111 protein-coding genes and 1 pseudogene (1 of these 112 running past the window's edge) are annotated in these 115,343 nt (G+C 55.7%); 42 read left to right on the top strand and 70 right to left on the bottom strand.

The annotated features are described in order from the left end of the window. The 8 genes in view from BXY66_RS01970 to BXY66_RS01935 are tightly spaced (at most 29 nt apart) and all read right to left on the bottom strand, a layout consistent with a single transcriptional unit that may run on beyond the window. Positions 1-529: the 5' portion of a hydroxyacid dehydrogenase gene (locus tag BXY66_RS01970; protein ID WP_132858501.1), read on the bottom strand. It extends 389 nt beyond the left edge of the window; 529 of the gene's 918 nt are visible here — the first part of the coding sequence; the start codon lies at positions 527-529; its stop codon lies beyond the left edge, outside the window. A 29-nt stretch (positions 530-558) separates the two neighbouring features. Then, entirely contained in the window at positions 559-2,007 is a 1,449-nt protein-coding gene (locus BXY66_RS01965) for an NAD-dependent succinate-semialdehyde dehydrogenase (RefSeq protein ID WP_132858500.1), read from the bottom strand. Next, positions 2,004-3,002 (bottom strand): aldose epimerase family protein, encoded by a 999-nt coding sequence (locus BXY66_RS01960; RefSeq protein WP_132858499.1) that lies wholly within the window; start codon positions 3,000-3,002, stop codon positions 2,004-2,006. The genes BXY66_RS01965 and BXY66_RS01960 overlap by 4 nt, the downstream gene beginning before the upstream one ends. Continuing rightward, positions 2,999-4,084, bottom strand: coding sequence for a Gfo/Idh/MocA family protein (locus BXY66_RS01955; protein WP_132858498.1), 1,086 nt, complete (start codon positions 4,082-4,084; stop codon positions 2,999-3,001). Before BXY66_RS01955 ends, BXY66_RS01960 begins: the two co-directional genes overlap by 4 nt. 1 nt (position 4,085) lies before the next feature. Beyond that, positions 4,086-5,468, bottom strand: a complete 1,383-nt coding sequence (locus BXY66_RS01950) for a hypothetical protein (protein ID WP_132858497.1) — start codon at positions 5,466-5,468, stop codon at positions 4,086-4,088. 11 nt (positions 5,469-5,479) lie between these two features. Next, a complete protein-coding gene (locus tag BXY66_RS01945; protein ID WP_132858496.1) occupies positions 5,480-6,508 on the bottom strand; it encodes a tagatose 1,6-diphosphate aldolase in 1,029 nt (342 codons plus the stop codon). Then, on the bottom strand, positions 6,505-7,392 hold the full coding sequence (locus tag BXY66_RS01940) for a PfkB family carbohydrate kinase (protein ID WP_132858495.1): 888 nt from the start codon (positions 7,390-7,392) through the stop codon (positions 6,505-6,507). The genes BXY66_RS01945 and BXY66_RS01940 overlap by 4 nt, the downstream gene beginning before the upstream one ends. Next, the gene (locus tag BXY66_RS01935; protein WP_243694273.1) at positions 7,389-8,696 is read right to left on the bottom strand and encodes a cytochrome-c peroxidase; all 1,308 of its coding nucleotides are present in this window, start codon (positions 8,694-8,696) and stop codon (positions 7,389-7,391) included. The genes BXY66_RS01940 and BXY66_RS01935 overlap by 4 nt, the downstream gene beginning before the upstream one ends. 12 nt (positions 8,697-8,708) lie before the next feature. Between BXY66_RS01935 and BXY66_RS01930 the strand changes: the two genes are divergently transcribed. Continuing rightward, entirely contained in the window at positions 8,709-9,182 is a 474-nt protein-coding gene (locus BXY66_RS01930) for a tetratricopeptide repeat protein (protein WP_132858494.1), read from the top strand. A 57-nt stretch (positions 9,183-9,239) separates the two neighbouring features. Here BXY66_RS01930 and BXY66_RS01925 read toward each other — a convergent pair whose 3' ends face one another. The 4 genes from BXY66_RS01925 to BXY66_RS01910 all read right to left on the bottom strand — a co-directional run bounded on the left by BXY66_RS01925 (position 9,240) and on the right by BXY66_RS01910 (position 13,295). Beyond that, a complete protein-coding gene (locus BXY66_RS01925) occupies positions 9,240-10,298 on the bottom strand; it encodes a TRAP transporter substrate-binding protein (RefSeq protein ID WP_132858493.1) in 1,059 nt (352 codons plus the stop codon). 33 nt (positions 10,299-10,331) lie between these two features. After that, the gene (locus tag BXY66_RS01920) at positions 10,332-11,828 is read right to left on the bottom strand and encodes a TRAP transporter large permease (protein WP_132858492.1); all 1,497 of its coding nucleotides are present in this window, start codon (positions 11,826-11,828) and stop codon (positions 10,332-10,334) included. Beyond that, positions 11,828-12,412, bottom strand: a complete 585-nt coding sequence (locus BXY66_RS01915) for a TRAP transporter small permease (protein ID WP_132858491.1) — start codon at positions 12,410-12,412, stop codon at positions 11,828-11,830. The genes BXY66_RS01920 and BXY66_RS01915 overlap by 1 nt, the downstream gene beginning before the upstream one ends. Positions 12,413-12,521: 109 nt before the next feature. Beyond that, positions 12,522-13,295: a DeoR/GlpR family DNA-binding transcription regulator gene (locus tag BXY66_RS01910; RefSeq protein ID WP_132858490.1), complete on the bottom strand. Its 774-nt coding sequence runs from the start codon at positions 13,293-13,295 to the stop codon at positions 12,522-12,524. Between the two features lie 253 nt (positions 13,296-13,548). On the opposite strand from BXY66_RS01910, the gene BXY66_RS01905 reads away from it, so the two are divergent. The 11 genes from BXY66_RS01905 to BXY66_RS01855 all read left to right on the top strand — a co-directional run bounded on the left by BXY66_RS01905 (position 13,549) and on the right by BXY66_RS01855 (position 27,566). Further along, positions 13,549-14,616: a LacI family DNA-binding transcriptional regulator gene (locus BXY66_RS01905; protein WP_132858489.1), complete on the top strand. Its 1,068-nt coding sequence runs from the start codon at positions 13,549-13,551 to the stop codon at positions 14,614-14,616. A gap of 31 nt (positions 14,617-14,647) precedes the next feature. Further along, complete coding sequence (locus tag BXY66_RS01900) at positions 14,648-16,000, top strand: ABC transporter substrate-binding protein (RefSeq protein WP_132858488.1); 1,353 nt, start codon at positions 14,648-14,650, stop codon at positions 15,998-16,000. Positions 16,001-16,072: 72 nt separating this feature from the next. Next, positions 16,073-17,317 (top strand): carbohydrate ABC transporter permease, encoded by a 1,245-nt coding sequence (locus BXY66_RS01895; protein ID WP_132858487.1) that lies wholly within the window; start codon positions 16,073-16,075, stop codon positions 17,315-17,317. Next, positions 17,317-18,522, top strand: a complete 1,206-nt coding sequence (locus BXY66_RS01890) for a carbohydrate ABC transporter permease (RefSeq protein WP_132858486.1) — start codon at positions 17,317-17,319, stop codon at positions 18,520-18,522. The genes BXY66_RS01895 and BXY66_RS01890 overlap by 1 nt, the downstream gene beginning before the upstream one ends. Continuing rightward, positions 18,519-19,772, top strand: a complete 1,254-nt coding sequence (locus BXY66_RS01885; protein WP_341785783.1) for an MGH1-like glycoside hydrolase domain-containing protein — start codon at positions 18,519-18,521, stop codon at positions 19,770-19,772. Before BXY66_RS01890 ends, BXY66_RS01885 begins: the two co-directional genes overlap by 4 nt. Beyond that, positions 19,772-20,788 carry an ABC transporter ATP-binding protein gene (locus BXY66_RS01880; RefSeq protein ID WP_132858485.1) on the top strand — a complete coding sequence of 339 codons (1,017 nt, stop codon included), beginning with the start codon at positions 19,772-19,774 and terminating at the stop codon, positions 20,786-20,788. The genes BXY66_RS01885 and BXY66_RS01880 overlap by 1 nt, the downstream gene beginning before the upstream one ends. A gap of 179 nt (positions 20,789-20,967) precedes the next feature. Next, positions 20,968-21,141, top strand: coding sequence for a periplasmic nitrate reductase, NapE protein (locus BXY66_RS01875; protein ID WP_132858484.1), 174 nt, complete (start codon positions 20,968-20,970; stop codon positions 21,139-21,141). A gap of 81 nt (positions 21,142-21,222) precedes the next feature. Further along, on the top strand, positions 21,223-22,407 hold the full coding sequence (gene torC, locus BXY66_RS01870) for a pentaheme c-type cytochrome TorC (protein ID WP_132858483.1): 1,185 nt from the start codon (positions 21,223-21,225) through the stop codon (positions 22,405-22,407). Between the two features lie 9 nt (positions 22,408-22,416). Beyond that, positions 22,417-24,882: a trimethylamine-N-oxide reductase TorA gene (gene torA / locus BXY66_RS01865; RefSeq protein ID WP_132858482.1), complete on the top strand. Its 2,466-nt coding sequence runs from the start codon at positions 22,417-22,419 to the stop codon at positions 24,880-24,882. Further along, positions 24,883-25,494, top strand: coding sequence for a molecular chaperone TorD family protein (locus BXY66_RS01860; protein WP_132858481.1), 612 nt, complete (start codon positions 24,883-24,885; stop codon positions 25,492-25,494). Positions 25,495-25,772: 278 nt separating this feature from the next. Continuing rightward, positions 25,773-27,566, top strand: coding sequence for an ABC transporter ATP-binding protein (locus BXY66_RS01855; protein ID WP_132858480.1), 1,794 nt, complete (start codon positions 25,773-25,775; stop codon positions 27,564-27,566). Positions 27,567-27,630: 64 nt separating this feature from the next. Here the strand turns inward: BXY66_RS01855 and lpdA are convergent, their stop codons facing one another. The 11 genes from lpdA to BXY66_RS01800 form a co-directional block, all read right to left on the bottom strand. Then, complete coding sequence (gene lpdA, locus BXY66_RS01850) at positions 27,631-28,989, bottom strand: dihydrolipoyl dehydrogenase (protein WP_132858479.1); 1,359 nt, start codon at positions 28,987-28,989, stop codon at positions 27,631-27,633. Beyond that, positions 28,990-30,276 carry a dihydrolipoamide acetyltransferase family protein gene (locus BXY66_RS01845; protein WP_132858478.1) on the bottom strand — a complete coding sequence of 429 codons (1,287 nt, stop codon included), beginning with the start codon at positions 30,274-30,276 and terminating at the stop codon, positions 28,990-28,992. A gap of 7 nt (positions 30,277-30,283) precedes the next feature. Continuing rightward, positions 30,284-31,297, bottom strand: a complete 1,014-nt coding sequence (locus BXY66_RS01840) for an alpha-ketoacid dehydrogenase subunit beta (RefSeq protein ID WP_132858477.1) — start codon at positions 31,295-31,297, stop codon at positions 30,284-30,286. Positions 31,298-31,300: 3 nt separating this feature from the next. Then, positions 31,301-32,536, bottom strand: a complete 1,236-nt coding sequence (locus tag BXY66_RS01835) for a thiamine pyrophosphate-dependent enzyme (protein ID WP_132858476.1) — start codon at positions 32,534-32,536, stop codon at positions 31,301-31,303. Positions 32,537-32,978: 442 nt separating this feature from the next. Further along, positions 32,979-34,232 carry a glycerate kinase type-2 family protein gene (locus BXY66_RS01830; RefSeq protein ID WP_132858475.1) on the bottom strand — a complete coding sequence of 418 codons (1,254 nt, stop codon included), beginning with the start codon at positions 34,230-34,232 and terminating at the stop codon, positions 32,979-32,981. A 558-nt stretch (positions 34,233-34,790) separates the two neighbouring features. After that, positions 34,791-34,892, bottom strand: a complete 102-nt coding sequence (locus BXY66_RS20740) for a DDE-type integrase/transposase/recombinase (RefSeq protein WP_425057065.1) — start codon at positions 34,890-34,892, stop codon at positions 34,791-34,793. A gap of 236 nt (positions 34,893-35,128) precedes the next feature. Then, complete coding sequence (locus tag BXY66_RS01820; protein WP_165929085.1) at positions 35,129-35,857, bottom strand: sulfite exporter TauE/SafE family protein; 729 nt, start codon at positions 35,855-35,857, stop codon at positions 35,129-35,131. Positions 35,858-35,864: 7 nt separating this feature from the next. Beyond that, positions 35,865-36,395 (bottom strand): cupin domain-containing protein, encoded by a 531-nt coding sequence (locus tag BXY66_RS01815; protein ID WP_132858472.1) that lies wholly within the window; start codon positions 36,393-36,395, stop codon positions 35,865-35,867. A 1-nt stretch (position 36,396) separates the two neighbouring features. Beyond that, positions 36,397-38,295 carry a TRAP transporter permease gene (locus BXY66_RS01810; protein WP_132858471.1) on the bottom strand — a complete coding sequence of 633 codons (1,899 nt, stop codon included), beginning with the start codon at positions 38,293-38,295 and terminating at the stop codon, positions 36,397-36,399. Between the two features lie 65 nt (positions 38,296-38,360). After that, positions 38,361-39,293 carry a TAXI family TRAP transporter solute-binding subunit gene (locus tag BXY66_RS01805; protein WP_132858470.1) on the bottom strand — a complete coding sequence of 311 codons (933 nt, stop codon included), beginning with the start codon at positions 39,291-39,293 and terminating at the stop codon, positions 38,361-38,363. A gap of 264 nt (positions 39,294-39,557) precedes the next feature. Then, positions 39,558-40,766 (bottom strand): 2-isopropylmalate synthase, encoded by a 1,209-nt coding sequence (locus BXY66_RS01800; protein ID WP_132858469.1) that lies wholly within the window; start codon positions 40,764-40,766, stop codon positions 39,558-39,560. Between the two features lie 347 nt (positions 40,767-41,113). On the opposite strand from BXY66_RS01800, the gene BXY66_RS01795 reads away from it, so the two are divergent. From BXY66_RS01795 to BXY66_RS01785, 3 genes are all read left to right on the top strand, one after another. After that, on the top strand, positions 41,114-41,776 hold the full coding sequence (locus tag BXY66_RS01795; protein ID WP_132858468.1) for a GntR family transcriptional regulator: 663 nt from the start codon (positions 41,114-41,116) through the stop codon (positions 41,774-41,776). A gap of 35 nt (positions 41,777-41,811) precedes the next feature. Further along, the gene (locus BXY66_RS01790) at positions 41,812-42,612 is read left to right on the top strand and encodes a glutathione S-transferase family protein (RefSeq protein WP_132858467.1); all 801 of its coding nucleotides are present in this window, start codon (positions 41,812-41,814) and stop codon (positions 42,610-42,612) included. 92 nt (positions 42,613-42,704) lie between these two features. Next, the gene (locus BXY66_RS01785) at positions 42,705-43,337 is read left to right on the top strand and encodes a cupin domain-containing protein (RefSeq protein ID WP_132858466.1); all 633 of its coding nucleotides are present in this window, start codon (positions 42,705-42,707) and stop codon (positions 43,335-43,337) included. On the opposite strand, the gene BXY66_RS01780 is transcribed toward BXY66_RS01785, so the two are convergent. The 6 genes from BXY66_RS01780 to BXY66_RS01755 form a co-directional block, all read right to left on the bottom strand. Further along, positions 43,334-43,825, bottom strand: a complete 492-nt coding sequence (locus BXY66_RS01780; RefSeq protein WP_132858465.1) for a GlcG/HbpS family heme-binding protein — start codon at positions 43,823-43,825, stop codon at positions 43,334-43,336. The two genes, BXY66_RS01785 and BXY66_RS01780, sit on opposite strands and share 4 nt — an antisense overlap. A 13-nt stretch (positions 43,826-43,838) precedes the next feature. After that, a complete protein-coding gene (locus BXY66_RS01775; RefSeq protein ID WP_132858464.1) occupies positions 43,839-45,158 on the bottom strand; it encodes a TRAP transporter large permease in 1,320 nt (439 codons plus the stop codon). Then, complete coding sequence (locus BXY66_RS01770) at positions 45,155-45,778, bottom strand: TRAP transporter small permease subunit (protein WP_243694272.1); 624 nt, start codon at positions 45,776-45,778, stop codon at positions 45,155-45,157. Before BXY66_RS01770 ends, BXY66_RS01775 begins: the two co-directional genes overlap by 4 nt. Before the next feature lie 62 nt (positions 45,779-45,840). Next, the gene (locus BXY66_RS01765; protein ID WP_132858462.1) at positions 45,841-46,881 is read right to left on the bottom strand and encodes a type 2 periplasmic-binding domain-containing protein; all 1,041 of its coding nucleotides are present in this window, start codon (positions 46,879-46,881) and stop codon (positions 45,841-45,843) included. 94 nt (positions 46,882-46,975) lie between these two features. Then, on the bottom strand, positions 46,976-48,238 hold the full coding sequence (locus BXY66_RS01760) for a malonyl-CoA decarboxylase (RefSeq protein WP_243694271.1): 1,263 nt from the start codon (positions 48,236-48,238) through the stop codon (positions 46,976-46,978). A gap of 14 nt (positions 48,239-48,252) precedes the next feature. Continuing rightward, positions 48,253-48,639 (bottom strand): YciI family protein, encoded by a 387-nt coding sequence (locus BXY66_RS01755; protein WP_132858461.1) that lies wholly within the window; start codon positions 48,637-48,639, stop codon positions 48,253-48,255. A gap of 176 nt (positions 48,640-48,815) precedes the next feature. Here BXY66_RS01755 and BXY66_RS01750 point away from each other — a divergent pair, with 176 nt between their 5' ends. The 6 genes from BXY66_RS01750 to BXY66_RS01725 are packed head-to-tail and all read left to right on the top strand — an operon-like array spanning position 48,816 to position 53,829. Continuing rightward, on the top strand, positions 48,816-49,481 hold the full coding sequence (locus BXY66_RS01750) for a malonic semialdehyde reductase (protein ID WP_132858460.1): 666 nt from the start codon (positions 48,816-48,818) through the stop codon (positions 49,479-49,481). A gap of 8 nt (positions 49,482-49,489) precedes the next feature. After that, positions 49,490-49,945: an OsmC family protein gene (locus BXY66_RS01745; RefSeq protein WP_132858459.1), complete on the top strand. Its 456-nt coding sequence runs from the start codon at positions 49,490-49,492 to the stop codon at positions 49,943-49,945. A 40-nt stretch (positions 49,946-49,985) separates the two neighbouring features. Beyond that, on the top strand, positions 49,986-51,062 hold the full coding sequence (locus tag BXY66_RS01740; protein WP_132858458.1) for a C4-dicarboxylate TRAP transporter substrate-binding protein: 1,077 nt from the start codon (positions 49,986-49,988) through the stop codon (positions 51,060-51,062). Between the two features lie 26 nt (positions 51,063-51,088). Next, positions 51,089-51,649, top strand: a complete 561-nt coding sequence (locus tag BXY66_RS01735) for a TRAP transporter small permease subunit (RefSeq protein ID WP_132858457.1) — start codon at positions 51,089-51,091, stop codon at positions 51,647-51,649. Next, a complete protein-coding gene (locus BXY66_RS01730) occupies positions 51,646-52,953 on the top strand; it encodes a TRAP transporter large permease (RefSeq protein WP_132858456.1) in 1,308 nt (435 codons plus the stop codon). The genes BXY66_RS01735 and BXY66_RS01730 overlap by 4 nt, the downstream gene beginning before the upstream one ends. 9 nt (positions 52,954-52,962) lie before the next feature. After that, the gene (locus BXY66_RS01725) at positions 52,963-53,829 is read left to right on the top strand and encodes a dioxygenase family protein (RefSeq protein WP_132858455.1); all 867 of its coding nucleotides are present in this window, start codon (positions 52,963-52,965) and stop codon (positions 53,827-53,829) included. A gap of 75 nt (positions 53,830-53,904) precedes the next feature. Here the strand turns inward: BXY66_RS01725 and BXY66_RS01720 are convergent, their stop codons facing one another. The 5 genes from BXY66_RS01720 to BXY66_RS01700 form a co-directional block, all read right to left on the bottom strand. Beyond that, positions 53,905-54,612 (bottom strand): IS6 family transposase, encoded by a 708-nt coding sequence (locus BXY66_RS01720; protein ID WP_132858454.1) that lies wholly within the window; start codon positions 54,610-54,612, stop codon positions 53,905-53,907. A gap of 127 nt (positions 54,613-54,739) precedes the next feature. Further along, entirely contained in the window at positions 54,740-55,666 is a 927-nt protein-coding gene (locus BXY66_RS01715; protein ID WP_207911279.1) for a 2-dehydro-3-deoxygalactonokinase, read from the bottom strand. A gap of 4 nt (positions 55,667-55,670) precedes the next feature. Beyond that, positions 55,671-56,834 (bottom strand): mandelate racemase/muconate lactonizing enzyme family protein, encoded by a 1,164-nt coding sequence (locus BXY66_RS01710; protein WP_132858453.1) that lies wholly within the window; start codon positions 56,832-56,834, stop codon positions 55,671-55,673. Continuing rightward, the gene (locus tag BXY66_RS01705) at positions 56,831-58,270 is read right to left on the bottom strand and encodes an aldehyde dehydrogenase family protein (RefSeq protein WP_132858452.1); all 1,440 of its coding nucleotides are present in this window, start codon (positions 58,268-58,270) and stop codon (positions 56,831-56,833) included. Before BXY66_RS01705 ends, BXY66_RS01710 begins: the two co-directional genes overlap by 4 nt. A gap of 43 nt (positions 58,271-58,313) precedes the next feature. Further along, positions 58,314-59,522 carry a mandelate racemase/muconate lactonizing enzyme family protein gene (locus tag BXY66_RS01700; RefSeq protein WP_243694270.1) on the bottom strand — a complete coding sequence of 403 codons (1,209 nt, stop codon included), beginning with the start codon at positions 59,520-59,522 and terminating at the stop codon, positions 58,314-58,316. Between the two features lie 143 nt (positions 59,523-59,665). On the opposite strand from BXY66_RS01700, the gene BXY66_RS01695 reads away from it, so the two are divergent. Further along, positions 59,666-61,078, top strand: coding sequence for a sulfatase-like hydrolase/transferase (locus BXY66_RS01695; RefSeq protein WP_132858450.1), 1,413 nt, complete (start codon positions 59,666-59,668; stop codon positions 61,076-61,078). 15 nt (positions 61,079-61,093) lie between these two features. Here the strand turns inward: BXY66_RS01695 and BXY66_RS01690 are convergent, their stop codons facing one another. Then, positions 61,094-62,026: a formylglycine-generating enzyme family protein gene (locus BXY66_RS01690; RefSeq protein WP_132858449.1), complete on the bottom strand. Its 933-nt coding sequence runs from the start codon at positions 62,024-62,026 to the stop codon at positions 61,094-61,096. Further along, positions 62,019-62,720, bottom strand: a complete 702-nt coding sequence (locus BXY66_RS01685; protein WP_132858448.1) for a GntR family transcriptional regulator — start codon at positions 62,718-62,720, stop codon at positions 62,019-62,021. The genes BXY66_RS01690 and BXY66_RS01685 overlap by 8 nt, the downstream gene beginning before the upstream one ends. 96 nt (positions 62,721-62,816) lie before the next feature. On the opposite strand from BXY66_RS01685, the gene BXY66_RS01680 reads away from it, so the two are divergent. Continuing rightward, on the top strand, positions 62,817-63,674 hold the full coding sequence (locus BXY66_RS01680) for an SMP-30/gluconolactonase/LRE family protein (protein WP_165929083.1): 858 nt from the start codon (positions 62,817-62,819) through the stop codon (positions 63,672-63,674). A gap of 46 nt (positions 63,675-63,720) precedes the next feature. Here the strand turns inward: BXY66_RS01680 and BXY66_RS01675 are convergent, their stop codons facing one another. From BXY66_RS01675 to BXY66_RS01655, 5 genes are all read right to left on the bottom strand, one after another. Next, on the bottom strand, positions 63,721-64,806 hold the full coding sequence (locus BXY66_RS01675; RefSeq protein WP_132858446.1) for an ABC transporter ATP-binding protein: 1,086 nt from the start codon (positions 64,804-64,806) through the stop codon (positions 63,721-63,723). Continuing rightward, positions 64,799-65,563, bottom strand: a complete 765-nt coding sequence (locus BXY66_RS01670; protein ID WP_132858445.1) for an SDR family NAD(P)-dependent oxidoreductase — start codon at positions 65,561-65,563, stop codon at positions 64,799-64,801. Before BXY66_RS01670 ends, BXY66_RS01675 begins: the two co-directional genes overlap by 8 nt. Further along, positions 65,560-66,441: a carbohydrate ABC transporter permease gene (locus BXY66_RS01665; RefSeq protein ID WP_132858444.1), complete on the bottom strand. Its 882-nt coding sequence runs from the start codon at positions 66,439-66,441 to the stop codon at positions 65,560-65,562. The genes BXY66_RS01670 and BXY66_RS01665 overlap by 4 nt, the downstream gene beginning before the upstream one ends. Then, positions 66,438-67,307, bottom strand: coding sequence for a carbohydrate ABC transporter permease (locus BXY66_RS01660; protein ID WP_207911278.1), 870 nt, complete (start codon positions 67,305-67,307; stop codon positions 66,438-66,440). Before BXY66_RS01660 ends, BXY66_RS01665 begins: the two co-directional genes overlap by 4 nt. A gap of 62 nt (positions 67,308-67,369) precedes the next feature. Then, entirely contained in the window at positions 67,370-68,593 is a 1,224-nt protein-coding gene (locus BXY66_RS01655; RefSeq protein WP_132858443.1) for an ABC transporter substrate-binding protein, read from the bottom strand. Positions 68,594-68,723: 130 nt separating this feature from the next. Here BXY66_RS01655 and BXY66_RS01650 point away from each other — a divergent pair, with 130 nt between their 5' ends. After that, on the top strand, positions 68,724-70,253 hold the full coding sequence (locus tag BXY66_RS01650) for a sulfatase family protein (protein WP_132858442.1): 1,530 nt from the start codon (positions 68,724-68,726) through the stop codon (positions 70,251-70,253). A 779-nt stretch (positions 70,254-71,032) separates the two neighbouring features. Here BXY66_RS01650 and BXY66_RS01645 read toward each other — a convergent pair. From BXY66_RS01645 to BXY66_RS01585, 15 genes and pseudogenes are all read right to left on the bottom strand, one after another. Beyond that, positions 71,033-71,474, bottom strand: a pseudogene (locus tag BXY66_RS01645) (IS5 family transposase); the annotation flags it as partial. Between the two features lie 73 nt (positions 71,475-71,547). Beyond that, complete coding sequence (locus BXY66_RS01640; protein WP_165929082.1) at positions 71,548-73,128, bottom strand: phytoene desaturase family protein; 1,581 nt, start codon at positions 73,126-73,128, stop codon at positions 71,548-71,550. A gap of 47 nt (positions 73,129-73,175) precedes the next feature. Further along, the gene (locus BXY66_RS01635; RefSeq protein ID WP_132858440.1) at positions 73,176-74,438 is read right to left on the bottom strand and encodes a phenylacetate--CoA ligase family protein; all 1,263 of its coding nucleotides are present in this window, start codon (positions 74,436-74,438) and stop codon (positions 73,176-73,178) included. Then, positions 74,419-75,774, bottom strand: a complete 1,356-nt coding sequence (locus BXY66_RS01630; RefSeq protein ID WP_132858439.1) for an ATP-grasp domain-containing protein — start codon at positions 75,772-75,774, stop codon at positions 74,419-74,421. Before BXY66_RS01630 ends, BXY66_RS01635 begins: the two co-directional genes overlap by 20 nt. After that, positions 75,771-76,652: an arylamine N-acetyltransferase family protein gene (locus BXY66_RS01625; protein ID WP_132858438.1), complete on the bottom strand. Its 882-nt coding sequence runs from the start codon at positions 76,650-76,652 to the stop codon at positions 75,771-75,773. Before BXY66_RS01625 ends, BXY66_RS01630 begins: the two co-directional genes overlap by 4 nt. A 17-nt stretch (positions 76,653-76,669) precedes the next feature. Further along, entirely contained in the window at positions 76,670-77,389 is a 720-nt protein-coding gene (locus tag BXY66_RS01620; protein ID WP_132858437.1) for an SDR family NAD(P)-dependent oxidoreductase, read from the bottom strand. Between the two features lie 7 nt (positions 77,390-77,396). Beyond that, on the bottom strand, positions 77,397-77,726 hold the full coding sequence (locus tag BXY66_RS20770; protein ID WP_481882007.1) for an ApeI family dehydratase: 330 nt from the start codon (positions 77,724-77,726) through the stop codon (positions 77,397-77,399). Next, positions 77,719-78,276: a hypothetical protein gene (locus BXY66_RS01615; protein ID WP_132858436.1), complete on the bottom strand. Its 558-nt coding sequence runs from the start codon at positions 78,274-78,276 to the stop codon at positions 77,719-77,721. The genes BXY66_RS20770 and BXY66_RS01615 overlap by 8 nt, the downstream gene beginning before the upstream one ends. Before the next feature lies 1 nt (position 78,277). Continuing rightward, positions 78,278-78,697, bottom strand: coding sequence for a hypothetical protein (locus BXY66_RS01610; protein WP_132858435.1), 420 nt, complete (start codon positions 78,695-78,697; stop codon positions 78,278-78,280). A 2-nt stretch (positions 78,698-78,699) separates the two neighbouring features. Further along, positions 78,700-79,227, bottom strand: a complete 528-nt coding sequence (locus BXY66_RS20735; protein WP_425057051.1) for a DUF6622 family protein — start codon at positions 79,225-79,227, stop codon at positions 78,700-78,702. Beyond that, complete coding sequence (locus tag BXY66_RS01605; protein WP_165929081.1) at positions 79,220-80,035, bottom strand: nicotianamine synthase family protein; 816 nt, start codon at positions 80,033-80,035, stop codon at positions 79,220-79,222. The genes BXY66_RS20735 and BXY66_RS01605 overlap by 8 nt, the downstream gene beginning before the upstream one ends. After that, a complete protein-coding gene (locus BXY66_RS01600; protein WP_165929080.1) occupies positions 80,019-81,233 on the bottom strand; it encodes an AMP-binding protein in 1,215 nt (404 codons plus the stop codon). Before BXY66_RS01600 ends, BXY66_RS01605 begins: the two co-directional genes overlap by 17 nt. 51 nt (positions 81,234-81,284) lie before the next feature. Beyond that, positions 81,285-82,550, bottom strand: a complete 1,266-nt coding sequence (locus tag BXY66_RS01595) for a beta-ketoacyl-[acyl-carrier-protein] synthase family protein (RefSeq protein ID WP_132858432.1) — start codon at positions 82,548-82,550, stop codon at positions 81,285-81,287. Continuing rightward, positions 82,547-83,488 (bottom strand): hypothetical protein, encoded by a 942-nt coding sequence (locus tag BXY66_RS01590; protein WP_165929079.1) that lies wholly within the window; start codon positions 83,486-83,488, stop codon positions 82,547-82,549. Before BXY66_RS01590 ends, BXY66_RS01595 begins: the two co-directional genes overlap by 4 nt. Positions 83,489-83,681: 193 nt before the next feature. Then, positions 83,682-84,044 carry an acyl carrier protein gene (locus BXY66_RS01585; RefSeq protein WP_132858430.1) on the bottom strand — a complete coding sequence of 121 codons (363 nt, stop codon included), beginning with the start codon at positions 84,042-84,044 and terminating at the stop codon, positions 83,682-83,684. A 374-nt stretch (positions 84,045-84,418) separates the two neighbouring features. On the opposite strand from BXY66_RS01585, the gene BXY66_RS01580 reads away from it, so the two are divergent. The 16 genes from BXY66_RS01580 (at position 84,419) to BXY66_RS01505 (ending at position 97,763) form a co-directional block, all read left to right on the top strand. Continuing rightward, on the top strand, positions 84,419-85,222 hold the full coding sequence (locus tag BXY66_RS01580) for a LytTR family DNA-binding domain-containing protein (protein ID WP_132858429.1): 804 nt from the start codon (positions 84,419-84,421) through the stop codon (positions 85,220-85,222). 10 nt (positions 85,223-85,232) lie between these two features. Then, entirely contained in the window at positions 85,233-85,940 is a 708-nt protein-coding gene (locus BXY66_RS01575; protein ID WP_132858428.1) for a 4'-phosphopantetheinyl transferase family protein, read from the top strand. 113 nt (positions 85,941-86,053) lie between these two features. After that, positions 86,054-86,545 carry a hypothetical protein gene (locus BXY66_RS01570; protein WP_132858427.1) on the top strand — a complete coding sequence of 164 codons (492 nt, stop codon included), beginning with the start codon at positions 86,054-86,056 and terminating at the stop codon, positions 86,543-86,545. Between the two features lie 632 nt (positions 86,546-87,177). Beyond that, on the top strand, positions 87,178-87,876 hold the full coding sequence (phnF, locus tag BXY66_RS01565; RefSeq protein ID WP_243694269.1) for a phosphonate metabolism transcriptional regulator PhnF: 699 nt from the start codon (positions 87,178-87,180) through the stop codon (positions 87,874-87,876). Then, a complete protein-coding gene (locus tag BXY66_RS01560) occupies positions 87,869-88,285 on the top strand; it encodes a phosphonate C-P lyase system protein PhnG (RefSeq protein WP_243694268.1) in 417 nt (138 codons plus the stop codon). Before phnF ends, BXY66_RS01560 begins: the two co-directional genes overlap by 8 nt. Beyond that, entirely contained in the window at positions 88,285-88,824 is a 540-nt protein-coding gene (gene phnH, locus BXY66_RS01555; RefSeq protein ID WP_132858424.1) for a phosphonate C-P lyase system protein PhnH, read from the top strand. The genes BXY66_RS01560 and phnH overlap by 1 nt, the downstream gene beginning before the upstream one ends. After that, positions 88,824-89,888, top strand: a complete 1,065-nt coding sequence (locus BXY66_RS01550; protein ID WP_132858423.1) for a carbon-phosphorus lyase complex subunit PhnI — start codon at positions 88,824-88,826, stop codon at positions 89,886-89,888. The genes phnH and BXY66_RS01550 overlap by 1 nt, the downstream gene beginning before the upstream one ends. Further along, positions 89,885-90,799 carry an alpha-D-ribose 1-methylphosphonate 5-phosphate C-P-lyase PhnJ gene (locus tag BXY66_RS01545; RefSeq protein WP_132858422.1) on the top strand — a complete coding sequence of 305 codons (915 nt, stop codon included), beginning with the start codon at positions 89,885-89,887 and terminating at the stop codon, positions 90,797-90,799. The genes BXY66_RS01550 and BXY66_RS01545 overlap by 4 nt, the downstream gene beginning before the upstream one ends. Continuing rightward, positions 90,796-91,593, top strand: a complete 798-nt coding sequence (locus tag BXY66_RS01540; RefSeq protein ID WP_132858421.1) for an ATP-binding cassette domain-containing protein — start codon at positions 90,796-90,798, stop codon at positions 91,591-91,593. The genes BXY66_RS01545 and BXY66_RS01540 overlap by 4 nt, the downstream gene beginning before the upstream one ends. Next, on the top strand, positions 91,590-92,312 hold the full coding sequence (locus BXY66_RS01535) for a phosphonate C-P lyase system protein PhnL (protein ID WP_132858420.1): 723 nt from the start codon (positions 91,590-91,592) through the stop codon (positions 92,310-92,312). The genes BXY66_RS01540 and BXY66_RS01535 overlap by 4 nt, the downstream gene beginning before the upstream one ends. Then, on the top strand, positions 92,299-93,456 hold the full coding sequence (locus BXY66_RS01530) for an alpha-D-ribose 1-methylphosphonate 5-triphosphate diphosphatase (RefSeq protein ID WP_132858419.1): 1,158 nt from the start codon (positions 92,299-92,301) through the stop codon (positions 93,454-93,456). The genes BXY66_RS01535 and BXY66_RS01530 overlap by 14 nt, the downstream gene beginning before the upstream one ends. Before the next feature lie 85 nt (positions 93,457-93,541). Continuing rightward, entirely contained in the window at positions 93,542-94,342 is an 801-nt protein-coding gene (gene phnC / locus BXY66_RS01525; protein ID WP_132858418.1) for a phosphonate ABC transporter ATP-binding protein, read from the top strand. Between the two features lie 35 nt (positions 94,343-94,377). Beyond that, a complete protein-coding gene (gene phnD / locus BXY66_RS01520; protein WP_132858417.1) occupies positions 94,378-95,289 on the top strand; it encodes a phosphonate ABC transporter substrate-binding protein in 912 nt (303 codons plus the stop codon). Between the two features lie 64 nt (positions 95,290-95,353). After that, positions 95,354-96,286, top strand: coding sequence for a phosphonate ABC transporter, permease protein PhnE (gene phnE, locus BXY66_RS01515; RefSeq protein ID WP_132858416.1), 933 nt, complete (start codon positions 95,354-95,356; stop codon positions 96,284-96,286). Then, positions 96,283-97,140, top strand: a complete 858-nt coding sequence (gene phnE, locus BXY66_RS01510) for a phosphonate ABC transporter, permease protein PhnE (RefSeq protein WP_132858415.1) — start codon at positions 96,283-96,285, stop codon at positions 97,138-97,140. Before phnE (BXY66_RS01515) ends, phnE (BXY66_RS01510) begins: the two co-directional genes overlap by 4 nt. Next, positions 97,137-97,763 (top strand): DapH/DapD/GlmU-related protein, encoded by a 627-nt coding sequence (locus BXY66_RS01505; RefSeq protein WP_132858414.1) that lies wholly within the window; start codon positions 97,137-97,139, stop codon positions 97,761-97,763. Before phnE (BXY66_RS01510) ends, BXY66_RS01505 begins: the two co-directional genes overlap by 4 nt. Positions 97,764-97,765: 2 nt before the next feature. On the opposite strand, the gene BXY66_RS01500 is transcribed toward BXY66_RS01505, so the two are convergent. From BXY66_RS01500 to BXY66_RS01455, 10 genes are all read right to left on the bottom strand, one after another. Then, the gene (locus tag BXY66_RS01500) at positions 97,766-98,581 is read right to left on the bottom strand and encodes a sugar phosphate isomerase/epimerase family protein (protein ID WP_132858413.1); all 816 of its coding nucleotides are present in this window, start codon (positions 98,579-98,581) and stop codon (positions 97,766-97,768) included. Then, on the bottom strand, positions 98,578-99,828 hold the full coding sequence (locus BXY66_RS01495) for an alpha-D-ribose 1-methylphosphonate 5-triphosphate diphosphatase (RefSeq protein WP_132858412.1): 1,251 nt from the start codon (positions 99,826-99,828) through the stop codon (positions 98,578-98,580). Before BXY66_RS01495 ends, BXY66_RS01500 begins: the two co-directional genes overlap by 4 nt. Further along, positions 99,829-100,473, bottom strand: a complete 645-nt coding sequence (locus tag BXY66_RS01490) for a class I SAM-dependent methyltransferase (protein WP_132858411.1) — start codon at positions 100,471-100,473, stop codon at positions 99,829-99,831. Continuing rightward, positions 100,470-101,276 carry a phosphonate ABC transporter, permease protein PhnE gene (gene phnE, locus BXY66_RS01485; RefSeq protein WP_132858410.1) on the bottom strand — a complete coding sequence of 269 codons (807 nt, stop codon included), beginning with the start codon at positions 101,274-101,276 and terminating at the stop codon, positions 100,470-100,472. Before phnE (BXY66_RS01485) ends, BXY66_RS01490 begins: the two co-directional genes overlap by 4 nt. After that, complete coding sequence (locus tag BXY66_RS01480; protein WP_207911277.1) at positions 101,269-102,084, bottom strand: phosphonate ABC transporter ATP-binding protein; 816 nt, start codon at positions 102,082-102,084, stop codon at positions 101,269-101,271. Before BXY66_RS01480 ends, phnE (BXY66_RS01485) begins: the two co-directional genes overlap by 8 nt. After that, a complete protein-coding gene (locus tag BXY66_RS01475) occupies positions 102,077-102,946 on the bottom strand; it encodes a PhnD/SsuA/transferrin family substrate-binding protein (RefSeq protein ID WP_132858409.1) in 870 nt (289 codons plus the stop codon). Before BXY66_RS01475 ends, BXY66_RS01480 begins: the two co-directional genes overlap by 8 nt. Before the next feature lie 583 nt (positions 102,947-103,529). Then, positions 103,530-105,299, bottom strand: a complete 1,770-nt coding sequence (locus BXY66_RS01470) for a YncE family protein (protein ID WP_132858408.1) — start codon at positions 105,297-105,299, stop codon at positions 103,530-103,532. A 242-nt stretch (positions 105,300-105,541) separates the two neighbouring features. Continuing rightward, positions 105,542-106,699, bottom strand: a complete 1,158-nt coding sequence (locus tag BXY66_RS01465) for a YncE family protein (RefSeq protein ID WP_132858407.1) — start codon at positions 106,697-106,699, stop codon at positions 105,542-105,544. After that, a complete protein-coding gene (locus BXY66_RS01460; protein ID WP_132858406.1) occupies positions 106,699-108,120 on the bottom strand; it encodes a cytochrome c biogenesis CcdA family protein in 1,422 nt (473 codons plus the stop codon). The genes BXY66_RS01465 and BXY66_RS01460 overlap by 1 nt, the downstream gene beginning before the upstream one ends. An 81-nt stretch (positions 108,121-108,201) precedes the next feature. Continuing rightward, on the bottom strand, positions 108,202-109,296 hold the full coding sequence (locus tag BXY66_RS01455) for a porin family protein (RefSeq protein ID WP_132858405.1): 1,095 nt from the start codon (positions 109,294-109,296) through the stop codon (positions 108,202-108,204). Positions 109,297-109,447: 151 nt separating this feature from the next. On the opposite strand from BXY66_RS01455, the gene BXY66_RS01450 reads away from it, so the two are divergent. Continuing rightward, positions 109,448-110,380, top strand: coding sequence for a LysR family transcriptional regulator (locus BXY66_RS01450; RefSeq protein WP_132858404.1), 933 nt, complete (start codon positions 109,448-109,450; stop codon positions 110,378-110,380). Between the two features lie 388 nt (positions 110,381-110,768). On the opposite strand, the gene BXY66_RS01445 is transcribed toward BXY66_RS01450, so the two are convergent. Next, positions 110,769-111,029 (bottom strand): helix-turn-helix domain-containing protein, encoded by a 261-nt coding sequence (locus tag BXY66_RS01445; RefSeq protein WP_132858403.1) that lies wholly within the window; start codon positions 111,027-111,029, stop codon positions 110,769-110,771. 92 nt (positions 111,030-111,121) lie between these two features. Between BXY66_RS01445 and BXY66_RS01440 the strand changes: the two genes are divergently transcribed. Further along, positions 111,122-111,589, top strand: a complete 468-nt coding sequence (locus BXY66_RS01440; protein WP_132858402.1) for a hypothetical protein — start codon at positions 111,122-111,124, stop codon at positions 111,587-111,589. 84 nt (positions 111,590-111,673) lie between these two features. On the opposite strand, the gene terL is transcribed toward BXY66_RS01440, so the two are convergent. From terL to BXY66_RS01425, 3 genes are read right to left on the bottom strand one after another with little or no spacing between them, the layout of a single operon-like run. Further along, positions 111,674-113,152 carry a phage terminase large subunit gene (gene terL / locus BXY66_RS01435; protein WP_132858401.1) on the bottom strand — a complete coding sequence of 493 codons (1,479 nt, stop codon included), beginning with the start codon at positions 113,150-113,152 and terminating at the stop codon, positions 111,674-111,676. Beyond that, positions 113,149-113,724, bottom strand: a complete 576-nt coding sequence (locus tag BXY66_RS01430) for a DUF5681 domain-containing protein (RefSeq protein WP_132858400.1) — start codon at positions 113,722-113,724, stop codon at positions 113,149-113,151. Before BXY66_RS01430 ends, terL begins: the two co-directional genes overlap by 4 nt. Continuing rightward, entirely contained in the window at positions 113,717-115,111 is a 1,395-nt protein-coding gene (locus BXY66_RS01425; RefSeq protein WP_243694266.1) for a site-specific DNA-methyltransferase, read from the bottom strand. Before BXY66_RS01425 ends, BXY66_RS01430 begins: the two co-directional genes overlap by 8 nt. Positions 115,112-115,343 lie beyond the last annotated feature (232 nt).

Below are 115,343 nucleotides of genomic sequence, written 5' to 3'. Positions count from 1 at the left end.
GGTGGTCTGCGGGCAAGAATGGGTCATACGCAATCAGAGACATCCCCATCGCCCGCGCAAGCCTGCCGGTTTCCTGAGCGTTTGCTCCGAAGCCCAAAAGACCAAGCTTCCGGCCGCCGATTTCGCGGCCCGAAGATTGGGCGCGCGGCCATTTACCCGCCATCATTGCGTGCTTGGAATGATAGGCGTCCCGCAAAAGGATGGCTGCATTGGTGACCACATATTCGGCAACTGACAGGGTGTTGGCCCCGAGCGCAGGCATGACTTCAACTTTCCGGGCTTTGCAAGCCTCGAGATCAATGTTGTCTAAGCCCACGCCAAGTCGACCGACACACTTCAGGTCTGGTGAAGCATCCAAGAGCGCAGCGGTAACCTGCGTTCTGTTACGGACGATAAGTGCCTTAATCCCAGCCATCCGTGCCGGAATGTTATCTTGCGTGTCCGCCAATTCCGGTGCGTAGGTTGTAGCGTGGGCGGCCTTCAACCGCCCAACCGCGTCTTCATCCATGAACTCGGTGATCAAAATCATCGGGTTCCTCCTCCCTTGATCTGATCGTCTCAGAGACCGGCCACGCAGAAGTATTTTGTCTCCATGTAGTCGTCGAGACCTTGGCTGCCGCCTTCTTTGCCCATGCCGCTTTCCTTCACCCCACCAAAGGGTGCTTCAACGGTGGTGATGAGGCCGGTATTGATTCCAACCATGCCGTACTCCAGCCCCTCGTTCAGGCGGAACGCGCGCGCGATATCGCGGGTATATGCATAGGCCGCCAAACCGAAGTCCGTGTCATTTGCCATCTCAATTACGGCGTCTTCGTCTTCAAACTTGAAGACTGCCGCGAGTGGGCCAAAGATCTCTTCCTTGGCGAACATCATGTCCTGCGTCGCACCTGTGATCACTGTCGGCTCAAAGAAGCTGCCGCCATTGGCATGGCGCTTGCCGCCCTGCACCACGTCGCCGCCTTTGGAAGTTGCGTCGTCGATGAACTCCTCAACTTTCGCCACCGCGCCATCGTCGATAAGCGGCCCCTGCTGCACACCATCTTCGGCACCATTACCAAGCTTCAGAGCCGCTACAGCCTCTTTCAGCTTTGCCACAAATGTGTCGTGAATGCCGGCCTGAACGTAGAAACGGTTGGTGCAGACACAGGTCTGTCCCATGTTGCGGAATTTCGCAATCATCGCGCCCTCGATGGCGGCGTCCACATCCGCATCATCAAAAACGAGGAAAGGTGCGTTACCGCCCAGTTCCATCGATACCTTCTTCACGGTGTCCGCGGACTGGCGGATCAGAGTCTTGCCCACTTCGGTAGAGCCTGTGAAGGTCACTTTTCGAACGTCCGGGCTTTCCATGATGGCACCGCCAATGCCGCGGGCCGAACCAGTTAGGATGTTGACCACACCATCGGGATACCCGACGTCCTGGCACAGTTTGCCCCAGACAAGTCCACTGTAAGGTGTAGACGTTGCCGGCTTTGCAACAACGGTACAGCCTGCGGCCAGAGCCGGAGCGAGCTTGCGCGCCAACATGGATGATGGGAAGTTCCACGGAGTGATTGCGCCCACAACACCCACAGGATGTCTTGTCGTCATCAGGCGGCGATCATTGCCCGGGGCAGGAATAATCTCCCCCTTCGCACGGCGGATTTCCTCGGCGAACCACTTCACGTAGGCCGCTCCAATAGCAATTTCGCCACGCGCCTCAAAGATGGGCTTGCCCTGTTCTGCTGTTAGCATCTGCGCGAGATCTTCCTGATTGTCCATCAAGGCGTCATGCAGCTTTTGCAAAAGTCCCACCCGCTCCGACAGAGGCGTGCGGCTAAACGTCTTGAACGCGGCGCTTGCCGCTGCAATCGCCCGCTGGGTCTCATCTCCACCCGCATTTGGCACAGTACCCAGAACATCGCCTGTCGCCGGGTTGGTTACATCAATCGCCGTGCCGCTATCGGCGCCGACCCACTGGCCACCGATCAGGTTGGCCTCCATCATCAAACCGTTGAAGTTGCTCATGTCTCCCCCTTTGAAAAGACGAATTGCGTGTGTTGAGTGTAAGTTTCTCCGGGCCGAAGTACGGCTTGCGGGAAATGAGAATGGTGGTGTGCGTCAGGCCAGATTTGAGGTTCCATGGCAAGGCCCGCATAAGCCCCCATTGGCTGCCCATGCAAACCGGGTATGTCGATATCGATGTTGGATCCGTCATAGACCTGCAATCCCGGCTCGGTTGTACGGCACAGCATGGTAACACCCGAAATCGTGCTGCTCAGTGTTGCCACACTCCGTATTGCTTCGCGCGTATCCGACAGACAGAAATTGTGATCAACATCGTGGGCTTGCTTCACAGGCGCCGCTCGGCGGAAATCAAATTGAGAGCCGGCAACGACAGGTAACTCACCCGTCGGGATAAGTTCATCGTCAACTGGCGTGAAACGGTCCGCGTCAATCGACAAAAGATGGTCCGAAATCCGCCCGCATTCATCGAGCGTGAAATAACTGTGGTGGGCAAGCGAGCAGATGGTGGCCTTATCGGCCTCCGCCGTCATCTTTAAATCCAATACACCGGCATCAAGTAGCGTAATTTCCACTCTGGCAGTCAGCGCACCGGGAAACCCCATATGTCCGTCCTCCAGAACGATCTTCATTGTCACGCTGCTTGGAGAGTGAGCTTCGATCACCCATAGCCGCTTACCCATGCTATCCGCACCGCCGTGTAGCGTATGCTTCCCGATAAAATTGGTATCTAGCTGATAGGTCTCTCCATCCAGTTCAAGATGACCGTCACGAATGCGGTTCGCAAACCGACCGGCCGTTGCACCAAAGTACGGCGACCGCGTTAAGTATGGGGCAAATTCCGGAAAACCCAGAACCAAGGGTGCGTCGTGACCCGAAAGGCGGAGGTCCTGCAACACTGCGCCGTATGTGAGCACATTTGCAGTCAGTCCACCGCCTTCAAGCCGAACGCGCTTGACTGTATTGCCGTCCGGCATTTGTCCCCATTCTTCAATCATAGGCTTATCGCTTGGCCCGTACGGGCACTTTCCTCGGCTGCTTCACCGACACGCACCGACCAGAGCCCGTCTTCCAGACTTACCTCGGGCGTGCCGTTTCCGGCGCGCACAAGATCACGGAACCGTTCGTGTTGGAAGAACGTCGATCCGTGGTGATCGCCCGCGGCAAGCACTTTCTCGTCAACATCCACTGTCTCCACGACTACTTCCTTGCTGGCGCGATGCGAGATTTCGATTTCTGAATGTCGCTCTTTCTTGTCGACAGTGAACCTCGCTGGCCCTGGTACCTTCGCCTCGATACGGGCCTTGGCACCTGTCACGGCAATGGTCTCCTGCCAATAGGACCCCTCCGCAAACATGCACAGATCAAGCATGCCGCGCGCGCCATTTTCGAAATCGACTGTGACGAACGCGTTGTCCAAAATATCCGGGATCTGACCGTCATAAGTCTCATCCAGATGGTTCACGTCAACGCCAGCCGAAGCAAAAACCCGCACCGGATTACTTTCAAGCGTCAAGCGCATCAGGTCCCAGAAGTGGCAACATTTTTCTACAAGAGTGCCACCGGTGCGGGCATTGAATCGATTCCAATCCCCAACTTTGTCCAGAAACGGAAAGCGATGCTCGCGGATTGCCATCATCCGAGGAATGCCAGCAGTGCCATCTCTGAGTTCTTTAAGAAGTCGCTGCACCGGCGGCATGTAGCGATATTCCATCGCCACCCAAACTGGCGCAGTCCTTTTTTCAGCTTTGACCAGCACTTCGGAACAATGTGCCGAGGTGGTGCAAAGCGGTTTTTCCACCAAAATCGGCAGCGGCGTTTCCAGAACGTCCAATAGAATTTCGTGGTGCGTATCGTTTGGCGCAGCAATCAGAAGCGCGTCAACCAATCCAGACCCGACCATGTCTTTATAGTCCGCGAATGCACGTGCGGAACCACCCGATGTCTCTACAGACAGTTGGCGCATACCTTCGTCAGGATCGGTTACTGCCGTCACTTCACACCCCTCAAGCAAATTGAGGTTGCGGATGTGCTCCTGCCCCATCATGCCTGAACCGATCAGGCCATATCGAATTGTCATTTCATATCTCCAGAAGCGGCAGGCCCATGGCCCCAGCCGCGCCGCGCAACGCCGCGCGATGATCTCCGTAGGCCAGAGCCATGTGGTGCTCAAGACCGCTAGCGATGATATCGGCAAGCACCTGTTCCGCCCCTCGTTCGAAGCGCAAAACACCGGACGTGCCAGTAAAGCTCATCGGACGCTTGAGCATCTCGGCTTTGCTTAGCACCATATGAGGGCGCCCGTGTGCTTGGCTGATCCGCATAAGCGTGACTTCGCCAGCCTTGAGCGGAAATTGGTACAAAAGCGGTTGCTTGCGATTTGTGTGAATGGTCGCCTCGGCCTTTGCGTCCGGATCGATCATAGACAAAGGCGCCTGACCACAATGCCACACAACTCCCGTGTTGTCCTGTCCATCCATATCGACCAGATCTGTCAAAAACACCGGCGCATCTGCGGCTGCGGCAAGTACCATTTGGGTTAACGCTCCATAGACGTCCGCCTCACAAGCGCAAGGAACCCGCGCCTCACCCATCATGGCCGCTGGACCACATACTGCTCCGCCATACTCGGTAAAAGTCTCCGGCCAGCAACGAATAGCGAAGGCAGAATACCCGCCCTTGTGCTTAAGCGCGTCCAGGCCAACCTTTAGTCTCAACGAGCGATCCAGTTCTTCTGGATCTACTTCATCCAGCCCAGTCAGTTCCTCGTCGGCTTGCGCCCGCAAAGCAGCTGCCTCCTCCGCAGGTGCTGCTTTTGCCAAGTTGAACAAATCCTCAAGAGCAAGCTCATCGACTTCGACACCAGACAGGTCACGCATTGCAGCCTTGTCGTAGGCACAAGTATCAAAACCAACTGGGTGCTCGCCAATCCGAGCGATCCGTTGACCATGGACTGCCTGCGCGATTGCGCGCCCTGCGTCGGTCGTTTCCGGAACATCGCTCAACGCCAACTTGCCCGCCATACGCTCTCCTGCAAGCATCGCAGCCAAATCGCCGGCAACATCGCCCGTTGGATCAGCGTAGAGCCAACCAAACTCTCGATAATTCAAACCAAGCGCGTGGCTTGCAAGGTTCAGCCCGCAAAACGAATTTAGTCGGAGACGATCACCAAGGCGCGGCTCCGGAATCGACCAGATTGACAACGGAACATCGAAGGCTGCCCCGATAGTCACAGTCATGGAGGCGTCAGTAAAGGTGACCTGAAGGATCATAACATGATCCACATCCGCAGCTTTCAGCGTTTCAATGCCGTCGCGGGTTGCTTCTTCGTCAAAGAGCAATTCGCGAGGGCCCACGATTTCATGCCCTGTTGCATCTAGTGCCAGCAGCATCCCAGACAGGTTTTCCTCGGCAAATGGAACATCAAAGGTTGGGCGGCCCAAGGGCAGAATGCCTAATTTCATCGATTTTGTCCTTAGATGTCTGCGTATTCCGCACGGAAGGACGCATCTTCAGCCCGCAACCGCGCACCACCTTCGCCATAGCAGGCGTGTTTTGCCCAGTTGGCGGCTTTGGCGTCGGCCAGAGCTGAGATGTCCTTCATATAATCTACCGCATCACCTTCAAGGCCAGCACGGATGGCATCCCAATCAGGATAGGCGTTGAACGCATCGAGCCAGATTGCACGGCCGGCCAGAAAACCCGATGCACCCGCTTTGAACGCGTGATCTAGAACATTACGGAACTCCGCTTTACCCGCGCCGGCCGACAACATCACCCAAGGGCGACCTGCAAGTCGGCCCATTTCGTCAAAAACAGCCTGCACATCGGCGCTCCCGTCTGCATCCGCTGCATTTACCGGGCTTTCCAGCTTGAATACGTCAACGCCGTATTCCGGCTTGGCAAACTCCTCCACAGAGGCCAGCACGTCATCCGCCTTCTTGCCCTTCATTTCCACGTATTCTTTGGTTTGATGAGCATCCGCAGCCAGCGGGTACACCAGCAATTCAAAAAGAAAAGGAATGTCGTATTTCGCGCAATCGTCACCAATCTGCTTCACATAGTCTTTCTGCGCCTGGTTGACTTCATCGGAAGCGTCCGGACGATACCATGCCAACACCTTGACGGCATCGCCGCCCATTCGCTTGATCTTGCCCACCGACCAGTTGTCGATGCTCGACGAGAGGCGACCACTAGGGGTCTCGGTAAACAGACTGTCTTCCAGCGTGACAACGAGCCCCTTATGCGGGATCAAGGTGTCGAAAGAGTACGGGATTGCATAATGGGGATCCAAAAGCATTGCCGTGGAGTGCCCCTGAAGCGTTTCAACCAACATACCTTTGAACTTTGCCACCTGTTCCCAAGGCGCCTGTTCAACGCCTAGGTGCTTTGCAATCGGGCCTTTGATCGGTGGGCGCTGGTCCACGGCAGTCATCTTGTAAATGCCGTTCTCATCCGCCATGCGGCGCATGCCGCTCAGCTTACCGGGGGTGAGAGTGATCATTGCGTCTTCTCCTTCAGGAAGTCCTCAAGCGCAGCGCGGCTCGGTGCTCCGGCCCGCCCGCCTTTTGTCATACATTTCAGTGCAGCCGCGCCGTTGGCGTAGCGAATTGCCTCTTCCTCACCCATGCCTTCGGCAAGCATCAGTGCGAAAATTCCGTGCCAGACATCTCCGGCTCCCAGTGTGTCTACCGGGGAAATATTGAACGCGGGAACATGACGAACCGCGTCACCATCCGTAAACCAAACGCCGTCTGCGCCGTCGGTAACACATGCCCAGCAATCATGGACCTTGGATATGGCCAAGAGGGCATCTTCGATATCCGCATTTGGATTGAGATCACGCAGCCCCTGCATCGACAAAGCAACGTGGCTCGCCGCGCTCATCAAAACAGGGTCTATCGGCGCCTCTCCATCGAGCACGCCGGGAATGCCTCGGCCTGCCGCCAGTTGCAGCGCGTCCATAGCAGCATCCACCCGTCGGGTGTCCGTTAACACCGCGCCAATTTCCTCGAGATTCTGGAACCAGTCTGTTGCCAAAACCAAACCGGCACCACGGAAGTTTACAATTTGACGTTCGCCTTGGGCATCCAGAAGCACGGATGAATAAGAGCTCTTCGCGCCTTTAGTACGTGTCACATTAGTCACGTCAACGCCTTCCCGCTCCAAATCGGCAAGGATCAGATCACCAATGCTATCATCGCCGAGACGTGCACCAAGAAACGCTTCTCCGCCCAAACGTGCTATGGCAACGGCTGCATTTGCCGCACATCCACCACCGACTATGTCGGCTTCGTCGGTGCCATACTTTTCCGGCAATCTGGGCAGCGTTTCCAAATGAAATACAAAATCCACGACGGCCGCGCCGACGCACAAAACCTTGCTCATTTCGGCACCTCCAGCCCGCTAGGCACTCGATCTGGGATACCAAGACGCCCTTTGATCGACTCCGTTCCCGTCAGCGCATTCAAAAACGCTATCAACTGCGCAACCTCCGCATCCGACAGTTCTACGGGATCAATGTCGGCACGGGATGCCAGACGTGATCGCTCGCGGCTGTCCTGAAATGCGAGGAAATCTGCTTTCGCCAACCAGGGAACCGCTGGAAGAACCGCGTTGCTGGTCTCCCACGCCTCGAAGGCCTCGCGCGGATTCAGGTGATGGCGCACCATACTTTCCAGATCGGCGTAAGCACCATTATGCCCATAGGGCGCAGTCATGGCCACGTTACGCAACATTGGGGTCCGGAACCGGTAGGCGTCCTCAAGTCGGTCGCTCGCACCCATGCGTCCGACATCCCGTACAACTGGGTCCCATTGCCGAGTTTTTCCGGGTCCGAAATGCGGCAACATCAACGCATGAAATTTCTGATCACTCAACAGCTTTCCGGAATGGCAAGAACCGCACTTCGCCTTTCCAAAAAACAAGTCAAGACCGGCCTGCTGGTCCGCATCCAATGCCGCCGAATCTCCGTTCAGAAAGGCGTCATATGGGCTGTCAAAACTCGTAAACTCATGCGTTTCAAACGCAGCTATCGCGTTCACAACGTGAGTGATGTTGATATCCAGGGCTTGATCGACATCGTCGAATGCGGCGATGAACATTTCAGAATACTCTGGGATCACACGCACCCGCTTGGCCACAATTGGCCACACGTTGTCGATACGGTCATACACAGCACCCGCAATCTGATTTTCTTTTGGGTTCCCTGCCATCTCAAATTCGGCTGTCATCGGAAACAGCGCCTGCGCGGCAAGAATTGAATCAAGTCCCTCAGGCAACCACTCTTGCGCGGGACTGTCGAACCCATTTTCATAAATGTCCGACAGTGAGAGCCGCCCGTCGTGGAACAAAATATTGATCTCTTTAGCGCCAAGGTTCCAAAGCGCGGGCGCGTTGCGGGGAATGCGCTTTGCGATCTTTGAATCTCCCTCTCCGGGGGTTCGTTCTTTGCCGAGGCCTTCGCCGCCCTCTCCGATGCCAAGGCTCAGTCCATCACCGGAGCCCAGTTGCGGATGATGGCAAGTCGCGCACGCGATGTTTTGGTTTCCCGACAAGATCGGATCAAAAAACAACAACTGCCCCAACTTCGCTTTCGCCGGATCGACTGCGGGAAAATCTGCCTCTTGCAACGGCTTCGGAAGCGGGTTCCCATACGCGGGCGCCCACGCGAGTGCGCTCAGAACTACCACAAGGGAAGAAATATGAAACGCTTTGTTTTTGTTGCATTTTTGGCGTCTGCCAGTCCGGTTTTTGCAGAGATCGAAACCGGACGTGATCTGATGGATGCCAAGCGTTTTGAAGAAGCGATGGCCGAGCTCCTTCCGGCCGCAAATAGTGGCAACGCAGAGGCCGAAGAACTGATTGGCGTGATGTACGCCCTCGGGTTGGGCGTTGAACGCGACGACATCCGCGCTTTTGAGTGGTACCTGAGAGCCTCTCTCAAAGGCCATGCCGGCGCTCAAAGCGGCATCGGGTGGTACTATGAAGTCGGCCGTGGCATGCCCGCACCCGATCTCATACGTGCCTACATGTGGTACACGCTTTCCGCGATCGGAGGCGATCCTGATGCGGCCATTTCCCTTGAGGAAGTGGTGAAAAAGATGACGGACGAGCAAATCGAAAAAGCCCATATTCTTGTGGATGACTACCGGACTTGGCTTTATCCATTCCGGTGATTTTCGCGGGGTGGGCCGCTACGGCCCACCACCAATTTCAACGCTAGGAAAAAAGACTTAGTTCAAGTCTTTTGCCATACCGGCTTCAATGTCGGCTTCAGCTTCAGCAACGGCTGAAGTCAGCGCGTCAAAGATTTCTTCGCCACCCTTCACATTGGTTTTGAACCAGTCATAGACAGGTGCCGCGGCTTCCTTGAAAGCAGCCTTTTCGTCCGGTGTGGGAACATAGAGATCACCGCCGCCTGCAACGAAATCTTCATAGGCCTTGATAGACTTGCGCTTCGGCGAGGCAAAGGTTGCCTGCTGCAGAGCCGAGAAGCCGTCAACAACCACACGACGCATGTCTTCTGGCATGGACATGAACTTTGCATTGTTCATCCACCACAGCGCACCCATGTAGGCGTGGCCATCCAGCGTGACATATTGCAGACCGGCATCAGGGAACTTCATGCCCATGATGTCGGTGATGCCGTTCTTGGAGCCCTCAACAACACCGGTCTGGAAGGAAGTGAACAATTCCGGCCACGGGATCGGGGTCGGAGACGCACCTAGGGCGCGCACCAGCTCTTGCGGCAGGTCGGCTACCACTGTGCGGATCTTTAGGCCTTCCATATCGGACGGAGACGCAACACGACGCTTCGTGTTGGCAAAGTTGCGCCAGCCACCGGTATTGCCGATAGTCATCAGACGGATGGCATCGCCGGAATCCGCGAGTGCCATTTCACGCATCTTGCGTGTGAAGTCGCCTGCCAGAACTTGCTCCGCGATGCGGTCATTCGCCATCAGATATGGCAGATCAAGCACCTGAACATATGGGAAAATACCCGACGCACCGCCGGAAGTGGAGATGTAGACATCGATGGTGCCGTCAGCCACGCCCTGTAGACACTCCGCGCCTTTCGCACACAGCTGCGTGCCAATGAACAGTTCGACTGCAATTGCGCCGTTCGACGCGCTTTCGACGAAGTTCTTGAATACGACAAGGCCGTCATAGTCCTCGTCGTTTTCATTAGAATTGGCAGTTGCACGGATGGTGAAATCCGCCGCCTGCGCTGCAACAGCCGTGGTCGCCATAAGCGCCGCAGTCGCCACTGCCTTAAAGGTTTTGCTGAACATATTTTCCTCCCTGATTAGTTCAAGCGTTTGATGTTACTGCACAAATCCAGTTAGTCTTGGTATGGTCATGGATATGGCAGGCACATAAGTGATGAGGAAGATCACGAGGACTTCCACCAACAAGAATGGCAATATTGCCTTTGCAATGGTCTCGACTTTCTCGCCGGAAACCGAACTCGCCACGAAAAGCACCAATCCCATGGGGGGCGTTGCCAAGCCCACGGTCAGGTTAACGCTCATGATAATGGCGAAGTGCACGGGGTGCACACCCAGATCGACAAAGATCGGGCCCAAAATTGGGCCCAAAATAATGATGGCGGGCCCTGCATCCAGGAACATGCCCACCGCAAACAGGAGAACATTGATCAGGAAGAGCAGGATCAACGGGTTTTCGGAAAGGCTCAGGATAAAGCCCGCCATCGTTTCCGGAGCATGACTGAGGCTGACAACGGTTTTAAATGCCACAGCCGCGCCCACGAGAAGAAGTACGGTCGAGGAAGACAGCGCGGCTCGCATCAGAATGCCAGGCAGGTCCTTAACCTTCAAAAGTCGCAGAATGAAGAAACCCACAAGCAATGCATAGGCTACGGCGACAGCCGAGGCCTCGGTTGGCGTAAACACACCAACTAGAATGCCGCCAAGAATGATGATGGGCGTCTGGAGAGGTACAACCGCTTTCTTGCAGATAATACGGAAATCCGCGCTGACCGTTTTTCGCACGCGCAGAAGAATAAGATGGGCCACAGGCAGGAAGATCAGGAAGACCAAACCGTTATGTACAGATATCTCGACGCCACTCGACCTAAGGATTACCGCGATTCCGGCGAACAACCCCATGAGCAGCCCTGCGAAGTTGATGCGTAGCAGAACAAAACTTACCCCCGCCTCAATTGGAGAGATTGTTTGTCCAGCCGTGACGATACGCTCCGCCTTTGGCAGGTCATATTTGTCCGCGAGCAACCGCACCATTACCATTAGCCCGACCCCGACCAAAACGCCCGGCACAATGCCAGCCAGAAATAATGCGGCCACGCTTTCGCCCATGACGTAGGCGTAGATAATCATGATGCCCGACGGCGGAATGATCGGCCCAATGACAGAACTCGCAGCTGTGATCGCTGCCGCAAATTTTCGCGTGTACCCATTCTTTTCCATCGCCGGAATGAGCGTGGAGCCCAAAGCCGAGGTGTCGGCGACCGCAGACCCGGAAAGCCCCGCGAAGAGAATTGATGAAAGAATATTCACGTGGGCAAGCCCGCCGCGCAGATGCCCCATCAAGGCTTGCGAAAACTCTACGAGCCGGGTTGTGATTCCGCCGCGGTTCATCAATTCGCCCGCCAGCACAAAGAAGGGCAGAGCCATCAGCGGAAAGCTGTCCATGCCATTGTAGACATTCCGGTACAACAGCGCGATATCCCGCTCTTGCCCGTTCATCCAAAGCAATAGGCCCGGTGACAAGAGCAGGGCAAAAAAGACAGGCAGACCGATGATCAGGAAAACCAGGAAAAGCGGTAAAAAGAAAGACAGCATCAATCCGCCCCCATGATGGCTTCAAGTTCGTCTTTGCTGGGTTGCTCCGCATCAGGGTCAAACAGTTCGAGCAGAGTGCGCAAAACCAACTCGACGGTGACGGAAATCAGCAAAACCACACAGGTCAAAAGCGAGCCGTACATGTACTTGAGCTTCACTTTGAAGCCTTCCATACCGACCCACTCCAATGGCACGCGCAGAGAAGAACTATCGAACTTACCGCCGAAGCCGAAGGTGTGGGCATAGCCGTGCTGAACAGCCAAAACCAGCACGCCGAGAGACATGCAAAGCAGCACGAGCGTCAACACCAGAGCTGGAGCCCGCGGTAAAGCGCTCGGTAGAGTGTCGATTGCGACAAAGCCGCTCCAGCGCATTGCAGAGGGAGCCATCAGGCCGACCATCCACAACATCAGAAACCGCGCCGCCTCATCAGGCCATGCCAAAGCATTGTTGAGTACATAGCGGAAGAACACCTGCGTCAGGATCACCACCACCATCAAGGCCAAGGCCACCACCGAGATGTGGCGCCCTAAGCGCAAAATGACAGTATTTACCCAAGCAAGTGGGCGCAGAATGAAGAGCATCGACGAAACATCCTCCCAAAAGTCGCGTCGGAATCACGTCGTCGCGTGATTTCAAGTTCGTTTTTTTCGATTAGTCTACAAAACGAACATATTCGTCAAGACTCGAAAGTTAACTTCCGACCACAAACCGAACGTCATGCTGCTCGGCCAAAACCTTCATCTCAGGATCAAAGTGGCTATCAGTGACCATAGTACCAATGTCGGCAACAGTCCCAAATGACACAGGCGCGAGCTTGCCGAACTTGCTGCTGTCTACCGCCAGCACCACGTTCCGACCGCTGGAGATAATTGCTTCGCTCACGGCGCTTTCTTCTAGATCGTAGTCCACCAACGCACCATCTGTACCGACGCCCGCCGCGCCAACAACGGCCACGTCAGCGCGAAACTTACGAATAAAGTCAACCGTGGACGCTCCGAGAATCGCGCCATCTGCGTGCCGGACAATACCGCTAGGTACGATGACCTGGACTCCGACACAGTTCCTCAACTCATTGGCAACATTCACAGAATCCACGACAACTTTTAGACCAACGTGATGTGCCAGATGCCGCGCAACCGCCAACGTCGTGGTTCCCCCATTGAGTATCACGTTGGAGTGGTTAGGAATCTCCGCGGCGACTGCAGCCCCCACGATATCCTTCTCCTCGCGCATGATTTCTCTACGGACATCAAAGCCGGCATACTCCGTCCCGGCGGCAAGAGTCGCCCCGCCATGAAAGCGGATTATCTGGTTGTCCTTCGCAAGACTATTCAGATCTTTTCGGATCGTTTGCGGCGTGGTTTCCAACAGTTCCGCCAAATCATCGACAATGGCACGGCCATCACGCTTGAGCAGCTTCAGAATTTCCGCCTGCCGAGCCCGCGTTGTCACACGTGATTTCATATCCCCCTCCTAAAGCTTTCCTTTTTTCTCTCAAACGAAAGCAAATCGCAAGATTTGAATGCGTTTCGTACCGAGAAGCGTTCATTTCGGCGTACCATGTCTTCAGTGTCGTATCCTCGATGGGGGTCGCTGGTTTGCCCGCAACCGAAACTCGTCTTTTAATCAAGGCCCTCTCCAACTTAAGCGGAAATTCGGAAAAACCCTTGCCGAAACCGGTTTCGGTAGCCAGCCTTGATTCTACTAGGGAGGAACAATGGCCAGTCACACTACGCTGCTGCCAAAGAAAGGCCGGGCTTCGCGCGTCACGATCAGCGACGTCGCGGATGCGCTTGGCATGACCAAGTCAACCGTTTCCCGTGCCATGAACGGGTATCCCGACATTTCAGAGTCCACTCGTCTGCGGGTTCAACGCGCCGCAGAGCAAATGAACTACCAGCCTCTGAGCCATGCGCAGGCCATCAAAACAGGTCAAACCCGTTCCTTGGGCCTAGTGCTTCAGCTGTCAGACCATGACGCACAACGCCCGTTCCTTGCGGAGTTTCTTGCTGGGCTTTCAGCTGGAGCCAGCACCAAAGGATACACGCTAACGGTTGCGGCGGCCGACAACGACACACATCTGAGTGAAGTGTTTCAAAACCTTTGGCGCGACGGCAAGGCGGACGGCTTTATCCTCCCTCGTGCGATGGTGAAAGACCCTCGTGTTCGCCTTCTACGGGACACCGAGGTGCCATTTGTACTTTTCGGGCGTCAGGCTGATCCTACCGGATGTTGCTGGTTTGACATCCGCGGCGAGGATGCGATGCGTGATGCCGTACTTCATTTGGCAGAACTTGGGCATCGCCGAATTGGCTTCATAAACGGCGGTGAAATCTACACGTACGCCCAACTACGCCGTGAAGGCTTCCTTGCCGGCATGGCTGCCGCCGGGTTGGAAATTGACCCCAAATTGGTCGCGGGCGACTCCGTGACCCGCCGGGACGGCGACGCAGCGGCTGCCCGTCTACTCGACGCAGCAAACCCGCCTACCGCCATTGTCTGCGCTGTCGACCATGTGGCGCTAGGTGTCTACCGCGCGGCCACAGATCGCGGCTTGGTCATTGGTCACGACCTTTCAGTCACAGGATATGACGGCATCGAAGACGGCAGCCATGCCCAACCTCCTCTGACCACGTTCGCGGTCGACAGCCGTCAAGCCGGTGTCGAACTGGCCACTCTTCTTATCAGGCGTTTGTCCGGCGAGGCGCCCGAAACACTGCGAAAAACCGCCGGCGCGACATTTCTTGACCGAGGCTCAACCGGACCGGTCCCAAATCACAATTGAAGAACAAAACGTTCAAAACGGGAGGAAGACAATGAAACTATCAATGAAAGCGTTAATGCGCAGCGGGGCGGCTTTGGCCCTCACGCTGTCCGCGTCCGCTTTGGCGGCCGAGGAACTTCGGTTCTGGACAACCGAAGAACAACCAGAGCGCCTTGCGCGTCAGGAAGCCATGGCAGCAGACTTTGCCGCGAAGACCGGGCACAGTGTTGAGGTTATTCCTGTATCCGAAAATGATCTGGGCACCCGTGCCACTGCTGCCTTTGCGGCTGGAGATCTGCCAGATGTGATTTACCACACTCTTCAATACGCGGCTCCTTGGGCAGAAGCGGGTATTCTCGATATTGACGCCGCTTCCGATGTCGTCGAAGCGCTGGGTCAGGCAACATTTGCACCAGGTGCTCTGAACATGGCTGCGGTCGACGGCGGCTTTGCCTCTGTGCCCGTGGATGGCTGGACGCAAATGCTTGTTTATCGTGCTGACCTGTTTGCAGAAAAAGGTCTAGAGCCACCAAACAGCTACGCAAACGTATTGGCCGCGGTCGAAGCGCTTCACAGCCCGCCGGAGATGTATGGCTTTGTGGCCGCAACCAAGATCGACGAAAACTTCATGAGCCAGGTTCTGGAACATGTGTTCCTTGCTAACGGCGTGTCTCCTGTCGGCCCAGACGGAGTGCAAGCACTGGACGAAGCCGCGACGATTGAAGTTCTGGATTTCTACAAGGCGATTGCCGAAGCGTCCCCTCCGGGTGATCTGTACTGGGATCAGTCACGCACGCTTTATTTCAGCGGCAACGCTGCAATGATTATTTGGTCCCCGTTTATCCTTGATGAACTGGCGGGCTTGCGCGACAGCGCTCCACCCACCATCAACGACGACCCAATGACCAAAGATCTGGCCAAAGCGACCGGCATTGTGACCAACTTCGCGGGACCGTCCAACCCGGATGGGGCAGCATGGGGTGACATCCGCTATTTCGGCATCACTTCTGATGCCTCCACAGATGCTGCGATGGAATTCGTACAGTATTCTATGGGCGAAGGTTACGGCTCCACGCTAGCGATCGCGCCGGAAGGCAAATTCCCTGTGCGCCGAGGTACATCCGATAATCCAACGCAATTCGCGGACCTTTGGGCAACGCTGGACGTTGGAGTCGACCGCAAGGCGCCGCTTGGTGATCTTTATGAAGCAGAGATGATTGCCGAAATCGTTGGCGGCCTGGACGTCGCCCAGCGCTGGGGCGTTGCAGACGGTCAACTTTCTGCTGCCTCCAAGATCATCAACAGCCAAGTCATCAATCGCTTGGTACGCGAATATATTGATGGCGAACGGGAGGCTGCGGCCACCGTAGCTGAACTCAACGCGGCGATCGCGGCGATCGAGTAAGGTCACTCCCCGGACTGGGGCGTTCGTGAGTGGGCGCCCCGGTCAATTCTCCGCTGCATTAGGACACCTTTAATGGCACAGTCCCATCCCCCTGTTGGCACCGGCCCTCTGGCCCGGCGTGAAGCCCGGTTGGCCTGGGGCTTGTTGTTGCCCACCATCACGGCTGTGGCTTTGGTGGTGCTCCTGCCGCTTTTGGCGATCTTCTGGATTTCTTTCAAACCGGTAAAACTTGCCGATTTGCGACCACCAGAGGTGGTTCTGCGCGAGGACATTCGTGGTGACAAGGACGTCGCTGGAGGCGAAGCCACCCTGCGCTACCGGCTCAGAAATTCATCGCAGGAACAGCCCATAAACGGGGTAACCTTCGCGGACGTAATGCCAGATGGTCTGAAGGTAATTGAACTGGATGAGCGCTGCACCCTTTCAGGACGTGCCCTGACCTGTGATCTCGGCGATTGGGAACCCGGTGCGCGAGAACAAATCAAAATTCCCGTAACAGTCGATCAAGTTTTTATAGACAACGCAATCCGACCACAGGACAGCGCAGCGATAACAACTGGCCAAGCATCGAATATTCTGACCAATAGCACATTTACGCTCGACAACTTCGCCCGCATCTTCAGTGGTGAAGAGTTCTTTGAGGTCCTGTGGATCACACTGTTTTATACCGTCTTCGGCACCATCGGCGCGCTGGTTGTGGGCCTGTTCGCAGCGCTTCTACTGAACAAATCCTTCAGAGGCCAAGGCATCCTGCGCGGGCTTTATCTCTTCCCTTATGTTGCGCCCGTGATCGCCGTGGCCTTTGCCTGGCTGATCCTGTTTGATCCCTTCTCCGGTTCCGCCAACGCGCTTTTGGTGCAAATGGGCGTGACGCAGGAATCCATCAACTTCTTCGGCGAACGACCGCTGGCTCTGATCATGGTCACCGTCTTTGAAATCTGGCGCTATTTCCCGCTGTCGTTCCTCTTCATCCTCGCACGCATGCAGAGCATCGATAGCGATATGTATGAGGCCGCCGATATCGACGGCGCATCCCCCTTTCAGCAATTCTGGTATCTCAGCGTGCCGCAACTTTTGGGCATTCTAAGCGTGCTCTTCCTGCTGCGCTTCATTTGGACCTTCAACAAATTCGACGACATCTTCCTGCTGACCGGCGGCAACGCGGGCACGCGCACATTGACGGTGAACGTCTATGAGCAGGCCTTTGCCATTTCCAACATCGGCGCAGGCGCGGCGGTCGCCGTGGTGATCTTTGCCTGCCTGCTAACCTTCTCGATCTTCTTCCTGAAATATATCAGCCGCGAGGAGGGCCTGTGATGCGCCGTGGATATCTCACCGCCGCTGTTCTCGGCGCGCTCTGGATGGTGGTTCTGTCGGTGACGGTTGCCGTGACCATGTCCTTTGCCACCGGCGATGCCTTCCGGCCGAGCCTTTCCTTCAGCTTGCTTTGGGGGGGCTTGGTTGGCATGGCATTGATCCACAAAAACCGTGTCCGCACCATGCAGATCCTCATGGCAAGCTGGCTCTTAACCAGCGGTCTTTATGGTTGGGGGGCACTGCAGTTCGGAGAAGACACGACGCCCGCCGCCAGCACAATTGGCACTCTGACGCTTGCAGCTATCTTTGTTGTTTCTCTCACCAAAATCCTCGAAGAAATCGCCCCCGGCCAACTCACCCGCCACGAATTCGAACATGCCGTGATCCGCTTCCTGACCGGTTTTGGATACATCTTCTTTACCGCCATCGTGCTGATCCCCTTCTACGTCATGCTCATGACCAGCCTGAAAAATCAGGCCGAGTTGATGCAGAACCCGCTGGATTTTTCTGTCGACCTCTCCAAAGGCACCGACCTGCTGCGCTCCTATGAGGAACTTTTCACGCAATTCAACTTTGACACCTACCTTATGAATTCCTTCTTCATCTCGGTGCTCACGGTCTTTATCACGCTGGCCTTTGCGATCCCTGGTGCTTACGCTGTCGCGCGCCTGCGGTTTAGGGGCCAAGCCGCCTTCTCGCGCTCGATCCTGCTGATTTACATGGTGCCGATGATCGTTCTTGCTCTTCCAATCTACATCGCCTTTTCGATGACGGGCTTGCGCAATTCCTTTTGGGGCATCGTGATGATCTATCCCGTCACCACCATCCCTGTCGCGCTTTATATGCTGCAAGGCTACTTCCGCGGCCTGCCGTCCGAAATCGAAGAGGCAGGTTTGATGGATGGCCTCTCCCGCCTTGCCGTGATCTGGAAAATCACTTTACCGCTTTCCTTACCTGCCCTGGCCTCTGTCTCGCTTTACGTCTTCATGATCGCCTGGAATGAATTCCTTCTGGCGTTCATGCTTCTGGACGACCCTTCCAAATTTACACTCACGCGCGGCATCGCCTCGCTGAACTCCTCTGAAATCCCCCGCCAGCATCTTATGGCCGGCTCCGTGATCGCGACAGTGCCGATCATGGCCCTGTTCCTCGGTCTGGAACGCTTCATGACAAAGGGACTGACCGCAGGGTCAGTCAAAGGATGACCATGACTCTCGATGATCAAGCGCGCCGGATACTGCGCATGAATGACAAGGGCGGTTACACGCTCCCAACGCACGGCCTCTATCCATACCAGTGGAATTGGGACAGCGCTTTCGTCGCCTGGGGACTGGCCACTTTTGACATCCCACGGGCGTGGGACGAACTAGATACGCTGTTTGCCAGCCAGTGGAACAGCGGCATGGTCCCGCACATCATTTTTCACCAATCCGATCCTGGGTATTTTCCTGGCCCCGATGTTTGGGCAACCGGACAGTCCCCGGAAACATCCGGAATTTCTCAACCTCCTGTTGCGGCCACCATGGCTCGGTTGGTCTGGGAACAGGATAAGGAGAAGGGCCATGACCGCCTCAAGGCGCTCTACTCAAAACTCCTCTCTTGGCATCGTTGGTGGCAGGAGGTTCGATGCACGCACGGCCCCGCCGCAATCATCCACCCTTGGGAAAGCGGTCGCGACAATTGCCCTGACTGGGATATCGGGATGGCTGACGTGGACGGAAGCAACGTTGGCGACTACACGCGCCGCGACACCGGGCATGTGGATACCTCAATGCGTCCGACCAAGGCAGACTATGACAAATACATCGCCATGGTGCAGTTCGGGGTTTCGGTGGATTGGGATCAGGAGCAAATAGTCTCGGAAGGGCCTTTCCTGATGGCTGACCCAGGTATTACTTTCATTCTCCTTAGAGCCCACGAGGATCTGATCGTGCTCGGCGAAGCGCTCGGAGAAGACACCTCCGAAGTCCAAACGTGGGCCAACAATCTCCGCTCGTCTGTGTCCGGCATCTGGAATCCGAATTTGCAGGCCTACGATGCCCGCAATCTCCGTACAGGTGAATTCGCGGGCATTTTGGGGTCCGGCGCGTTTTTGGCGTATTTGGCCAACGCTGGGCGACCCGAACTCGACACGCAACTCATGCGCGCTTGGAATGCCGTGACCTACGGGATTCCCTCAGCCGATCCCGAGACACCATCCTTTAACCCGCGTAAATATTGGCGTGGACCAAGTTGGCCAGTGATGAATGCGCTCATGGCAATTGGCCTGAAAGATGCAGGTCGCGCGGATCTTGAAAAGCGGCTCCGAGACGAGACCGCCGCTTTGATCCGCAAGCACGGTTTTTATGAGTATTTCGATCCACTTGATGCGACCCCTTGCGGTGGAAACGACTTCAGTTGGACCGCCGCCATCTGGTTGACGTGGGCCGGACAAGACGACAAGGGAGCAGCCTAATGGCATCCATCACACTCAAGAACGTGGAAAAGTGGTTCGGGCAGGCCCAGGTAATCAAAGGTGTCGACCTCGAAATCGAGGAAGGTGAATTCGTGATCTTCGTTGGGCCATCGGGTTGCGGAAAATCAACTTTACTGCGGATGATTGCAGGGCTTGAAGAAACTTCACGCGGCCAGATTTTGGTCGGTGACCGGGACGCAACCGCAGAGCCTCCAAACAAACGTGGACTGGCCATGGTGTTTCAATCCTACGCGCTATATCCACATATGTCCGTGCGCGACAATGTTGGCTTTCCTTTGAAATCAGCCGGCCTTCCAAAAGAAGAAGTTGCTGAAAAAGTAGCCGAAGCAGCACGCGTTCTGAAGCTCGATGACTATCTGGATCGCCGCCCCAAAGACCTTTCCGGCGGTCAACGCCAACGGGTCGCTATAGGGCGCTCTATTGTACGCGATCCCACGGCCTTCCTGTTTGACGAACCGTTGTCCAATCTGGACGCGGCACTGCGCGTCGAAATGCGTTATGAGATCGCGAAACTGCACCAAACGCTCAAAGCGACCATGATCTATGTGACACACGATCAAGTCGAAGCCATGACGCTTGCAGATCGCATCGTCGTTCTCGAGTTTGGCAAGATCGCACAGGTCGGCACGCCCCGCGAGCTCTACGAAAAGCCTGCAAACTTGTTCGTGGCACAATTCATCGGTTCACCGCGCATGAATGTTATGCCCGCAGAAACCGTGGCCCTGAAAACCGCGCCAGAAGGTGCAGATTCGGTCGGCATCAGACCGGAACACCTCGAATTGGTCCCTTCAGGTGAAGGGTTGGTCCAAGGCACTGTTGATGTTTTGGAATACCTCGGCGCCGATACGTTCGTGATACTGAATTGTGGAAAAGCTGGCCAAATCACAGTGCGCGTCAACGGCACCGCGGATTGTCGCCCGGGCGATGCATTCGGTCTGTCGGCACCACAAGAGATGTTGCACATGTTCGACGCGCAGGGGCTCGCCCTCATATAACTCGAAGCGCCAACTTTTGCTGCGAGAAAAGCGATCTCTTTTCCGTATTCGTCCGGCAAATCTTTGGGATAAAAAGACAAAAAAGTTGAAGGGGCCTGTTGGAACAAACCCTTGACGCAAAGGCAAACCGCCTTGCACACTACATTCATTGAAACCGATTTATCCTCAGAGGCTTTGCAATGAATGTAAGTTCTGACGAAACGCCCGCCCCTTCTCGACGGCGGGAGTGGACGACTTTTCTAATTTTGACGCTGGTAATCCTTCCCGCGCTTGCGATTGCTTTTGTGGGTACGTGGGGGTTGGTCGTTTGGATCAGCCACATAATCAACGGGCCACCAACCGTAAAATTCTGACAACTTTGTCACCTTCTGTCCGCCCACGCGGACGGGGCGCAGCATTGAATACGCGAGACCTCTTCGCACAGGAGCCACGCTATGGGCATTTGGAAAGCAATCAAGAATTTCTGGACGGTTCTAAAGCGTCCGCCAGCCACAATTAGTCTTGGGGTTCTGTCGATCGGCGGCTTTATCACCGGCATTCTGTTCTGGGGTGGTTTCAACACCGCGCTCGAAGCCACCAACACCGAAGAGTTTTGCATCAGCTGCCACGAAATGCGCGACAACGTGTATGTCGAGTTGCAACAGACCGTCCATTGGGAAAACCGGACCGGCGTAAGGGCCACTTGCCCGGACTGCCACGTTCCACATGAATGGACCAACAAGATCGCTCGGAAAATGCAGGCCTCAAAAGAAGTCTGGGGCGCCATTTTCGGCACCATCAACACCCGTGAGAAGTTTTTGGCAAAGCGCGAGGAACTCGCACGCCATGAATGGGCTCGCCTCGAAGCGAACAACTCGCTGGAGTGCCGCAACTGCCACGACTACGACAGCATGAATTGGGATGAGATGTCAGCCGAGGCGCAGTTTTATATGAAACCCGCTGCAGAGCTGAACACCGGCTGTATCCAATGCCATAAAGGTATTGCGCACGAATTGCCGGAACGCGGCGAGGGTACCAGCCCTGTGGTAGCAACCCTCGACGGCCGCGCGGCAAGCTCCCTCAGCGCCGGAGAGGACTACTTCTCCTACAAACCTGTCGAGCTATACGAGGATTCTGAGTTTACCACCCCCGCCGGAAACCTTGGCATGGCCGCCCGCGTCGAAGTAGCTGAAGTTCAGGGCGACAAGGTGCGGCTCGATATTTCCGCCTGGCGCAAGGACAAAGGTTATGGGCGGGTTCTATATGCTGACTTTGGTCGCAATATGCGCATCGCGGTTCTGGAACGCGACACCGCTCAGAATGCGGAGCTGATCTCTGCGGGCGAACCTCAAAACGACGACAACACTGGTCTGGACTGGGTTGAGGTAAAAACTTCGCTCTGGGCGCCGGCAAGTGGGTTTGTGGCGGATGTCGAGCAACTCTGGAATGTGGCAAGTGAAAGCTACCAATCCTCGTGCAGCACCTGCCACGCGCAACCCGACCCCGAGCACTTCACTGCCAATGCATGGCCAGCCCAATTCAACGGAATGGTCGGCTTCACCAATATGGACGCCGTCGAGCAGGAGCTTGTTTTGAGTTATCTGCAGAACCACTCGTCCGACTTCAACGACTCGCACTAGGAGATTGCTATGACAACTCGTCGTACAGTTCTGAAAGGTTTGGCAGCCAGCGCGGCGTCGTCGTTGCTGGGACCGAGCCTGCTTACAAAATCAGCTGAAGCCGCCACAAGCAGCGCAGGCACCTGGCGTCTGACCGGTTCTCATTGGGGAGCAATCGAAGCGCTGGTCAAAGGCGGCAAAGTTGCCGAGATCAAGCCATACGAAAACGATCCAAACCCCACCGACATGGTCAAGGGGATCAAGGGCGTTATCTACAACCCGTCTCGCATTAAATACCCGATGGCGCGAGCGGACTGGCTCGATAATCGCGAGAACGCAGACCGCACAACACGCGGCGACAACCGATACGTGCGCATCACATGGGACGAAGCGCTCGACCTGTTCTATGAAGAGCTGGAGCGCATCCAGAACACCTATGGTCCTTCCGGCCTCTTTGCCGGCGCTACCGGATGGCGCCAAACGGGCATGTTCCACACATGCATCAACCACATGAACCGCGGTGTCGGCATGCATGGCAACTATGTCCGCAAAGTGGGCGACTATTCGACAGGTGCCGGTCAAACCATCCTGCCCTACGTCATCGGCAACACAGAAGTGTATTCGCAAGGCACAAGCTGGCCCGTGATCCTCGAGAACGCGGATACCATCGTCATGTGGGCGACAGACCCGATGAAAAACCTTCAGGTTGGCTGGACTTGCGAGACGCACGAGTCGCTGGAGTATTTCGACGAGATGCGTGACAAAATCGCCGCTGGCGAACTGCGTGTCATCAGCGTGGATCCGGTCCGCACCAAAACCAACAAACATGTTGGCGCGGAGCAATTCTATGTGAACCCGCAAACCGACGTGGCTTTCATGCTCGCCATCGCACACACCCTTTATAACGAGGGTTTGCATGACGAAGAGTTCCTGAACATCTATACTCTGGGCTTCGAACGTTTCCTTGCATACGTGCAGGGTGAGGCAGAGGACGGTGTCGAGAAAACGCCTGAATGGGCTGCACCTATCTGTGGTGTTGATGCAGACAAAATTCGCGACTTTGCCCGTATCATGGCCGGCGGTCGTACTCAACTTCTGTTCGGCTGGTCGGTTCAACGTCAGCAACACGGTGAACAACCATACTGGATGGGCACAATTATTGCTGCCATGCTCGGCCAGATCGGCTTGCCTGGCGGCGGAGTGAGTTACTCTCACCACTACAGTGGAATTGGCGTTCCTCAAACCGGCGCCAGCATGCCGGGCGCATTCCCGCTCAACCTCGATCTGGGTAAAGTACCAGAGCACGACAACACAAATTTCAACGGGGCAAGCGCCGTCATCCCGGTGGCGCGCTGGGTTGATATGTTGCTGAACCCGGGTGGCAAAATTCAGCACAACGGGCATGAAATCACCTTCCCCGACGTGCGTATGGCGGTCTACACGGGCTGTAATCCGTGGCATCACCATCAGGACCGCAACAAAATGCGCAAGGCGTTCCAGCAACTGGAAACGGTTATCGCTATCGACTACGCGTGGACCGCAACTTGTCGTCACGCCGATCTTGTGCTCCCGGCCTGCACCCAGTTCGAGCGAAATGACCTCGATACCTTTGGAGGATATTCCAACACAGGCGTCATCGCGATGCACAAGCTGATCGATCCGCTTTATCACTCGAAAACGGACTTCGAAATCTTTGCTGGCCTGACCAAACGCTTCGGGCGCAGCGAAGAATACACGCGGGGCATGACCGAAATGGAGTGGGTCAAACAGACCTACGAAACCACACGTTCGGCTAATGAGGGTCGTTTTGACATGCCTTCTTTCGAAGAGTTCTGGGAACAAGGCATCGTCAAATTTGATCGCGGTGAAAACTGGACCCGTCACGCGGACTTCCGAGAAGACCCTGAAATCAATGCTCTTGGCACGCCCTCGGGCTTTATCGAGATCTCGAGCCGCACGATTGAAAAATTCGGATACGACGACTGCGGGGCGCACCCGAAGTGGATGGAAAAGGTCGAACGATCACATGGCGGACCGATGTCGGACAAATACCCGATCTGGCTACAATCGTGCCATCCGGACCAGCGTCTCCACTCGCAGATGTGTGAATCTGACGAATATCGTGCGACCTACGCCGTTCAAGGCCGAGAGCCTATCTACATGAGCCCCGAAGACGCTGCCGCGCGTGGGATCGAGGACGGCGATATCGTCCGCGTCTTCAATGATCGCGGCCAACTCCTTGCAGGTGCACGGGTAACAGATGACTACGCACCCGGCGTCGTCCGTATTCATGAAGGCGCGTGGTATGGACCCGTCGACGCAAGCATTGGTGCTCTAGATACATATGGGGACCCCAACACTCTGACGATTGACGTGGGAGCGTCAAAACTCTCGCAAGCGACCTCGGCGAACACTTGTCTGGTTGAAATCGAGAAATTCGAGGGAGACGCCCCTCCGGTCACTTCCTTCGGCGGACCGACCGAGGTCTCGCTCTGAATGAAAGACACCGAACATTTGGATGACTCCAGCCTGTGTAGATGGCTGGCTGGAGTTTTTTTCGTGGAAGTTACTGAAGAACAGTTGGCGGCCTACATCGCCGGCGCTGCGGATCCGTTTCTCAACCGTATTTCAGAGATATCTGATATCGATTCTCTGCGAAGTGACTTTGAAAATGAGTTGGCTACACTGGCCGAAATGCCAAACACGCAACGCGTCTTGGCATCTGATTTTGCTGCTTTGTTTTTGCTCGGGGAACAGAACAACGCCCAGCCCTATGCTGGGCTGTACACCGAAAACGGCGGAACGGTGTTTGGGCGTACACATGACAGAATGCTTGTGTTGTTACGTGAACGCGGAATGGCTCGCGCTCAGCAATCCAATGAACCGGCCGACCATATAGCCTACCAGTTGGAGTATCTTGCGGCGTTGCTCCAGTCAGCAGACACCGGAAAACCGGAACCTGCTTGGAAAGACTTCATTGACGCAGAACTCCTGAACTGGCTTCCGCGGTGGGAAATTGCTTTCAAGAGGGTCCCTACCCGTTCGGCATTCTATCCCCTTTTGGCAAAACTTGCGCGTTCCTACCTGGAAGGGTTGAGAAAAACATAACAGAAATTTCACAATGTCTTACTCGCCGCTAGGAAAGCGCTTTTCGCAGTTTTTCTGTTTTCTGGATGCCCTTACGGAAATCCGGATTTTAAAGTTGCTTCTTGTGTTGGATTTCCAATTCTCTTCGATTACTTCCTTGATTAATTAGTACGGCACAAAAAACACGTTCTTTGAAAACCGATTTCTTGTCGCAAAAAAAATGCAGGATCTGCCTTTCGGGCCGTGTAAGTCTAAGATACGAACCGAGCGAAAATACTGATCGACCGGAGACGCACTTAATGATCGCAGCCTGGAGAAAATGGCGCAGCGGATACATGGGCCGCCTCGTGGTCGAGAGCTTCAAAGCCCAAGGTAAGTACTACGCCGTCGCGATTCTGGCCATGGTCGCAGTGGCGGCGGCTACTGCTGGCGCTGCGTTTATGATGGAGTACACCGTTGACGCAATGACCAGCCCCGAGAGCCGGAGGTGGGCGCGTGTAATTGCCTTGGGGATCATCGGCCTATTTCTGGTGAAAGCCATAGCGTCATACACCCAATCGGTTTTTCTAGCCCGCGCAGGTAATCGCATTGTCGCAACCCAACAAGCCAAGGTCTATCGCAAATTACTCCGCCAAGGCGTGTCGTACTTCTCAGGAAATGAATCTTCCAATATTTTGATGCGTACCACAAATGGTGCTCAAGCCGCGCGCGGTTTGATCGATGTACTGGCAACTGGTTTTGTGCGCGACACGTTGACGTTGGTCGGCTTGATAGCCGTTATGTTCTATCAGCAACCACTGTTGTCCGGTGTCGTGTTTATCGTTGGGCCAATTGCCATATATGGGGTGCGCTACCTGCTCAAAGGTGTCCGCAACATAATGCAGGCAGAATTCAAGTCGATGATCGAGATCATCCGAGTTCTGCAAGAAACATCGGCAGGCATTAGCGTGATCAAGGTGTTCTCACTAGAGGACCGGATGATGGCGCGCATGGATGACGCAGTAAAAAAGGTTGAGAAACGCGCGAATGATATTGTGCGCCTTCAGTCCATTGCGGGTCCGATTATGGAACTTTTGGCAGGTGCGGCGATCGCCGGCGTACTTGTTGTCAGCACCTTAGGTATTGGCGGCTCCGAGCCACCCACCGCCGGCCAGCTTATGTCCTTTATTACCGCTCTTTTGATGGCGTACGAGCCTGCAAAAAGGGTTTCCAGAATGAGAGTTCAAATTGAAGCTCTTATGGTCGGCGTTGGCCTGCTCTTCAGTCTTTTAGATCAGGACATCACACTCAAAGAGAGCCCGAACGCACGTGATCTGGTAAAGGGCGACGGCGACATAAATATGAATGATGTCACGTTTAGTTACAACGGCGGCGTCCCGGTAATCGACAATATCAATCTCGCTTTCGAGGCTAAAAAAACTACCGCGCTCGTTGGTCAATCCGGCGGCGGTAAATCGACCATTTTTGGCCTGATAATGAGGTTTTATGACCCAGACACCGGCACAATCGAAATTGATGGACAGAACATCCAGCACGCGAGCTTTGCCTCTTTGCGCAGCCGAATTTCCTTTGTTGGCCAGGAAACCTTCCTTTTCGCGACTTCTGTCATAGAAAACATTCGCTTCGCGGCTCCCGACGCCACGAAGGAAGAAATCGTTGCGGCTGCAAAGGCCGCTCACGCGCATGAGTTTATCTCGGACTTGCCCGAAGGCTACGATACGCAGGTCGGCGAAAATGGCGCCTTTCTATCGGGCGGGCAAAAACAGCGTATTGCCATCGCGCGTGCCTTGCTGCGTAAAGCTGACATTCTTCTCTTGGACGAAGCCACAAGCGCACTCGATTCAGAGTCCGAAAATCTGGTGAAAGACGCGTTGGATACTTTGACCCGGGATGTCACCGTGATCGTTATCGCACACCGTCTTTCCACTGTCCTTGGCGCCGACAAAATCGTGGTGGTCAAAGACGGTGCTGTGGTGGAGCAAGGCGTTGCTACAGAGCTGCTCGAAAAAGACGGCGCGTTCCGCGCCCTCTATGACCAGCAGTTCTCCAGGACGAACAAACAAAAGTCGGCCTCCGAAGACGCCGCCGAATAAGCCCTTTTCTCCTCCAACAGAACAAAAGCCGGGGTCGCAGAGCATCGGCCCCGACTGTCGTTCCTCAAATATGAAGCGCCTGGCCCAATGCCCGCAGGCAGGCTTCTTGCAGACCTTCCGATTGCGTCGGGTGAGCATGAATGGTGGCGCTGATGTCTTCCAGACAGGCCCCCATCTCGATCGCCAGTGAGAAAACTGCCGACATCTCCGAGATTCCTGCACCCACAGCTTGGATACCAACCACAGCATTGTCAGCTTCGCGATACACTACGCGGATGAACCCGTCCTCGCGTTCAGTGGTCATCGCGCGCCCGTTAGCCATGAACGGAAACTCGCTTGCTTTGGTGCCTTCGATCTCGCCTGGCAGGGCCCCGCAACTCACGACCTCCGGGTCAGTAAAACAAACCGCAGGCATAGCGACTTTGTCCCATTCCACTGAATGCCCGGCGACATGTTCTGCAACCATTTCACCCTGTGCCATGGCACGGTGCGCCAGCATGGGCTCACCAGTCACGTCACCGATGGCATAGATTCCACGCATGGAGGTTTGGCAAAACTTGTCGATCTTCACGAAAGGGCCGTCCTGTGTCAGGGCAAGTTCCTCAATACCGATGCCGCTTGTGCGAGGCCGCCGCCCCACCGTCACAAGCACTTTTTCGGCAATAACTTCCCCTTGGTCGGTGGCTAGAACGCCTTCCGAAAACCCTTGCGCCTTTGTGCCCGTCTTCAGTGTGACGCCCAACGCCCCCAGACGCGATACCACTGGTTTTGTTAAGGCTTCGTCATACAGCGGTAGTATGCGCTCCTCGGCTTCAACCACCGTAACTTTGGCGCCAAGTTTGGCGTAGACCGTACCCAATTCAAGCCCGATGTACCCCCCGCCAACAACCGCAACGCTTTCAGGCACATCGGTCAAAGCCAAGGCGTCGGTTGAAGATAGAATTGGCCCTCCAAAAGGCAAAAAGGGCAACTCGACTGGCGCGGAGCCCGAAGCAATCACAATGTACTCGGCTCGGATGCTCTGAGTTTCGTCTCCATTTTTCACTTCGACGGTCTTGCCATCCAGAAAGCGGGCGTGTCCGGTGACAAAACGCACTTTAGCTTTCTTCATCAATCCCGCGACACCCGAGTTCAGACGGTCAACAATGCCATCTTTCCAGGCAATTGTTTTCTCCATGTCGATTTTTGGCTTACCGGCTGAGATGCCTATGGGACTTTCTCCCACGTGCGCGATTTTGTGGAATTCGTCAGCGGCATGGATCAAAGCCTTGGACGGGATGCAGCCTACATTGAGGCACGTGCCGCCCGGCTTACCTGCGTCGACAACAATCGTGTCGATGCCGAGTTGCCCGGCACGAATGGCGCAAACATAACCGCCAGGACCAGCACCGATGATAAGGAGTTTACAATTCAGGTCGGTCATCTAGCCCTCCACAAACAACATCGCTGGCGTTTCCAGCAGGGTTTTTAGTTTTTGCACAAACACAGCAGCATCCCAGCCGTCGATCACACGGTGATCAAAGCTGCAGGAAATGTTCATCATCTTCCTGGGCTGGAACTGCTGCCCGTCCCAAACTGGGCGCACTTGCATTTTGTTGACCCCGACGATCGCCACTTCGGGGTGATTGATGATCGGTGTCGTTGCGATCGCGCCAAGGGGTCCCAACGAAGTGATCGTAATGGTGCCTCCATTTAGCTCGTCACGCTTTATCGACCCCTCTCTGGCCTGCTCGGCCAAACGGGCGACCGTGGCCGCGTTGTCCCAAAGATTGCCCGCTTCCGCATGGTGAACAACCGGTACATTTAGACCGTTTGGAGTCTGCGTCGCGATTCCCACGTGCACGCCTCCAAAGCGTTGCACAACGCCCGCTTCGTCATCATAGCGCGCGTTCAACTCAGGCTGTTCCCGCACGGCTTCCACAATTGCCCGCATCAGGAATGGCAAAAGCGTCAGCTTTGGCCGATCTCCCTTGTGTTTGGCGTTGAGCGCAGACCGTAGGTCTTCCAAAGCGCTCATTTCGACTTCTTCCACAATGGTAATATGCGGGATTTGGCGTTTGGAAATCGACATTTTCTCCGCAATCTTGCGACGCATGCCAACAACGCGAACCTCTTCAACCCCTGTATTCTGACCGCGTGTTACGGAACCTTGCTGAATTCCGCCGGAAGCGATCCAGTTGTCCAAATCTTCGTGACTGATCCGGCCCGCCTTGCCGCTCCCCGGCACCTGACGCAAATCGACACCTTCCCGGCGCGCACGTGCCCGAACCGAAGGCGCAGCCAGCGGCTTGGTTCCGTTGGCACGGGCCACCGGCATGGGTGCGGTCTTGGAAACGCTTTTTTTCTTCGGGTTCGTTTCTGATTTGGGTGAGGCATCAACTGGCTCAGACTCGGATGCAGTTGGCGCCTTGGCGGCAGGTTCCGGGTTCGCTGTGTCACGGTCCTCGCTTTCACTTTCATTGCCTTCACCGTCGACTTCGATGCGGATCAGAACCGCGCCGACAGCAACCATATCCCCAATGTCTGCACCCAGTTCCAGAACCTGCCCCTCAACCGAGGACGGCACTTCAACCGCGGCCTTGTCGGTCATCACTGCTGCAAGCACATCATCCTCGCGCACAACGTCACCGACCTTAACGTGCCATTCGATCAATTCTGCCTCTGCGATGCCTTCACCGACATCAGGCAAACGGATTGCAAAAACTCCCATGGTCTCCTCAGTCCTCCATGACTTTGCGCAATGCTTCACCGACACGGACTGGTCCGGGGAAATACTCCCATTCCTGTGCGTGCGGATACGGTGTGTCCCAACCTGTGACACGGACCATCGGCGCCTCCAGGTGGTAAAAACAAGCCTCCTGAACGAGGCTCATTAGCTCGGCACCGAAACCTGACGTACGGGTGGCTTCATGCACGACAACGCAGCGACCGGTTTTCTTGACGCTGTCGACGATGGTATCAAGATCCAGCGGCATAAGAGTTCGCAAGTCGATCACTTCTGCATCCACGCCGGTCTCCGCAGCCGCAGCTTCGGCAACATAAACCATCGTGCCATACGCCAGCACGGTCACATCCGATCCTTCTTTCTGGATATGCGCCTTGCCCAACGGCACAATCTGTTTGCCTTCCGGTACTTCACCCTGAGGATGCTTCTTCCAGCTTTCGATGGGTTTGTTGTGGTGGCCATCAAACGGGCCATTGTAGAGCCTTTTGGGCTCAAGGAAGATAACAGGATCGGGATCTTCAATCGCTGCCAGCAACAAACCCTTGGCGTCGCGCGGATTGGATGGGATCACCACCTTCAAGCCCGACACATGCGTGAAAATTGCTTCGGGACTCTGACTATGCGTCTGGCCACCAAAGATACCGCCGCCGGTTGGCATTCGGATTACAATCGGGCAAGTGAAATCCCCATTGGACCGATGCCGCAAACGCGCAGCTTCGGATACAATCTGGTCGTAGGCTGGATAGACGTAGTCCGCAAACTGGATTTCAATAACGGGCTTCAATCCAAAGGCTGCCATGCCAATGGCTGTGCCCACAATCCCGCTTTCGTTGATCGGGGCATCAAAGCACCGCGACTTGCCGTATTTCTCCTGCAATCCTGCGGTACAACGAAACACGCCGCCGAAAAAACCGACATCCTCTCCAAAGACCACGACGCGTTCATCAGCCTCCATTGCCACATCGTGGGCTTCCCGGATGGCTTCGATCATTGTCATCTGTGCCATGTTTTAAAACCCCGCTTCCTGTCGCTGCCGGATCAAATGCGGCGGCATGGTTTCATAAACACCCTCGAACATGTCGCGTGGGCTTGGGGCTTTGCCTCCCGCAAGTGTCCCAATGGCTTCAGCCTCTTTCTGCACCGAAATCACCCCATCAAGAATTTCTACCTCCGCTTGCGCGTGACGGTCCTCGCTCCACTCTCCAATCTTGATCAGGTGCTGTTTCAAACGCTCAATCGGGTCTCCCAGAGGCCAGGCAGCAGCCTCGCTTTTTGAGCGATAGGCCGAGGGGTCATCTGAAGTTGAGTGACCACCCGCACGGTAGGTCACATGCTCGATCAACGTCGGGCCATGCCCCTCACGCGCACGCTTTGCAGCCCATTTTGCGACCGCATGCACCGCCAGATAGTCGTTTCCATCCACCCGTAGCGAGGCAATGCCAAACCCGTGGCCACGCGCAGCAAACGTGCCAACACCACCTCGGGCAATCCCCTGAAATGTGGAAATGGCCCACTGGTTGTTGACGATATTGAGAACCACCGGTGCCTTATAGGTCGAGGCAAAAACCATTGCCGCGTGAAAGTCGCTTTCCGCTGTGGAGCCATCCCCGATCCAGCCTGTTGCAATCTTCGTGTCGCCCGATATCGCCGACGCCATTGCCCAGCCCACCGACTGCACGAACTGGGTTCCTAGATTGCCGGAAATCGAAAAGAACCCGTGTTCCTTCGACGAGTACATGATTGGCAACTGACGTCCGGCCAGCGGATCTTCCGCGTTTGAATATATTTGGTTCATCATCGTCAGCATCGGATACTCCGAGGCAATCAACAGACCCGCCTGACGGTAAGTTGGGAAGTTCATGTCGCCTGGCTGCAACGCCCGCGCAAAAGCACAAGACACCGCCTCTTCGCCCAGATGCTGCATGTAAAAGCTCGTTTTGCCCTGCCGTTGTGCATTCTGCATCCGTGCATCGAACGTCCGCAAAGTCAGCATATGACGGAGACCTGCACGCAATTCGTCCACGCTCAACGATCCTGCCCAGTCACCGACTGCATCGCCCTCTTTGTTCAGCACCCGTACAATCGAAAATGCCAGATCGCGAATATCGTCGGGGTCCACATCGACATCAGGCTGCGCAACCGCACCTGCCCGCGGAATTTCAAAATCGGAGAAGTCGGGGGTATCGCCGGGACGGCATCCCGGCTCCGGCACATTCAGCGAAAGCGGTTTGACAGCCTCTGTCATGAGTCTCCTCCAAGTACGTTCGGCCGGAAATGGCGGGCCAAAACGGTCTGTGTGTTCTGAAACGACGTGATGCTCCCAACAACACGCGTGGATTACGTCCGCGAGATAGCGACATTGGTGCACGCCTCCACCACGGCCTGACCAAATAGGTCAGTATCACTACCATATATGCAGGGAGCGGCGACATTTCCCCAAAATCACCCATCTCAGCCGGGCAGTTTAGAGCTTTCCTCGGCAATGCTCTTGATTTTTAGTGAAATCCACCAACTTCGCAAAAGCCACCCTTTGCCGCAGAGTCAAGTTGCAGCAGCAGCAATGCTTTGTGCAGCCTTCGAAGTCTCCGCCACAACATAAGACGCGTAACACACAGCCGTCTAAAACGCTCAATTCGTGCATCCGGCTCCATGGCTGTTACTCCTGCACGCGAAAGAGCGTCCAGCCATCAGCTATTGGCAGGCAAACGCAAAACTGCACGGAAGTCGTTAACGTTGGTCAGCGTCGGCCCCGTCACAACCTGATCACCGATTTTCTCAAAGAAACTGTGAGCGTCATTTCTGGCCAATGCGACTTCAGGATCCACGTCTGCAGCTTGTGCCTTGGCCAAAGTTCTTGGACCGATAACCGCACCGGCAACTTCGGCGGCGCCGTCAACACCATCGGTGTCGCAGGCGATTGCATGAATGCCAGGGGCAGCACCGAGCGCCACCGCAAGAGCCAATGCAAACTCGGCGTTTGGACCGCCGACACCATTTCCCCGCCGCGTGACAGTCAATTCGCCGCCGGAAAGATACACCACCGCCCCTACAGGAGCTTCGATCGCAAGCACCCTGCGGGCCTGATCATGGGCGACTTCGCGTGCCTCTCCTTCAAGCGCATCATCGATGATTTCCACATCGACACCCACCGACCGCGCGAGCTCGGCAGCGGCCTCGAGACTACGGGCTGGTGATGCATAGAGCCGGTTTTCCGTTGTCGACAATCGCGTATCATCGGGCGAAACAACGCTCGAATGAGCTTCCATCGCCGCCAGAACGTGCGGCGGTAATTCGACACCAAATTCAGCGGCCTTTGTAATTGCGTCCTGCCAAACACCAGTCTCGCCGACAGTCGGACCAGATCCAATCATGCCCGGATCGTCACCCGGCACATCAGAGATCAACAAGTTGATCATCCTTGCCGGAAAGGCCGCGGCAGCAAGTTGCCCACCCTTGGCGCGGTCCAGATGCTTTCGCAAAGCGTTCATCACAGAAATCGGTGCGCCGGACGCCAGCAGTTGCGAATTGACCGACTGCAAATCGTCAAGCGTCAAACCGGGCAAAGGCGCAGTCAGCAAGGAAGAAGCCCCGCCCGAGATCAGTCCGATAACCGTGTCTGTCTCTCCCAGCGACGACAGCAGCTCCAACATTTCGAGCGTTGCGGCCTCTCCTGCTGCGTCCGGAACCGGATGTGCGGCTGACCTGATTGTGATCCCTTCGCAAGGCCGTTCATACCCATATCGGGTGATCACAAGACCTTCGCATGCCCCCCAAGCCGCTTCCAAAGCTTCCGCCATCCGGGCGCTTGCCTTGCCTGCACCGACAACGACGACACGCCCTTCCGGTTTCGGAGGCAAAGCCTCTGCCAACGATGCCATTGGATCGGCGACGGCCACAGCGCGCGCAAACAAGTCTCTTAAAAACGTTTCAGGGTTGTCCAATCAAAGCTCCAATACCGGCCCGTCACCGCAATCTCGGATCACGCCAACACACGGCAACCATTCCGATGTCTATTGCGCCGACCAGACAGTGATACGACAGGTTTTCGACAAGCACGCTTTTACCGCGACCGACTGGCCGCAGCCTACGTCCCACTTGGAATTGCATTCAAGAGCGAAAGTTCATCCGCGTGCGTGCTGCAGCGTCTCCACAGACAGATTCAAAATCGTCTGAGCTAGGACGGAATTCCGTCGGTACAGAGTAAACGCCCCCCAACCGGAGCAGCGCCACGGTTCAGTTGGGAATCTTTCTGGAATGGAGACTGCGCTCCGAATTGAAGAGGTTGAGAACAGAGGCGTTGGCGGACGCGAATTTCTGCAGATTTCTCCTTCGCCAGAAGCACAACTTCGCCCTACCTCTTCGTTAACTTGGAAGATGAGAATTCTCTGCTCTGTTGTTCAACCAGCGGCCAGTTTTTGCTAGTCGGCGTTGCCAATTTCCTTCGTAGCGAACCGTAAGGGCGGAGGCTGTCGGTTATGATTGTACCTTGCCTTCCTAACTCACGTCTCTGTCACATGGCTTTCCAACACTTCACCCTCGCGATCAACCGAGCGCCAAATGTGGCACCACTCTCCGCTGATCTTCTCGAGCATCTCGCACAGGTGCCAAGTTCAGTTCGAGTGCAAGGCATCGAATGCGATCGTCTCTTGCGGATTTTCGATGCGTGTATCGGACCGATACTGCTGCCACAAAAAACCGAACAGATTCTCAACTCCTGTCGATGGCGCGTTCATGTAGCAAATCTTCGAAACTGCCCTTTCCGTCTCAAGCGTCATCCCTTTGACAAGACCGCCACCCGCAGTTTTTGGCAGTCTTTAAGCCCGCATGCTCGCCATTGTCACAGAATCAAACGGCAGGCCAATAAAGTAAGTATCGTCAGAATGACGCGATCAAATGTGCGTTTGGATATTCGCCGTCCCAGTGCGTCGCCGATCGGCATGCTAAGAACCAGCGGTGCAATAGCGACGAGACTGTAACCAAAACGTTCCATCGTCATAATGCCCAGGGCGATTTGTGCAGGAAACTGGGCCAATGCCATCGCAAGGAAATAGAGCGACATTGCAGAAATGAACTGTCGCCGCTTCAGCGGGACCGCGTTCATGAAGGTGACAGAAACCGGCGCCGACAGCCCCACCGCGCCCTGAAAGATGCCGCCCACAGTGCCGATAGGCACAGCGAGTTTGTGCGCCAGTGCCATGGGTAGATGCCATTCCGGGTTTTTCAGGCGAAACCAGATGTAGGCAAACACGATGACAGCCAAGATTTTGCTAAGGATCGCACCATCGACTTTCGACAACAACACTGTGCCGATTCCTGCGCCAAGCATGGCAGCGCCAGCAAACTTCAATGCGAACCTGCCAGGCGGAAAATCATGCCGGTAACGGATCACCTGCAATGTGTTGGATGCGATGTTCGGCAGCAGAAAGACGGCCACCGCAAACGGCACATTCACCAGCAGCGACATGATCGGCACCGCGAGAAAAGGCGCGCCGGTGCCGGTAGCGCCTTTCAGGATGCCACCAAGTCCAAAGGCCAGAAAAATCAGAAGGAAGGTTTCCGGGCTCACGATACGCCTATTTGGTGGCGTGATTGAGCACGAACATGATCATGCAGGGTTCAGTGCCACGGTTCGACCACGCGTGATTTGTGCCCTGTTGGATCACAACGTCTCCCGCCTTGAGCAACACGTCCTCCTCATCCATCAGCATATAGATTTCACCTGACAGGATAATGGAATAGTCCAGACTGTCTGTGCGGTGCATGAAAGGGTGGCGCGCGCCTTGCACGACATTCGCGCCCGCGCCCATTTCGGCAAAGGCGGTTGCGCCATCCAGTTTTGCCAAAACCTCTGGGTCTTCGGGATCAAATTGTACGATCCGGAACACCGCACCGTTTTCGGGCGGATGCAGGATCAATGGGCCGGTGACCGGGTCCTCGTGTATCTCCATCGGGGCGGGCGTTTCGGAGTGTTGCCACAGGTTGGTCAGGGTGACGCCGGGCCGGTTGGGCCGCTGAAGAATGCAAGATGCCTCTTCATCCATGATGACCTTGGCGACGCCGTTTTTGTCGTGGCCGGTGACAACCCGCCGGTATTTTTGAGCCATCTCAGGCCTCCTTCTTGGTCGGGGCGGCTGCGGCCCCTTTTTCTTGAGATTTTGATGTAAACCATACCGCCGCCATTGCGGCCAAGCCGACCAGATCGCTGATCCAGCCTTGTGACAGCAAGGCGATTCCCGCTACCGCTGCCAGAACCCGCCAGTGCAAGGCCAGTGGGACATGGGCAAAGCCCACAACTGCCATGGCAATGCCAAGCACACCGACGCCGCCCGACAGCACCGCCAGAAGAATCTCGGCCCAACTGCCCTGCATCATCAGGGCCTGGCCAAAGACAAACATGAACGGCAGGATGTAGCAGGTGATACCAAAGGCAAAAGCGGTCCAGCCCACGCGGTTGATATCCGCACCGGCGATCCCGGCAGCCACATACGAAGCCAGCGCGACAGGCGGTGTGATGGTGGAGACGCAACCGTAAAAGAAAACAAACAGATGTGCCGTCAGCAGAGGCACGCCCATTTTTGCCAACGCCGGCGCCACAACAGTGGCCAACACGAGATAGGCTGCGGTGGTTGGAAGGCCCATGCCCAGAATGATGGCCGTCAACATTGTCAGCAGCAGTGCAATCAGAATAACGCCACCGGATGCGGAGACAATCAAACCGGAAATCTTGGAACCAAGACCGGTGATGCCCAGCGTGCCCGCGATGATACCTGCGGCCGCGCAAGCAATGGCAATCGGCACCACGGCCTTGGCACCTTCGGTCACAGCCTTAGCGGACTTTGTTAGAAGCTCCGCATTGATCCGACGCGTCCACAAGACATGGCATCCAAGCAGTACGAGGATCGAATAGAAGGAGGCTTTGAACGGGGAATAGCCATTGAGCATCATGGTGATCAGGGTGACAAAAGGAACGATGTATTGCCCGCCTTTCAACAGGATTTTCCAGATCGGCTCGTCGTCTTCGTCGGTGATTGCAGTGGGCGTCAGCCCGTTTTTGCCGGCCTGCAAGTGCACGACGAACAGAAGGGACGTGAAGAACAGCAAGGCAGGGATCAGAGCCGCCTGCATCACATTGGAATAAGGCGTGCCGACGACTTCAGCCATGATGAAGGCAGCGGCGCCCATCACCGGCGGCATAATCTGTCCACCAGTGGAAACCACGGCCTCAATCGCGCCAGCCTGATGCGGCTGATAACCTTCTTTTTTCATCATTGGGATGGTCAGCGTACCAGTCACTGCGACATTGCCCGCAGCCGATCCAGATATCATGCCAAGCAATGTGCTGAACAGGACCGCCGTTTTGGCCCCTGCTGCACGCATACCTCGGGTCAGGCGGCTTGCCAGTTTGAAGAAAAAGTCACCGGCACCAAAATTGGAAAGGAAGGCACCGTAGATCGAAAACAGGATGATGTAGGTCGAGGAGACCCCCAGCGGAATGCCGAAAATGCCTTGGCTGGTGGTGGTTAGAAATTCGGACATGCGCGTCAGGCTGTAGCCGCGCCCATTCAGCACCCCCGGAAGATAAGGTGAATAAAATGGATACGCAAAAAACACGAAACAGATGATCGCCAGCACGAGCCCGACACCACGCCGCGCGGCCTCCAGAACCAGCGCGATCACAACGATACCGACCCAGGCATCCATTGGCACTGTTTCACCGCCGCTGAAGGCGATGTCCTTCCAGCGGGTCATCAAATAAACGCACGAAGCCACACTGATTGCGATCAGACTGATCCGCAAAAAGCGATCCGCGTTTGTATCCTTGAAGCGTTTGGCGGCAGGGTGCGACAGAAACAACAGCACCAGCATCATCATCAGGTGAAAGATTCGAATGTCGCGTGTGGACAGAACGAAAATCCCGGAAACGTTCAGCAGATGGAAAAATCCGACCACGAAGGCAACAACGAGGATGGCGCGTTCAAACACTTTGTCGATGGCATTTGTCATGTTTAGGCCTTCCCGGGGCGCCGCCGAATGGGCGCGCCCCGGTCCGTTCGAAAATCAGAGGATTTTCACTTGTTGAAATAGGCAGCAGCACCAGGGTGCAATGGGATCTTCAAGTCCAGCGAGCGGGCCGGATCGATCTGACGTGCATGGGCGTTTTCGGCGCGAAACTCGTCCATGTGATCATAGATGGCCGCAGTGATGGCCATAGCGACCGCGTCACTCATGCTGGCATCTACAATCAGCATGTTGTTGACCCCAAGCAGGGCGCCGTCAGTATCGGTATTATAGACGTCGGCCGGGATCACCACCTTGTTGTAGTTGGGGTATTTCGCCAGGGCTGCCTCAATGTCCGCTTCGGACAGGGCAATGTACTTCAGCTTCTTGTTGGCCTGGGCCTGCATCACTGCACCCGCCGGGTAGCCGCTGAGCGCGAATGCCGCATCAACGTTGCCGTCAGCCAGTTGGCTGAACCCGTCGGAGTAACTGAGGAAGCTGGGTGTGATGTCGTCCACCGTGAGTCCCGCCAGCCCCAGCACCTGGGTCATGAAGGGGATCGTGCCGCCGCCAGCGGGCCCAACCGCGACCCGTTTGCCCTTCAGGTCCGCCACCGAATTGATGTCGGATCCATCCAGAGTCATCATGTGTAGTACACTGAAATGCAGCGACCCGATGGCACGCAGGTTCATGGCTCCGGCTTTCTTGTACGGACCGACACCTTTGTTGGCCAAAACAGAAAGGTTGTTGTTGGTGATGGCGATGTCAACTTCGCCATTGTTGACCAGACGTGGGTTCTGAACCGACCCCTGTGTGACCACCGGAACCATTGTCAGCCCGTCCGCGTGCGCCCCGACCAAGGTCGAGATTGCCTGCCCCACGGGGTAGAAAGCGCCGCCCTGACTGGCGGTGCCAATTCTCAGCTCTTCGGCGACAGCGGTTGTAGCCGCCAATGTGGCGGCACCGATCGCAGCGCCGCGCAGGCATTTCCAGAAATGTTTCATGTCTTCCTCCCATTCGGCTGCGACAGTCAGGTGATGCTCACAGAATGGCGTTGGTGCCGCAGGCGATATCGCGAGCTTACAGTAGGTAATATTCCCCAATCAATATTATAATCGATTTTTTTGCTAAGATGATGACTTTATCGGTTAAAAAGAAAGGAGGCGGCTGCACCGCAGCCGCCCGCCCTTCGCATCACAGGTCAAACAATGGAGGTTGTGCCCGACAGGTTTGTCAGCGACATGAACTCCGAGCAATGTGTGCTGCCGTTATGGGCACACCACATTGTAGAGAGACACGAACTCCTCATCGGTCAGGAAATCCCGCTTCGCGATGCCCGCGTCTTTTACTTTTTGGAGCAAAGCGGCGTTCTGTTCATCGGTCACTTCGGCCAGACCCAGTTCCTGAACCTTGTACGTGATAGAGGCCTTACCGCTTTTCTTGCCAAGAACGACTTCGCCGGAGCGTCCGGTCAGGGCGGGATGGGTCCCGAACATCACCAACGGATCGTGCATCACATATTGAATGCCGATACCCGATTCACGAATGAAGTTGCCATGGCCCAGAACGGGTTTATTGCGGGCAATCGGAATGTTTGACAGTTCAGAGATCAGGGCCCCCAGCTCTGGCAACTTGTCCATCTGATATTGCGTGTCATAGCCATACAGGAGGTGCAGACCGAGCATCAGTTCTTCCATTGCGGCGTTGCCGGTACGTTCGCCGAGACCGTTGGCACAGCTGTGGACCACTTCGGCCCCTGCGGCAACCGCGGCCAGTTCAGTCGCAACACCCATGCCGAAATCATTGTGCGTGTGGATTTCGATGGGGAGACCGGTCATGCCTTTTACCCAACCCACCATATATTTGATCGCTTCGGGGGTGGCGCATCCCATCGTGTCGACGATACCGATGGAATCGGGCGGGCTTTCGTTCATGATGCCTTTGCAAAGATTCTCGAGGTCGTCCCGGCGCGCACGCGTTGTGTCATAAGGGAAGAAAACGGCATAGAGACCCTGCTCACGTGCATAGTTGATCACGTCTCGGCTTTTCTTGAACACATCTTCCCAGCTCCAGCCGAACTGTGTAACCAATTTCGGGTAGCCAATCGGCACTTCGATGATCACGCCGTCTGCGCCGCACTCCAAAGCCATGTCAATGTCCTGCTTCAGGGCACGAGCAAAGGTGAAAATCTTCGATTTCAGCCCCAGCTTGGAAATCTCCTTGATCGCCTCGGCGTCCTGAGGCGACACCGCTGGCATACCGGCTTCGATCCGCTCAACACCCACTTCGCTTAGCTTTGACGCAATCCGAATTTTGTCGTCGATGGAGAAAACCACACCAGGTGTCTGTTCGCCGTCACGCAGCGTTGCGTCGTGAATTTGAACGCTGGGCGGCAACAGCAGGGACTCGCGCACTTCCGGCTGAAAATTGTAGGGGCTGACCCACCATTTTCCGTCTTCAAAATGATTCTCACGCATGGGGGTTCCTTTCACGTGGCGTTGTTCGCGTCGGGAGCATTTTTATCGCCTATTTACCTCGATGACAACAAAAAACGATTTTTCTGGATAAAAGCCACAAGTATCTTAAATTTCCGCACCCTCGCCGAGATGGCAAACTGATCAGCCACCTTTGCTCCGAAGTTATAAAGCTGCATCCACCCGCCCCTCAAAATCATGAAAAACAAAGAAAAAACAGGATTTGTCCGACTGAATTCGTTATCCCGCCTCACGTTTCGCACAGCGAAAATCCAAACGACGGATCGGAAGGTGAGGAAGAAAAATCGATATAAATTGATCTAGGGGAAAAATTTTGCTTTAGTCATGTCATGAATATTTCAGTCGATACCTCTCAGGGAAATCAGTCCTCTACGCAACGCACTTACCTGACGCTGCGCAATGAAATCATCACGGGTCGCCTGACCCCTGGTGAACGGCTCAAAGTGGACACTCTCAAAGAAAACTACGGCACCGGCGCGTCGCCTATTCGCGAAGCGCTCAGCCTTTTGACGTCGGATCAATTGGTCGAACGGTTGGATCAACGCGGGTTTCGTGTTGCCGAAACCAGCCGGCATCAATTTCAGGAAATTCTGAATCTGCGCTGCACGTTGGAAGACATGGCCTTGCGTCAAAGCGTGGCCAACGGAGGGCAGGAGTGGGAAGAACAACTGGTTCTGGTGCATCACTACATGGGCAAAACCGACCGCGCCGAACAAGAGCTGTTTGAGGAACGTCACAAGAATTTCCATATGGCTTTGATCTCTGCATGCGAGTCGCCAATCCTCATGCGGTTCTGCGGACAGCTGTACGATTTGAACGTGCGCTATCGTTTTCTCGCGGGACGTTCCAAATCGTATAGCAGCAGGAATGTAGAAGATGAGCATCAGGCGATTCTGGATGCTGCCGTGGCACGAGATGTCGAACTCTCGTCCCGTTTGCTGATGGATCACTATCGGAGCACCGGTGCATTCCTCTCTGACCTGATTGACTGAATCGTGCTTCGGCGATCGCAAGCGAGGCCGAGCAGTTGCTGACTCTGTATCACGGAAAAACCAGTGTTTGCTCCGCGAAAGTGAGGCTATGCCTGGCCGAGATCGGCTGTGACTGGTCAGGCAAGATTGTGGATTTAGCCAAAGGCGAGCAAAACGCGACTTGGTATCTGAGCTTTAATCCCAAAGCGGTTGTGCCGACTTTGGTGGACGACGATCTCGTTGTGACCGAGTCCGCCGTAATCTTGGAATACTTGGTAAAAAAATTCGACGCGGGAAACCTACGTCCAACTGATCCCCATGCTTGGGTCACTGCCAAGATGTGGCTGGCGGAATGCCGCGATATCCATGCAGCCATCAACAGTCTGACCTATGCCATCGGCAAACGTAGAAAAATCCTGTCGACAAAAAGCGCGGACGAGATTGCTGCGTCGCTCGCAAGAATGGCAAATCCCGCCAATGCGTCAAAGCGGCGCGACATTTTGGAGCATGGCGTCGACTCAGAACACGTCGCTGCCGCATGCTTCACCCTCAGACTGATGTTTGACAAAATGCACTCCGCACTGGCGCAGGGTGAGTGGCTGCTGGGTGCTCATTATTCCCTGGCAGACACAGCGCTCCTGTCTTACGTGGATCGTCTGGACCGACTTGGCTTGAGCGGACTTTGGGACAAGCGCACACCTTTGGTTCAAAGGTGGCTTGGTCAATCCCGGCAGCGCGCCAGTTATTCCCTCGCGATTGAGGATTTTGCTGGTTCGGCCGAAGGGGATCGCAAGGCCGCGACGGCGGCAGAGAACTGGACGTTGCTTGCCCCCAAATGGGCCGCTGCCTCAGGCTGAGAGCCCTGATGTCGATCGAGATTTTTTACCTCAATTAATTGTTTTATCGATTTTATTGCGATACTTCAGGGTAAATAGATTCTGGAGTCCCCATGCCTAAACTCTACATGTCCGCGTCCACCGGTACTTCGCAACCTCAGGAGGACCAAAAGTGCACGTATCTGTTTAGCGCATATTGGATAGCAAAGGGGCGCGCTGAGGCTTCTGGCAACACGATCGAACGCGGGGCCGGTGCGCTTCTAAAGTCCGGCGAAACGATCAGTTTCACCGGTTCAACTAAAACGGACTGGGTGAGGTTTGACCTGTTTCACGGGGCGGCACCCGCGGACGCAAAGTTGGACGCACCAATTGTATTACCTGATCAACCAACGGACAGCGCGGTTTTGCTGCGATTGGATCAGGTAACGTTCCCGGCCGATGGCGTCGCCTATCGACATGTGCATCCGGGGGCAGGCATACGTTTTCTGGTGAATGGGAAACTGCGCATCATTGGCGACGCCCATCAGGAAACCGCGACCCCCGGCCACGCGTGGTTTGAGAATGCCAATTCTCCAGTGCGGGCGGAGGCCGACCCGACACAACGCGTCACCAGCTTTGTGCGGTTCATGGTGCTGCCGGCGATTTACCTTGGCAAGCCGACCATTCAGGTCTTGGATCCGAAAGAACAAGCAATGCCACGGGTTCAAGTCACCAAGCGGCATGTGGACTCTCTCGCCTACTTCTAATCCGGATAGCTGTCCGACAGGGATGACTCGCGCCAGCCGTCAGCGGGGCTGTCGGGCTCCGAAGACAGACCTGCCGCGCGAATTGCCTCGATCGCGCAGTATTCGTCTTTGTCCGAGGTGTCGCCACTGATGCCGACGGCGCCAATGGTGACGGCGTCTGCATCGCGCACCAACACACCACCAGGAACGGGGATCAACCGCCCATCGGATGCCGTGGCAAGGCTGGCCTGAAAAGTCGGCCGGTTCGCCAGGCGGTCACGGATCAGACGGCTGGAAATCCCCATGCCCAGCGCGCCCCATGCTTTGCCGAAGGCAACGTCAAACCGCATGATGCCGGACCCATCTTCGGATTTTACCGCCACCAGCTTGCCGCCCGCGTCCAGCACAACAACGGTGAGGGGCAAGAGGTTTTCGACGCGCCCAAGGCGCAGGGCCTCATCGATGATTGTCTCGGCTTTTGCCAAAGGCAGGCTTGTTTGCAACTTCATGGGATATCTTCCTTTAGCTCATCAGATCCGGCAGCCAGGTGACGATTTCCGGAAAGGCCAGCAACACCGCGATAGTGATCACATCAGCCACAAAAAACAACGCGATCCCGCGAAAGACCTGACCGAGCGAAATGTCCGGGCGCACACCGTTGACCACAAAGCAGTTGAGCCCAATGGGTGGCGTTATCAGGCAGACCTCAGCCATTTTCACGACGATGATGCCGAACCAGATCGAGTCAAAGCCCAGCGCGATGACCGCCGGATAGACCACCGGCAGGGTCAACAGCAGCATGCCAATCGCGTCCATAAACATGCCCAGCACTGCATAGGCCAAAAGGATACAGATCATGATCACCATGGGATGTGTGTCCAGTTGCACAATCCATGCGGTAAATGCCTCCGGAACACCTGAAAACCCGAGGAATCGCACAAAGATCAGCACCCCCCAAATCAACGAGAAGATCATCACCGTAAGCCGCGCGGATTCCATCAGCGATCCCTTGATGTCCTTGAGCGATGTGCCACGCAACAAAGCGACCAAAAACACCACCGCAGCGCCCAAAGCACCAGCCTCGGTTGGAGTCGCCCAACCGCCGTAGATTGCGGAAATGATGATGAAAATCACAATGAAGATCGGTGACACCCCGGGCAGGGATTCGAAGCGCTCTTTCCAGCTATAGCCGGACACCGAGGGCGCGTCGGTTGGGCGTACCATGGCCCAGACGATGATGATCCCGGCATAGATCAGCGCCGACACAAGCCCGGGAAGGAACCCGGCCAGCAACAGTTTTCCCACCGATTCCTCGACGATAATGGCGTAGATCACGATGATTGCCGAAGGCGGTATCAATGTCGCAAGTGTGCCGCCTGCCGCAACCACGCCTGCTGCCAGTTTCTTGTCATATCCGTAGCGCAGCATTTCCGGGATCGCGACACGCGCAAACACGGCCGAAGTCGCGGTTGACGCGCCGCTTACGGCGGCAAAGCCCGCAGTCGCAAAGACCGTGGCGACAGCCAACCCGCCGGGCATCCAGCCCAACCATTTGCGCGCAGCATCAAACAACTGCTGCGTCATGCCGGCGTGAAAGGCCATGAAGCCAATAAAAATAAACATCGGCAGGACGCTCAGCGCGTAGGTAGAGGATTTTGCATGCGGCACAGTGCCGACAATCCCTGCGGCTGGGGCCCACCCCAGAAGCTCCACCAGGCCGACCAGACCGACAATGGCGGCGGCAAACACCACCCGCACACCGGCAAATGTGAGCAGCAACAAAAGACCCAGCGCAATGATCCCAACAAGGAAAGGATCGTTAAAGCCAATGCCGAATATCATGAGCGACCTCCTTCGTCGGCGCTGTCGCCCATGACTTCGTGAATTTCATCCTGCGCCTGTTCGGCGACTTCTTTGATCAATACGACGCCCGTCGTGTCCAAATCGGGGTTCACGAACAACCGGATCGCCCCCCATAACTGCACGAGCAATCGCAAAAACCACAGGGAAAAGGCGATTGGAACCAACAGTTTGGACGGCCAGACCGGGAACTCGGCGTCAATGGTCGTGTCCCCCAGCGTGAAAGATCGCCAAAAATGGCCCGCGCTGTAGTAGATCAGAACACCGATGATAAAGAGCGCGACGAGCGTGCCAAAGATTTCCACGGCCCAAAGAGCGCGGCCCCTCAGATTGGCCACAATCAGCTCCATGCGGATATGCGCACCGACGCGCTGGCAATAAGCCGCGCCAAGGAACGCCATGCTGGCCATCGAAAGTTCAACCAAATCGATATAGCCGGTGATCGGCTTATTGAAGACTGTGCGCATCACGATCTGCAAAACGCCCAGAACCATGAGCAGGAAAATAGCCAATGCCGCCAGCATGTTCGCCATATCTTCGAAGGGCGACAGCGCTTTGTCAGCTTTTTCCAAACGGGTTGGGGGGGAAGTTGTGATGGCCAAACGCGCCTCCAGAGACGTTGGGGGACGGCCCCGAAGGGCCGCCCCCATGATGCAAATTCAGATCAGTTACCGGCTTCGGCTTCTTTGGCGTAGCTCCAGACCGCGTCAAACACGCCCTGAGCGTCGAATTTGTCGCTGTTGGCAGCGATCCATTCGTCCCAGACAGGTTGACCCGCCACCTCGCGGAATGTCGCCAGCTGCTCGTCTGAATAGGTGACCTTGGTCAGCGTCTCTTCAAACATCGGCAGGTTCTTCTCGTCCTGCGCAGCGTAGGCTTCCTGGGTCACCTGCATGATCATGTCGCGCTGGCCCATCAACAAGTCCTGATACTGAGCTGGCAGGGATTCATACGCGGTCTTGTTGAACACCCAGCCACATTCAGATGTGCCAGGTGCCAGATTCGAGGTGAACCACTCCGCTTCGTCGCTGATTTTGAACGACACATGCGCGTAGGTGAATGGGAATGCTGCCGCATCCACCGCGCCACGCTGGAAAGCGGTTGAGGTTTCGCCCGCTGGCAGGGTCTGTTTGACCGCGCCGAGTTTCTCCATTGCAGAGCCCAGACCACCGCCTGCGCGCACCCGCATACCGGACCAGTCCTCCAAATTGGCAGGCGGGGTCCCCTTGCCGAGGATTTCATACTGCGGCAACAGACCAGACACATATGGCATGGCATTCCAACGCTCCATATCCGCGACAATCGCAGGATGTTCAAACATCTTTGAGCGCACGTAGCGATCTACCGCAGGATCTCCCAGCGGAAGGAAAGGCAGCGAGAATACCATCCAAGCCGGGTTTTTTCCGGGATGGTAGAAGTTACAGATGGCCGCGCCTTCAAACGCATTTAGCTTCAGCCCATCAAGATTCTCGCGTGCGCCGGACAATTGTCCGCCATAGAAAATCTTGATCTGGAAATTGCCGTCTGTTGCTTCCGAGACTTTGGCGGCCATTTCTTCCATGCCAGCCGACAACGCGCGCGGGTTGCCCCACATTGAAATTTTCCAGAACACCTTGGGGCCGTCCACCTCGGCGGCGCCAGCAGCGCCCGCCAAGAATGTGGCCGCCAGCAAAACAGGTTTCACAAGCAAGTTACGTAGATTCATTTGGTCCTCCCATCTTTCGCTTCACTAAATATGTATTTTTGCTGAAACGAACTAAAAATCGATATTATATTCAAAATGGGAGAAGTCTACATTTTTATTCCGGTTGGGGACGCGCTCCGCGGGCGGCCTGTTTTGCTAAGGTTCGCACCGCGCCTGACGCAGAAACTTCCTTTTTGCGATCAAACTGTTCGATGTTTTGGGAAATACGCGACAAGTCGTAGAGATAATTCACCATTGCGCCCGCTGACTGGGTAAGCCCTTTTTTAGATGTGTCAGCCCCAGCGTGCACTTTGTGAACCAAGGCGCCGTTCGCAAGGTGGAATCGGGCCACTGGGTCCAGTGGTCGCCCGTCGCTTTTCTTGGCGGCCAAAAGATAGTGTGCTGTCAGTTGCCTTATCTGCTGGGGGTCATCTGTCTGGAGGGTGATGCCCTCGCGCTCGGCCCAACGGCTTAGACCGGGGATCGGCGACAGGGTCACAAAACGTTTGAGGTTGGGTGCCTCAGCAGACAAGTCCCTCACCACCTGTTTGATCAGCGAGTTTCCAAAGGAAATTCCCGCTAGCCCGGCCTGACAATTGGAAATGGAATAAAAGACGGCGGTGTTGGCCTCTTCAGCACGCAGTTCCTCACGGCCTTCCGACAGCAACTCCTGGATCGATTCCGGCACACCTTTGGTCAGCGCCACTTCGACAAAGATAAGCGGATCATCCGGCATGGCCGGGTGGAAAAAGGCAAAACACTTGCGGTCAGCGGGAAGCAAGCGTCGACGCAGATCGCCCCAATTGTGAATCTCATGCACAGCTTCGTAGGCGATGATTTTTTCCAGTATCGATGCGGGTGATTCCCAAGTGATGTGACGCAGCACCAGAAATCCGCGATTGAACCAACTTTGGAACAGGTGGAACAGATCGTGGTCAGTGCGCCCCAAGTCGGGTTTCACCTTTAGCCGGGTCAATAGATCGGCCCGCAGCTGCACCAAATCAGCAGTGGCATCAGGGGCTTGGTTCAACTGCCGAAACAAATCCTGTCGTGGCGGTTCGGCTGCATGGGCCAAGGCCTTGTAGACTTTGGGCGTCGGAGTGACCTTGTAGGCGGTCGCCAGCTCGGCAATGCGATCCGGATCTATGTCCAAATCGTCGTTCAGGAATTGATAGAAGCGATCTCTGTCTTCATCTGTCAGGGTTTTGATCGCCTGAAGAATTTCCTCAGCCAATTGCCGACCCGAGGCCTCAGACGGGGCCTCCAGCAAAGCACGGCAAGAGGCAGCTACAGATCCATCCGCAGCGCTTTTGCGTTGAAACGGCTGACGCTCCAACAGTGTGGACAGCATTTCGCCGAGGGTGCCGGTGCTTGCCATTTTGGACTCTCCAATCAGCTGAGGATGGCTTTGCCAGTTGAAAGCCCCACGTGAATGGACAGGCTGCCTTCATTCACCAGCCATTTGCGCAGGGTAAACGAACGTGCGCCGGAGGCATGCATGGGATCGTTTTCGGCAATGGTGCGGGCCCCTTCCATAGAATCAGCGCGATACAGGATCATCCCTGCCCCGTTCATCTCGCTGCCGCTTGCATCTGAAAGAGGACCAGCCATCACAAGGACGCCTTCCAGTTCCATCTGCCGCTGGTAGTCGAGATGCGCGGGCAGATTGGCTTTGACCTCTTCCGCTGCACCGGCAGGCGTTGATTCCACGACAAAAAGTTCCAACGCCAAGGCGCCCCGATCACGGGCCATTTCCTTGTAGTCATTCCAAGCAACCATCGTATTACCTCCATTTTCGGCTTCATTATTAAAAAATCGATTTTATTTGACAAGGCAAAACATCATCGTCAAAATGACTTCGAAACAAGCGATGTGACGACGTGGAAGATTGGCGGTTGCCGCCTTTCACTTCCTTGCCACGGAAGTCGCGGACGCTGAAAGAGACTGGAAATAACATGGCTGCAATAACTGGTGAGGCCCTAGAGCTTGCACGATCAACAGCTCAAGAGGCTGTGCGGGAGCTTCGCAATCGAAAGACGGTTTTGGACAACGATTCCATTGATGTCATCCTGGCGGACGCCCGTTCGCACTACGCTTGGCAGGACAAGCCTGTGTCTGACGAGTTGCTGCATCGCCTCTACGAGATCACAGCCGCAGGCCCGACGAGCATGAACACTTGCCCGGCACGATTTGTCTTTGTCACCAGTAAAGAAGGCAAAGAGCGGCTCGCAAAATCTCTAAAGGACAAGAATATCGACAAGATGATGGCGGCGCCGGTCACGGCAATCATCGCGCATGATCTGGAATTTTGGCGCGACTTGCCGTTCCTGTTCCCCCACGAAGACCGCCGTCCGCATTTTGAAGGCAAACCGGAGCACAGTGAAACCACCGCATTCCGAAACGGCACGCTGCAAGGGGCTTACTTTATGATCGCAGCCCGCGCGCTGGGATTGGATGTTGGCGCGATGAGCGGCTTTTCCAACGCAGTCGTAGACGAAGAATTTTTTGCCGGCACCACCCTGCGCTCAAACTTCCTGTGCAATCTCGGCTATGCTGATGAAAGCGCATTGTTCCAAAAACTGCCGCGCTTTGAGTTTGATCAAGCCTGCAACTACGCCTGAGGACGACCATGGCCATTCGCCAAAAAACTGTTGTGACAATAAAAATGTCCGGCTTTGCCAGCAGCCACAGCCACTGCGTGGTGCACACCCGCGACCTGTCTCTCACAATTGACGAGCCGATCGAGCGTGGCGGAACAAATTTAGGCTTTTCGCCCACGGAAACCGCCTATGCCGCCCTGGTCGGGTGCACAAATACTATCGGCCACAAATGTGCCGATAAACTGGGCATCGATATAGGTAATCTCGACTTCGAAATGGAAATCGACTTCGACCGTCGCGGTGTCCTGTTGCAGGAAGAAATAGAAGTGCCGTTCAAAGCGATCCGGCTCGACGTTACGGCCTCTGGGGCCGCCAACGACGCCGAACTCGCCCAAGTCGCGGCCGAGACTGAGAAATACTGTGCCGTTTCAAAGATGTACAAAAATGCTGGCACAGAAGTGGAGGTCAACTGGACCAAGAAATGACCTCGTAAAATTTGAACCATCCAGGGAGGAGACGATGGGAATGATGAACAAAGGACTGGCGCTTGGAGCGCTGATGGCCGGATTGGCTGCGGCTCCGGCTTTTGCCACAGAGACAATCAAAGCGGTCGTGATCGACGGTTATCCGGCACGCGCACTGTGGGTGAAAGAATTCACCAATTTCTTTATCCCGGAAGTGGACAAGAAGCTGGCGAAAACCGGCAACTATGAAATGGACTGGCAGGAAAGCTACGGCGGCTCCATCGTGAAGCCAAAGGGCGTGCTGGAAGGCGTAAAGCTGGGTCTTGGCGACATTGGAATCGTCACTACGATTTTCCACAGCTCCAAATTGCCATCTCAAGCAATTTCCGCGGTCACCCCATTTGTCGCTGCTGACGCGCGCGCGGTGGCCAAGGCGGTGGATGAGATCGCCAAAGAATACCCGACCATGCAGAACGAATTTGCCAAGCAAAATCAAGTATATCTGGCCACAGGCGTGGTGCTGGACACCTATCAGGTTTTCTCCAAAGAACCGGTGAACTCTGTGTCTGACATGGAAGGCTCCAAGGTTGCGGGTGCAGGTATGAACCTGCGCTATCTGGAAGGTATCGAGGGCGCCGCGGGTGTGCGCGGCGGCCTGACCGATTTCTACAACATGCTGGACACCGGTCTGGTGGACAAAGCCATGCTCTGGCCGGAAGCCGCCAAGACCTTCAAGATCGCCGAAGTGGCGCCTTACATGCTGAAGGCGGACCTTGGCGCGGTGAACTCTAAGACCATCACCGTGAACAAAGACTACTGGGACAGTCTGCCTGATGAGGTGAAGACCGCACTCCAGGAAGTCGCTGTGATGTACAGAGACCACGTCGCCGGCATTGCCATGGACCGGGCGGCTGAGAGCCGTGAGGCCTATGTTGCTGCGGGCGGTACCATCTCCGAAGCCAGCGAGGAAGACCGCGCTGCCTGGGCCGCTGCCATGCCTGACATTGCCGCGGAATGGGCCGCAACGCTGAACGACAAGGGTGAGCCGGGCTCCGACATGCTCAAAGCCTACCTCGGCAAACTGGAAGCCGCCGGTTACACTGGCGTGCGTGACTGGTCCGCCGGCGCGGGCAGCTAAGCAAACAAAGCAAAAAGGGCCTGACTGTGACGACCTCTCTTTTTGGCAAGACACTCCGGGCCCTTTCCGGAATAGCCAGCACCATCGCAACCGGCGCCAATGCAATTGGCACCTTGGTGGTGCTGGGCCTTGTCCTGATCGTAAATTTTGATGTGGTGGCGCGGGGCATCTTCAACGCGCCCTTCCGCGGCGCATACGAAGTTGTGCAATTTGCCATGGTGCTGATTGTATTTCTTCAGTTACCCGATGTTGTGCGCGTGAGCCGCCTGACACGCTCTGACGGATTTCTGGTGGTGATCGGCCACCGCTTTCCTCGGTTTGCCAATGGTTTGCGCAAGGCGATTGACACGGTTTCCGCCGTCTTTATGGCCCTGATTGCTGTGACAATCTGGCCCGAGTTTCTGGATATGCTGGACACACGCGACTACTTCGGCGTGCCAGGCATCTTCACCGCGCCGTGGTGGCCGATCAAGCTCACCATCTTTGCCAGCGCGGCCCTTTGTGCGGTGCTCTTTCTATTCAAAGTACTATCCCCAGCAGAAAAACCCGAGCTGATCCGCGCTCCCGAACATGAGGACAAAGAATGAGTCCCCTTGAAATTGGCATGGCCTCTGTCGTTGCCATTGTCGTCCTGATTTACCTCGGGATGTACATCCCGATTGCCCTCGGCGTGGTGTCTTTTGTCTCGATCTGGTTGATGCGCGACAACTTCGACTTGGCCATGAACCTGCTAAAAATCGCCGTAGGCGACAGCGTGATGGAATACACCTTTGCCACCGTTCCGCTGTTCACCTTCATGGGGCTTGTGGTCTCCAAGGCCGGGCTGGGCGCGGATGTTTATGATGTCATGAGCACAGGCTTCCGCCGCGTGAAAGGCGGTATTGGCATGGCGACCGTCGGAGCGAATGCCGTGTTTGCAGCCGTGACCGGATCATCGATCGCCTCCGCCTCGGTGTTTTCCAAAGTCTCCGTTCCGCAGATGCTCAAATACGACTACAACCCGCGCTTTGCCGTGGGGGTTGTCGCGGGTTCCTCTGTGCTCGGCATGATCATCCCGCCGTCGGCGATGCTGATCATTTACTCCTTTGTGGCAGAGCAATCGGTGGGCGAAATGTTCCTCGCCGGTATCGTGCCCGGCCTGATGCTCGCTGTCGCCTATGTTGGTGCCATTTTCATCATGGGGCGGTTTTTCCCTAAGTTTGTCGGCGGCCGGCCCGCCGAGGGTTTCGAACCGATGCCCTGGGGCGAGATTGCATCAAAAACACTGCCCACTGTGGGTCTGATCGTTGTGGTCTTGGGCGGCATCTATACAGGGTGGCTCACGCCGGTTGAGGCGGGCGCCACCGGCTCTTTGGTCGCCCTTGTGATCGCCCTTGTCCGTCGGCGCATGACCGCAAAAGCCTTCTGGGAAGCGCTGTTGGAGACCGGACATATCACCGCGTCTATCCTCTTCCTGATCACGGCTGCCTCGATCTATTCCCGCATGCTGGGCCTTGCAGGCCTGCCCAATGAGTTGGGCGACATGCTGTCGTCGTCCCAAGCCAGCTTCTTTACAATCATGGTGCTCTACGTGCTGTTGATGCTGTTCTTGGGCACTCTGTTGGACACCGCCTCAATCATACTGATCGTCGTGCCGTTGTTCCTACCGCTGGTGGAGCCCATGGGCCTCAGCCTCGTATGGTTCGGCATCATCACGGTTGTAGGTGCTGAGATCGGCCTGCTCACCCCGCCACTTGGCATCTCCTGCTTCGTGATCAAGGCCACGCTGAACGACGACCGCATCTCGCTCAAAGATGTTTTCCTTGGCGCCCTGCCTTTTGCCGGCGTGATGCTCATCGTACTTATCCTGCTGATCCGCTACCCCGCGCTCAGCCTTGCTATTCTGAACTAGGAGGCGCCTATGCGCTCTGTCACCAAAGACAATATCACCGATGTTTTCACGTCATACTTCGGCGAAGATACCGATCCTCGGGTAAAAGAGGTGCTGACGGCGCTGGCGCGCCACATGCATGACTTTGCGCGTGAAGTGAACCTGACGCACGACGAATGGCGGGTTGGCATTGATTTCCTGACCCGTGCCGGAGAGATCACCACTCCGGAACGACAGGAATTCGTGCTGCTCTCAGACGTGCTTGGACTGTCTTCGCTTGTGGACATGCTGCATTCGACGCCAGAGGCCACCAGCTCTTCGGTACTGGGCCCGTTCCATGTGTCCAATCCGCCGCCTCTTGCGATCGGCGGCGATATGAAACGTGACTTCGAAGGCGAAGTCATATTGGTGGAGGGCACCGTGCGGGACACCGACGGCAAGCCGATCCCCCATGCGACGATCGACATCTGGCAGACGGCGCCCAATGGCATGTATTCCAGTCAGGACCCCGATCAAGACATTCATTCTTTCCATGGACTGATGACGGCGGACGAGAACGGCCGGTACGCCTTCACCACCGTGCGCCCCGTCGAATACACGGTGCCAGCAGATGGCCCGGTCGGGGACATCCTAAGAGCCGCTGGTCGCCATCCTTGGCGCCCGAGCCATTTGCACTACATCGTGTCCGCCGAGGGATTCCGGTCTTTGGTGACTGAAGTCTTCCCGGATGATGATCCCTATCTGGATCAAGACACGGTGTTTGGTGTTCGCGACGATTTGGTCATGACCTACGTCCAGCAACCGTCGGGTTCTTTCCCGGATGGCTTTGAGATATCAGGCAAAGTTGATGGCACCTATGCGCGAGTAGACTTTGATTTGGTGCTGGCCAAAGCCTGAACCGGTCCTAGTCCTAGGTGGCGGTGCTGTCAGACTAATTCGAACTAGTCTCAGCTAGGACAGAATTTCTGCCTTTTATTCGGCACAAAGTTGGCGCCACTCGGCCAGAGCGGCGCCACGGTTCACTTTGAAATTTTGTCTAGAATAGAGACTGCGCTCCAAATTGAAGAGGTTGAGAACTGAGGCGTGGACGGACGCGAATTTTTGCAGGCTTCGCAATCGTCGGAAGCGCAGCATCGCCCTCTCTCTTCGTCGAAATGGAAGGTGAGAATTCTCTGCGCGATTGTTCACCCAGCGGCCAGTTTCCTGCCTGTTCGCGCTGCCAATTTCCTTCATCGCAGCACCGTAAGAGCGGAGTTTGTCAGTTACGAGTGTGCCTGGCCGACCGTAGCGCCGCATTGATTTCTTGAGAAATTTCAATGCTGCCTTCCTATCTCGCGTCTTAGTCACATAGCTTTCCAGCACTTCACCCTCATGATCAACGGCCCGCCAAAGGTAGTACCGCTCGCCGTTGATCTTCACGAACATCTCGTCTAGGTTCCGTTTCCAGTTCGAGTGACAACGCATCGATTGAGATCGTCTCCTTCGGATTTCAGAGGCAAACTGAGGCCCAAACCTTTGCCACCAAAAGCGGACAGACTCGTAGCTCACATCAATGCCGCGTTCGTGATGCAAATCTTCCACGTTGCGCAGCGAAAGAGGAAACCGGACGTACAACATCACCGCCAGACGGATGATCTCGGGGCTGGTTTTGAAATAGCGAAATAGTGGGCGCTTGGTCATCCCAAGAGGCAATGTGACCGCCCTGCCCCTCTCAAGCCGGTTTCTTCTGACAAAGCCTCTGCAAGCGCTCCAGACAGTTGGCCGCCGGATGGTAGAAGATACTGAAGCCAAGAGACTTTCCCGGCGATCAGACCCCACCTCCAAGGGTTGCTGGCGTCAACTCGAGCAGGCGTTTAGCAGCCGTAGACAATCCCCCAAGCGTCAAAGCTGTTGCATCGTTGCACGTTGCTACAACGTTCACATGGGACAGTGCTTCGGTATAGTTCCTCATCAATTCGGGCGCGCCAATTAGGTGCACAGGTTGCTTGTCCCAAAGCTTTCGAGTTGCGGCCAGTTCAAAGCCTACCAACAGCCCGGACAACCGCGCTCTTGCCGCTTCCGGAGCCGGACCGGTCAACAGAGCTTCCGCACGAATCTCGAAAATTTTCATAGCGACGACTTCTGGCTCAGCGAGTGCGCAACTGCAGGCGGCCTCGAAATTGGCCTGATCCCATCCGCTCCCAGCCATAGAATGACGCAACACCGAACGCGATGACAGCAGGCCAAACATCTCGCCAGTCATGGCCGTCCAGAAATATTGAATTTGGCCATCGGCAACAACAACCCATTTAGAATGGGTACCGGGCAAGCAAATGACCCCGGAGAAATCAGGCTGGGATTGTAGAAACCCCGCAATCTGCGTTTCTTCGCCTCTCATCACATTAAAAGGCACAGACTGCTTGACGCCAGGAAGAATAAAAACTTTTCGCGCCGTGCCAGGCGCTTCTTGGGCCCGATCCGCCAATTTCTCAAGCCCTTCGTCGATCGCCATGTAAGGCACGTCGATCCAGCCCTGTGCCGCGCCGACCATGCCGCAGGCAACAACGGGCACTGAGGCTCCCACCCCGATCTGATCCAAAGCCGTTTCCAGCACGGGTGAAAACTCCGGTGGCGTAAGGCTGCCCATGCCTTGCGCGTCCGAATGATGCGCACACACGGCCCCATCAAACCCAACTGCCCAAGCCCTAAAACTGGATGTGCCCCAATCCACTGCAACAAACGCGACTGAAGACATGGTCCTACGTGACCTCATAGTGAGAAATGAAATCACGGTCCGGCTCCACACCAAGCCCCGGCTTTATTGGTATTGTAACGCGGCCTCCGTTGCGGGCCACTTGTCCCTGAATGTCCAGCGGCTCACTCAGCAGATCGTCCCGAAAGCGGTTTTCGGTTGTGTCAAATTCCAGCATCGGCTCCCAAGGGTGTAATCCACCCGGCAAAGGCGGCATCGCGGCCAGCAGTTGCAAGTTGGTCGCCACGGCGATGGCGCTGCCCCAGACATGGTTTATGACCGGTGTGAAATGCGCGTGACACAGGCCCAGAACGCGCAGGTATTCTGTGATGCCGCCCAACGCGCAGACTTCGGGCTGCGCAATATCCAACCCGCGATTCTCAAGGATTGAACGCCATCCCCAACGGGCGAATTCCGCCTCGCCCCCGGAAATATTGACTTTTAGACCGACCCGCAGTTCGCGGTATCCGTCCAAATCTTCCGGCGCCACCGGTTCTTCAAACCAATAAGCCCCCAGTTCATCCAGTGCACGACCCACATAGAACGCGTCAGACGTGGTGTAACAATGGTTGGCATCCACCATGAAACGCGCCTCGCCCACGCCCTTGGCCACGGCCTCGCACAGACGGACATCGTCTTTCGGCCCGAGACCGGTTTTCATCTTTGCTGCGCCAAATCCCATGCCAATGATCGCGGCGGCTTCATCCGTGAAACGTGCGACGTGATCTTCAACGCTTTCGCGTTTCAGCATCATCCCATAGCCATACGCCGGAACATCGCTGCGATGCGCACCGCCAATCAGCTTGTGAATGGGCAGTCCTGCGACTTTGCCCGCAATGTCCCAAAGCGCAATATCAACGCCCGAGAGCGCCTGTATCGGCATGCCTTTCTGCCCGTGATCGCGCAACAGGTTATATACCTTGTGCCAGGTTACATCACGATCAAGCGCATCCATCCCGACAACCATCGGGGCGATCACACGCTCCACAATGGTCTTGTTGGCGATGGCCACATTGCCGGGGCCAAAACACTCGCCCCAACCGGTGATGCCTTGATCTGTTGTCACCTCAATCAGATGCGCCGTGCGTTTGGCGTAGTATTGCTGCGAATACCCCAGTTCTTCGGGCATATCACATTGGAGAACGTGAGATTTGATGTCGATGATCTTCATGCGGTTTCCAAGGCTCGGGTGATGCGTTTGACGACGAGGTAATCTTGCAAGGCCAGCGGCGAACAATCATGCCCGATGCCGGACTGCCCGATGCCGCCGTGTGGAAGGTCGATGTCATATTTGACGCCGTTGATCTGTATTTCGCCGAAGCGCAAAACCCGCGACCAATGCGCAGCCCGCGCAAGATCGCGGGTAAAGACGTAAGCAACCAAGCCGCCTGCGTCCCCATCATTGGCCATGCGCGCAAGATCGGTGTCGTCATCAAACGGGATGATACTCACAATCGGCCCGAAGGTTTCTTCGCGATACACCTGCATGTCCTCTCCCACATCTGTCAGGACCGTTGGCGCGAGAAAGTGACCTTTGCGTAACCCATCTGGCCGTGCCCCACCGGCGAGCACTCTGGCCCCGTTGAGAGCGGCCTCGTCGATCATGCATTTCAATCGGGTCCAAGCGCGGCCATCAATGACAGGCCCCATCGCAATATCGCTGTCTTTGTCCCATCCAACCGCAACAGCTTCGGCCCGTTTGGTGACTTTCTCTGAAAACGCCGCCAGAACGTCGCGGTGCACAAACACACGGTTGGGCGCGACACAGATCTGACCCGCATTGCTGTATTTGATCCCACAGACAACATCCGCCGCCTTGTCCAGATCGGCATCGGGGAACACCAATACCGGCGCGTTACCGCCAAGCTCCATCGAATACCGTTTGATCGTTGTGGCACCGGTTTGCATGATGTGCCGACCGGTTGCTGTGGACCCAATCAGTGTCACCATATCCGGGATTGGGGAGGCCGTAAGATAGTCGGCAACTGCATAGCTTTCCGTCGTCAAAATCTGCACAACACCCGCAGGAAGCCCGATCTCATGGCACAGCGCACCGACGGCATAGGCCGAAATCGGCGTCTTTTCCGAAGGACGGATGATGATCGGACAGCCGGCGGCCAGCGCTGGCGCCAGTTTATAGGCAAGGTTGAGCAGCGGAAAGTTCCACGCCAGAAACGCCAGCGCGACACCAACCGGTTCATGCACCAATTGATGCGCATGTGTCCCCGCACGGTCCGTGAGGGCTCTGTCGTGCACGCGTGCGATCTCCTCGGCATAATACGCCAAGGCCCGCTCCAGTATGTCGAAATCCTCCTGCGTATCTGCCCAGGATTTACCCATTTCATAATGAATGCAGCCTCTCAGGTGATCCTCATGCGCCAACACAGCCTCGCGCAGCTTGTGCATCCAAGCTTGTCGCTCCGCGATAGGCGTGGCCGCCCAAAGCGGTGCCGCAGTCTTTGCCGCCGCTAAGGCTCGATCCGCCTCAGCAAGTCCGGCAACTGCCACGGAGGCCACTTCTTCGCTGGTTGCAGGGTTGATGACATCCATCTTTCCGGCGCCATCAATAAGAGCCCCGTCGATATACATCTGTTCAGGGAAGGTCATGGTTTTCCTTCATTTTTAAAGCGTTTTGGGTAACTTGGCGGCGCTACCAATTGGTGACGGACCCATCAGGGCGTGACAGATGCGGGCACTCAACATGCTCGGTGCCGCTGGCGCGAAGGGCGGCTTCATCCACCTCAACTCCAAGCCCGGGCCTGTCTGGAACCGGATAAACAGGTCCATCCAGATCGACCTGCACCGGAAACAACGCGGGGTCATGGAAACCGAGGTTCTCTACTGGCGACTGCCGCGTTTCGAGCCAGGAGAAATTCGGCACCGCTGCGGAGAGATGAACGCTTGCGGCGGTACAGATCGGGCCGAGCGGGTTGTGCGGCATCAGATCGACGTAATACCGTTCCGCCATACCTGCAATTTTCATCGCTTCTGTGAAGCCGCCGATGTTGCAGATGTCAAACCGCATGAATTGGGTCAGCCCTTGTTCCAGATAGGGCGCCGCCTGCCATTTGCTGGCGAACTCTTCCCCGATGGCAAAGGGAATGTCGGTCAAACTACGCAAGGCCGCATAGGCCTCGGTAGATTCACATCGAATGGGCTCTTCCAGAAAATCCAGAACCCCCGCCGGCAACTTGGCGCAGAAATTTGCAATCTCAACCGGCGTATAGCGGTGGTGCAAATCAATCCCCAAACAAAGGCTCAGGCCAAAGGTTTCTCGCAAAAGGGTCAGCGTGCGAGCGGTGTCGCCAAGCGATGCGCGCGGATCAAAGGTTTCGCTGTCAAACCCAGCGGGATAGATGCGCACACAATCCCAGCCCGCGTCGACCAAAACCCGCGTGGCCTCGACCGCCTGATCATCTGATGTTGCCAAAAAACTGGCGAAAGTTGGCACAACGTCGCGCTGCTTGCCTCCCAGCAGTTGGTGCACGGGCACTTCAAGACGCTTTCCCAAAAGATCATGCAAGGCAATGTCGATGGCAGAGATCGCTGCGGTCAAAACCCGTCCACCCTCAAAATACTGACTGCGATAGCACTCTTGCCAAACACGGCCAATCTTGCGGGAATCCTGCCCAACAAGAAAGCGGGCAAAATCGTGGATCACCGCTGCCACTGCTGTTTCGCGTGACGACAGGCCGCTTTCTCCCCAGCCAATCAGCCCATCCTCCGTTTCAACGCGCACCAACAATTGGTTGCGCCCGCCGACGCGGGCGATGATTGGGTCAATTGCGGCAATCGATGCCGCGGAACTGGTGGAGCAAATCGCAGGCGCTGCCTGCGCGTGATGCGTCTTCAGGGCCACAGGAGGCACCTCCATTAGAATCTCTCTTCAACATCATGACACACGATCAACAAATCGTACATTATTTTTTACATTTTGTGTTTGATATTGATTTTTCACATGATTGCCTTCAGGAATGACCCCGAAAAACCGGAGGCGCGAGGATGCAAAAGAGAAAAAACATGCTGCTGTTCGTGACGGATCAGTGGCGCTGGGACACGTTGCACCTGCCTGATCACCCTGCCAAGCTTCCCAATCTGCGGGCATTTGCCAAAGAAGCCGCAACCTTTTCCAACGCCTTTACTCCAGTGCCACTTTGCACGCCTGCGCGCGGAAGTCTCTTTACCGGGAAGCTACCGCATCAACATGGCGCTATGGACAACGTGCAAGGACGCTCATTCTACCCGCATGGCAAATTGCATCCTGAACAAGTGACATACCTCGAGCGTTTGCAGGACGATGGCTATCGGCTGTCCTTTATCGGCAAATGGCATCTTGGCGATCGTACGCTTCTGGACCGCGGTATTCATGATACCGCACTAAGTGATGGCGGCGACATGGATTTGATGAAAACCGCCGAGATCACCTTTGGCGGGCCGCGCAATTCCCCTTACTACGCGACAATTACAGACGGCGTTGCGCTCGATGAGCAACGGGTCAATCTGGCCATCGACAAGCTGCCGGAATTGGCCGCGTCGGATCAACCTTTCTGCCTTGTCGTGTGTCTGCATGGGCCACATTTCCCGCATCATGTGCCCAAAGAATTCGTCGATCTCTATAAAGACCTGCCTAAAGATTACGTGCCCGACAATTGGTGCGAACAGTTTTCTGAGCAAGGCAAGCCAGCCGCGCAGGGAGCATATTATTGGCCCTGTCAGGACACATCGCACATGACCCAGCAAGACTGGCGGCGCACAGCTCAGCACTACTGGGGATTTTGCTCTTGGATCGATGCTTTGTTCGGGCGGTTGTGCGCCGCGGTCAGCGACAACGGATTGGATGATGACACGCTCATCGCGTTTACCGCTGACCACGGCGAGATGTTGGGCGCGCATGGATGGTTCGACAAGGGACCGTTCTTTTACGAAGAAGTTGTTCGCATTCCGATGATGGTCAAAGACCCGTCCGTGACCGATGGCACAACGCACGACAATTTTGTCAGCTTTCACGATCTCTTCCCGACACTGATCGACCGCGCACTTGCGGGAGAGGTGCTGACCGATGCTGAGCGACAACGTTCGTTTTGGCGTAGCGACGCGGATCACGCCTTTCTGGGATACGACGCCTATCAGGGGCGCCAGTTCCGGTTTCGTGGCATCAGAAGCGCGAGATACAAATACGTTTGGAGCCCGCATGACATCGCAGAGCTCTACGATTTGGAAGCTGATCCGCAGGAGCGCCACAATCGCGCAGATGATCCGACCCTCGCCGAGGTTCGGCAAGACCTGCACAAAACGCTATTTGACTGGATGCGTGCAGAAGGTGACTGGCTCGCCGGTCCCGGCCATCACGCGCCCGTTGGCAGCTACATCGATGGGCGCGCAGCCTCAGAGCAGCACGATCATGGCCCCATGTGATAAAGGCGCATGTGATCAGGGCGCATGGTCATAAACCACCCGAAACCCCGTGTGCGCGCTTGTGCTGTCTGGCGTGTTACCAGTGCGCGCAGCAATGCGATACCGATAGCAATAGCTGCGGTGGCACAGGAATGATCCGCCCTTAAGCAGCTTTTGCCCCCGTGCCGCAGCATTTATTTGTCGCGCCTCCCGTGACGCGCCACGCACGCGAAACGGTTCCGCGCTCCACTCCCAAACATTGCCCACCATTTGATAAAGGCCGTAGCCGTTTGGTTGGTACGCCAGCGCCGGTGCTGGACCCGTGAAACCGTCACCGCCGGTGTCATGCACGGGGAACTCACCTTGCCAGATGTTCAGATGCTTTGCGTTTGTGTCTGATGGCTCGTCATCCCCCCAAGGATAACGCACGTCGCCAAGCCCTCCACGAGCCGCATGCTCCCACTCGGCTTCTTTCGGCAAGCGCCCTCCGGCCCAGGTTGCAAAGGCACGGGCATCGTCCCATGCCACATGCGTGACGGGCATCTCGTCTGAGGCCGGCGCGCCCTGCGGCCCAGTTGGATCGTGCCAGGTTGCCCTCTCAATCTTGCGCCACCATTCCAGCCCGTCCACACCCAGCGTGCCTTCGCCGCGATTGGGCAGATGGTCAAAAAAGACAAAAGACCAGCCAAGCTGCTCTGCGATGGTGCGATAGCCCGTGGCCATGACAAACCGACGAAACTGCGCGACGGTGATCGTGCCCGCTTCGACCCAAAGATCGCGCACCCGCTTTTGTATGAGTGGACCCTCACAATCAGACGGAATCTGCGGATCGCTTGTCCCAACCAACGCCACGCCGCCCGGACAGGGGCGGCAATTGCGCAGATGTGCTGCCGGATCAGGGGCGATACGTGGCGCGGCAAGGCCGCTTTGTGCGCCTCGCGGCGGCGCGCAACAGGCTTTGTCAGCCATTCCGCCCGCGGGTCCGTGCTTGGTTGATGCGCAATTGGTCGACCACGTGCCGCCCCGCGTCCTGAATATGCTGGTTGAGCACGGCAACAGCACGTTCCACATCTTGCGACTTGATTGCATCGATCAAATCGCGGTGTTCCTGAATGATCGCTTCCTGACGTCCGATGGCGATCGGAACCCGCGTGCTGATTGACCCGAGAATTTCGCGGTGTTGTTTCCACACCCCAAAGGCCACACGATTGTAGTGACGTTCATACATATACTCGTGGAACTGATGGTTCAGCTCCGTGTGATGCGCCTTGTCCGAAAAGTTCAGCCCCTCAATTTCCGCCTGAATTCGGTCCAATTCGGCAATGTCCTCGGAGCTCGCAGTCTCGACAAAGAGTTTCAGAAGGTAAGGTTCCAGCTGATAGCCCACTTCCGCCACATCACGCACAAATTCCATATCAATGGGCCGCACGCGGGCGCCTTGGTTGGGAATGAACAACACCAACCCTTCGCCGCGCAATTGTTGCAATGCCTCGCGCACGGGGTTGGTTGACGTGTTGTGCTGCTTGGCCAACTCCGAAATCTTGAGCCGCGCATTGGCCTCAAGCGCCCCAGACAAGATGTCATGGCGGATCGCCTCATAAATGGAGGTCTGCGGTGGGTTTCCTGCGTCAGACGCGAGGGCAATAGGGCCGGCAGTGCTCATGTATGTGTCACCCAGAAGTTCTTGCGGTTAAGGGCTGGCCACCCCATTACGCATGATTTATGTTTTTTCGTACATTATTTTAGCGAAAGTGCCAAGATGAACTTACCGATTTGCGCAGATGCCGCCAAGGCCGGTTGTGGCGAGGGATTGCTTTGGGACGCGGACCGCGGCGTGCTGTGGTGGGTCGATATCTCAAAGGAAGCCCTGCACTCCTTTGATCCCAAAACGAAACGCGCCACACGCGTGGCTCTGCCCTATCTCATCAGCGCGCTGGCGCTTGACCAAAACGGCGACCTGCTGATCGCGACCCAAAAGGGACTGGGTCGCGTTGATCCCCAAAACGGGCAGATCACCACTTTGCACGACCCAGAGCCTGACACGCCGGGCAACCGGCTCAACGACATGGTTGCAGGGCCGGACGGTGCATTATGGGTGGGCACCATGTCTGAGGGTGCCAAAGGCCCCACGGGTGCGCTTTACCGATATGGTGGAGGACAGCCAGAGGCCAAGATGGCCAATTGCACAATTTCAAACGGCTTGGCCTTTAGCCCAGATGGCACCCGCATGTACTTTATCGACAGCGTTCCCGGCGTTTTGCACGTCAGGGAAAACGAGACATGGCGAACCCTTTGCACATTTGACGACAGTACCGGCAAGCCGGACGGTCTGACCGTGGATGCCGAAGGCACGCTTTGGATTGCAATCTGTGATCGCGGCCGCGTTATCGGCATGACCCCGAAGGGCGAGACAATCGTCGCTATCGAATTGCCTTGCAACATCGTGACGAATTGCGCTTTCGGCGGTGCTGATCTGAAAACGCTCTTTGTGACAACCGGCACATTCAGCATGACTGAGGAAGAAAAAGCCGCCAACCCGAAGGCTGGCGGCCTATTCGCTGTAAAGATGGATACACCGGGCTTGCCACCTTATCGTGCGACGTGGCCGCAGGCTTAGCGCATCGTTCTTGCCATTGGGGAGGCGTCCACGGCAGGAGCAACTCTCAGCGTATTCGGGTGCCCGTCTTTGCGTCGAAAACCAATGCAAAACTTGGATCAAAGGCTGTCGTCAGGCGGCCGCCCTCGGTAGGACGAGCGGCACCGCGCAACTCTATGATCACCGGATGCGGCTCTCCATCAACCGAAGAATAGGCATAGGACACGCCGCCCAAGTTCTCGATCACATCGACGTCCAGGGCAACCTGCACCGGACCGTCCGACATAAAGTGTTCAGGCCGCAGACCAACCTTCACCTTTTGGCCAACCTGCAATGACTGCGAAACGTGGACCGGCACAGCAATATCCCCAAGGCGCGGCACAGAAACCATGCTCCGTCCACTGTCAGAGGACACGACGGCTGCCTCAAAAAAGTTCATACGCGGTGAGCCGATAAAGCCGGCGACAAAAAGGTTGTCCGGGTCGTCATAGAGTTTCGCAGGCGTGCCCGCTTGTTCGATCCGCCCATCCCGTAAGACAACGATCTTGTCTGCCATTGTCATCGCTTCGACCTGATCATGCGTCACGTAGATCATGGTTGCGGCCAGCTGTTTGTGCAGCTTGGCAATCTCAACCCGCATCTCAACCCTAAGTTCTGCGTCAAGGTTGGACAGCGGTTCATCGAACAGAAAAACGTCGGGCTGACGCACGATGGCGCGGCCAATGGCGACACGCTGTCTTTGCCCGCCAGAAAGGGCTTTGGGCTTGCGATCCATATAATCCGTCAGTTTCAGAATGCGGGCGGCCTCATCAACCTTGCGGGCAATTTCCTCTTTGGGGGTGCCACCGATTTTAAGCCCAAAGCTCATATTCTCCCGCACCGTCATGTGCGGATAGAGCGCATAGGTTTGAAACACCATAGAAACGCCACGCTTTGCGGGGTCGATGTGGGTCACGTCGCGCCCGCCAATCGTCATGCGTCCGCCTGTTGTCTCCTCAAGCCCCGCAATCATCCGCAGCAGAGTGGACTTGCCACATCCCGACGGGCCAACAAACACGCAAAAATCGCCATCTTCGATCTCAAGGTCTACGCCGTGGATCACTTCTACATTGCCATAGCGTTTCACCGCCTGTCTCAGCGCCAAGTCAGCCATTGCGCTTTCCTTCCAAGTCAAAAATGTCCAAGAGCGCCGACATTCCGCGATCTGCCAGAACATCAGACCCATTCAGCGCAGCCCCCGCATCCGAGAGAAGAAACGCCGCCAAAGCGCCGATTTCGTCCACCGTTGTCACCTCGCCCTCTGCAGTCCAAGACCGAAAACGATCCGCCAGATCTGGGGTTTGCATGGCCTCATCAACAATTTCTGTGCGGGTCATGGCCGGGCTGATTGCGTTGACGCGCACGCCTTTTGTGCCAAGAGACCAAGCCATTGCGCGGGTCATTGCGACAATCGCTGCTTTGGTCGCCGCATATCCTTCGTGTCCGGGGTTTGTGGCGCGGGCATGTACGGACGCGATGTTGACGATTGCGCCTTTGCCAGCCTCCGCCATGATACGCCCCGCGGCCTGACAGCCGACCAGCACAGAGCGCTGATTGACCGTCCAGAGCGTTTCCATTTGCGCCCGCGTCATCTCGAGGAACGGCACTTTGATCGTGACGCCCGCATTGTTGACCATGCCGTCCAGCCGCCCGGCACGTGCGTGCGCCGCCGCAATCGCAGCCTCAAACGCATCGAGGTCTGTGACATCCAACTGCACAAACTGCGCGCCGGTTTCTGCCAAACCCTCTGCCTCGAGGCTTTTGTCAAATCCGGTCACTTGCGCGCCCGCCGCGACACAGGCCTTGGCAATCCCAAGCCCGATGCCAGCGGCGGCACCCGTCACAATGATATGTCTGCCTTCAAGGTTCATTTGACCGCTCCTGCCGTGGCACCCGCCATGATCTTGCGTTGGAACACTGCAAACATCAGCAGCAAAGGCAAAGAACCGAGCACCGCCGCAGGGAACAACTTGGTGGGGTCAATCCCTGTGTTGCCCACAAATTTATAAACCGCGATCATCACTGTCAGCTTGTCTTTGTCCGTCAAAAGCAGCAGCGGATAGATGAAATCATTCCACACCATGATCATTACAAACAGCGACAGCGTCGCCGTGACCGGTGCAAGCAGCGGGCGGATTACGTGCCAGAACACCTGCCAGTTGTTGCAATTGTCCAACCGCGCCGCTTCTTCCAACTCCATCGGAATGGCAGCAATGAAACTTGTGTAGAAAAACACGGCCAAGGGCAGTTTCAGCGCCGCAAACGCCAGAACAATCCCAAGATAACTGTCCAACAAACCAAGGTCGCGGAAGATCACGTAAATCGGCGTGATCGTCACAAAATTCGGCGTCGCAAGGCCCAAGGCCATGACCATCACGATCACCCGACTGATGCGGTTTTGCATACGGGCCAAGGGGTAAGCCGCCATCGCGCCAGCAAAGACCACGACCACGATCACCGAAAGCGTGATGCCAAGCGAGTTGATCACAGAGCGCACGTATCCCATCGACGACAACGCCGCCATGTAGTTGCCCCAATACAGGCTGTTAGGCAGTCCCAGCGGATCCTGCGCGATCTCGGTCGAGGTCTTAAAGGACATCATCACCATATAAACAAGCGGCAGCAGCATGATCGCCACCAGCGTCAGCACAACGCCATGTACCAAGATCGACTTGGCGCGGCGCCGGATCAAATCCCAGTCGGGGCCTGCACGTTCTTGCGGCGCGGATTGCGTTTCAGTCAGGCTCATGACGTATGCTCCCGGTCCCTCAAGACCTTGTTTTGAACAAAGGCAACGGCCAGCACGATCACCAGCATCACAACCGAGAGCGCACTCGCGAAGCCGAATTTGTATTGGCCAAAGAGGTTGTCGATGATGTCGATGGACAACAGCCGCGTGGCCCCGTCCGGCCCGCCTTTGGTCAGGATAAAGGGCAACTCGAATGTCTTGAGCGTGCCAATCGTGGTCAGCATGACCGACACCGTGATTGATGGTCCCAAAAGCGGCAATTCAAGGTATCGAAACCGCTGCCAGCTTGAGGCCCCCTCTAGACGGCCCGCCTCGTTGATTTCTTCGGGAATACCGGCGAAGCCAGCTAAGAAGATCGCGCAGGTAAAGCCTGTGAACATCCAGATTTGCGTAAATGCCACAGAGTAGAGCGCGATGGATGGATCGCCCAGCCAATTCTGCTCCCACGCACCAAGGCCCAAGTCCCGAAGCGCCACGTTGATGCCGCCATTCAGAGGCGAATACAGGAATTGCCAGACATAGCCGATCACAACAAAAGACATCATCGCAGGCGTGTACAAAGCCGCCCGGCTAAAGTTGCGGATCAAAGGCAGCCGGTGCAGCATGGCCGCGAAAAACAGACCTGAAACGGTCAGAGCGGACACCACGATCACCGTGTACCAAAGCGTGAGCCAAATTTCTGTCAGATACCGGTCGCGCGTAAAAATCCGCTCGTAGTTGCGCCAGCCCACGTCCTTTGCTTCGCCGATCCCTTTGTAGTTGGTCAGGCTCATCTCGAACGTCAGGATGATCGGATGGATAAAGAACAAACCGATCACCAGCAAAGCTGGGATCGTAAACAGATACAGGGATCTTCTGGCGCGCATTTTCTTTTCCCTCGCACAATGGTTTGTGCTGGCCCGGTACAAAAAGCGCCGGGCCGGTTTTTTTACATGTTGTCTTCGACGACATCGTCCCAGCGTTGCAACGTGTCGTCGTTGTCGCCGTCGATCTTGAGCAAGAAGCCCGTGATGCTGTCTTCCCACTCAGATTGCAGGACTTTCGGGAACTCAAGTGTCGAGAAAGGCCACAGGATCAAACTGCCTTCTGCGCGCGCCTCTGTATAGGGTGTCGCAAGGTCGGGCATGGTCGACACGCCGCCCACATAGGGGCTATAGGCGCCCTCGGCTTCCAGAAAGACGTTGAGGTTTTCTTCCACAGCAAAGAAGTCTACCCACTTGCGCGCGGCGTCCTTGTGCTCTGCATCGCGCGGAATGGCCCAGCCCGGCCCCACAAGATCAAGCGCCAAGCCATGTTCAGTGAACGCCGACGGCATCGGAGCGAACTGGTAATTCAGCCCGTCTACGGAGGAGAAATTACCGATATTCCAAGCCCCCTGGGGCAAGATCGCCACGTTGCCCGCGCGGAATTCCTGAGGCGCAGTTGCCCAAGGGTCGAGACCGGCCTGCAATTCCGGATCAAAACACTCGGCTGCAACAAGATCCCGAACGCTGTCCAGTGAGGCGCTAAAGTTGGCATCGCCCACAAACTGACGTTCGCCGCTGCCATATTCCGCAGGGGACACACCATTGGGGTCGATCCCGTTTGCCCCAACATAGAGCATTGCCGGGAAACCACCCGCGAAAATCATCGGTGCGATGCCTTCGGCGGCTAAGGCCTGACAGGCCGACTTGAGCTCATCCAATGTCACCGGCGCTTTGTCGATGCCGACTTTGGCCAGCAGGTCCATATTGACGAAGTTGCCCATCCCAATGACTTCCAACGGGTACACAAGGATCTGACCGTCTTTGGTCATCACATCGCGCACAGCCGGAACCATTGTCTCGTACCAAGCACTGTCGGTGCCAAGATCCGAAAGGAAACCAGCCCCGCCCCACAGATCAACCAAGGAGCTGTCCACCATAGTCACATCCGGCGGGTTGCCTCCTTGCAGGCGTGGCGGAATAACCTTGTCCACATCCTTACGCGCAACATATGTCAGCTCGACGTCGATGTCGGGGTTCGCGGCTTCAAACTTCTCAATCAGCTCCGGCAACCCCGCAGGCTCCGCCTCATTCCCCTTCCACGCGACAACGTCAAGAACGGTCTGCGCATGCGCGGCTGACGTCAGAAGAATGGCGGTCGCCGTGACCGCAGATAAAACTCGAATCATTTTAGGATGCTCCTCTCTTCCTGCCAAAATCGTACATTATTTATTTTTTATTGTACATTGAGAAATTGCTTTCGTAGATGGTGAGCAGTCCAAGCCATCGAATCCCACCAATGAACAAAGGCGACCCGTTATGAGCAAAGCCCCCAATGTCCTCCTCATTTCAACAGATCAACAGCGCGGAGATTGCATTGGACCCGAAGGACGTGGCGTCCGCACCCCGAACCTCGACAAAATTGGGCGCAATGGGGTTCGGTTTTCAAAATGCATCACCCCTCATCCAATGTGTCAGGCCGCGCGCGCATCGATCCTGACCGGCAAGCTCCCCTACAGTCACGGTGTGCGCGACAATGGTCGTGACATGGACCTGTCGCTGGCCGATCAGGGGCTGGGTGGCCTGTTTTCGAATGCGGGCTATGACACATATTTTATCGGCAAAGCCCACCTGTCCTCGCAACAGACCTTTGAACCGACGGGGCGGCCAGAATGCTACAAAAGCGCCGGGGATTTCGGGCCGGAGTGGCGCGGCAGCTATATGGGCTTTGACGATGTGCAACTGATGTTGCGGCCTCATCATCACACACAATGGTATCCGGCGCCCGAAGCGTTGCACTATGAATATTGGCTGGATCAAGGCGGCAAAGGCGAAGACCGCTGGACACGCGCCAAGGACCGGCTACAGCCTGACACGGCGCACTTTCAGACGTGGCGCTCTGGATTGGAAGCCCCGTGGCATTCATCGCCCTGGATCGGCGACCGCACCGTCGACATGATCCGCAACAAAGGCGACAAGCCCCTGATGGCATGGGTGTCCTTCCCCGATCCGCATCCACCGTTTCTCTCACCAGAGCCTTGGTGCGACATGTATGATCGAGACGAGGTCACAATCGCTCGGCATCCGACGCTTGATCTCGAGGCCCGCCCTTGGTGGCATCGCGTCTTCGTCGAGGATAGGGCCAAACCGATCAAGCAGGGTGCAGAACACAACGCAGGCGGTGTTGACTGGGGCCAAAAAGGCGACCTCAACGAAGTCGCATTGCGCGATCTAACACGCATTTATTTTGGCATGATTTCTTCGGTGGATTACGAGATTGGGCGCATCCTACAGGCGCTGGAGGAGACAGGCGAGCTTGAGCACACCTATGTCATTTTCATCAGCGACCACGGCGAATGGCTTGGCGATCATGGTCTGCTGCTCAAAGGTCCGATGCTCTATGATGGCCTGCTTCGTGTGCCCTGTTTGATACAGGGGCCGGACATCCCAAAGGACCGCGTGATCAACGATCCGGTTGGCACAATCGATGTTTTGGCCACTGCCACCGACTTGGCGGGCATCGCATCACCGGACACGCACGGAAAATCCTGGCGCCCCCTGTGGGATGGCACAGAAAACCGCGATTTCGCGCTTGCGGAATACGAGGTCGACGCACTGCGCTCGGCCGTCGACATGGATCTGATGACAGTGCGCAGCGGGCGCTATCGTATGTCGATGGATCTCAAGACAGACACAGGCGAACTCTATGACATGCAGGATGATCCCGACGAGATGGTCAACCGATTTGACGATCCCGATTTTGCAGCTATTCGCCGCGAACATCACGACATGATACGATCCCGCCCGAATGACATGATTCCTGTGTCTCCACGAGTCGGCTGGCACTAAGCTTTCTGTCTGACGTCAGCACCTTTGGGTCCAATTAAGGCCGTTTGCAAAGAGAGTGCTCTCCCGCCAAGGCCCGCCGGGTTTCGCGTCCAAAAACAATGCCTCTTTCACACGAGGAGTCACCCAACCAACATGGCGCAACTTGGGATGGCATAAACCAGACCTCAAAATACATAACTCTTGAAGATCGATATGTATCATCTCAAGTTGATAGCACACCGCATCTTTTTCTTTGGGCGCACGCAATGAAAAACGCGGAGACCGATCCGCAAATTTGTGCATGTGCACTGCTACGTTGTCGGCATCCAACAGAACAACCCTATAGGCTGGCGCTTCAAAGTTGCCGAGACTGTCCATCGTCAGAGTTATTGGCGAATTCTTGTTGGTTGTGGGAGCATGCAACCGCCGTTGCCGAACGACATTGTGTTGCCGTGTGTAATCGCGCTCCGAGCAGCTTCTAACTTCAACTTCCGGCCCTTTGCGGACATTGATGCCCACCTAAACATGCTGTACTGCGGCCCACCAAACCAGTCATTCGTTCTTTGCGCAGCATTTCCAGAACTCGACTGGCGGCAGCGCGGGACGAAGCTGCCGTCAAATTTCTGTTTCTGAGTGACTGCTTTGCGCACTTCGCTGGTGCCGCTATCACCACTCTCGTTGGCAGTAGAAGTTCTGCCGCAGTCGCACACCGACTACAACGAGGCTTACGAAGCAGACATTCAACTAATACCATTTGTGCCATCGGCGAAGCACAAAAAGCACATAAGAGCTTATGCGCCAACCTGGCCAGCAGAGATGAAGAGCGGAATAGGTCGTCCAACACTGTCTGTGACGGCGTGCAGCTTTGTGTAAATGCCACCTTTGGTCCTAGCGATCAGCCTGCCACGCCCCCCCTTTTACAACCGCAGGCTGGAGGCTGTGAGATGAGCTTTGAGGTATGTTGCGTCGATCATGATCGTCTTGTGATCTGTGCCTTCAGTAGGCAATCCTTCCATGATCCGAGCGAAGGCCCCATGTCTCTCCACCGTTTCCACCGGTTGTACAGCGTCTTTGGCGGCACAAATTTTCAAGGCGCATCAGACCACCGCAACCCATTGCAGTTTATAAAGATAATCCCGCTCAGAACACGCCGGTCATCAACCTCGGATTGCCATGGCTCTTCGAAAATTAAGGTTGAAGACGCTCCATTTGTTTGTCAGTCAGCCAGAATAGATTGCTCATTACCCCCCCCTGAAATTCAGGAGCTTGAATCACGTAGGCGAGATCGCGGCAACCAATTTAGTGGGCCCTAACCCTAACTTTGGAATCGAATGTTCGAAACAAGAGCAGATGCTGCTTGTGCGCCTGAAATCATAACTGCTTCCACGCCTGGACCATGCGTCGATGATCCGGCCAAAACCAGCCCTCGAATAGGCAACTTGTTAGGCAGCGCTTTACCTTCGATAGTATTGCCGTAGATAGCCCCCTTCTCTGTCATTGCATATCGGTGGTAAGTGATGGGCGATGAGGCGCACTGAAAAACAACTCGTTTTCTCAGATCGGGAACCAAGTCTTCTGCAATTTTCAGAATTCGTTCTACCTGCATCGCCTTAGCGGTTTTGTATTTCTCAGAGCGCCTATATGCTATTAGCGATTTTTGGGTCGGCAATTCCGGGAACCAACGCGACGCTTCTTCGAAAGAGATGAGGGACGTGCACTCCAGTGTTGCGTACCCGGGCGGCGCGCAAGATGCGTCCATGACTGAGGGTGAAACCAGATGTAGACTGCCCTTCTCGCTTTCGTGCGTTACAATGGGTGGAAGTTGCAAATTGCCACGAAGGCCTAAATAAAGGCCAAACGCGGAGCAGCTTGGCTGAATCCTCCCGCTCTCTTCAAGCCTCTTCCAGTTTTGCATAGGGTCGTCAATCAGGCTCGAAAACAATGACAAAATGTCTGAGTTTGCTATGACGGAGCGGGTTTTGATAGTTTCGACCGCTCCGCTTCGTGTTCTGATTTCGATGGAAGAGCAGCTATTGTCCCTTATATTGATCTTTGTGACAGAGGTATTCACTTCAACCCGGCCTCCGGCTGTCCTCAAAGCATCTAGGAGAGTTTCAGATAATTTTCCGGATCCACCCACAGGATATGCGCCGCCATGCATGTAGTATCCAAATAGCGGGATCATACGTCCAACGCTTTGATTTTCAGGTTGATCGCTAGTGTAGGACGCCAGTTCATTGATCCACTTTGTGACCGTTGCCGACAATCCGAAGTGGTTCAGAAATGCAGGCCACGGGCGACGCATCCATCGAGCCGCAAGCGGAAAGCTGGACGCGAACCTCGCAATCTCTTGGGCGTTTTCAGGTCTTCCCGGAATGCCGTTTTGATTGCCGGTCTCATACATTGCCGCATGAATGGCCTTCACCGCAGCGCAAAAAGCCTCAATTTCATCAGTTTCATCTGCAAACAAATTGGAAAGCATGGCGACGTATTCCGGCCAGCTACGCGGCATATTGATGGTTTTTCCCAATATCGTGCAGCGACGATATGTTGGGACCCACCTGATGTTCCCGTCGACTCCAATGTCTTTCAGTATCGCATCAACTGGTCCGCCTTCGAACGTGCCGGATACGTCGTGAATACCGGAGTCAAAGCGGAACAAGAGTCGCTCTCCGGTCTCTTTGTCACGTGCGCGCCGACTCCAGTTATGCGCAAAACCTCCAACCACTGAATGCTGTTCAAAAACGCGCACCGACAATCCTTTCTTCGCGCAAAGCACCGCCGCTGTGAGGCCTCCGATACCCGCGCCAATAACTGCGACATCGCAAGTTTCTGATTGGTTTTGCCCAGCGAATTCAGGAGATTGCCATTGAAACGATGGATCACCCGCGGCCATCCGCAAGATTTGCCGCATCAGGCTGCTCTGTGCCGCTCGAGAATAGATCATCTGACTCTCAAGGCCTCCAATTGCGTATCTTGACCGTTACGCTCATCAACAAAGTCTACAATTTTGCCACGGGCATTTACGCGTTGTTGCTCAGCCCCACCAACCGAGACACGTAGTACACCTCGGCTGATGCCTTCCCCGATTTGTGGTAGCGCGCACAGCGCGACCTCTATGTCCTTCTTGCGTTCAGGCGTGAGCCGATTTAGCCCCAAGTCAACTACAACGTGCAGACGCTCCTGTCCGGCAGCAGCACTGGCGAGTTGGAATTGCAGATGCAGGATCCCCTGAACCCGGCTCTCGATGGCTTTTTGAAGGGTTTGGGGATTAAGCAGGTTGCCGACCAAACTGAAACACCGGTCCACTCGCTCCCCCAACCTGATCCGCGTGGTCGCAGCGCCAAGTTTATCTGAAGTGGAGGAAACAAAGTCGCCAACACGATACCGAATAAGCGGAACCAAAGGGCAGCTTAGATCCGTCATCAAAAGCGCACCGTCCGCGTCGCGCTCGATAAAGGCCCACCTTGACAAAACAAGGTACTCATCCTCTTCCAAGCCAACTGGATTAATTCCGACGAGCCCAACCTCTGTTGTCCCATACAGCCCGGAAATCTTACAATTCGGCCATGTTTCTCCAAGAAATCTTCGTCTGGCGGAAGACATCCGCTCGCCAATAAAGACGACTTTCTCAATATCCAAATGAACGCCGTAATCCAGACATGCCTGAGCCAGTTCCGCGATTCCGGCGGGCGTTGCAACGACACAGTTTGTACGAACCAGCTGCAGCGCCTGAAGAGCGTACGCCCGATTTTCTTGCTGATCAAACCTCCCCAAGGGTACGATTGAAACACCCAGAGGGGCCAACACGCGGTTCATGCCTTCGTACAATGACCCAAATCCGCCCGCGGCAAGCAGGTTGGCCACAACGTCTGTTCGATGAAACAAGTGCTTCCCGATGAATCGTCGGACATCCAGCATATGGGCGTCCTGATTTTCATTCTGCCAAGTTCCCCAAAAGGAAATGGATGGAGCGGCACTTGAACCAGATGTGGCAACAACGTAGCTGGCAGGCCGCGCAGTTTTGGAGCGCCGAAGCCTCTCAACGCTCTGTGACAAATCCGATTTTGTCGTCACCGGAAAGGTGTCGACAAATGCCTGATAGGTCGAAACCTGCGACGTCGCCTCCAAGAGCCCAAGTCGCTGGTAATGCTGCGCCATGGCATTGAACGGGATGACGGGAAACTTAGAGAGCTGCATGGTCATTGGGCTTTTCCGAGATCGGGGCGAGAGCAGTAGGGCAGATTAGCTTCTGGTGTATCGCCCCAAGTTTTTCTGTTTGGTCCTCCAAGGCGAGCGCTTCGTGAAAGAGATCTCCGATCAAGTCTTGGTGGGCCAACACGTCTCGCCAAATTTGTCCAATTTCACCGCCCCCAAAGAAGCCCTGAACAGGCACGTCAAACAAACTCTCAGTCCGAGGGAAAATGGACCCGTTTGGAATGGAAATTACATTCGCCAAGCACGTGTCTAGTTTCTTGAGCTCCTGCTCAATAGAAGGCGTCAAACCTTTAAAGTGCCCTTCCTTCGTTGCCACGACATATCGCTGCACAATAGGTGTGGTAAACACAGCGTCTGACAAAGGCAGATCTCGCTTAAAATACGCTTCAAACACTTGCTCCAACAGGTCGTGTTGGTAACTATGCCGAAGAAAGCTAGGAAGCTGCGTTCCGTGGAGTCGAGCTCCAACCTCCACCAAAACAGGCCCGTTTGAAGTGAAAATAGCCTCAAGGTGCAAAGGCCCTTCTCGCACAGCCAAAACTTCCGCACATGACTTAGCATAGGCTGCGAGCTTTTGGGACGTCGGCGTTTCTATTGGGCAAGGAATTTTGAAAGCTTTGACAAAGGGAAATTCACATGCAGCCAATTCCCCGCACCGGATATACCGTGAAATGGCGGACACTGCGAACAAACCATCTTTTGCCACCAGATCTACGCAGAATTCAGGCCCCTCCAAATAGCTTTGGAGGACGAAAGAGTCATTATCGTGCCACGTTGGCGAAAATGCCCCCCAATCAATAGCTGCCCAAGCCGTTAACAGCTCTTTCGGCGTCGTGCAGAGTACGACTCCTTCCGATCCAGCGGATGCTGCGGGTTTAAGGATAATTGGGTACCCGCCAAGGGCCGCCGCAATCGCCACGACATCATCGCCTTTAAAGACACGCCGTGTGGTCGCTGATTGCAGGCCAGCCGCGCGCAGCACCTCTTGCATCACCGCCTTGTCTGTCCGGTACAAAGTGGTGTCTGGGTCGTTTCCGGGCAGCCCAAAATGCTGGGCAAGCCGCTCAGCCGTTGCAACACCGTTTTCACTGCCGGCAATAACGGCATCGTAACTGACATCTTCTGCGCTAGAAGCGTCGTCCTCAGATCTGTAAATGCGCTCATAAAGCGAGCCGTCAAAATCGCTCTGACGTGCTTCCGAAACAGCTCCCATCTTGGCGACTTTGTCCAGTTCGATCACTGCGTCACATGTAACGCCCCGAGAGATTAGGTAACGAGCAAGCAGGCTGCCATTGGAAACCGGGTTCACCAACAAACATCTCATGTTGCAAGAACCTCCGGCGCACTTATTTCTGGATCCAGTTCGAGGTCTAAACGACGTCCCAGCCGATCCAAAGTGGCTTGATCCAAAAAAATGCCAAAGGTTTCTGTCAGCACCTTTTTTAGGTCCACGCAGTTGCTGATCTTCGTGCGCTTTGCGGTGGTTAAGGTCCGCTCGTGAAGCACTTTTTCATGCAACAGGAACCCACCTCCTTCTATGAGTCGTGCGCACACAAAGTTTGAGGTGTAGATGGATTTTTCGGACGTCCCATTAAAATAATGAGGAGCCATAAAGTCGATGTAGGGAAAACTCTGCGTGGCAAAGCTATAAATGACGTTCCAGGTCCCTGATGGTTCTTGGCGGTCAATTTCCCATACACCTGCTTCGATTTGGCGCGCACGAAAAACAACATGCCCTTGCGGCGATACTGCTCCAGAGATCAGAGGAATTGGAAAGCGTGGTCCATTTAACCCGTAGCCTACGTCACATAGGTAAGGAATATCGCCTTCCTGGACAACCAAGACCATATGTGTTGCAGCGCCAGTTGACCAACTACCCATGACTCTGGCCAGACACCGTCGGACTGAAAACCCGAGATACTCTGCAACTGAGGCAAACAGACCATTCATCTGAGTGCAACCTCCACCTCGTTGATCAAAAATGAGTCGCTTGCACACGACATCCAGATCAAAAACAGGCGAAAGCCCGCAAAACGCATCGATCATTTCAAACGGAATTTGGCTGACGTGGCCAAAATGCATGCGCGTCAAAAGATCAGGCTTGCGCGGATCAACCTGAATCTTGTGCAAATACGGTTCCGTCCACGACGCGGCCGTGGATGGCGATTCGTGAAGACTTTGCGGAGCAAAAACAGATGACATTTGTGGCCTCAACCTTACTAGATGTTTTCGCCGTTTCCGACACGAAGTATTGTACCTGTGGTGCTAATCTGCCGGGTGGCTAACGCCACAATCATGTGGGCAACCTCATCTGGTTGCGTAATTCGCCTTCCCGGGATTGCGCGCATAATTGCTTTGGCATTTACTCCGGCGAAACTGTCAAACATATCCGTCTCGACGAAACCTGGCGCGACAGCGTTTACGCGCACCCCAAACCGTGCAGTCTCTTGCGCAATTCCTAGTGTCAATCGGTCTATGGCAGCCTTAGCACAACCGTAGGCTGCATTTCCTTCCTTGACCTTCGTCGCGGCAACGGAGCTCGTATTTACGATGTCGCCCTGCCGGGCTGCCGTCATTGCAGGCACAAATGCAGAACAGTAGTTGAGCACCCCACCAAAGTTGACCTGCATAATGCGGCCGATCTTTTCAGCATTTGAATTCAGAAATAAGTCATCTCCCGTGACACCAGCGTTATTGACCAAAATTTTTGGAGTCGCCGATTTCAGCACTGTTTCGGCGAATTCCAGTACTGCGTCAGAATCCGAACCATCGACTATTTGGGTCGATATCGCTCCGTCGCTCTCCACTTCTAACGATTGAGCGGTTTCAGTGCCGCTTCGGTAGGTCGCAATAACGGCATACCCCTTTTGGGCTAGCATGATCGAAGTACGCCGACCAATTCCCCGTGTACCCCCTGTGACAATGGCTATCTCCGTCATTTGTTCGCTAGTCCTCAATAATTAACGCGCCACGGCAAACCGGCTTTTGACCTTGTGTAAGGGCAAAACGGATTTCGTGACTGCGACAGCTGCTTTTCAATACGATTGGCTCTTCAACTGGTCGCACCGGGTGTAAGAAACTGGCGTAAACAAGGTGAACGTCGCGCTGTGTTGAGCTTCTGAAACAACGCAAGATCATCTCGACCGTCATCGATCCTGGCACCACCGGGAAATCGGGAAAATGCTCTCGGAAAATTGGATGGCTCGCATCCAACACCATTTTGGTTTCGCGATCCGTCGCTTCTTCGGCACGAAGTATAAAAACTTCCCTATGCATCAACTTGAGCCTCTAAGCGCGCAACAAGAAACTCTGGAAGCACTCGCGAGAACACCATCGCTGACAAGATCAATAGATATTTTGCAATCACAAACAGTGGCCAATACGGCTGATACGGGATCGCCAGAAGGCTCAGGATAAACGTCAGCGTGAAGCAAATTCCCCAGACCGTGCTAATCTGCACATTGACCTGCTTGAAGATGGCACTCCCCCAAAACTCTTTCGGAGTTTCTTTCTTGGCATATTGAATCGTGAACGGGCGCCCAAGTGCCAAAGACGCCCAACACATGCACATGAGCGCTGCAGGCATAAACAGCGGCCAATAGGCAAGTAGACCCGCCTCGCTCATGACCAGGCCAACAACGGCTGTCAAAGAAATGCTTGTGACCACCGTCCAGTCAACTACGTAGCCATCCTTAAGCCGCAACGCGGAAAGGCAAAGGCTGATGCCCAAGGCAATCAATGCAGCAAAAGAGTAATTGCGATCCGTCCAATCCAAAAAAACGGGGAACATCAACCACGGGAGCATTGAGTTTACAATTCCCGGCATGTCACATCTCCCCAACCGGCACTGAAGCAACTCGAACCACGGCTAAGGGTCGCCATGCAACCCCACCTTCGACCCCGCCAATGACCACCACGGCTAAACCATCCACCCGGTAAACACGAGATTTCAATTTGATGGGCCCAACCAAATTGCTGAGCCGCAGGCGAGTCAACGACACAGGCAAGATGCGCCCCGCACCATCCGGTAAAACGTGCCGCGCCGATCGAACGGCAAATTGATGCATGAGTTCGATGAACAACACTTCGTTCGAATAGAATTCGCCAAGAGCCCGAATTGCGTCGCGCGTTACCTCGGCCTGCCCGCGCCCGTTTTTTAAAGGAGCTACGTGACCGCATAGTGCCAGAAATTCAGGCCGCACGTCTTCTGGCGGCAAAATGACTAGGGATGAATTCGCAAAGGACATAACTAAACCGATTTTGAAACATCAGCCCCTTCGCCAGACCTCAACGGCTTCAGCGAAGTGGAATAGATTGTGATAGCGCGGCCCAAAAACAGCCCCACGCACCCCGCCATTGATCCCGTTTTGGCCAACTGGAAACTCAAGGTGGCGGACAATTCAGGGGAAACGGCGGTCGTGTAGCCAAACCAATAGCTGCATCCAAAAAAGAACAGAGAAATAATCAACGGAATCTTGGACCCTGGGATTTCTATGATTCCCTCCGCGTCATTAAATCGTGCACCAGACTTGCGTCCGATCATGCTGCCAAAAAGGCCACCCAAGCCGACGGCACAGACCCAGCCCCCCAGACTCATCCAACTTTGCTGTTCATCGGAAAATGCCGAGTAGGCGGACCACACCAAAAAAAGCAAAGGCAATACCAGCAATCTACGCGGCTCGGAACGCGAAGAAAAACAGTACATTACGCCGTAGTAGAGGACCAGGAAAAAGGCCAAATAAACCCAGCTAGGCGTGTTTCTAAGCGCCTCAAGCATCGTAAGCATCCTCGACCGAGGCGCGGATGTACCCAGTGCTCGTTACGGGTGTAGATGAAACTTGCCAATCCACGACCAAGTCGCTCATGTCCGGCAATGGGTTGGGACGATAAACCAGAGAACTCCATCCGCTTGTGTCTCTATTCACAATGTGGAGATTTGAAGCCTTGTTGGTTTCGAGAATTCTCAGAACGATCTCGTCCTTAGGCCGCGCAGTCGCCGCAATGAGGATCACGTCAAACACCGCGTAGTCAAAATCAACACCGTTGGCCAAATGGAACTCCGCTCCGACGTCTTGTAAGTGCAGCTGGGAGAAAAACTCTTTGGCCTGCGAAACGGCCTCCTGCTCTACATCAATGCCGGCAATTTGCGCGCCTGTGACCCGCTGGAATTGAACAAGGCTCAATGGCATTGGCCCCATGCCAACTTGAAGCACTCGGCAATCAGGGCCTAAATTCAACTGGCTCAGTTCTGCGCGCGCAACATTTCGATAAATACCACGGAAAAACCCGGTCATCTCTTTCAACTGCTTCCGTTCGATAGCCGAAAATTCTTCTGGCTTCGTTGCGAAGTCCCTCATCAGACCTTCAAACATCCATTCCAGATCAATCATCAAAGCCTGTGCTTGATCTCGATATTTCCGAGCATCGGCGTCTTCGAAGTGCACCGGTTGGTTTACGCGGTCAGCCCGCACGATTTGCCGAAATACCGCCCGATAATTTTCGAAGAGCTGCGATGCTTTTGCTCTCTCAATGGGAATTCCCATTAGCGCCTGGAGAGCCGGAATTTGATCAAGGATTGCAGTCATTCTGGGCGCCCCCCACGCGATCCATATGTGTTTCCCGATATGACTCTCGTATGTCTCGTAAGATCGGGATTTTCCCTCTCGCATTTTGAAATCGCGCGTGCTCACCTGTGACTTCAACAGCGCAAATTCTACGGCTAACCGCAACTTTGATGGCTGGAATTTCAGAGACAGCTTCTCTGCATCGCGTCTCGTCGACTGCGGCAATACTGGAACAAGCCACTTTGATTATGTCGCGGCCATCCGTATCGGTTGACAGAGTGATCTGAAGGTCGTCCACGGCTTGATCTTGAGACTTCATAACCTCTAGAATTTCGGCGATGTTTACGCGTTTTCCCCCCAGGCTGAAATTGCGATCACATCTTCCATCCAAGACCAGTCGCGGGCCGACCTCATGTGTGACCAGCCTAGCCCTATCCCCAATTCTATACCGAATGATCGGAAGCATTGGGCATTTTAGATCAGTCACAAGCAGCGATCCGTCAGCGTCAATTTCGAAGAAGAACCACTTCGAAAGCACAATGTGCTCCCGCTCTGGAAGTTCAGGCGTATTTACTCCGATAAAACCCAGTTCCGACGCGCCATAAACACTCAGAATTCTAAGTCCGGGCCATATTGAACCGAGAAAACGCCGTTTGGATACAGGAAGGGCCTCGCCCATAAACACCGCTTTTCGGATCGGCAGGTTGACCCCTTCGGACAGACAAAGATGAGCCAACTGGATGAGCACGGTGGGTGAGCCAACGATGGTATTGCACTCAAAAGTGGAAAGCAGGCTGAGGAGCGTCTTGGGATCGTCCATTGTTTCCATCTTCCCAACCGGCAGAATTGTCGCGCCGATAGCCTCCAGCACCCGGCACATGCCCTCGTAGTTCTGTCCAAAGCAACCCGGCGTAAGAAGATTGGCAGCCACGTCGGTGGCGGAAAAGATGTGTTCCTCAAGCAGCATCCGCGCTTGATAAGGGTAGCTGTCTTCTGTTGCGCCATGCAGAATTTTGCTGCCCATGATTACCGGAGCTTCCGTCGATCCTGATGTCGCAACCACATAGCAGCCAGTCAGATGCCCGGCGGAAATAAGCGCTTGGCTCATTGCGCGCAGATCATCTTTAGACGTCGGCTGATACTGTGAAACAAATGTCTCATAGCAATCGACCGAAGGGAGGTCGAATGGATAGTTCGCCTCGCCATAATACCTGATCATGTCGTTAAACTTTTTGACGTCAAAGCCTGAATGTTTCATCCAACACCTACTTTACGAGCAGCGGCTGAGCACAGCAGACGCTGCAAGCCCCCCCATTCCGAATGAATTCTTAATGCAATGGTCGATACGAGCATTTCGCGTCTCTGGAACCACATTGACGTCGCACGTGGCATCAAGGTCGGCGAGATTACGTGTCCCGGGAATGATATCTGCCTGAAACGACAACAAGGTGTTTAGTGTCTCCATGGCGCCGGCTGCAGCTATCAAATGACCGTGCAGCGACTTGTTTGCTGTGACGGGCACTTCGCGCGACAGGACACGGTTAATTGCCGCAGCCTCGTGTTTGTCATTCAGCTGCGTAGAAGTCCCATGTGCATTCACGAGACCAATGTCCTCAGCTGACAATTTTGCATCGCAAAGAGCGCGGGTCATGGCCGAAACCATTTCTCGGGACGTGGGGTGGGGCTTGACGACGTGGTTGGCATTAAGCGACGAGCCGTACCCCTTGATCTCCATCAAAGGATCTGCCTGTCGGTCATTTGCCGCAGACTCACTTTCTATCAAAAAGAGAATGGCCCCCTCTGCCGGCACATAGCCGGAACGTCGACTGTCAAAGGGGCGCGACAATTGTTCCGGCGCCAGCCGATCATCTGTGGCAATTACGTCGACCGCTTCAAGGCCGATATAGTGCTCCGGAGTGATTTTCGCCGATACGCCGCCAACAATTGCCCGATCAATGCGACCGCTGCGAATACTGTGAAAGGCCATGCCAAGTGTTTGCAGCGACGCGGAACAAAGTCCGGTATGCACAACCCCTGGACCACGAAACGGAAGATCCTTATAGACTCGACGCAGAACATTGGCTGGGTCAAAAGTGATGAAGTCGTTCAAGCGGAAGTGCGCTTCAATAGCTTCTTCAAAATTCACGTAGTCATTGCTGTTAGGATCGCTCCGAAGCGACGTCACAAAATCAATTGTCTGGCCGATGTCCAAGACCGGTTCATCAACACCCAAAAACACTCCGAGCCGGGACAAATCCCAGTGGTGACCTATGTCCGGGAAGTCGCTAATCAGCCGTTTTATTGCCCTGTCAAGGTAGAATAGATCCCCGCATTTTCGCGAGTCCGAAGGCCAACGAATGGCCTTGTTTCCTTCTTCAGGAACACCCGCAAATTTGCTACGAAACGAACCTGTGTCGTACTTTTCGATCGCTCGTATTCCTGAGGTCCCCTCTCGCAACGCCGCGGTAATCTCGTCGCCAGTTGACCCAAGCGGTGTTGAAGCGCCAAACGCGGTTACGAAAACTCGGTTTCTCATGCCGCCACCTGCTTTTGACCTGCCAAACAGTTCATTTTCCGCATAGCGACCAATCCGCAGCCTGCTCCTGCGCCGGTTCCATGGAAAATGACGGTTCGTCCGGTTTCGATTGAAGAGTCATGCAAGGCCGCGACCACATCCCCCAACACGCTAGCTCCTGCAGAATATCCAATCCAACGCTTGTAGCTTCGGGTTTCGGCATCCGGCATTGCGTGCGCAAGTGCCGCAAGTTCAGCCTCGCGCAATTGATCCGCGCCATTGTCATACATCACCACGATAGGGGGGGGGGCAGTAACACCGCTCACCTCTTTTAGTGACTGGTGAAGATAGGACCAATCCTCGACCCCGGTAAACATATCCGTGCTGAACCTTGTGAGCGCAAAATTCACTTCCGCGATCGGCGCATGTCCTGTGGTGGCCAAGGTTTCGGCGGTTTCCAACACAAGGCTGGCTGTACCATTTACCGGGTAGACTCCGCCTTTGCCTTGCTCGGCGTCCGCCAACAGCCCCATTTTTCGAAACGCACCGTAGTTTTCCGCACTCAACATGTCCCCCGAAGCACAAAGAAGTGCCGCGCTCGCATCGCTGGATTGCAACCGAAACAGCGCTTCCTCTATCAGCAACAACCCTCCCAAAGACATTCGCCTTAAGGGGTACCCCCCCCCAGTTAGCCCGAATATTTTAGACAGATGATAGAGGGTGTTTGTAGGCAGCTTTCGGAAAAGACGCAGCGGATGCGTTGTTTCGGCGACTTCGCCAAGTCTTCCAAACAATGTGGCTGCGTCGATATCCGGCGCTCTGGTTTTTCGGAATGCATCGAGAATTAGATGAAAATCGCGTACTGTTTCTGTGTTCGTGAACACAGTAAAAAATTTCCGTATCTCGTCCGAAAACGGCGCGTCCCCTTCGGCCATTTCCATAGCTTTGCAGGCGGCCATGAGGCTCCTGATTGTTATGTCCGTGAGTATGGCTCTGTCTTCCCGGGCAATTCGCGCCGCCAATGCTTTAGAGAGCTTTGCTTTTTCCGGTTTTCTACGTCCGTCAGCAGACGGCACAGCTGGTGCGTTGCTACACAGCTTCGCGTGCGCCCCTCCCCAAGTGTCATCGACCCCGGCGCCGGTAATGAACACATTAGGCATTAATCACTGCCTCAACCCGTTTGGCGCAAAACGCGGGAGTCCAAAACCGCGTAAGTTCGCTTGGCAACTTTTGTGAGCTGTCTTTGAACTCCAGCGCTTCTTGAACACGGGCCCACCCGGCATCGGTCCATTTCCCGTCGGCAAACAGGGCCGGGTCCGTGGCGAATTGATTTATCGGCCAAAGCTCTTCTGGCTTAATTCGGGAGTCGATCTGCTGTTGCAGTTCATAGCACAGATCAATGAAATCGATAGATGTGAACCCAATGTCCTCAAAGGGCTTTGAACCTTCGATTTCGGATGGATCATCCAGAAAGAGGATGTCTGCGGTTATGGACTTTATTTTCTGAAGACTCATTCTCAAATTCTCCTAACAAGACTTCCCTCGAGAGAGGGCTAGATGAAAAAACTAGTTCGTGATGCTGGCATTTTGGTTAGGCAGACTTGCTTGGTCTGGGAAACACTATTGCGCGAGCGCGACAAGTAGTTCGCAAACGCCATTCGCGAAGTACGTGAGCCGGTGAAGTGTACTGTTGCGAGATGTGATCCGCTCAATAGTGTCGACAGAAATGCCACGGGCTCATTCTTCTCCCGGCAGGTGGCTTAAGTTGAGAGATCGCTCCAAAAACACCAATAGGTTGATTGGCGAATATTTTGACCCTAAGCTCAAATGTGAAGTCTCACTTAAGCCACGCACACAGAAATTAGTTGATGTAGAGAAATTTTAGCGCAATGGCACACGGAAGTTATTCAATTTATTCGTCTAGGACGGCCAAATATCTGTTTTCACCAATTATCCTGGCACTCAGCCTTTGTTTGTTGGGAGTGCAAGGGCTCGATGCGCCTGTTCCCTTTGCAATCAACTTTTTGTTTTGGGCGACAATAATTACCGCCAACTGGATGTTGTGTGATCTGATGATCCGTTGGCTGGACAAACACCTGACGTTTGACCACTCCATCAAGATGTTTGCCGTCCCTTTGATTGGCAGCGTCTTTGTTGCGATACCGCAAACTAGCATGGTCTTGTTCTGTCTCGAGCTGTTTTCAAAAGGCGCCTACGAACTTGAGCCACTGTCGCTCAGCTTACGTGTCACGAGCGTCTCGGCAGCACTGTCTTTGTTGCTATTCAACATGAGGCAGTTTCACACGAGAAACGTTCCTAAGACAGGTTTTGTAGAACGAGAAGTCCTCAACCATTCGGCAGCACCAAGGCACACTTCGGCTTTGAGAAAAAAAATTGCCGCCGAGTTGGCAGGAAGCGTTATCTGGGTGAAATCCGAAGATCATTATTTGCGTGTATCGAACCAAATGGGAGAACACATTCTTTTCTTGGGCAAACTTTCGGATTTTGTGCACGAGTTTTCGTCAGAAGGTTTGCAGGTTCATCGATCTTGGTGGGTGTCAAAAAACTCGATCGTCAGCGTGAAGTATGGGAGGACGCCGACCATCACTTTAACTGACGGGAAGGAAGTGCCAATCGGGCGTAGTTTTCTGGAGATGATACGGACCCTCAAACACGCCGCTTACGACCAGTGACGTGACGGCCATGGGTGGAACAACATCAAAATTCTCCGATGCTACAAATGCTTCAACGGTACATTTATGGCTATTTGACTTGGACGCTACCCAAAGGCTGTACAAAGGCTTTTCTGCGCATTGGTTATCGGACAAAGAGCGCGCTCGAATGACGCAATTTACTCAAGATATCGAACGATTGCGGTATTGTCGGATGCGTGTTCTGATACGTATGGTGCTCGCAGAAATGCTTGGAACAAGCGCAAAGCACGTCACCATTTCTTATGAACCGAAAGGCCGGCCTTGTATTGAGGGACGACCGAACCTCTCGATAAGCTATTCTCATTGTAGAAACCTGGGCGTGCTTGCATTTTCTCAGATAGGAGATATCGGCATTGACTTGGAGTGGGCGGATCCAAGACGCCTAAACTTGGTTAACCTTGTTCTTTCAGAGGGGGAAAAAGATGTGCTTGAAAACGCTACACTAGCGAATCGTTTGGATATATTCATGCGCTTCTGGACCCGCAAGGAAGCTTATTTCAAAGCGATCGGAACGGGCCTCATCTACCCAATAACGGATGTGGACACATCAAATTGGCAGCCGCACCTAACCCAATATTGGGATTTAGACGGTCCGCGTGGCTTTTTTGGAGCGCTTTACGTGTCAAATGCAAACCATCAACCACAAATCAAAGTACATTCGTCGGAGCTCGTCGTTTACGGCCCAGCGTCAATCTAATCCTTGCGCGTGGGTATTTTAATCCTGAACTTGACTTAACGGGATGAACAGCCTTCCCTCCATAGCACTGCTATTGTTGCGGGCATATGGGGAAAAGCAACAAGCAAGATACGGTGCAATTTCGTAGCTTTGAGCTGTTGGAAGCCGAACACGACGTGGTTTTCAACAATGACGGCGCTGGTGAAGCTGCAGACCTTGTTGGCCTAAAGGAGGTGAGCGAAGTCGAAATCCGCCTGACCTTAATACACTGCAAGTACGCCAGCGATGGAAAGGTCTCGGGACAGATCGCCAACCTCTATGAGGTTTGCGGGCAAGCCCAGAAGTCCATCGTCGTGAAACATGAAGGGTTACCGAAGCTGGCAACATCACTTAGAATGCGCCGTGAAAAATGGGCTAAGGTCAACGTATGCTTCGTTCGCTTTGAAGTCATTCGGCATACAGAAATACCACAGGACGCACGAATGTCTGCTTTGGGAAACTGCGTCGCAGCGCCCGTCGTTGTAGTGAACGACCGCAAAGGGCCCTTCGCGCAACTTTGCAAAGTATGCTTCCTACGCATTGCTGACCTTGGTGGTTGGTGCTGCATGGCTTGGCGTAGAACCTAAGCCCTGAACGGCCGCTTTCATGTTTTGACACGGTGCCTTGGCAGGCGGAGCGAAAGTCCGGTTCCCGCCCAAATCTGCAAAACTTCGAGATCGGCCCAGAGCCGCCGTTGGCTTTTGGGTCAAGATGCTGCGGCGCGGTCCGTCATAGCCGCCATTCGCTGCGAGGCCGACATCCGCTAGCACTTTGAAGTAGAGAACTCCGGGCGAACAAGCGCTGAATACGGCAGGTTGAATACCTGCGACACACAGGTTTCCGCCCTGTCGCTATTGGACGCGTCGAGAAAGCCTGGGTCTCCGAACATCACTTGAACCTCTGCTTGTCAACTCTGTCTCCTTTTGCCTCGCGGTCGTGCTTTTCCTGTTCCACCCTTCTTAGCTTTGGCAGCACCTCTTCAAGCTGTTCCGCCACTCCTGGAATTGCCGCCTCGGAGACTGTTTCAAGCTCCGTTAACAGTCCAAGCGTTAAAGAAAACAAGCACACACACGCGGTTTCGGTTTCCGATAGGTCCCTACCTTTTGAAGCCAGCCTAAAAATTCAGCTTGCATTCGTCTCTGTCACAGCGCTGTCATTTGAGACCTGTAATCCACAATCATCCGAATGAATTTTGCATATGACACGCACCAGCTGGACTATGATCCGAGATACCCTTGCCACTGAAATCTCCAATCGCACATTGCGACCCGGAGACAAGCTCCCGACAGAGCCGGAGCTTGCGGAACGCTTCAAAGCGGGGCGGCACTCTGTGCGTCGGGCTGTGGAGGCATTGGCCAAGTCCGGCAAGGTTAGCATTGAACAGGGACGCGGCACTTTTGTGGAAGAAGCGCCTCTGCTGACCTATTCCATTGGTAAGCGCACACGGTTGCGCACAAACCTTTTGCCGCAGGGCTGCGAGGTTAGCGGCGAAACCCTTGGTTCTGGTGTCGTGAAAGCGGCCCACGGTGTTGCGAATGCGCTCGAAGTTGCCAACGGCACAGACGTGGTGGAAAGCCACCGGATCACTTTGGCTAACGGAAAGCCAATTGCCTTTGGCACATCTTGGTATCCAGCGGATCGCTTTCCGGACTTTGCAGAGCGCCGCGAAGAAATCGGGTCAGCCACAGAAACATACAAGTCCTATGGCATTGAAGACTACTTGCGACGTGACACCGAGATGTATGCGCGCCCGGCAAAACCCGAAGAAGCCAAAACGCTCAAGCAACACCCAGATCTGCCGGTGATCGTGGTGCGCAAAGTCGACACGGACACTGACGGCATACCGATATCTCATAGCAAGGTTATCTGGGCGTCAGGGCGCGTAAAATTCACAATATCAGGACAAGATGATGGCTGACACAGATCCCCATTTAGATGCCTTGGCAAAAGCCGATCCGACAAAGCTAAAGCAGTTCGCCGAGACGTTGATAGGGGATTTGGGGGACATCGAAGTCCTACACAGCCGCACCGGACTTGTGATGCTGCCCATGCGAGACACAGCGCAAGGCACCGTGTTTCATTTGGGGGAAGTCTTGGTCAGCGAAGCGCATATCCGCGCTGACGCGCAAGAGGGGTATGGCCTGCGCCGCGGGCATGATCTTGAGGCCAGCATGGCCATGGCACTGATCGATCTGGCGATAAAACGCGGCATCCAAGCAGACATCTGTACCAAATTTTGCGAAGCGGCGCGTCACACTCAGAGCGCGCAGGATGATGCAACGCTGCGTCGGGTGGAAGCCACGCGCGTGAACATGGAGACATTTTGATGAGTGTGACTGTCCCAATTCGGTCCGCCGACGAGGCGCGCGGCAATGCCAGCTTTGAGGCGCTCATGTGGGCGCTGAGCCGACCAGGACACATCAAGGCGCTGCCCCGTCCCGGGGAACCATCGTTGATCAACGCGTTGATCGACCGTGAGTGTCGAGTCTTCTGCGCTGATCCATTGTTGATGCCGCAGATCCTAAAAACGGGCGCTGAGATCGCGATGCTGGACAACGCAGACCATGTGTTTGCAGGCACGCTTAAGGATGTGTCCATCCTGAAGGAACTCCCGATCGGCAGCGACCTCTACCCGGACGATGGCGCAACCCTGATCGCACAAGCAACCCTTGGGGAGAGCACAAACCTGCGTTTGCGCGGCCCTGGTGTGGACGGCTCCTGCGATGTTTCAATCGGTGGCTTGCCGGAGGGGTTTTGGGAGATGCGCAAACAAGTGATGCGCTACCCTACGGGCTTTGAATTGCTTTTGGTGGATGGCGACCAATTGATGGCCATTCCCCGATCGACAGATGTGGAGGTGCTCTGATGGCCTATGTGGCGACCCGTGGCGGCGAAAGTGCGATTGAACAATCAGAGAGGCTGTTTCGCGAAGAGATCGGCGCGTTTGATCAGTCTCGCGTGGAGACTGTCAAAGAAAGCATGCCCTACCTAATTGACCGGGTCATGGGCGAAGCATCGCTTTACGATGAGGATCTCGCCGCATTGGCGATCGCCCAGACAGGTGGCGAGCTTTATGAGGCGGTTCTGCTGCTGCGTGCCTGGCGCACCTCACAGCCCCGTTTGACCGTGGCGGAACCCATTGAACAAACTGAACTGTTCACCCATCGTCGCATTTCCGCCGCGTTCAAAGACATCCCGGGCGGGCAGGTGCTTGGTCCAACATTGGACTACGCCCATCGCATTCTCGCAACGGACGTCCTGCGTGGCGCCGACTATTTCCCGGATCCCGTGGAACCTGCGGAAAACCCAGCCCCGGCGCACCAGCCATCGGTCAGCGCGTGGCAGGCCGACAACGAATTGGTAGACTTGCCTGCGGCGGACCAGACCAGTGGCAATGACATTCCCGATTTGACTCGGGAGCCGCTCCTGTTCCCAGCCAAGCGGGCCCATACGTTGCAGTCGCTGGCGCGCGCCGAGACCGGAGGCGCGCTGGCGCTTGGCTATGCCGCCATGCGCGGCTACGGCCAAGCCCACCCCACCGTCAATGAATTGCGTCTCGCAGAGGCGGACGTTGTGGTGAAACATCCCGATGGGCGCGCGTTTTCGGCGGGCCGGGTGAAAGTCAGCCAGGCGGAGGTGGTCGACAAAAAGGGCGACAAGCTTGACCTTGGCTTCGCTGCTACGCTGGGCTGGAACGAGGTCAAATGCATCTCTGCCGCCACCTTGGATCTTAACAGCGAAGGTGCTGAAAAAGGCTCTGCCACCGAAGAGGAGTTCTTCCTCTATCACACGGAGGGCGTTGAGAGTTCCGGGTTCTGCATCCACTTCAAGCTGCCGCACTACGTGACCTTCCAGTCGTCTTTGGACGCCATGCGCGACGCCAAGGCCAAAAAGGCCGCCACCACCAAAACAAGCGAGCCAGCGGAATGAGCCTCTCTGATCTCACAAAACCCTGGGAGGCCATGAGCTATGGCTTTCTGGACGGATCTGCAAAACGCGAATTACGCCGCAAGATGGTGAAAGCCATCGCGGTACCGGGGTGTCAAATGCCCTATGCCAGCCGCGAAGTGCCGATGGCACGTGGCTGGGGCACAGGTGGATTGCAGGTGTCGCTCACTCTGGTGAACCCTGACACGACCGTGAAGGTGATCGACCAAGGGGCAGATGACAGCGTGAACGCCGCCTCGATCCGTCGCTTCATCAATCGCGTTGCGGGCACTCCAATAACGATGGACACGTTGGAAGCCGACCTGATCCAATCACGTCACCGCATTCCCGAAGAAATCATGCGCGAGGATCAGGTGTTGGTGCTGCAGGTGCCCAACCCGGAACCTTTGCGCCCGGTACAGCCAAACATGTCGATTGCGCGTCAGATGCACGCGGACGCGGATTATGGACGTATGTGGCTGCAACTATACGAACAGATCGTGCGGTCCGGTCGTGTCATGCAGGGGGCGAGCTATCCGTCTCTCGTGCACGGACGGCACGTGATGACACCGTCGCCCATTCCGCGTTGGGATGTGCCCAAGCTCAATATGGCCAAGCATCTGACCATTCTGTCTGCGGGCCGCGAGAAACGCATTTTTGCAGTGCCACCTTTTACACGCGTGGAACCATTGGTGTTCTCTGATGTGCCCTACAAAGTAGAGGATCACGCGGCTCTTACATGCAACCGCTCCGGCGCGCAGGGCTTCTTCATGAACGAAATACCGCAGGATGACGGCACTTCAACCTATGAGGTTTCTGACAGTGAATGGGGTGTAAAAACCATCCGCCAGCGGGACGGAGATACGGTGCAGCTCGGCGAAACTTGGTACAAAAACGGGGAGATGCCGCAATGACCCTGACACTGGACGCCCCAAGGATTGTCACGACAAAGCCGCTGTTGTCTGTGGAAAACGTCTCCAAAACCTACGGCAATGTTCAGGCGGTGCGCAATGTGTCCGCCATCGCCTATCCCGGCGAAGTTCTTGGGATTGTTGGCGAGAGCGGCTCTGGCAAATCAACGCTGCTCCGCATGATGAACCTCGAGGAAACCCCGGACACGGGCACCTACACGCTCGATCTGCCTGACACGCCCGGCAATCTCTTTGAGCTGGATCGGTTTGCGCGGCGCATGCTCTGTGCCACGAAGATTGGGATCGTCTATCAGAACCCGCATCTCGGTCTTCTTATGAAACATTCGTCGTCTGGCAATGTCGCGGAGCGTTTGCTGGTGTCAGGCGAACGCAGCTTTGCAATCCTGCGGGAAAAAGCCACCACCGCGCTTGATGCATCGGAATTTCCATTGGACCGTTTGGATGCGCCGCCCATTGAGCTTTCTGGTGGCATGCAACAGCGGGTGCAACTGGCGAAAGCCATCGCTTTGGAGCCTGCTCTGTTACTACTGGACGAACCGACAACTGGCCTTGACGTGTCGGTTCAGGCGCTGGTCCTGGACACGCTCAAACGCCTTCAACAGGATCGTCAGATCACAATGGTGGTCGTGAGCCATGACCTTGGTGTCATCCGCACCTTGGCCGACCGGGTCATGGTCATGCGCCGCGGCGAAGTGGTGGAGACCGGACTGGCCGACCAAATTTTCCAAGATCCGCAACACGCCTATACGCAACAACTGGTGCACGCAAAGCTATGACCGCCGTTTTGAACATCCAAGGGCTGACCAAGGCCTTCACGCTGCACCATCTGGGCAATCAGATTGGTGCGTTTTCCGACATCTCCTTCTCCGTTGATGCCGGTGAATTTGTGCTGCTCAAGGGGGCCAATGGCGCCGGAAAATCCACGCTGTTGCGCACGCTGTATCGTTCTTATCTGCCCCAAGCCGGGCAGATCCGGTTTCAATCCAGCCACGGGGAAATTGACCTTGCCCGCGCGGCGGAAGTGGACATTGCGCATTTACGCCGTACAGAGATGGGGTTTGTGACACAATTTCTCACTGCCCGCCCCCGGGTGAGCGCGGAAGCCATTGTAGCGGAACCCTTGCGCATGGCCGGCGTGCCGCAAGAAGACGCCCTGAAGGAAGCGCGTGAAGCGCTTGCCATCTTCGGCGTGAAACCCGACCTTTGGGCCGCCTATCCAACCACGTTCTCTGGCGGTGAACAGCAGAAGGTCAACCTCGCCCGCGCGCTGATCCTGCCGCAAAAACTGTTGTTGCTGGATGAGCCCACCGCGTCGCTGGATGCCCGCGCGCGCGCAGCGTTGGTATCGCGGCTCTCAGAGCTCAAGGCGGGCGGGACTGCGATGATTGGCGTATTCCACCATCCTGATGATGTTGCCCATCTGATTGATCGTGTGGTGGACCTAACGCCGGAGTATTATTCCGAAGAAAAGGAGCGTGCCGATGTGGCTCTCTGACGTTTCCCTCGTCCTGCGGGACCGAGTGATCCCCTGCGGTGCCCTGCGGATTGAGAACGGCCTGATCGCGGAGATTGTCGAGACCGCAGGCACGGCGACGCATACGGTTTATCCCGGTTTCGTGGACATGCATGGCGACATGATCAAGCATGAACTGGAACCGCGCCCCGGTGTCGATTTTCCCATGCATGTCGCGGTCACTCACCTTGATGCGCGTCTCGCAGCCGCCGGGGTGACCACGGCCTATGCAGGTGTGTCCTTCTCTCGCACCGCGAAAGACGGCGACCGTCGCTCCTATCAACACACCACCGAGATCATTCAGGCGCTGAAATCTCAGCAGGCGGGTCTTCGGGTCGATCACCGCGTTCATGCGCGTTTTGACATCACTTTTACAGCGGCCATCGAAGCGCTGGAAAGTCTGCTTGCGTCCGGCTCGGTGGATTTGGTCTCTGTGATGGATCACACCCCGGGCCAAGGCCAGTATCGCAACCTTGAAAAGCTCATTGCCTACCGGGTGCGTGACGGCAAAGTCTCCGAAGAGGAGGCGCGCGCGCAAATTCAGGCCCGCATCGATGGCGCGGTGTCGCCTGAGGAGATCTATGCGAACCTTCAAACGGTGTCGCGCCTCTGTAAGTCTTACGGCGTTGCCGTGGCCAGCCATGACGACGACACCGAGGAGAAAGCAAATATCATGGCCGACATTGGCGCCGTGATCAGCGAATTCCCTGTCACAATGGAAGCTGCTGAGGTGGCCGTGGCCCGCGGCATGATGACGGCCATGGGCGCGCCCAATGCTATGCGCGGGCAAAGCTATTCCGGCAACCTGTCCGCGCGCGACGCTCATGCGGCGAGCCTTCTGCACATTCTGGCGGCGGATTACCATCCTGCGGCCATTCTTCCGGCGATTCACGCTTTGGTAAAAACCGACCCAAAAGGCTTGCCCGGCGCGGTGTGCCTTGCTGCCAGCAACCCTGCAGAGGCATTGGGGCTCAATGATCGGGGTGAGATCGCTGTGGGCAAGCGGGCAGACCTGGCCTTGGTTGATCCGCACCTGCGAGTGGTGAAAACCCTGTGCGCGGGCAATGTCGTCTTTTCCAACGGGAGTGTAACAACCGCGCCGAATAATGCGATTGCGGCGGCCTGATTTATTGAAACCGTTACATATCGGTTAATGGAGAGTTACACGAGGGGCGAATTCTCAGACATGAAATTCATTCGGATGAATCATCATGCCTGCTACGCTAACGCTTTCAAACGTATCTAAGATCTTCGGCGAGACAAAAGCCGTCGATACAGTTTCACTCGACATCGCACCTGGTCAGTTTGTCGGGGTCATCGGTCGCTCCGGTGCCGGTAAATCAACCATGTTGCGCCTTGTTAACCGTTTGATCGACCCCACTTCGGGGTCGATTTCATTTGACGGGGTCGAAATCACCTCGCTGCGGGGCAAAGCCCTGCGCGACTGGCGCCGTGACTGCGCGATGATTTTCCAGCAGTTCAATCTGGTGGATCGGCTCGACGTGCTGACCAACGTCCTGATCGGGTGCCTCGCCGAACATGGCTTTTTCAGCTCCATGGCGATGCAGTTCACTGATGCAGAACGTACCTTGGCGCTGCAGGCGCTGGATCGTCTTGATCTGGTGCCGCAGGCCTTACAGCGCGCGGGCACACTTTCCGGCGGACAGCAGCAACGCGTGGCGATTGCCAAGGCGCTGGTACAACAGCCAAAAATCATGCTGGCAGATGAACCGATTGCTTCGCTCGATCCTGCGAACGCCACTTTGGTGATGGATGGCCTGAAGCAGATCAACAAAGAAGACGGCCTGACCGTGCTGGTGAACCTGCACACGCTGGACACTGCGCGCGCCTATTGCGACCGCATCATTGCCATGCGCAACGGCCGGATCTTTTTTGACGGCACCGCCGCCCAGCTCACCGACGATGTTGTGCGCGACATCTATGGCACGCAAGGCCTGCGCGAATTCAACGAAGCTGTGACCTCGACCCAAGGGCTCGCGGTCCCCGCCTAACTGCTCCACCAAGCCAACCAACAGGGGATATGACCATGAAACTTTTGGCTACCACCGCACTTGTCGCTCTGACCGCAACCGTTGCTGCGGCCGACGATTGGAAAAAAGACTATGCCGTCATCAAATTCGGCATCCTGTCCGGCGAAAACGAAAAAGATCGCATCGCACGCTACACCCCGTTTGAGGAATACCTCGAAAAAGAACTGGGTGTGGAAGTCGAGATCTTCACCGCTGGCAACTATGACGGCGTGATTCAGGCGATCGGCGCGGATCAGATCGAATTCGCCTTCTTTGGCTCCTCTTCCTACGCCGCGGCCTATACGGGCACCGACGGTAAGGTTGAGCCGCTGGTGTCCCGCCTGCGTCAAGATGGCTCCACAGGCTACTACTCCGTGGTCGTGACCCGTTGCGACTCCGGCTACAAAAGCATCCGCGACCTGGAAGGCAAGGTTCTGGCTTTTGCTGACCCAGACTCCACCTCCGGCTATGCTGTGCCTTACTTCAACATCGCTCAGGAGGTTGATCCGAAATCCTTCTTCTCTGCTGTTCCGTTCTCCGGGTCTCACGAAGCGGGCGTTGCTGGCGTAGCTCAGGGCACATTTGATGCTGCCGCCACATGGCAGAACAACGAAGTGGACGGTCGCTGGCAGCGCATGATCGACAAAGGCATGATCGAGCAAGGCGTGATCTGCCCAATTTGGGAAAGCCCCGAAATCACCTCCGGTCCATTCACCGCGCGCGCGAATATTCCTCAGGAATTGAAAGATGCGGTAAAAGAAGCGGTCATGACCGTTCAGGACAAAGACGAGGCGGCCTTCAAAGCGATGACCGGTTGGAAAGCCGAAGATCCAAACCCACAAACCGGTTGGATCGAAGTGAACCACGAGCGCTACCAGTGGATCGTGGACATGCGCGCATGGCTGAAGAAACAGCGCCGCTCTTCCTGATTTCTTCTAAACACAGCCCTCGGCGAACCATGCCGGGGGTTTTCACATGCCCGGACATGCCGACATGACAGCACTCGCCGATAGCCCGATATCAACGCCCATTTTACAGTTCGAACAGGATTACGCCGACCTGCGTCGCCGCACGCGGATCACCTGGCTTGTGGGGAGCGCTGTGTTCCTTGCACTCTTCACCTTTTCAGCGTGGCTCGGGGACTTCTTCAAAGTCACCCAGATCACATTGCCGGACGGTTCTCGCGATTGGCGCTGGATCATTCCCGCGGGTATTCCCCGTCTTGGCGAGTTTATTGCAAAAACCATTCCGGACTTACATTGGGCAACGTTTGGCGCGGATTTTGCTGAATGGTTCTGGCGCTGGAAAGTCTGGGCCAAGCTGCTCGTCGAAACCATTCTGATTGCCTTCATGGCCACTGTTTTTGGCGTCATCGGAGGGTTTCTTCTGTCCTTCCCAGCAGCCCGCAATCTGGCGCCCAACAAATGGGTTATGTGGATCTGTCGTCGCTATCTAGAAATCGCCCGTACGGTACCAGATTTGGTCTGGGCTTTGATCTTTGTCTTCTGTTTCTCGGTTGGCCCCATGGCCGGAGTGCTTGCCATCGGCCTGCACGCAACCGGTGCCTTGGGCAAACTCTATTCCGAAGTAAACGAAAACATCGACATGCGCCCGCTGGAAGGCGTGAAGGCCGCAGGCGGCACTTGGTTTGACCAGATCCGCTATGGCGCGGTCCCGCAGGTGTTGCCCAACATCATAAGCTACACGCTGCTGCGCTTTGAGATCAACGTGCGGTCCTCGTCGATCATTGGTTATGTCGGCGCCGGCGGGCTGGGGCAGGAAATCCGCGAAGCCCTGTCGTTGCAGGAATACACAGACCTCTCCGCGCTGTTCCTCATCATTTTTGTGACCGTCATGGTCATCGACTTTGCCTCCGAGAAATTGCGCCACCGCGTGATCGGGCTTGAGAAAGGGCCAAGCACATGACACCGACCCCTCAGGACATTCAGGCGGCAATGGCTGTGCACCCGCGCGCCTTTCGCGACACGCCAGCCGTGCAGTTTCGCAAAATCGCGCTATGGATTGGCTTCATTGGTCTCTTCTGTTGGTGCCTCTACGACTTCAATTTTGCCCCCGAGCGCATCCTGCACGGCATGCAGCGCATGGGACGTATCCTCTCGTTCATGTTCCCGCCACATATTTGGGAAACATGGGCGGAATGGTTGGAGGTCTTCACAGCCTTGGGGGAGACGGTAGCGATGGCCTTTCTGGGCACCGTTCTGGGCCTGATCGTCGCCTTCCCGCTATCATTTCTGGGCGCCAAGAACATCAACCGCATCTTTTGGCTGCGACAGACAACGCGACGTGGCTACGACATTATCCGCGCGTTTGAGATTTTGATCCTGGCGTTGATTTTCATTCGGGCCTTTGGGCTTGGGCCATTGGCTGGCGTCTTGGCTATTGCGGTTTCTGAGGTCGGAACTTTCTCAAAACTGTTCTCCGAAGCTCTGGAAAACACTTCCCGTCGCCCGGTGGAAGGCGTGGTTGCGTCAGGCGGGTCCCGCTTCCAATCCATACTCTTTGGAATCATGCCGCAAGTGTTGCCTGTGCACCTGTCGATCGTACTCTACAATTTTGAATCCAATGTGCGCTCCAGTACCATTTTGGGCATTGTTGGCGCGGGAGGCATTGGCTTCATGCTTAGCGATCGGATCAGCGGCTATTTCTGGGATCAGGTTTGGACAATCATCATCATGATTGTCGCCATGGTGTATTTGATCGACTATCTCTCTGGCCTCATTCGTGCGCGCTTGATTGGTCACGCGGAGATGGCGAAATGAGCGGCGCGGGATCCAAAAACCACCTGTCCGAAGCGCCAACCATTCACGAAAGCGCCTCGGTCAGCGATTGTGAGTTGGGCATTTGGACGGAGGTAGGCAAAGGCACGGTGATGAAGTCGTCCCAGATGGGAGACTATTCCTACATCACGCAAAACTGCAATGTGGTCTGGACCACCATCGGGAAGTTCTGCTCCATCGCGAATGCAACGCGGATCAATCCCGGCAATCACCCGACGTGGCGCGCTGTGCAGCACCACAGCGTCTACCGGGCGGAGGCTTATGGGCTGGGCGAGGATGACCATGATTTCTTCGCGTGGCGCAAAGACAACTGGGTCACAATCGGACACGACGTCTGGATCGGTCATGGCGTGACCGTAACTGCAGGCGTCACCATTGGCACCGGGGCCGTCATTGGCGCGGGCGCTGTGGTGACGCGCGATGTCGCCCCCTACACGGTGGTTGGTGGCGTGCCTGCACGGGAAATCAAGCGACGGTTCTCAGAGACGCAAGCTGTAGCCCTGCAAGAGATTGCCGTCTGGGATTGGCCGCGCGACACATACAAAGCCGCGCTGCCAGATATTCGGGCGCTCGACATCGACGCCTTTATCGAAAAGTATCGCTAGATCTATTGCACCAAACCAAGGCTTTGCAGGTAGGCAAAGCCTTTTGGAATATCGGCTTTGTCGCGCAATTCCAGCACCAGATGCGGCGCACTTTGACAATCACTCAAGGCCCGGAACACTTCGACCCAATGGATCTCGCCTTCGCCGGGCGCCCAGTGACGGTCCGCGTGGCCGTCTAGGTCTTGCAGATGCACGTGCTGGAGCTGATCGGCAGCATCACGCACAAAATAGTCCACCGGAGGTGCACCTGACATACGTCGCGCCAAATGGGCGTGACCTGTGTCGATTGAAAGCGCAATGGCGTCTGAGGCGAAGCTGTCCACCATGTCACGACGCGTAGCAGGATCCACATCCAGAATGTTCTCGATCACCAAGGTGATCCCCAAGGCCTCGGCCTGTTTTACCACCGGCTGCATGATGTCATGCACGCGGCCCAACACCGTCTGCTCATAGTTTGGCTTGTTGAATAGGTTCCATTTGTACCAGCGTGAATATGGCGAGTGCAGTACCATCTGGCGCGCACCAATTCGGTCTGCTGCCTCTAATGCTTTCAGAAACCGCGCAGAGATCAGAGGGCGCAGTTCCGGGTCTTTGTTGTCCATGTCCAGGCCTTCATAGGGTCCATGGATTCCAACGCGCCCGTTGTGACCGTCCAACGCGGCTTTCGCGGCGGAAATGCGGTCTTCAAGCTCTGTGGTCAATCCGACGTAGCTGCCAAAGTCCTGCAACTCGATGTCGCGGTCTGCGTCAAACAGCCAGCCGCGATGATCCGCGATTTCATTGGCTTTCAGGCAGGCGCCAATTTTCAACGGTGTCATATCTGGGTCTCCAGAATTTTCTGTGCCGTTTTGGCGGTTTGAAGCGACGGCACACCGCGATACGCAGCCCGTCCGCCAACCCACGTGCCCTGAATGGCTGGGGCATGCCCGTCCGGCCAATCGACCAACACCAAGTCTGCCCGTTTGCCCACGGCGATCTCACCACGGTCTGAAAGGCCCATGGCCTTGGCTGGACCTGCGGACACCAGTGACCACAGGGTCAGACGGTCCGCGCGTTTTTCCTGATCTAGCTTATGCACAGCCGCCAACATGGCCGGATAGAAGTAATCCGAAGCCAGAGCATCACAGAGGCCGGCCTCCACCATGTCGCCTGCGCCAAGCGAGCCAATATGGCTGCCGCCCCGGGTTGCATTTGGCGCGCCAAAGATGATGGTGTCGCCATTGGCGCGCGCAGCTTCCGCCGCCTCGAGCACCATCGGGAACTCTGCCACTGTCGCCCCCAGATCGCGAAAGAAACTTCGAGTTTCGGCACGCGTGTCATCGTGACTCAACATCGGAGCCCCAACCGTGCGTGCTTTGGCCGCCACCTGAGCGATCATCGCGGGCACATCGGATCGGCGTTCCCAGACCTGCGCCAGCAAGGCGATATAGGTGCCTTCAGTTAAACCCGCACGATGTGCCTTGGAGGCTGTGCGTTTTTTCATGCGCTCGTCATCCAGCGAGGCAATGGAAAAATCCGGGCTCAACTCAAAGCCACGCTCCTGGATCGGCACGTCATAGGCGCGCATGGTCATGGACGTGTGATCGTTGAACGCCACCGAAGGCGTCAAAGGTGCCTGCAGCGCCCAATCGATCACCTCCAGAGCTTCGGATGCAAAGGTTTCCCAGCGCAGCTGCACGCGGTTTTCCACGGTCAGACGTGGGGCAAGGTCCAACATCGCCTGCATCAGTTCACGTCCTCGGGCAACATCGCGCAAACCCGGCTCCCACCCGAGCGTGATGGCGTGATACGCCGTGGCGATACCATTTGCTGCAAGTTGGCGATCTGTGTCGATTACGGCGGTCTCCGTTGGGAAGAACACACCGGGACGCGGCATCAGTTGGCGCTCAAAAGCATCTCCGTGCACGTCGATCAAAGCAGGTGCCAAAATCAGGCCGCGGGCGTCGATGCGCGTGCCCCGAACGCCACCGCCAATCTCGACAATCTTGCCATCTGAAACCGTGACGGTTGTCTCTACGACCTCGTTGCGCAGGTACACCTGCGCGCCTTCATAAGTGACGGTCATTCAGAGACGCTCCATGATCAGATGCCAATGCCAGGAACCAGGTTTTTCATGCTCCCGATCTTCCAACCATTGGATTTCAAAGCCTTCAAACAGATCCAAAAGGTCGCGCGCATCGCAGAAGTAATGTGGGTGAATTTTGTCCGTGCCGGGCGCGTCAAACACCCATGTGTTTCGGCTGATCTCCCGGCCTTCAAATTTAGCACGCTCGCTTGGCAGGCGGCGGTCGGACAACATCGTACCCAAATAGCTACCGCCCTTGCGCAGAATGCGGTGGATCTCAGAGATGGTGCGCGCCAAAACTGCCTCATCCCCGTGATAGATCACGTTCCAGCTGAGCACGTGATCAAAGCTGTTGTCCTCAAATGGCAAAGCATCCATGCGGCCGACAAGCGCTTCGACGTTTCCGGCGTTTCGGATGGCGTCGACACCTTCTGACGACGCATCCAACGCCACAACGTCAAATCCCTGCTGTGCCAGCCAAAGCGCGTGTCGTCCCACGCCCGCGCCCAGATCAAGAATGCGTGCGCCCGGTGTCAAACTTTCGGACCAACGGATCACGTCAGGCTCAGGGCTCAGCCACTTACTGCCCTCTGAGATATTGGCCCATTCCTCGTTCCAATGAACGTCCGCGGTGTCAGCGGTCATCGTTGTTCTCCAATGATTTTCGTGCGGACCCAGCCGCTGAGTTGTTCGATGCCAATCACCACCACTGCGATCATCAGGATCACGGTCATCGCGGTGGGATAGTCAAAAAGGTCAAAGCCAACCTTGAGTTCGATGCCGATGCCACCCGCGCCGACCAGACCAAGGATGGTTGAGGACCGCACAGCCTTTTCAAGCGCAAATAAGGATGTAGATACAAAGGCCGGTGCGGCCGCCGGGATGGTGGCACACGCAACAACGTCCAAGCGACGCGCGCCGGTTGCCGTAAGGCTTTCCGAGGGGCCTTTCTCCACCGCCTCCATGTCATCTGCAAAAAAACGCCCGCAAAAACCAATGGTGTCCACAGCAATGGCTAGCATGCCCGCAAATGGCCCCAGTCCCACGGCCACAACAAACACCAACGCCCAGGCGATATCGGGTACAGCGCGGATGAACCCCAGCACATTGCGAAGGATCTGATTCACCACCGGCCCAGCAATCAGTCCGCGCGCAGCAAGGAGCGCTATGGGCAGCGACAGGATCACACCGATGACTGCCCCAGCCAGCGCAATCTGCAACGTCTCAACCATCTTGCCGCCCAAACGGGCCAGAACATCTGGCGCCATGTTGGGGGGAAAGGCACGGTCCATAAAATCTGCAAAACGCGGTGGCGCTGACACCACTTTGTCGATCGAAAACCCGGCCCCCGCAAAGGACCACAGGATGATCACAACAGCGGCGGCATAGCCAAGAAAGGATATTGCCGACGGCCGGTCAAACCGGTCTGGCATCTGCATGTCAGTCATAAAGCTCTCTCAATTCCGCTTCGCTTAGGCTGTCAGCCCGGCGATCCAGTTGCAGGCGTCCGCCGCCAAGGCCGAGAACGCGGTCGCCATATGTCAAAGCGTGGCTCAAATCGTGGGAGATGAAGACAACCGTGACGCCTTCTTCACGCGCCAAGGAAAAGAAGAGTTCCATCACGTCTTCTCCTGCGGCGGGATCTAGCGAGGCCGTCGGTTCATCGGCAAAGAGGACCTTTGGTCTGCCCACGAGCGCGCGTGCAATGGCGACTCGCTGGGACTGGCCGCCAGACAACCGATCGGCGCGGCGTTGAGCCAGATCGGCAAGGCCAACTTTCTCCAACGCGGTCATTGCCGCTTCGCGGGAGCTTTGTGGTGCCAGCGTTTGGCTCCAATGGCGCACACCGGGGTGTTGGCCCAAGAGGCCCTGCACAACGTTGGACATGACCGACAGGCGTGTGACGAGGTTATGTTTCTGCGACACAAGACCAATCTGCGCGCGTAGTTTGCGCATCTGCGCCGGACGCGCCGCGGTTACGTCTGTATCCAGCATCGTCAACCGGCCGCTTTCTGCAGGGATCAACCCCATAAGGCAGCGCAGCAGGGTCGATTTTCCGGCGCCGTTTGCGCCCACGATGGCGACGGCTTCGCCTCGCGACAGGCCAAAAGATACATCCGAGAAAATCTGCGACCCGGCAAAGGACTTGGCGACGGATTCCGCACGGATATCAACGGGCAAAACCGGGGCAAATTCTGCCCCGGTCCGCACGAGTTGCACGACGGCATCCCGTTTTGCTTCGACGAGATCAGTCACCGATGAAGTTGTCGAACTGCGGGAAGCCCGCGTTGGAATACATCGAGCGCACGTAGTCGTAGGCACTATCTTCGATGGCAACGAGGTCCATGCCGACGTATTTGTCGTTCTCCTCATGGGCGGTGATGCCCGCGATGATGGCGGCCTTGTTTTCCAGAATGGCATTTTTCACGTGTTCAGCAGCGTCTGTCGGCACATGGGAGCCCACCATGATCATGTCGTTTGGCAAATCACCGGAACGCGCGATCATTTTGAAGAAGCCATAAGGCAACTCGGTTTCTTTGGCGCGCACGTTCAGCCAGCTGCCCGCGTTGGAGCCAAGCGCGTCTACGTCACCCGCCTTGAGCGCCTCATGGGCAATGTTGCGCGAGGTGTGGGTTTTTTCGATGTCATTCACAGGATCAACGCCGTGATCGGCCAGCACCTGCATGGGACACAGCATGTTGGAGGTGGACCCGATGTCACCAAAGGCAACCTTTTTGCCTTTCAGGTCCGCTGGCACATTGATGCCGCTGTCCGCGCGCACAACAATCGCACAGTGGTAGTCTGGGCGACCCAAACCAATCAGAGGCGTTGCGTTGGTCAGCTTGTGGATCACGACGTATTCCGCAGGACCGGATACGACAAAGTCTACAGTTTCACCGCGCAGCGCTTCGGCGGCGGCGGTGCGGCTGTTCACAGCGAAAAACTCAAAAGTGTCGCCGGTGGCAGTTTCCAGTGCGTCTTTGAAAGGGCCCCATTCCAGTTGAAGGCGTTCCATGCCTTCCACGTCGGTCACGGCCAGTTTCCATGTTTCCGCCTGAGTGGCTACTGCCGACACTGCAGCAAGTGCCACGCCAGCTATAATCGAACGAAGTTTCATTGGTGCAGTCTCCAAGAATAAAATTCATTCGAATGATTTCCTGCTTTTGTAACGGGTATGCGTCACTTCCTTAAAAGGTTCTTGTTGTTGTGATGCCGTTCTATGAAATTTGGGACACCGAAAGGTGGTCGTTTGGAAACCCGCAGCGAAAGTCCGCTTTCCGCCCAAAATAATTAGGTCAGTTATAGGCCCACAGTGACTAGGTCAGCTACCGGCCCAAAGCTGCCTTTGCCAAACCTGCAAATGCTGCGATGCTGCACGTTTTAGCTTTTCGTCGGCAGTCACAAAATTCATCGACCGTTTGTGACAATCCAGCCCGGTTTGTCACACCAACAAAAAGCGGAATTCGGAATTTGCTTTCATCGGTTTGCCAACATATGCGGCTTACCTAAAACAACCAAAACAAATTGAGGAAAAATGGTCTTGCAAGTGCCACGGAACGATGGCCGATAAACTGGCCAGGCCAACCATAAGACCTGACGTCCGAAGCCCACCGTAGCCGCAAACTCAGTCGTTGGGCCAGAATGGTTTTCCAGGTAGGAACTGCGCCGAAGAGGAAACTCTCCGGCGCAGTGCGTTGTCGTTAGTAGTTCAGAGTTTGGCCCTTGGCGGGATGGATGCCGCCGTGGAAGTTACCCTGATCGCGCACCACGCGGCTTTCGCCGTTTTCGTCATAGTGCACCCAAACCAGACCATGCGGATCGCCGGAACCAGGCATCGGCACTTCTGCGATTTTCTCATAGGTCTCGGTGGAATAGATCAGAATTTTGCCCTCGCCGTTGGACGTCAGCCACATTTCCTTACCGTTCGGAGACAGCAGGACGTGGTCGACCATATAGGCCGACAGGAGGGTCGCTTTCTGCTTGCCGGTATTGGCGTCAAAAACGGTGATGGTACGGCCATAGAAGCCGGTCATTTCGCCTTTGTCAGCCACCCAGAGCTCGCTCTCGTCTGCGTTCAGCTCCGCACCATATGGGCCAGGGCCGGTTACGCCGGACCAGACGACCTCGCCAGTGTCAGTGCGCATTTTGCTGACCAGAGCAGAGGCACCAGCGGTCACATACATATGCTCGCCAGAGGCATCAAAAGTCACCCAGTCGCCGCGAATGCCCGGGAAGGGGAACTCGGCCACAACTTCCCAAGTTTCCGGGTCAAGTTTGGCAATCCAGAAGGTCGGGTCGTTGGTAAAGTCACCACGTGCGAACTCGATGCCAAGGCGGAAGCCCGCAGCGTGCTCACCGGCGGGCGCCATCAACACATAGATGTGCTTGTTATCGGTCCATGCTGTGTAGGTATCGCCACCCAGTTGATCTTTGGAGATGCCGCCGACAACCTGATCAGTTTCCGGATCCATCAGGAACACATCAAGACCGTCGTGATCGGACATGAACATGTCCACCAACAGGTATTTGTCCTGAAACAGCTGACCGTGGTGCAGACGGCCACGGATGTCGAGCGCCTTGACCACATCCAGCGTCAGTGCGTCCACTTTCAGCAGCGCCGCCGGAGACATCACATCGGCGTATTCGCCCACTTTGGCACCATTCATATAGATGTATTTGCCATCAGGGCTTGCGAATGTGGTATGAATGTCGCCCCGCATGGCGCGATCCGTGAACTTATTGGCGATGGTTTCAAACGTTTGCGCATCCCCCACCAGCATCTGCGAGGATTCTGCCTTCTGGTTGTTCTTGAGGCCAGGACCCGCGACGAAGTTGGCCACACCGGCGGCTTCATAGAAGTATGTTTTGCCCGGCTCCGGAGTGAAGACCGGCTCGCCTGCTTCCCATTCGCCAGCAACTTCGACCTCATAGGTCTGCTTGAGCGGACCTTCTTCGGATTTGCGCTCCCAGTTTTCGCGCACTTCGGACCACATGTTTTTTGTGGTCGAAGAGAAGTTGTACATGCGCGACAGCATATAGGTGGACATCTCTTGCGAGGATTGCACAGCCTTTTTGGAACCCGCAAACAGCTGATCGAGGTCTTCCTCGGATGTTTCCAGCCCCGCCAACTCGCCCAGATATACGGAAATCGCATAGAGTTTGTTTGGCGTGATCGGGGCAAAGCTCTCGTCAACACCGATCATCTTGGCGTTGGCATGCAGATTGTAGAGGATCTGACCGGGCAGGATGCGGTCGATGTTCATTGCAGGGCCTTCGCCACCGGTTGCATCTTCGCCGTGACAGGCCGAACACATGGCCGTGTCGTCAAACAACTCCTTGCCCAAAACCTTGGCGTCTTCATAGCTCAGGCGGGGCTCATCGGCCCGCAGGTCGATCTCCGCTTCCTGAGCGTATGCAGTCACTGCGCCCGCGAACAGGGCGGCGACTGCGGCTACCGTTTTAAACTTCATTGCCGTTTCTCCGTTCTTGCCGGTTTGCTACCGGCTTGCTGCGCCTGTCTGGCGCGAGGGTGGTCCGACCAGCCGAAGACTGGCCGGACCCTAAGTGTTCAGACCGCATGTCGGTGCGGCTGAACCGGTTTGAAAAACGGTCGGCATCCGCACAATCAAAGGCAAAGGGACGGTATGCCTTTGACTGGTTGGATGTGGATAGGAAGGTTTCATGACTGTCTTTCAAAGCGTTTGTGCAGCGCTCAGTGGCAGATGTTGCCGCTGACCGCCATTTGTGGGGGCTGCGCTTGGGCAACCTTTGTTCTTATGGACTTGGCAAGGCTCTGCGTGCCGGTTTCAATTACCGCGAGCCTGCCCTGCTCGGGCAGGGTCAAGGCGATCTGCCGCGTGTCGGAGGTGACAACACCGTGACCCGCGCGACCCGACAGGCGAAGCCGCCCGACCTCGCGGTATTGCTGCAAGTCGATCACGGCGATCTCGTTGCCGTTTTCGGGAATGGCGAAGGCGAACAGATCCAGCCAGCCGGTTATGATCTCTGCCACCGGATAGCCTACGTCAATGCTGCGCATCACAGACAGGCTTTCGCTGCTGATCACGGTAACACTTTGCGCCGTACCATGAGGCACCAGAAAGTGCAGACCATCGCCGGAGGCATACACGCGGCGCGGATCGGCGGGTACGTTCAGCGTGGCATAAAGGCTGTTTTGCGTCAGATCGAGGATGGCTACCTTGCCCAGATCGGGCAACGAAACGAACCCCGTGCCTCCGTCCAGACTGCGAGAGACCCCATCCAGCGCTACCGAGGCGTCGCCTTCAAGCGTGATCGGGGCAAGCGCCATATTTGCTGCGAGATCGACCACCGCAATCTCGCGTCGGCCATCTTGTACGACATAAAGACTGCGCCCCCTTTGACCAAAAGTCATCGAAGTGATCGGAGCGAACCCCGGCACGCGGGCGATTTCGCTGTTGGTGCGATGCGCCCAGACGGAGACGACCCCGTCGGACCCACCATAGGCGATGCCACTGTCATCGGTGTTGGCAATCGCGATTTCTGCGGAATGACCCAGCTCGTTCCGCGCCACAACTTCGCGCGATGCCAAATCCATCACCGTGGCAGCCTTGCCGGCAGGATCAGTGACAAAAAGTGCATTGTATTTGTTGGAGGGCACGATCTGGCCAATTTCGTAGCCAACCTCGAGCACCGTCTCCAGCCGCCGCTTTTTCAAGTCCACCGCCGCCACACGGCCTTTGTCACCTGCCGCAAAGACGATGCGTTCGCCGTGTGTGAGCGAGGTCTTGGCCATGGCAGATCGCGCACCAAGCCCGCCGCTTGCAAGCGCCATGGCGCCGGCCCCTGCCAAAAAGCTGCGTCGCGTAAGCTTCGAAGTTCCCTCAACCATCAGTTCAGTCCCAGATAAGGATAAATTGCATCAGAGAGCGTGTGGAAATTGTCGGTCAGAAGCAGCACGCCAAAGCCGATCACGACCAGCGCCCCAACAAGGCCAAAGGCGCGGCTGTGCTTGCTGACCAGCATGATCAGCGGTTCCATACGCGTGAAAAACAGCGCGGCAGCCATAAAGGGGATACCCAAACCAAGCGCAAACGCCCCCATGGTTACCGCGCCAACCCAAGCCGACCCGAGCGCGCCAACATAGATGAACAACGTCGCTATGATGGCGCCACCGAAACAACTCATGCAGCCAAGGTTATAGACAATGGCAATGGTCACATTGCCAATGGTGGAGCCGCCCTTCATGCGCTGCATCATCTTGGCTCCGGGCAGGTTGCACAGCACCGGCGCGTTGGAGCGGATGCCAAGCCATATGCCAAAGAGGATCACGAGGGTGCCCGAGACAATGCCGATTGGGCGGTAATAGGTGGAAAAGGCGATCTGCGCCTGCTTGCCCAGCCCGCCAATCAGCGCGCCGGCAATTGTGAAGAGAATGACATAGCCAAGAACAAAGGCCGCTGCCGAGACCAACACACGCCGTTTGACAACGTGGTCAACCTTGCCCTGCGTGCTCATCGCTTCTGCCCCCGACGCGCTCATGGTGGCCATGAAAATCACCGACAGCTGCAACAGACAGGGTGTCAGAACCGCCGCCAAAAGGCCGATCGACAGCGAGGCGATGATGGCGCTGCTCATGCCAGGCTGCTCAAGAAGCTCCGGCGGAATGGTCAACGGGTTCTCCCAGCCAAGCTGCGCCATCACAGGCTGCAACGTGTCGCCAAGAGTATTCTCACGGTCCCAACTGTGGCTGAGGATCAGACGCATATCAGGGTCAAAACCCGTTAGATAAAGCGCGCCGGTCTCGTCAAACTTCGGGAAGGTGACGATGGTCATGCGGTGATGCGACACCTCTTCCGGACCTTCAATGGACGACGGCTCGACAACCTTGCCTCCGATCCGCAGCGCCGCCTTTGGCAGGCCAACCGGCAACAAACCTGTGTGGACATCTTCAGTGATGAAAAAGACAAAATTTGCGTCAGGCTGATAGAAATCCACCATCCGGCCGCGGTCGGCCTTCTCGAAATAGTCTTCATTGGCATAAAGCGCCTTGACCGTGATGCCGCCGGGAAACGCTGCGCCTCGGGTCAAGAATTCCGACAGCGAAGTCGCATGAGCACGACGCTCTTCTTTAACCACTTCGCCAGTACGGGACAGCATCGACGTGCCGTTCACCGCATAGGGCAAGACCAGCCAGGAAAACACGAGCGCGATCACCGCAAGGATGCTCAGTGGCAAAGCCAGTGGTCCAAACTTGGACGCCTGCGTAGCCTGTGCGCTGTTGGTCGGGGTTAGTGTGTCTTGCCTCTGCATGGTGTGGCCCTAACGAAAGAAGACGTTCTGTTTCTGTCGCGGCCGGGCCTTAGTCCGACCGCGTTCTTGCAATGGTCGGGATCAGAACTTCCAGCGGGCGCCGAACATATAGGCGTCCAGATCGTTGTAGACCTTGCCCGTCGTGTCGTCGTAGCTGTGGGTGTGATAGCCGACGTAAACTTCCATGTTGGCGTCGTCGATCTTCTGGACCGCCGCCAGACCAATCGCCAACCCGTCGTCACCGTCGCTCACCATGTCCTGGCTTTTGAAGGCATCCACCGACAGGTAGGTCTTGCCAAACGAGAACCAGCTCTGCTGCCAGCCAACTTTGGCAAAGATGTAGTCGCCCGAGTTGCTTTGATTGCCGATGGTGACGGTGCCGCTTAGGCCGCTGTCTTTGTGTAGAACACCGACGGCTCCAAGGATCGAGTCATAGCTGTCGCCGCTGGTCGGCTCGGTGCGCATGAAGGACGTATAGGCCCGCACCTTCATCTGGTCGGTTTCCGTGGTGTAGCGCAGGGCCACATCGTAGAAATTCGTGTCGTCGCCTTCTTTCAGGATTTCTGTACCGGCAGACGCCGAGACCACAAAGCCGCCACCGAATTTTTCGCTGTCATAGCGCACGCGACCGGCGCGCGGTCCGTCAAAGTTCTTGAATACCGCTTTTACGGCTGGGCCGTTGCCGCCGGTGCTATCCTTGAAGTTGAAGCCACCGGCATTCAGGTGCACAGCCGCTTTGCTGACCAAAGTGGTGCCCGACATGTCGGTGCCTGCGGCGACCATGTCAGAGGCGGTGGAGCCTTGGCCGACGCTGAAAGTACCAAAACCGTTGGTCTCGTAAATCGCCTGTACGTGGCGCAGGTCGGTCTGATCCCACTCCCAGACGTCCACGTCTTTGTCCTGACCAAACATCACCGAGCCGTTGAAACCCAACGCCGTTTCGAAGTGGAATTTGAGCGTGCCAGCGCCGAGTGCATTTTCATACCAGAAGCCGATCCGGCTGGGCGCGTTGGTGTTGTCGCCCGCGTTGCCATAGGAGGCCTCGCCGTCGTCAACGCTCAGATACATGGGGTTGAGCCACCCGTAAAAACGGAAGCCGTCGTCGGCTTGGGCGGTGCTGGAAATCGCGGATGCGCCGACCAGAGCCGCAAGGGTGGACTTTGTGAAATTCTTCATCTGTCTCTCCAGTGGCGCGAGAGCCGCGCCAATTTGGTCACGGTGATACAAACCGGAGGTCGTCTTTTGCGCTCTCGGTTCGGTGATGTGTTGACAGAGATGCAGACATAACGTCAAATTAGATATCCTTTGCCTGACATAGAGAAATTTTATGTTCATAAATCCGAAGCATTTGGTGCAATTTGTGGAAGTCGTTGAATGCGGTTCGTTGACGGAGGCCGCAACGAAACTCGGATTGACGCAACCGGCGCTGTCCAGAAACATGAAAGAGTTGGAAGCTCAAATGGGGATTCCCCTTCTTTTACGGGGCAAAACCGGTGTGACTTTGACGGAACTAGGTATGCGTGCGTTTCCCTACGCCCAGTCTATCCACACCACGCTTGGTCGACTGAGCAGTGAGGCTGAAACTTGGGATAAGGGGCAGGTTGGCAAACTCAGGATTGGCGCTGGACCGTTTCCGGCGTCAATTTTGCCAAAGATTTTGTCAGACTTTCTAGAGCACCGGCCAGGCGTTTTCGCGTCGCTGGAAGTGGGGGGTGTGCTGGCCTTGAGCAAAAAGCTGCAAAACGGCGAGTTGGATTTGGTGGTTGGGCCGACGGGACTAGAATCCTCGGCTACCGGAATCACTGCGCGGAAACTGTTTTCGGGGCGGCTTGCGCTGTTTGCTGCGCCAACACACGCGATTGCACGAAAAAAGAAAATAACCGCTGAAGACCTGTCCTCGTCCCGTTGGTTAGGCACTCCGCCAGACTCCGTAATGCGCCGTCAGGTGCGAGCCAATCACATTGCTTTGGGCATGCCTCGGGTCAATTTCAACATTGAAATTTCGAGCATTGAAAGCGCGGTTGATGTCCTACAAGTCGGAGATCACCTTGCGATCATGCCGGAACCGCCAATGCGGCGCGCTGTCGCGGAGGGAAAGGTCATGGAGTTGCCGGTTAAGCTACCAATAGCGCAGTGGCCAATTGTGATTTCACATCCTGAACTTTCGATTTTGCCCCCGCAAGTTATGGACTTTATTGATGCCTTGGAGGCGGCATTCCGAGACGAAAAGACTGCCGACCCCTCTCAAGCGCGTGACTGATCCAACGTGGAAATCGTCGGCGATCAGCCAAGTATGTGAGGATGTGCTGCTTTTTAGAGTGCTTTGGGGGGCGAAGGCATCTAGGCGTGTTTTGGCCCGATCAGTTTCCGAACGAACATGTCGCACCTTTGCGAACAGAAGTGGGGCCTCTTCCGGCATCCAAAAGAATTGGCCGTCGTCACTGACTGCGCGTAGCCGGTCTTGATGGCCGGCGCAGCGTTTAAGCAGGTTCATTTCACTTCTGAAAGTCCGCTTTCTCTCCAGCGGGTCATGCAACAATACGGGAGCAGCGAACGTCTGTTTTCCGCCCATTCATTCCGCCCGCCACATACCCAAGCCTGCTCTGGCGCAAAATGCTGAGGCCTCATTCCGACTTGAGCCAACCGCGTCAGCTGTCCTGTTGAGGGTCTCCACCATCGCCAAAGAGGCGCTGCAGCGCCGGGAAGGGATCCCAGGATATCGTGCGGGCCAGATCAAACAGCTCGATGATATCCAGCCGACGTTCATAGCCTTCGACCTTGGCAACGTAGGATTGTGGCTTTTGCAGCACGTTGGCGACATCCCACTGGGTCATACCTGCGTCGATACGTGCCCGTTTGAAGGCGTCAACCAGATCCCGGTAGGCCTCGTTGTAGATGCTTTTTGACACGCCCGCTTTCCATTTGACTGCCTGCAGGAGCGTCGCTATTCCGATACGGGATATATCCCAAATCGGGATAGGCGAGCAAAATAGGAGAGCCCATGACCTTTCAAGTACGTGACCGTCCACCCCCCGTCGACACAGATAAGCTCTTTGGCGAACACGCCGCTGATCTCGCGCGCTGCCCGAAGCTGAAGGCCGACATCCGCGACAGGGCCGCCTACCTCTACATTACCGGGGAATTGCCCTCACACCTGCAAGACCGCGCCAAAGGCATCCTCAAGCAGATCAGCCGCCCATATTCGCGCCCCACCAGCTTTGATGGGCTTCACGGCTCCAGGCTGATCCACGACGACGCGGTTCGTCACCTTGGTCTCCACAAACACAAAATGGTCATTGCCGTTCGCGAGAAGGTCAAGCAGGGCTACAAGATCGAATTGACACGCGAGAACAGTAACCGCAGTGGGTTCGGCAAGATCTTCATGTACAAGTGGCAACCTTATCCCACCCACCGTGTCAAAATCACTGTGACGGCCTCTGGCGCCATCGGGGATGGGTGGGATTTGTAGAGGGTCATCGATGGCACAAAGGCCTAGCGAACCCGGCCTTTGTCTTTGCATGTCCTGGGGCCTGCTGGCCTCTCTCCTTTGCAGTTACCGCCGCCGAAGGCGCGACCGGCTACGCTCGCGGCGCTCAAGATTGATCGGATGCTCGCGTCCAAGGCTACGATAAAACCCGTTGCCGGCCGACCAGTTCAGGAATTGACTGAAGCTGTCCACCTGATCGTCATGGGATCCCCGTGGAAAGCTCTGCAGCTCGCGCTTGAAGGAGGCCAGCCAGGGCGCGTCTTCAGGAAGCAGCACGTTGCCGGCTTCAACAGACGCACAGGCAGCGTTGAACCGGATCTCCTTGTCTTTGTCCGGGCGGATCGCCTGATAGAGGGCGGAATCATCCATGCGCAGTCGCTGCAACAGGGGTGTTCCGCTTGCGGCATTCTCAATCAACACGAGATCAGGGCGCCATCGGCCCGTCAACGACCGGACGCGGGCTTCAAGATCCGGAAAGTCCAGACGATCGCGCATGACATCGAGAAGGTGCCACTTTTTGTCCATGAACCCCCAGGTGGTACAAACCGAGCAATCCGATTTCGGGCTGGCGGACATGCCTGTGTCCCAACTCTGAACAACCAACTGATATCCACTGCGGGGCAGGGCTTTCTTGTAGGTGCCAAACCACTCCCAACGCAGAACGGAACCGTCAGGCGCAATCGGGTTCTGCTGGTACTGACAGTTGAAGATCACGGAGCCCATCTCCTTGCGCATGCGATCCAATGTCTGGCGATCCATGTGCTCGGGGAAGAGCGCATCGCCCTTGCGACGGCTGTAGAGCTTGCCATGGCCCACAGGCACCTCACAGTCCTCCTCTGCAATCGCCGGCAGGTTCAAATGGCGATAGGTGGCTTTTTCCAGCAGATACCCGGCAGGGTCTCTTTCGTGAAGCCGTTGCGCAATCATCACCACGCGCCCCTCGGCGGGGTTGTCAAACCGCGACAACAGCGAACCTTCAATGTACTCCTGCGCGCGAACCAACTCGGCCTCTGAGGTTGCATCCCCGGCTTTCATGAGATCATCAATGATGATGTAATCCGCCCCATGGCCCGTCACGGCCCCGCCGATAGAGACGGCCTTTCGACCGCCGCCTTTCGTGGTCTTGATCTCATCCTGAGTGTTGCCACGCCTCGCAAGCCGCGTGTCCGGAAACAGCCTCTGGTACCAGGGCGACGACATCACCTTCCGCGTGGCCTCGGAATGCAACCGCGCAAGGTCTAATCCGTAGCTGGCCACGATGATCTTGGCGTGCGGTTGATGACCAAGAATGAAGGCCACGAAGGCAACGGCAACCGTGATCGACTTCAGGTGGCGGGGAGGCACGTTGATGACAAGGCGTTTGTTTTCTGCTGTGCGGATGCTGTCCAACTCATGGCACATGGCTTGCACATGCCAGGCCGGAACAAACCCCTGGGTTTTGCCAGAATGAAGCGTCTCAAACACTTTCCATGTAAATGCAAAGAGGTCCGTACGGTATAGCGCGGTGGATGCCCGTAAGACGAGCAGAGGATCGTGCCGGGTCATGTCTCGTACTCCTCCACATCCTCTGCATAGACAGGTTCTTCGGCATCTTCCGCGTACACCGGATCTTCCACATCCTCGGCGTAAATGGGTTCCACCGTCTCCCCGGGATCGTCCTGCCTCTCAGATTCTGGCCCCTCGTCCGGTTCAGCCTCTTCAGCAGGCTCCACCGCCTCAGTGCAATCAGCTGCTTGAGCCAGCCATTGTTCTTTGAAGTGGCTCAGCACATTCTCATCCGTTTGATCCGGCCCAGTATCGCGCATGGCCTGATTTGCCTCCTGTTCGACCTGCGCATGCAATTCCGCGTCCAACATGGCCAGCATTTTCAGAGCCGCCATGTCTCCGGCCAGTGCTTTGGCAATCAGCCTCTTTGCGCCAGCTTCCGCCTTGGAAACCTTCAACCGGCGACCACCCTCCTGGATGATCACCTTGCTTTCCAATTCTCGCTTCAAGCTGGCGTTAAAACCTTTGGCGCCCTTGGGCCGCCCCTTCGGGTTGCCCGACTGGCCCTTCTTGAACTGTGTACGCTTGGGCGGTTTGCCATAACCCACGTCGTAATCCTTTTGCTCAGGCATGGCTGACCTCCTGTTCTTCCGTTGCGTTGAGGGCGCTGGCACGATCTTCAAAACGCTCACCAGACCCGGAAAGCACCGCCTTCTGACCGGTCATCTCCTGCCAGCGACGGACCGCGACATCGACGTAAACCGGGTCCAGCTCAATCAGGCGGGCCCTGCGCTGCGTCTTCTCAGCCGCGAGCAAAGTCGCGCCCGAGCCACCGAACACATCCAACACCACATCCCCGCGATGGGTCACATCCATGATGGCATCCGCCACAAGATCCGTGGGTTTCACTGTGGGGTGGTCCGCAAGATCCGCGTCCCGCCCCTTGCCGAAGCTGTTCACACCCGCATAGTCCCAGACATTGGTGCGGTTGCGCCCGTGTTTGCCCAGTTCGACATTGTTGATGTGAGACGCGCCTGGCTTCTTGAAGATGCAGACCAGCTCATGCTTGGAGCGATACAGGCTGCCCATGCCGCCATTTGTCTTGTTCCAGACACACAGGTTGATGAGGTCCAGTCCTGCTCCCTTACCGGCTGCAACGAGGTCTTCGATATGGCGCCAGTCCATGCAGATATCCGCAATACCGCCCTTGGGAAGACGCGCGGCAAGATGCGTTGCCACCTTATCCAGAAAGCCGCAGAACTCTGTATCCGACATCTCGCCCGATGCCATCGCGAACTCGCGGTGATCACCACCATTGCCCGAGCGCACATGACCCTGAACCGGAACATTGTAAGGCGGGTCGGTAAAAACCATACCAACCGTCTCGCCCTCAAGCACACGCTCATAGCTTTCTTGCTCAAGGGAATTGCCGCAGAGGACACGGTGATCGCCCAGGGTCCAGAGATCCCCCGGACGCGTGACAGCGGGTTGATCCGGGTCCGGCACCTCAACGGTTTCTGTCGTCGTAGCCCCGGCGCTATCCGCACCACCAATGATGATGTCGATCTCCGGCACCTCAAACCCGGTCAGATCAAGACCAAAGTCCAGCTCACCCTCCAGGCTCATGTCCATCAGCCCTGCGAACTCGATCTGCAGCGACTCCTCATTCCAGTCCGACAATTCCGCAAGCTTGTTATCGGCGATACGAAGGGCACGCACTTCCGCATCGGACAAATGGTTCGCCACAACCATCGGCACGGTTTCCAGGCCAAGCGCCTTGGCCGCCTCATAACGGCCATGCCCGGCAATAATGACGTTATCGCCATCCACCAGGATCGGCGTGACAAAGCCGAACTGCGCCACCGAGGCCTTCAGTTTTGCGATGTTCTTTGCGCCATGAATGCGGTTGTTGTTGGCGTAGGGTTTGAGATTAGAGAGAGGGGACTGAACGACCTTGTCGGCCATCCAGATTGGTTTCTGCGGCGGTTTGGTATCACCGGAGTAAGGGGTGGCACACATGTGCGGCTCCATTATTCTTGACGCCACATGGCGTCAGTTGGAAACAATGGATCGCTGTGTCTGGAGAGGCCTTAAGTAAAGGAACTCACCGGATCACACCGATCCAACGAATTCCCCCCGGATAGTTTTGGTATGCCGGGAAACCCCGACGCGAACTGACCCCAGATGAATTGGCCCTCTCTGCCCTGAGGTCCGCGCCAGATTAGAACCTGCGTCCGGGATTGCCAAGCCC

The sequence above is a fragment of the Shimia isoporae genome, from assembly GCF_004346865.1.
Classification (GTDB): Bacteria; Pseudomonadota; Alphaproteobacteria; order Rhodobacterales; family Rhodobacteraceae; genus Shimia; species Shimia isoporae.
The sequence above is the reverse complement of the archived record's forward strand: the minus strand, read 5'-3'. Positions and strand labels throughout refer to the sequence as shown.

Bases quoted from the DNA above. Each gene is read 5' to 3' on its own strand.
- BXY66_RS01720 (WP_132858454.1), bottom strand. From the start codon at position 54,612: ATGACCAAGCGCCCACTATTTCGCTATTTCAAAACCAGCCCCGAGATC.
- BXY66_RS01730 (WP_132858456.1), top strand. From the start codon at position 51,646: ATGAGTCCCCTTGAAATTGGCATGGCCTCTGTCGTTGCCATTGTCGTC.
- BXY66_RS01910 (WP_132858490.1), bottom strand. From the start codon at position 13,295: ATGAAATCACGTGTGACAACGCGGGCTCGGCAGGCGGAAATTCTGAAG.
- BXY66_RS01800 (WP_132858469.1), bottom strand. From the start codon at position 40,766: ATGCGTGAGAATCATTTTGAAGACGGAAAATGGTGGGTCAGCCCCTAC.
- phnF (WP_243694269.1), top strand. From the start codon at position 87,178: ATGATCCGAGATACCCTTGCCACTGAAATCTCCAATCGCACATTGCGA.
- BXY66_RS01845 (WP_132858478.1), bottom strand. From the start codon at position 30,276: ATGGGAGTTTTTGCAATCCGTTTGCCTGATGTCGGTGAAGGCATCGCA.
- BXY66_RS01755 (WP_132858461.1), bottom strand. From the start codon at position 48,639: ATGGTTGCTTGGAATGACTACAAGGAAATGGCCCGTGATCGGGGCGCC.
- BXY66_RS01550 (WP_132858423.1), top strand. From the start codon at position 88,824: ATGGCCTATGTGGCGACCCGTGGCGGCGAAAGTGCGATTGAACAATCA.
- BXY66_RS01580 (WP_132858429.1), top strand. From the start codon at position 84,419: ATGGCACACGGAAGTTATTCAATTTATTCGTCTAGGACGGCCAAATAT.
- BXY66_RS01505 (WP_132858414.1), top strand. From the start codon at position 97,137: ATGAGCGGCGCGGGATCCAAAAACCACCTGTCCGAAGCGCCAACCATT.
- BXY66_RS01815 (WP_132858472.1), bottom strand. From the start codon at position 36,395: ATGGCTCAAAAATACCGGCGGGTTGTCACCGGCCACGACAAAAACGGC.
- BXY66_RS01660 (WP_207911278.1), bottom strand. From the start codon at position 67,307: ATGCGCGCCAGAAGATCCCTGTATCTGTTTACGATCCCAGCTTTGCTG.
- BXY66_RS01875 (WP_132858484.1), top strand. From the start codon at position 20,968: ATGAATGTAAGTTCTGACGAAACGCCCGCCCCTTCTCGACGGCGGGAG.
- BXY66_RS01605 (WP_165929081.1), bottom strand. From the start codon at position 80,035: ATGACTGCAATCCTTGATCAAATTCCGGCTCTCCAGGCGCTAATGGGA.
- BXY66_RS01595 (WP_132858432.1), bottom strand. From the start codon at position 82,550: ATGAGAAACCGAGTTTTCGTAACCGCGTTTGGCGCTTCAACACCGCTT.
- BXY66_RS01760 (WP_243694271.1), bottom strand. From the start codon at position 48,238: ATGGCAAGCACCGGCACCCTCGGCGAAATGCTGTCCACACTGTTGGAG.
- BXY66_RS01650 (WP_132858442.1), top strand. From the start codon at position 68,724: ATGAGCAAAGCCCCCAATGTCCTCCTCATTTCAACAGATCAACAGCGC.
- BXY66_RS20735 (WP_425057051.1), bottom strand. From the start codon at position 79,227: ATGCTTGAGGCGCTTAGAAACACGCCTAGCTGGGTTTATTTGGCCTTT.
- BXY66_RS01655 (WP_132858443.1), bottom strand. From the start codon at position 68,593: ATGATTCGAGTTTTATCTGCGGTCACGGCGACCGCCATTCTTCTGACG.
- phnC (WP_132858418.1), top strand. From the start codon at position 93,542: ATGCCTGCTACGCTAACGCTTTCAAACGTATCTAAGATCTTCGGCGAG.
- BXY66_RS01475 (WP_132858409.1), bottom strand. From the start codon at position 102,946: ATGAAACTTCGTTCGATTATAGCTGGCGTGGCACTTGCTGCAGTGTCG.
- BXY66_RS01750 (WP_132858460.1), top strand. From the start codon at position 48,816: ATGGCTGCAATAACTGGTGAGGCCCTAGAGCTTGCACGATCAACAGCT.
- BXY66_RS01560 (WP_243694268.1), top strand. From the start codon at position 87,869: ATGGCTGACACAGATCCCCATTTAGATGCCTTGGCAAAAGCCGATCCG.
- BXY66_RS01690 (WP_132858449.1), bottom strand. From the start codon at position 62,026: ATGGCTGACAAAGCCTGTTGCGCGCCGCCGCGAGGCGCACAAAGCGGC.
- BXY66_RS01860 (WP_132858481.1), top strand. From the start codon at position 24,883: ATGAAAGACACCGAACATTTGGATGACTCCAGCCTGTGTAGATGGCTG.
- BXY66_RS01490 (WP_132858411.1), bottom strand. From the start codon at position 100,473: ATGACCGCTGACACCGCGGACGTTCATTGGAACGAGGAATGGGCCAAT.
- lpdA (WP_132858479.1), bottom strand. From the start codon at position 28,989: ATGACCGACCTGAATTGTAAACTCCTTATCATCGGTGCTGGTCCTGGC.
- BXY66_RS01785 (WP_132858466.1), top strand. From the start codon at position 42,705: ATGCCTAAACTCTACATGTCCGCGTCCACCGGTACTTCGCAACCTCAG.
- BXY66_RS01795 (WP_132858468.1), top strand. From the start codon at position 41,114: ATGAATATTTCAGTCGATACCTCTCAGGGAAATCAGTCCTCTACGCAA.
- BXY66_RS01430 (WP_132858400.1), bottom strand. From the start codon at position 113,724: ATGCCTGAGCAAAAGGATTACGACGTGGGTTATGGCAAACCGCCCAAG.
- BXY66_RS01895 (WP_132858487.1), top strand. From the start codon at position 16,073: ATGGCACAGTCCCATCCCCCTGTTGGCACCGGCCCTCTGGCCCGGCGT.
- BXY66_RS01950 (WP_132858497.1), bottom strand. From the start codon at position 5,468: ATGAAATTAGGCATTCTGCCCTTGGGCCGCCCAACCTTTGATGTTCCA.
- BXY66_RS01715 (WP_207911279.1), bottom strand. From the start codon at position 55,666: ATGTCTTCAGTCGCGTTTGTTGCAGTGGATTGGGGCACATCCAGTTTT.
- BXY66_RS20770 (WP_481882007.1), bottom strand. From the start codon at position 77,726: ATGCATAGGGAAGTTTTTATACTTCGTGCCGAAGAAGCGACGGATCGC.
- phnE (WP_132858415.1), top strand. From the start codon at position 96,283: ATGACACCGACCCCTCAGGACATTCAGGCGGCAATGGCTGTGCACCCG.
- BXY66_RS01940 (WP_132858495.1), bottom strand. From the start codon at position 7,392: ATGAGCAAGGTTTTGTGCGTCGGCGCGGCCGTCGTGGATTTTGTATTT.
- BXY66_RS01930 (WP_132858494.1), top strand. From the start codon at position 8,709: ATGAAACGCTTTGTTTTTGTTGCATTTTTGGCGTCTGCCAGTCCGGTT.
- BXY66_RS01775 (WP_132858464.1), bottom strand. From the start codon at position 45,158: ATGATATTCGGCATTGGCTTTAACGATCCTTTCCTTGTTGGGATCATT.
- BXY66_RS01920 (WP_132858492.1), bottom strand. From the start codon at position 11,828: ATGCTGTCTTTCTTTTTACCGCTTTTCCTGGTTTTCCTGATCATCGGT.
- BXY66_RS01530 (WP_132858419.1), top strand. From the start codon at position 92,299: ATGTGGCTCTCTGACGTTTCCCTCGTCCTGCGGGACCGAGTGATCCCC.
- BXY66_RS01455 (WP_132858405.1), bottom strand. From the start codon at position 109,296: ATGAAGAATTTCACAAAGTCCACCCTTGCGGCTCTGGTCGGCGCATCC.
- BXY66_RS01665 (WP_132858444.1), bottom strand. From the start codon at position 66,441: ATGAGCCTGACTGAAACGCAATCCGCGCCGCAAGAACGTGCAGGCCCC.
- torC (WP_132858483.1), top strand. From the start codon at position 21,223: ATGGGCATTTGGAAAGCAATCAAGAATTTCTGGACGGTTCTAAAGCGT.
- BXY66_RS01925 (WP_132858493.1), bottom strand. From the start codon at position 10,298: ATGTTCAGCAAAACCTTTAAGGCAGTGGCGACTGCGGCGCTTATGGCG.
- BXY66_RS01705 (WP_132858452.1), bottom strand. From the start codon at position 58,270: ATGACCTTCCCTGAACAGATGTATATCGACGGGGCTCTTATTGATGGC.
- BXY66_RS01745 (WP_132858459.1), top strand. From the start codon at position 49,490: ATGGCCATTCGCCAAAAAACTGTTGTGACAATAAAAATGTCCGGCTTT.
- BXY66_RS01955 (WP_132858498.1), bottom strand. From the start codon at position 4,084: ATGACAATTCGATATGGCCTGATCGGTTCAGGCATGATGGGGCAGGAG.
- BXY66_RS01675 (WP_132858446.1), bottom strand. From the start codon at position 64,806: ATGGCTGACTTGGCGCTGAGACAGGCGGTGAAACGCTATGGCAATGTA.
- BXY66_RS01575 (WP_132858428.1), top strand. From the start codon at position 85,233: ATGGGTGGAACAACATCAAAATTCTCCGATGCTACAAATGCTTCAACG.
- BXY66_RS01890 (WP_132858486.1), top strand. From the start codon at position 17,317: ATGCGCCGTGGATATCTCACCGCCGCTGTTCTCGGCGCGCTCTGGATG.
- BXY66_RS01810 (WP_132858471.1), bottom strand. From the start codon at position 38,295: ATGACAAATGCCATCGACAAAGTGTTTGAACGCGCCATCCTCGTTGTT.
- BXY66_RS01630 (WP_132858439.1), bottom strand. From the start codon at position 75,774: ATGAGATGTTTGTTGGTGAACCCGGTTTCCAATGGCAGCCTGCTTGCT.
- BXY66_RS01880 (WP_132858485.1), top strand. From the start codon at position 19,772: ATGGCATCCATCACACTCAAGAACGTGGAAAAGTGGTTCGGGCAGGCC.
- BXY66_RS01670 (WP_132858445.1), bottom strand. From the start codon at position 65,563: ATGAACCTTGAAGGCAGACATATCATTGTGACGGGTGCCGCCGCTGGC.
- BXY66_RS01725 (WP_132858455.1), top strand. From the start codon at position 52,963: ATGCGCTCTGTCACCAAAGACAATATCACCGATGTTTTCACGTCATAC.
- BXY66_RS01945 (WP_132858496.1), bottom strand. From the start codon at position 6,508: ATGATCACTCTCACCCCCGGTAAGCTGAGCGGCATGCGCCGCATGGCG.
- phnD (WP_132858417.1), top strand. From the start codon at position 94,378: ATGAAACTTTTGGCTACCACCGCACTTGTCGCTCTGACCGCAACCGTT.
- BXY66_RS01440 (WP_132858402.1), top strand. From the start codon at position 111,122: ATGACCTTTCAAGTACGTGACCGTCCACCCCCCGTCGACACAGATAAG.
- BXY66_RS01585 (WP_132858430.1), bottom strand. From the start codon at position 84,044: ATGAGTCTTCAGAAAATAAAGTCCATAACCGCAGACATCCTCTTTCTG.
- BXY66_RS01600 (WP_165929080.1), bottom strand. From the start codon at position 81,233: ATGATCAGGTATTATGGCGAGGCGAACTATCCATTCGACCTCCCTTCG.
- BXY66_RS01805 (WP_132858470.1), bottom strand. From the start codon at position 39,293: ATGAAACATTTCTGGAAATGCCTGCGCGGCGCTGCGATCGGTGCCGCC.
- BXY66_RS01470 (WP_132858408.1), bottom strand. From the start codon at position 105,299: ATGAAGTTTAAAACGGTAGCCGCAGTCGCCGCCCTGTTCGCGGGCGCA.
- BXY66_RS01495 (WP_132858412.1), bottom strand. From the start codon at position 99,828: ATGACCGTCACTTATGAAGGCGCGCAGGTGTACCTGCGCAACGAGGTC.
- BXY66_RS01960 (WP_132858499.1), bottom strand. From the start codon at position 3,002: ATGATTGAAGAATGGGGACAAATGCCGGACGGCAATACAGTCAAGCGC.
- phnE (WP_132858410.1), bottom strand. From the start codon at position 101,276: ATGACTGACATGCAGATGCCAGACCGGTTTGACCGGCCGTCGGCAATA.
- BXY66_RS01780 (WP_132858465.1), bottom strand. From the start codon at position 43,825: ATGAAGTTGCAAACAAGCCTGCCTTTGGCAAAAGCCGAGACAATCATC.
- BXY66_RS01635 (WP_132858440.1), bottom strand. From the start codon at position 74,438: ATGACCATGCAGCTCTCTAAGTTTCCCGTCATCCCGTTCAATGCCATG.
- torA (WP_132858482.1), top strand. From the start codon at position 22,417: ATGACAACTCGTCGTACAGTTCTGAAAGGTTTGGCAGCCAGCGCGGCG.
- BXY66_RS01425 (WP_243694266.1), bottom strand. From the start codon at position 115,111: ATGTGTGCCACCCCTTACTCCGGTGATACCAAACCGCCGCAGAAACCA.
- BXY66_RS01450 (WP_132858404.1), top strand. From the start codon at position 109,448: ATGTTCATAAATCCGAAGCATTTGGTGCAATTTGTGGAAGTCGTTGAA.
- BXY66_RS01540 (WP_132858421.1), top strand. From the start codon at position 90,796: ATGACCCTGACACTGGACGCCCCAAGGATTGTCACGACAAAGCCGCTG.
- BXY66_RS01685 (WP_132858448.1), bottom strand. From the start codon at position 62,720: ATGAGCACTGCCGGCCCTATTGCCCTCGCGTCTGACGCAGGAAACCCA.
- BXY66_RS01460 (WP_132858406.1), bottom strand. From the start codon at position 108,120: ATGCAGAGGCAAGACACACTAACCCCGACCAACAGCGCACAGGCTACG.
- BXY66_RS01905 (WP_132858489.1), top strand. From the start codon at position 13,549: ATGGCCAGTCACACTACGCTGCTGCCAAAGAAAGGCCGGGCTTCGCGC.
- BXY66_RS01640 (WP_165929082.1), bottom strand. From the start codon at position 73,128: ATGGCCGCGGGTGATCCATCGTTTCAATGGCAATCTCCTGAATTCGCT.
- BXY66_RS01610 (WP_132858435.1), bottom strand. From the start codon at position 78,697: ATGTCCTTTGCGAATTCATCCCTAGTCATTTTGCCGCCAGAAGACGTG.
- BXY66_RS01465 (WP_132858407.1), bottom strand. From the start codon at position 106,699: ATGGTTGAGGGAACTTCGAAGCTTACGCGACGCAGCTTTTTGGCAGGG.
- BXY66_RS01535 (WP_132858420.1), top strand. From the start codon at position 91,590: ATGACCGCCGTTTTGAACATCCAAGGGCTGACCAAGGCCTTCACGCTG.
- BXY66_RS01710 (WP_132858453.1), bottom strand. From the start codon at position 56,834: ATGAAGATCATCGACATCAAATCTCACGTTCTCCAATGTGATATGCCC.
- phnH (WP_132858424.1), top strand. From the start codon at position 88,285: ATGAGTGTGACTGTCCCAATTCGGTCCGCCGACGAGGCGCGCGGCAAT.
- terL (WP_132858401.1), bottom strand. From the start codon at position 113,152: ATGACCCGGCACGATCCTCTGCTCGTCTTACGGGCATCCACCGCGCTA.
- BXY66_RS01620 (WP_132858437.1), bottom strand. From the start codon at position 77,389: ATGACGGAGATAGCCATTGTCACAGGGGGTACACGGGGAATTGGTCGG.
- BXY66_RS01900 (WP_132858488.1), top strand. From the start codon at position 14,648: ATGAAACTATCAATGAAAGCGTTAATGCGCAGCGGGGCGGCTTTGGCC.
- phnE (WP_132858416.1), top strand. From the start codon at position 95,354: ATGACAGCACTCGCCGATAGCCCGATATCAACGCCCATTTTACAGTTC.
- BXY66_RS01835 (WP_132858476.1), bottom strand. From the start codon at position 32,536: ATGACAGAGGCTGTCAAACCGCTTTCGCTGAATGTGCCGGAGCCGGGA.
- BXY66_RS01885 (WP_341785783.1), top strand. From the start codon at position 18,519: ATGACCATGACTCTCGATGATCAAGCGCGCCGGATACTGCGCATGAAT.
- BXY66_RS01840 (WP_132858477.1), bottom strand. From the start codon at position 31,297: ATGGCACAGATGACAATGATCGAAGCCATCCGGGAAGCCCACGATGTG.
- BXY66_RS01545 (WP_132858422.1), top strand. From the start codon at position 89,885: ATGAGCCTCTCTGATCTCACAAAACCCTGGGAGGCCATGAGCTATGGC.
- BXY66_RS01500 (WP_132858413.1), bottom strand. From the start codon at position 98,581: ATGACACCGTTGAAAATTGGCGCCTGCCTGAAAGCCAATGAAATCGCG.
- BXY66_RS01615 (WP_132858436.1), bottom strand. From the start codon at position 78,276: ATGCCGGGAATTGTAAACTCAATGCTCCCGTGGTTGATGTTCCCCGTT.
- BXY66_RS01695 (WP_132858450.1), top strand. From the start codon at position 59,666: ATGCAAAAGAGAAAAAACATGCTGCTGTTCGTGACGGATCAGTGGCGC.
- BXY66_RS01915 (WP_132858491.1), bottom strand. From the start codon at position 12,412: ATGCTCTTCATTCTGCGCCCACTTGCTTGGGTAAATACTGTCATTTTG.
- BXY66_RS01625 (WP_132858438.1), bottom strand. From the start codon at position 76,652: ATGTCATCTGTTTTTGCTCCGCAAAGTCTTCACGAATCGCCATCCACG.
- BXY66_RS01765 (WP_132858462.1), bottom strand. From the start codon at position 46,881: ATGAATCTACGTAACTTGCTTGTGAAACCTGTTTTGCTGGCGGCCACA.
- BXY66_RS01680 (WP_165929083.1), top strand. From the start codon at position 62,817: ATGAACTTACCGATTTGCGCAGATGCCGCCAAGGCCGGTTGTGGCGAG.
- BXY66_RS01590 (WP_165929079.1), bottom strand. From the start codon at position 83,488: ATGGCCGCCTGCAAAGCTATGGAAATGGCCGAAGGGGACGCGCCGTTT.
- BXY66_RS01855 (WP_132858480.1), top strand. From the start codon at position 25,773: ATGATCGCAGCCTGGAGAAAATGGCGCAGCGGATACATGGGCCGCCTC.
- BXY66_RS01965 (WP_132858500.1), bottom strand. From the start codon at position 2,007: ATGAGCAACTTCAACGGTTTGATGATGGAGGCCAACCTGATCGGTGGC.
- BXY66_RS01740 (WP_132858458.1), top strand. From the start codon at position 49,986: ATGATGAACAAAGGACTGGCGCTTGGAGCGCTGATGGCCGGATTGGCT.